Origin of the sequence: Sinomicrobium weinanense (genome assembly GCF_018863395.1) — a bacterium.
GTDB lineage: Bacteria > Bacteroidota > Bacteroidia > Flavobacteriales > Flavobacteriaceae > Sinomicrobium > Sinomicrobium weinanense.
In genome coordinates this window covers 1-115,343 of the sequence record NZ_JAHKRR010000004.1, presented here as the reverse complement: position 1 = coordinate 115,343, position 115,343 = coordinate 1, and the positions used below count along the sequence as shown (strand labels likewise).

The window sequence follows — 115,343 nt, the reverse complement described above, 5'->3', positions numbered from 1 at the left end:
GATACAGAAATAAAAAAGAGGAATGCAATAAAACATTCCTCTTTATATGATTTACATAGCGTGATATAGAAGATACTATACAACTCCCTGTGCGAGCATGGCGTCTGCCACTTTTACAAAACCGGCGATATTGGCTCCTTTTACATAGTCGGTATATCCGTCTTCCTGCTTGCCATACTGGATGCATGAATTATGGATGTCGAGCATGATCTTTTTCAGCCTTTCGTCCACTTCTTCCCGGGTCCAGCCCACCCTCAGGGAGTTCTGTGACATTTCAAGCCCGGAAGTGGCTACACCTCCTGCATTGGAAGCCTTTCCCGGGGCGAACAATATCCTGGCGTTGTGGAATACTTCTACTGCACCGGGAGTAGAAGGCATATTGGCTCCCTCTGCTACACAGGCACATCCGTTCTTCACCAGGGTCTGCGCATCCTTGTCATTCAGTTCGTTTTGCGTAGCGCAGGGCAGAGCGATATCGCACTGTTCTCCCCACGGGGTTTTTCCGGCTACATATCTGGCCTTGGGATATTTTTCCAGGTACTCCTTGATCCTTCCCCTTTTTACGTTTTTCAGTTCCATAACATAGGCGAGTTTTTCTTCGTCTATACCGTCTTCGTCATAAATATAGCCGGAAGAATCAGAAAGGGTAAGTACTTTAGCCCCGAGGACAATGGCTTTTTCCGCAGCGTACTGCGCCACGTTCCCCGAGCCGGAGATCACTACCCGTTTTCCTTCAAAACTTTCGCCTTTGGTCTTTAGCATGCTATCGGCAAAATACACCGTGCCATAGCCGGTTGCCTCGGGACGGATCAGTGAACCTCCCCAGGAAAGGCCTTTCCCGGTAAGCACACCCGTAAATTCGTTTTTCAGCTTTTTATACTGCCCGAACATAAAACCTATTTCCCTGGCACCTACGCCTATATCCCCGGCGGGAATATCGGTATTGGGCCCTATGTGCCTAAATAATTCTGCCATAAAGGCATGGCAAAAACGCATAATCTCGTTGTCTGACTTTCCTTTCGGATCGAAATCGGAACCTCCCTTACCTCCACCCATGGGCAGGGTGGTAAGACTGTTTTTAAAAACCTGTTCGAAAGCGAGGAACTTAAGGATACTCAGGTTTACCGAAGAGTGGAAACGAAGTCCTCCCTTATAGGGCCCTATGGCAGAGTTCATCTCCACCCGGAACCCCCGGTTTACCCGTATTTCCCCTTTATCATCAACCCAGGGTACCCGGAACATGATAACTCTTTCCGGCTCGGCCATGCGCAGTAATATATTTTTCCCGTGGTATATATCGTGCTCCATGATATAGGGAATTACGGTTTCGGCAACTTCCCTGACGGCCTGCATAAACTCCGGTTCGTGGGCATTTCGCTGCTCCACAAGTGCTAAAAATTCATCGACTGTTTGTTTCATAAGTGTGCTGTATCAAAAAATAGAGTAAATTGGAAAATCCTCAAAATAATGGCGCAAATATACGATATAGGCAAAAAATCACCTTTATTTTTTTAAATTAATAACAAGTCTTAATCGAGTGCCCGGCGCAGGTCTTCGATGAGGTCTTCTATATCCTCGATCCCCACACTAAGGCGGATCAGTGAATCAACGACCCCTGACCGCTCCCTTTCTTCTTTCGGTATGCTGGCATGGGTCATGCTCGCCGGGTGCCCTGCCAGGGATTCTACACCGCCGAGGGATTCGGCCAATGTAAACACCTTGAGGTTTTCCACCATGCGAATAGCCTTGTCAAAATCATTTCCCCTGGTTACAAAAGAGACCATTCCGCCGAAATCGCGCATCTGCTTTTTGGCAATATCGTGATTGGGGTGGTCCTCCAGTCCCGGCCAGTATACTTTTTCCACCCGGGGATGTTCAGTGAGGAAAAGGGCTACCTTCCTGCCATTTTCACAATGCCTCTGCATTCTTATATGCAGTGTTTTAATGCCCCTTAACACGAGAAAACTGTCCATAGGGCCGCAAATGGCTCCGCTGGCATTCTGAATAAAATAGAGTTTATCTGCCAGCTCCCTGTCATTGACCACCAGGGCACCCATCACCACGTCACTGTGCCCGCCGAGATACTTGGTGGCCGAATGCATTACAATATCGGCACCGAGGTCCAGCGGCTGTTGTAAATACGGAGTGGCAAAAGTATTATCCACAGCCAGCAGGAGATCGTTCTTTTTCGCTATGGCCGAAACCTTTTCGATATCTACAATGTTCATCATGGGATTGGTCGGGGTTTCTACCCAGATGAGTTTTGTTGCAGACGATATATGTTCTTCCAGATTATCAGCATTCTCCATGCCTACAAACCTGAACTTTATACCGAAATCTTCATAAACTTTCGTAAAAAGCCGGTATGTTCCCCCATAAAGATCATTGGTAGAAAGCACCTCATCCCCCGGTTTCAGGAGTTTGAGAATAGCATCTATGGCCGCCAGGCCGCTTCCGAATGCCAGGCCGTATTTTCCGTTTTCTATACTGGCCAGGGAATTTTCCAGTGCGGTCCTGGTAGGATTGTGCGTCCTGGAATATTCATACCCTTTGTGCCCCCCGGGAGTGGTTTGTGCGTATGTAGAGGTTTGGTATATGGGGGGCATTACGGCTCCATAGGCCTTGTCGTATTCCTGCCCTCCGTGAATTGTTTTGGTATTGAATTTCATATATACTAATGTTTATGCCAAAACCGTTGAGGGTTCTCCACTCCTCAAAACAGGAGATGACAGCTAAAACAAATCTCCGGCATCTGGTCCTGATGCGTTACACAAAAATAGCCATTTACTTTTTCCTATTCGCAATAAAGAAGTATCTTTAGCTGATTATTCCGTATTTACGGTTCTTGTAGCAAAAAAATGCTTAAAACACCTGAAAACACTGAATACAAACCGATAATCCAACGAAAAAGTTTCTAATTATTCAACCGGATAAAATGAACGTGAAAAATTTTAATTCCACCATGCGATTTCTCTCCCTGATCACAGTGCTCTTCCTGGCAGGTTGTGTCAACACCGATGAATTGTCATATACCCCTCACAAGATCGTCACCGATTCCGGAGATTGCGAAAACAGCCCATGCGCCAAGGTCAAAGTGAATTTCCCTACCGCAACGGCCTCTACCGATGCAGCACAGAAGATCAATAGCATGATCGATGACAAGGTGATCAGCTATTTTATTATAGACCCGGATGCCAAAAAGGAAAAAACCATAGAAAAAGCCGTAGAAAACTTTAAGAATGAATATCTCAAAGACAAGGAAATGCAACCGGACTTTGCCTTCGGATATGAAGCGGACATCCAGGGCGAAGTGCTCTTCAAAGGTGAAAAACTGCACAGCATAGCGTTTTCTGCCTTTATGTACACCGGTGGGGCTCACGGCTATTCCAGTTTAACCTATCTCAACTTCAACCCGGAAACGGGAAAGGAATACCTCAACACCGACCTGTTCACCGATCTCAATGGCTTTAAGAAAATTGCGGAGCAACGGTTCAGGCTACAAGAAAAGATCCCGCAGAATACCAATATAAACAGCACGGGTTTCTGGTTTGAGGACGATACCTACGAACTTCCGGAAAACATAGGTTTTACCAGAGACAATGTTATCCTGCACTACAACGCCTACGACATCAGTTCGTATGCCGAAGGCGGAAAAACGCTGGAAATCCCCCTGGAGGAAGTTAAACAATACCTGGCTATCCTATAGCCCGCTTAAGTGCCAGGATGTACCCCAGGTGCAGGCCTTCGTGCATATTGTTGTAGGCTATGGCACTGTGTATGTCCGCTAGGGTGACGTTCATGCTTGTAGTATAGGTATGGAACTCCTTAAAAAGGCCTTTTTCGTAGTCTTCCCTGAATTTTACAACATTGCCGAGAAATTTTTCCCTGAAGCCATTCAGTTCTTCTATGGTCATCGGTCTTTCCGGGTCCGGGGCCGTGCCTTTTTTAAACCGGTCCATGGTCCCCTGGTCAACATTGCAGGGCAGGCCTGAGAGTTTATAGCACAAGATCTGCTGGGACACCACCAGGTGGGCAAAATTCCAGGCTATATTATTGTTAAACCCTTCGGGGATCTTGTTTATCTGTTCCAGAGACAGGCCCTCTATGGCATTAATGACCAGGTTTCTGGTACTTTCTAAAATATCAAACTGTTTGTCGCTCATAGCTTATTTTTCTCCAAAGCTAACTATTTCAAAGTATTTTCGCCTCCTGGTTTTATTATAAAGTTATGGTTACTTTTGTGCAAAACACAAGGTAAATTTCTGCGCGATCAAAATTTTATGGGTCACCTTCTAAAAATCAATGCTTATGAACAAAGTATATCACCTGAGTACCTGCGATACCTGTAAACGTATCATCAAACAGCTTCAACTACCGGGCACTTTTGTGCTCCAGGATATAAAATCGGAGCCCATCACGGTGAAACAACTGGGGGAAATGAAGGCCCTGTCCGGTTCTTACGAAAGCCTTTTCAGCAGGAGGGCAAAATTGTATAAGGAGAGAAATCTCGCCTCCGAGAACCTTACGGAAGACGATTATAAACAATTGATACTGGAACATTACACCTTCCTGAAACGGCCGGTGATCCTGGTTAACGGGGAAGTATTTGCAGGGAACAGCAAGAAAACCGTTGAGGCTGCCGCGAAGGCAGTTGCTGCATTATAATTTTATAAAATCCTGGTAGAGACGCACGGCCGTGCGTCTCTACCAGGAGGATATTTTTTACAATTCCAATGCCTTTTTGGCATTTCCGTCCATAAGCAGCTCTTCCGGGCTCTCCAGGGCTTCTTTTATAGCCACGAGGAAACCTACGGATTCTTTTCCATCTATAATCCTGTGGTCATAGGACAGTGCCACGTACATCATGGGATGTATCTCCACTTTCCCGTCAACAGCTATGGGACGTTCAATAATATTGTGCATGCCCAGGATGCCTGATTGCGGCGGATTGATGATCGGGGTGGACAGCATACTTCCGAAAACTCCCCCATTGGAAATGGTAAAGGTACCTCCGGTCATTTCGTCCACGGTGATCTGTCCGTCACGCGCACGGATGGCCAGGCGTTTTATTTCGGATTCTATCCCTCTGAAACTGAGATTTTCCGCATTTCGAACAACGGGCACCATAAGTCCTTTCGGGCCGGATACCGCTACGGAAATATCACAGAAATCATAGCTTATCTTGTAATCGCCATCGATCATAGAATTTACGTCGGGATACATTTGCAATGCTCTTACCACAGCTTTAGTAAAGAAGCTCATAAACCCGAGGCTTACTCCGTGCCTGGTTTTGAATTCTTCCTTGTATTGGCTTCTGAGCTTAAATACGGGGGTCATATTCACTTCGTTGAACGTGGTGAGCATGGCTGTTTCGTTCTTTGCAGAAACGAGGCGCTCTGCCACTTTTCTTCGAAGCATGGAAAGTTTCTTGCGTTCCTGTCCCCTGCTTCCGGGGCCGGGTGTCCCCATTGAAGGTACTGCTTTAACAGCATCGTCTTTAGTAATACGGCCATCTTTTCCGGTTCCTTTGACCTCGCTTGCTGAAACCCCTTTTTCGTCCAGTATTTTCTTAGCTGCAGGAGATGCCGTACCTGTGGCATAGGTTTCTTTCTTCTCCGGTTGTGCAGTTTGTGTAGCGGGCCTGGGTTCTTCTTTCGGAGCCTCTTCTTTCTTTTCTTCCGGCTTTTCTTCTGCCGCAGCTCCTTCTGGCTTGGCTGCACCGGTATCTATAAGGCAAACCACTTCGCCTACGGCAACCGCATCGCCTTCTTCTGCCTTCAGGGTAATGACACCACTGGCTTCGGCAGGAAGCTCCAGGGTTGCTTTATCTGAATCCACTTCCGCAATGGCCTGGTCTTTCTCTACATAATCCCCGTCAGAAACCAGCCATTCGGCTATTTCTACTTCTGTAATAGATTCCCCCGGCGAAGGAACTTTCATTTCTAAAATCATTGTGCTATAATTTTATTTGGTCGTATTCTTAAATTTTATATCTATCAATCCTGTTACACGTTTGAGACGTTATTTTTAATGTCCGTAACCGCCATTCTTGGTACGGTAATCCATGATATTGTTATCCTTGGTTTTATCAAAAACGTATTCTATCACCTCTTCATGTCGCTTTCTGGACCTCACGGCACTTCCCGCTGCCGGAGACGAATAGAATCTTCTGGAACATACCCGGAATTCCCTGGCTCCATCCAGGTGCATCAGCAAATGGCTCCAGGCTCCCATGTTTCGGGGTTCTTCCTGTGCCCAGACCACTTCTTCAGCATCTTTATACTTCTTTATCACTTTATTTATCTCATCGGCCGGTAGCGGGAAGAGTTGTTCCAGCCTTACCAGGGCCACTTCTTTTTCCTTACCTTTTTTCTCCCTGGCATCCAGCAGGTCGTAATAGAACTTACCGGTACAGAACACCACAGATTTCACTTCTTTGGCTTTCACTGCCCCGTCGTCTATTACCGGCTGGAAACCTCCGTCGGCAAGGTCGCTTATTTTAGACACCGCCTTGGGATGGCGCAGGAGGCTCTTGGGGGTAAACACAATAAGCGGCTTCCTGTAATTGACTTTCATCTGTCTGCGCAGCAGGTGGTAAAAGTTCGCCGGGGTAGTACAATCTGCTACAAACATATTGTCTTTGGCACATAGCTGAAGGTACCGCTCCATACGTGCGGAGGAATGTTCTGCGCCCTGCCCTTCGTAACCGTGTGGTAACAGCATTACCAATCCGTTCTGTATTTTCCATTTGTCTTCGGCAGCAGAGATGTACTGGTCTATCATGATCTGTGCTCCGTTGCTGAAGTCTCCAAACTGGGCTTCCCAGATGGTAAGGGTATTCGGATTGGCCATAGCATAGCCGTAATCGAACCCAACAACCCCGTATTCGGAGAGCAGGGAATTGTAAATATAGAATTTCCCCTGCTGGTCGTTCAGATGGTTCAGCAACACCACTTCTTCTTCGCTGTCTTCCACTTTCAGCACGGCATGGCGGTGCGAGAAGGTTCCCCTTTCCACATCCTGTCCGCTCATTCTCACGTCAAAACCTTCATCGAGCAGGGTTCCGTAGGCGAGTAGTTCGCCCATGGCCCAATCGAGCGTATCGGTTTCGAAAAACATTTTGTGCCGGTCTCCTATAAGCCTTTCTATCTTCCTCAGGAATTTTTTGCTCTCTGGCAATTTCGTGATGACCTTTGCGATCTCGGTAAGTTTCTCTTCGGAATATTTAGTGTCTACCGGTTTTAGCATCTCATCTTCCCTCACAAGGTCAAACCCTTTCCATTCGTCCTGCATAAAGGGGGTTATCCTCGTTGTATTTTCTTTGCGGGAATCTTCGAGTTCTTCTTCGAGCTGGGATTTGTAACCCGCTTCGAGCTTGCTTATATAATCCTTATCTATTATGCCTTCGGCTATCAGTTTTTCGGCATAGATATCCCTTGCATTTTTATGCTTGGCTATGGCCTTGTACAGTTTGGGCTGGGTAAACTTGGGCTCATCTCCCTCATTATGACCATACTTCCTGTACCCCAGCAAGTCGATAAAAACATCCCGCTTAAAGGTCATTCTGAAATCGAGGGCAAACATGGATGCATGCACCACTGCCTCTACATCGTCGGCATTTACATGGAGTACGGGCGACAGGGTTACCTTGCCGACATCCGTACAATAGATGGACGAACGCGCATCGAGATAATTGGTGGTAAAGCCTATCTGGTTGTTCACCACTATATGTATGGTTCCTCCTGTACCGTAGCCGTCCAGCCTGGCCATCTGCACCACTTCATAGGCAATTCCCTGTCCTGCAATTGCAGCGTCTCCGTGTACTACAATGGGTAGTACCCTGGAGAAGTCGTCTGCATAATGTTTGTCTTGTTTGGACCTGGTAATCCCTTCGACCACAGCTCCCACGGTTTCCAGGTGTGAGGGGTTGGGCACGATGTTCATATTAATCTCCTTGCCCGACTTGGTCTTCCGTTCAGAGGTCCATCCCAGGTGATATTTTACGTCCCCGTCAAAAGCCGGGATCTCGTAATCTTTTCCGTCGAATTCACTAAAAATATCTTTTGCGGATTTTCCGAAGATATTGGTAAGTACGTTCAGCCTTCCACGGTGTGCCATTCCCATGACAAACTGTTTTACCCCGGCATCTGCGGCTTTATCGACAATGGCATCCAGGGCAGGGATCAGGGATTCTCCCCCTTCCAGGGAAAATCGTTTTTGTCCCACATACTTGGTATGCAAAAAGCCTTCGAAAGAAATGGCATCGTTCAGCTTCCGAAGAATGTGTTTTTTCTCATCAGCGCTAAACGAAGGATGGTTGTCATTGACATTAAGCCTGCTCTGTATCCAATCTACTTCTTCCGGCTGCCGGATATACATATATTCCACTCCAATGGAAGCGCAATAAATATTTTTGAGGTGCCGGATGATCTCCCGCAGGGTCTGGGAACCAATGCCGAGAATCTCCCCGGCCTTGAATTTGATATCGAGATCGGCATCGGTGAGGCCGAAATTTTCCTTCTCGAGCGTAGGCCTGTATTGCCTGCGTTCACGCACCGGGTTGGTCCGTGTAAACAGGTGTCCGCGGCTCCTGTAAGCATCAATGAGCTTTACTACCCGGAATTCTTTAACGACAATCTCGGGAATTTCTACCTCTCCCTGTGACGTGCCGGTTGCGCCATTTGCAGCAGAAACGGCAACAGGACTACCATTTTGAGAAGGAAAATCACCGGGACCGGCACTTTCCATTCCAAAATCGAATCCTTGAAAAAAAGCCCTCCAGCTGGGTTCCACGCTGTCGGGATTCTGTAAATACTGATCGTACAGGTCAGCAAAAAATGCTGTATGCGCAGCATTCAAAAACGAATACTTGTCCATATTATCTTTTTCAACAGTCTCGTTATGACAAATTTTTTTCAAAAGTACAATATTTCAAATACATGATATTAAAGTTTCTCTACATTTATATATGCCATTGGCAAGATTTTAACAAGCACGAACAAAAACACAGCCGTACTAACTATATCCTTCCTTTTTGTGGGATTCCTTGCGATTGGTGTTTGGTATTCGGTGTGTCAGTGTGCCTGATATTTAGTAATGGTTCCGATACCGGAAAGGTTAAAAGCTGCCAACTCGTTACATTACTCCCGTTTTCGACCTTTAAACCTTGTTCTTGAACCAGACTTTCTGCCATTCCCTTTTCAGGATCAGGAAGGTGACTTCTTCGGAGATCTCTACCGTGTCTACGGTCTGTATACGTTTTACCTCTTCTTCGGAAACATCAATGATATACAACAGGCTAAGGTAATCGTTAAATCTGTCGCGCATGAGAAAGAAGACCGTTTCGTGCAGGGTCCTTTTGAGTTGTCCCGGCGAAATGTCGGGTTCTATGTCCACGAAAATATTGGCTGCCTGAAAATCTTTACAGAGCTGCAACACCAACTTCTCCAACAAATGTTCCTCACTGGCACGTGCCAGCAAGGACGAAATATTTTTTACCTGAGGAACCACAACAATAATTATGTATGCAATTTATAGTTTGTACGGGATACAACCAGGGCGAACGTATCTTAAACAGAGCGTTGAGACCTAGCATTTGATGTTGCAGGTTACAGGTTGCAGGTTCAGGGTTTAATTCAACTTCTAACTTGCAACCTGTAATGTCGAACACCAATAGCCCGGAACCATATAACGCGGCTGGATGACAATTGTTATATCTTCCTTTTACGGCGCTGTATCTTCGTTTTTATGGACTACCCCTCCCTTCATCACGAACACTACGTTTTGAAGTGTTTTTATGTTTTGGGTCGGATCTTCGTTCACGGCAATAATGTCTGCCAGGAAACCTTCTTTGAGCTGACCGGTCTTATGCTGCATGTCCAGCAATATTGCAGGGGTTACGGTAGCGGAACGTATGGCTTCCATTTCGGGCATTCCGGCTTCAACCATATACTGGAATTCCCGGGCATTTTCACCGTGTTTGAACACCCCGGCATCCGTACCGAAAACAATATTTACACCCTTTTTATAAGCCTTTGCAAAAGTGCCCTGGATCTGAGGCCCTACTTCTTTTGCCTTGGGCACCACCAGTTCCGGGTAATACCCTTCGACTTCCGCTTTTTCGGCCACTTCCTTCCCGGCTGTAATAGTAGGTACGTAATAGGCGTTGTGCTTTTTCATGAGCTCCATGGTCTCTTCACTCATAAAGGTACCATGCTCTATGGTCTTCACCCCTCCTAGAATGGCGCGTTGCATTCCGCGATCGCCATGTGCGTGGGCAGCTACCAGCATGCCATAATCGGCTGCTGTCTCGGTAATGGCTTTGATCTCATCCAGAAAAAACTGGGGATTCCGGCCGCTTTTGGCTACGCTCAGCACTCCGCCGGTAGCGGTTATTTTTATGACATCGGCTCCGTTCTTATAGCGTTGCCTTACGGCTTTACGGGCTTCTTCGGGAGAATTTACAACTCCTTCTTTCGGGCCCGGATCTCCCATAAGTGCTTTACGGCTGCCGTTGGTGGGATCGGCATGCCCCCCGGTTGTAGCAATGGACTTTCCTGCCGAAAATATCCTGGGGCCTACGACATATCCTTTATTGATGGCATTTCTCAAAGCTGTGTTTACCCCACTTCCCCCGAGATCACGTACCGTAGTGAAACCCGCCATTAAAGTCTTTTTGGCATACACGACAGACTGAAAAGCCACATCGGCCTCATTGTCGGTATACCTGGCCATATAGCGTTTGGGATTGGTTTCACTTTCTAAATGAACATGCATGTCCACAAACCCGGGCAGTACGGTTTTGTCTTTCAGATCGATCACGGTGTCTTCTCCATTCCCGGGACTTGTATAGCCGTTGTTCACCTGCTGTATTTTACCGTCGGAAATCACCAGGGTCTTTTCTGTAAGGACCTTTCCTTTATCCGTATCGATAATTTTTCCGCAGTGCAAATAGGTTTGTTGTGCCTGGAGTGATACCACACCGAAAAATGTGGCGTAAAATAGTAGTTTTCTCATTGTTATAATTATTTTGGTCAGTATCGGTGGCTGGTAATCGGTATTCGGTAATCGGTGACAAATGTCAACTGACACACTAATTACCGAACACCGATCACTGGTCAGCAACATCAGCTTCTTATCTTCTTTTCCCATGCCCAGGCGGAACGCATGGCTTCATCGAGTGTGGACTGTGCTTTCCACCCCAGTTCGGTGTTGGCCCTGGTGGTATCGGCAAAGGCTGCGGTAATATCACCCGGTCGCCGGTCCACGATCTTGTAATTGAGTTTTTCGCCGGATACTTTTTCGAAGCTGTTTATCACCTCCAGCACGGAACTTCCTTTTCCTGTACCCACATTGAACACCTCGTAGTTAGATTTGTTATCTCCTTTAAGCAGGCGCTTTAACGCCACAACATGGGCCCTGGCCAGGTCTACCACATGGATGTAGTCGCGTATTCCTGTGCCGTCCGGTGTGGGATAATCTCCTCCGAAAACAGAGAGTTGTTCGCGTACTCCTGCGCCGGTCTGGGTAATGAAGGGCACCAGGTTCTGCGGTACACCAAGGGGCAGCTCTCCTATCTCTACCGAAGGATGTGCTCCAATGGGGTTAAAATACCTGAGCGAAATGGCTTTTAACCTTTCGTGCACCTTACAGGTATCGGCAATGATCTCCTCTCCTATCTGCTTGGTGTTCCCATAGGGAGACTCTGCCGTTTTTACCGGGGCGTCCTCGGTGATCGGCAGTTCGTCCGCCTGTCCGTAAACAGTACAGGAAGAACTGAATATAAAACTGGCTTCTCCCCTTTCACTGAGCTCCTGCAGGATATATACCAGGGTATTGATGTTGTTTTCGTAATACAACAGGGGTTTTTCTACGCTTTCTCCTACGGCCTTGGAGGCGGCAAAGTGGATCACACCTTCCACATCGGAATGCTTTGCAAAAAATTCCTTTACCTTTGGCTTGTCGCGCAGGTCCATTTTTTCAAATTGCGGGGTTTTCCCGGTGATACGGGTTATACCTTCGAGCACATCCAGAGAGGAATTGGATAAATTGTCGATGATCACCACTTCAAATCCTTCATTCTGAAGCTCTACCACGGTATGAGACCCTATGAACCCCAGACCTCCTGTTACTAAAATTTTCTTTTTCATGTTTTCAATCAGCCAATGAGTCCATTTAATAACGAGCTAATTATACTGTTTTCAGTGCATCGCATTATCAAATTGGCACATTGACATATTTATTGGTTTATAAATTCTTTTACTTTGGATGTAATGTATTCAATCTGTTCGTCATCGAGCTCCGTGTGCATGGGAAGCGATATGACTTCTTCGCACAGTTGATTGGTCACTCCGAATTCTTCATCCTTGTACCGCTCATCGACATATGCCTTCTGCCTGTGCAAGGGGATGGGATAATATATTCCGCAGGGTATTTCATTTTCATTTAAAAAACGCCCCAGTGCGTCCCTGTCCGTATCCTTTACCTTTAAAGTATACTGGTGATATACATGAGAGTCTTCTTCCCCGACCAGAACGGGGGTAACTATCTTTTCTTCTCCTTCAAATGCTTTTGTATATTTTGCAGCGGCTTCTTTTCGCTTTTGATTATAGGTATCCAGCAAAGGAAGTTTGGCCCTGAGCACGGCGGCCTGTATGGAGTCCAGGCGGGAATTCACCCCTACCACGTCGTGGTGATAGCGTTTATACATCCCGTGGTTTACGACACCCCTTATGATGTGTGCCAGATCGTCGTTATTGGTAAATATTGCCCCGCCATCGCCATAACAACCCAGGTTTTTGGACGGGAAGAACGATGTAGCGGACACATCGCCTATGGCACCTGTCTTTACTTTGGTACCATCCTTAAAGGTATAGGTAGCCCCGATACCCTGTGCATTGTCTTCTATGACATAGAGGCCGTGCTCCCGGGCAATTTGCATGATGGCGTCCATATTGGCGCACTGCCCGAACAAGTGCACGGGAACAATGGCTTTGGTCCTCGGGGTAATGGCTTTTCGCAGGGCTTCGGGGTCGATATTAAAAGTATCGGGTTCTACATCTACAAGCACCGGGCTTAGCTTTAAAAGGGCTATGACCTCGGCAGTTGCTGCAAAAGTAAAGTCGGCTGTGATCACTTCATCCCCGGGTTCCAGCCCCAGTCCCATCATGGCTATCTGAAGCGCATCCGTACCGTTGGCACACGGAATGACATGCTTTACGCCCAGATATTCTTCCAGTTCCTTCTGAAATGCATGTACTTCCGGACCATTGATAAAGGCCGTAGAGCCTATAACCTCTGCCATGGACCGGTTAACGGTATCCTTGATCGATTCGTACTGACCCTTGAGGTCAACCATCTGTATCTTTTTCACTATGTTCTGTATTTAAATTACAAGCCGTCCATACACCTGCCGGAGCATAAAGGCAATTTTACCTCTCCCGTTCCCTGTTAATCATCAGATTCAGGTGTATTTAAGGCTGAAAAAACATGAATTAAAAAACCAAACAATAATACAAAATAAAGGGACGACTGCCAATGAAACGGGAATGATTTTCTCTGCGGTCAAAAATTCGGTTTTAGCGGGTGCATTTGCGGAAAGAAATGTATTTTAGCGGCAAATGAACGGCACAAAATACCGTTCATCCAATTCCGGTGATCAAATGATGCTTTTTATATACAACATCCTGGTGTCCCTGGCCGGCCTGCTCCTGAAGGTCATTGCCCTGTTCCACAAAAAAACAGGGCTTTTTGTCAACGGAAGAAAAATGGTCTTTACCGCCCTGAAACAACAGATCGCCCCGGGAGACAGGGTCATCTGGTTCCATACGGCCTCACTGGGCGAATTTGAACAGGGCCTGCCCGTTATAGAAAAGGTAAAAGCCGGGTTCCCGGAACATAAAATACTGGTCACCTTTTTTTCCCCTTCCGGCTACGAAGTCAAAAAAAACAGCAAAACAGCAGATATCATCACCTATCTGCCGCTCGACACCAAAAGCAAGGTAAAGAAGTTCCTGGATATCGTACAACCGGAACTGGCCGTTTTTGTGAAATATGAATTCTGGCCCAATTACCTCCATGCATTGAAGAAAAGAGGGATAAACACCATACTTATCTCGGCCATATTCCGTAAAAACCAGTTGTTCTTCAAACCCTACGGCGGGTTTATGCGGCGATCGTTACGGACATTCACCCGTTTCTTTGTGCAGGATGAGCAGTCAAAGACCCTACTGAACAATGCGGGCATTGAACAGGTTACCGTAAGCGGGGACACCAGGCTGGACCGGGTATCGGAAATACTCCTCAGGGACAATTCCCTGGATTTTATGGAAGCATTCAGGGACAACAGGCCCTGCTTCGTTGCAGGAAGCACCTGGCCCGAGGACGAGGAGCTCCTCACTCACCTTATAAACCAAAATAACACGGACACTAAATTCGTTCTCGCACCACACCACATAAAACCGTCACACAACGAGGAGCTCAAAAGATCTATCCGGAAAAAGGTTGCTCTCTATTCGGAAAGAGAAGGGAAAAACCTAAGCGAATATGACGTCCTTATCGCAGATACCATCGGTATCCTCACCAGGATATACAGCTATGCCGACATGGCCTATGTAGGCGGAGGCATGGGCTCTACCGGGCTTCACAATATTCTGGAACCGGCTGTGTTCGGTATCCCTGTGATCATCGGGAAGCATTATTCCAGGTTTAAGGAAGCGAATGAACTGGTTGCCCTGGGTGGAACTCTATCGGTATCCGGCAAAGAACAACTTTACGACGCATTTCTTAAGCTCACTAAAAATGAGCCCTTTAGAAAAGAAACAGGGCAGATCAATGCCGGGTATATCAAAAAAAACAAGGGGGCTGTCATCCAAATACTGGAGTTTATACGTACATTATTATAACATGTAATGAAAGAAAAGTTGCAGAAAAAACATTTTGTCTCACTTTTCCATTATTAACACGTAAAAACTCAGATTATGAAAAAAGTATTTTTAAGCACGGTTTTATTAGCTGCGTTCGCCATTACCCTCACTTCGTGCAGGGACACCAAGAAAAAAACCGATGAGGCCGGAGAGCAGATAGAAGAAACCCTGGACGAAGCCGGAAACAAGGCTGAAGATGCATTGGATACAGCCGGAGAAAAAGCTGAAGACGCCTGGGACGAAACCAAGGAAGCAGCGGACACGTTAAAGGAAAAAGGCGAAGAGGTCATAGACAGCGTTAAGGCCAAAGCCAAAGAAACGGCTGAAGACGTTGACAAAGCTGTAGACGATGCCGTAAAGAAAACGGTTGATGAGACCAAAGAAAAAGCAGAGCAATAAAAGCACGAAGGCTGAAGTACGAAATTTGAAGTAGAGACGCAAAATCCTGCGTCGGAATACAAACAATCCCGATTTTAGCACAAAAACCCGCCCGGATAACGAAAGGCGGGTTTTTTATTTTTTGTAACTTTCCTGTTAATTACCCCGAATATAAAGACAGGCCCCACATCAAACGAGAAAACAGCGACAACCATTCTATGAAAGACCATTTACTGATCATTTTTACCCGAAATCCGGAGCCGGGAAAAGTAAAGACCCGCCTGGCAAAGACCGTCGGGGAATCGGCCGCACTCGATGTTTACACCTTCTTGCTGAACCACACCAGGGACATTACGCAAAACCTGCAAACGGACAAAACCGTATATTATTCCGACACCATTGCCAAAGACGACCTATGGCCGACAGACCGGTATGCCAAAAGACTGCAACACGGCACCGACCTGGGGCAACGGATGGAAAATGCCTTTCTGACTGCATTTGAGGAAGGGTATAAAAAAGTAACCCTTATCGGAAGCGATATTTACGAACTCAGCCAAAAACATCTCGAAGAAGCTCTCGAAGCCCTCGGTTCCCACGATGCGGTAATAGGCCCTGCGGAAGATGGCGGATACTATCTTATAGGCCTCAGAACCATGAACCCCGAACTCTTCCGGAACAAAAGATGGAGCACAGATACGGTACTGAAAGACACCCTGGATGACCTGAAGGGCAAAAATATCCATCTGCTGGAAACGTTAAACGATATAGACACCTATGAAGATATTAAAAACAACCCGGTATTTGATAATTTGATAAAAAGTCATAAATCAGGGGGCCGAAAGGAGTAGAGACGTACGGTCGTACGTCTCTACGGTTATACCCCATTAAGATTAAAAAGACAAAAAAACAATTTTACCCAAACAAAAAATATGACCCAAAAAGACCTTAACGAATCCGTAGCTTACCTGCAGGAAAAGGGTTTCCTTAAACCTGAAATAGGCATTGTTCTCGGCACGGGACTGGGAAAACTGGCAGGCGAAATTCAAAATCCCGTAACGGCCTATTACAATCATATCCCTTTCTTTCCCCTGGCCACTGTGGAATTTCATTCCGGCAAACTTATTTACGGAGAAATAGAAGGCCGGAAAGTAGTGGTCATGCAGGGACGGTTTCACCTGTATGAAGGATATGGCCTTACGGGTGTTACCTATCCTGTCAGGGTAATGCACGAACTCGGTATAAAGCGGTTGCTGATCTCCAATGCGGGCGGTGCCATTAACCTGCAATTCAAAAAGGGGGAGATCATGCTTATCGAAGACCACATCAACCTCCAGGGCGGTTCTCCCCTTGCCTTTAAGAATGTGGCGGAATTCGGTGAGCGCTTTGTTGACATGAGCGAGCCTTATGATGTTTCCATGAGAAAAATGCTGGAGGATATTGCAGCGAAAAACAACATCGTCCTGAGAAAAGGTGTATATGCTTCGGTAGCAGGCCCTCAACTGGAGACCAAAGCAGAATATCGCTACCTGAAGATCATCGGCGCCGATGCGGTTGGCATGAGCACCGTACCGGAAGTGATCGTGGCCAATCACCTGAAACTCCCCGTGGTTGCCGTATCCGTACTCACGGACGAATGCGACCCGGACAACCTGGCCCCGGTGAATGTGGCAGATATCATTGCCACGGCCGCCAGGGCAGAACCCAACATGATCCTTTTATTTAAAAGGTTAATAAAACAGCTTAACCTCTAGTGTTACCTATCTGCAAAACCATTAAGGTCATTATTCCCGCATTCAACGAGGAAAAGTCCATCGCAAGGGTCGTTGAAGAAATCCCACCCATAGTGGACGAGATCATTGTGGTAAATAATAATTCCACGGACAATACCGAAGCAGAAGCCGGTAAAGCGGGCGCCACCGTACTCACAGAACACCGCAAAGGATATGGCTATGCATGCCTTAAAGGTATAAATTACATAGACAAAACATCCAAACCACCCGATATCATCGTATTTATTGACGGCGATTACTCTGACTACCCCGGGGAATTGACAAAAATAGTAGCACCAATTATTGAAGATGACGTTGACCTGGTCATAGGAGCAAGGGCAAAACACCTCAGGGAAAAACATTCCATGACCCCGCAACAGATCTTCGGTAACTGGCTGGCCACGTTTTTGATGCGGCTTTTTTTCAATGCTACTTTTACGGACCTGGGACCGTTCCGGGCTATGAAGTACGACAAGCTCAAAATGCTGGGAATGACGGACAAAACCTATGGGTGGACAGTGGAAATGCAACTGAAGACCATAAAAAGGAAACTTGTATACACTGAAGTTCCAGTCCGTTACAGAAAGAGAATTGGCGTCTCAAAAGTTTCGGGAACCGTAAAAGGTACTATATTTGCCGCCGTAAAAATTTTGGGTTGGATCTTTAAATACAGTTTAAAATAAATTAGATGGTTTTAGCAATTTCTTATATTCTCATCGCTATATACACTATAGCTTTGTTACTTATTTTCTTTTATAGCCTGGCACAGTTGAACCTGCTTGTCAACTACCTCAGCCACAAACGCAAGGATAATGAAGCCCCGAAATTTAATTTACTGGATCCCAGGGAGATCCCATATGTCACCATACAGTTGCCAATCTACAACGAAGAGTATGTAGTAGAACGGCTTTTAGACAATATTTCGGGGATAGAATACCCGAAAAACAAACTGGAGATACAGGTCCTCGATGACTCCACAGACGAATCGGTGACTGAAACTGCCAAACAGATCGCAGAACTCCGGGCAAAAGGGCTGGACATTCAGCATATCCGAAGGGAAAACCGCCAGGGATTTAAGGCCGGGGCACTGAAAGAAGGCCTGAAAATAGCCAAAGGAGAGTTCATCGCCATTTTCGATGCCGATTTTCTCCCGGCAAGCGACTGGCTGAAGAAGACTGTCATTTATTTCAAGGATCCCGAGATCGGAGTGGTACAAACCCGCTGGGGCCACCTCAACCGCGATTATTCACTTCTCACCAAAATACAGGCCTTTGCCCTCGATGCCCACTTTACCCTGGAGCAGGTGGGCCGGAACAGCAAAGGACACTTTATTAATTTTAATGGCACAGCCGGTATCTGGCGGAAAGAATGTATTATCGATGCCGGGAACTGGGAAGGAGACACCCTTACCGAAGACCTGGACCTCAGCTACCGGGCACAGCTCAAAAACTGGAAATTCAAGTACCTGGAAGATGTGGAGACCCCTGCGGAACTCCCGGTGGTCATCAGCGCGGCCCGTTCGCAACAATTCCGCTGGAACAAAGGAGGGGCTGAAAACTTCAGGAAGACAGTGACCAGTGTCCTGACCGCCAAGAATATTCCCTTCAAGACCAAACTGCACGGCGTGCTCCACCTGCTTAACAGTTCCATGTTCCTGTGCGTATTTATCGTAGCCCTGCTCAGTATTCCCATGCTGTACATCAAAAATACTTTCGGCCATATGGACTGGATCTTCGAAGTGACCAGCTTCTTTATTGTCAGCACCATCATACTTTTCATTTGCTACTGGTTTACCTACAAGAACATACAGGGCAGCGGGCTTGACAATTTTATAGACTACATTAAAATGTTCTTTACTTTTTTCTCCGTGGCCATGGGCTTTTCCCTGCACAATTCCGTAGCAGTACTGGAGGGACATATGGGCAAAAGGAGCGAATTTGTACGGACCCCGAAATTCAATATCAAAAACCTTGCGGACAGTTGGAAAGGAAATAAATACCTGCGCGAAAAACTGTCCCCCAATACCCTGCTGGAAGCCTTATTGGCTTTTTATTTCCTCTTCGGAATGTACAGTGCCATTCCGTTGAACGATTACGGGCTGTTTCCGTTTCACTTAATGCTGTTCCTCGGTTTCGGATTTGTATTCTTTAAATCATTAACCTCCAAGGCTTGATCGCAAACTACTGGAAATATCACAAATTTCCTGTTTTAATTGCCCTTGGTTGTATTGTACTTTATGCAAGTTTTGCCTACCAGCTGGTACGCACCGATTTTATAAAACTGATAACGCTCTACGGGGCGTTATTTTTTCTTTATACAAAGGTCATTGCTCTCGAGAAAGGGAACATGGGCTTTCTTTCGGCCCTGGCGCTGGTGTTCCGGGTTGTTTTTATACTGTCCATCCCCAATCTTTCCCAGGATTTTTATCGCTTTATCTGGGACGGGCAGTTATCATTAAACGGGCTTAACCCCTATCTCCACCTGCCTGACGACCTGGTCACAGACCCTGCATTGCCGATCGCCAATGCCCGGGAACTGCACGAGGGCATGGGCAACCTCAGCGCACGGCATTACACCAATTACCCGCCGGTAAATCAGCTCTGCTTTCTGATCGCTTCTGCTTTGGGCGGAAATGGCGTCCTCGGCCCGGTGATAGCGATGCGGCTTCTCATTGTGCTCGCCGATGCGGGGACATGGTATTTTGGAAGAAAGTTGCTTACCGCATTAAAACTCCCCGAACATTATATCTTTTACTACCTCCTCAACCCGCTTATTATTATAGAATTTACGGGAAACCTGCATTTTGAAGGCATGATGCTGTTTTTTCTTATATGGAGCTTATATCTGCTACATTCGGGAAAATGGGCCGCGTCTGCCGTGATCATGGCCCTGTCCGTCTCCGTTAAGCTCATTCCGTTAATGCTCGTGCCCCTTGTCCTGCAAAAACTGGGATGGAAAAAAGCGATATTGTATGGAATAGCGGTTTGCGCAGTGGTACTTGTTCTTTTCCTCCCTTTTATCTCCGGAGAGCTCGTCGATCACTATATGCAGACCACCAGGCTGTGGTTTGTGAATTTTGAGTTTAACGGCAGTATTTACTACCTCATCCGGGAGATCGGATTTCGGGTAAAGGGCTATAATATTATTCATTCCGTAGGAAAGGTCACGCCTTTTATCATCACAGGGTTTATCCTGCTCCTGGCCTTTTTCCGGAGGAACAGGGAAACCATTCCACTCATAACCGGAATGCTGCTGGCCCTGAGTTTTTATTTTTTCCTCTCCACCACTATACACCCCTGGTATATTGGTACACTGGTTGTGCTGTCCGTTTTTACGCGATATCGTTTCCCCCTGGTCTGGAGCGCGGTGATCATGCTGAGTTATTCAGCTTACGGAGCGGACGGGTTCGGAGAAAATCCCTGGCTGCTCGGTATCGAGTACCTCACTGTTTACGGTTTTTTCCTTTGGGAAGTATTTTTAAAAAGTATGAAGTACGAAGTTAGAAGTTAGAAGTATAAAAACACTTCGTACCTCTAACTTCTAATTTAGCCTTAAAGCATCCGCAGGTTAATGACCTCTTGTTGGCTCAGGTGCCGCCAGTGCCCTCTGGGCAGGTCTTTTTTGGTGAGCCCGGCAAAAATGACCCGGTCCAGTTTTATCACCTTATACCCCAGGTGTTCAAAAATCCTCCGGACAATACGGTTGCGGCCGCTGTGTATCTTTATGCCCACTTCGCGTTTGGGTGCATTTTCAATATAGCTTACATCGTCTACCTCGATCGGGCCGTCCTCCAGGGTCAGCCCTTTCTGTATTTTCAACAGATCGGACTGTTTGAGGTTCTGGTCCAGCCCTACGTGGTATATCTTACGAACCCCGTGTTTGGGATGGGTGAGTTTTTTGGCCAGGTCGCCATCGTTGGTAAACAACAGTAATCCGGTGGTATTGCGATCCAGGCGCCCTACGGGCAGCAGTTTGGCTTTGGATGCATTTGACACCAGTTCCATGACGGTTTTCCTGCCTCTTTCATCTTTTGTAGTCGTAATAAAGTCTTTGGGTTTGTTCAGAAGTACATATTCCTTTGGCTCGGGATTGATAATCTTTCCGTCAAAGCGTACCTCATCTGTCAGCTTTACCTTGTAACCCAGTTCAGTAACAGGTTCTCCGTTAACAGACACACTGCCGGCCACGATATAAATATCCGCATCCCTGCGCGAACAGATCCCGGAGTTTGCAATGTATTTATTGAGACGTATCTCTTCCGGGTTTTTCAGCAAAGGTTTTTTCCGGATGGGCGCATTACCTCTGGCATAGCTCTCCTTGCGTTTTCCTCCCTGCCTCCCGGATATCTTTCCTTTCCTGTTTTTGTCTGTTCTGCTCATGTTCTCCTTATTTTTTGCAAAGATAGGGTATTTAATACTTAACTCAGTTATACGTATTTTTTCAAAATCACCTTTATTTCACCGCATCACAAAATCCTGTTCAGCACCAGGTCCACATCGATCAGGAGTATGCTAAAGACCCCGGCTACAATGATAAACTTCAGGATATTGTGGAGCACCAGGTAGTCTTTTTTCGAAGAAGCCTTCCACATAAAGAACAAAAACATCAGGAGTAGCACAAAACATCCGTAGAAAAAGACATCCATATGCCCGATCTCAAAAGTAGTGATCAACAGGTAAGTAGGTACCCAGGTAAAGAATGCCAGCAGGGTAATGATCCTTTTGGAGGCCTTTTCGCCGTAAATGATCGGTACGGTCCTGTAACCCTGGGCCATATCTCCCTTGATATTTTCCAGGTCCTTGACCATGTCACGGATAAGGATAATAAGGAACAGGAATACGGCATGTACAAAAATGACCATCGCGAAGTTCTTGTAATACACAAATACGGCGAAAAAGGGGGTAATGGCCAGTATGGAAGCAATAATATTCCCCAGGAGCGGAATGCGTTTCAGTTTGTGGGAATAAAACCATATGGCAAAGATATAGACCGAAAAAAAGGCCACTGCCCGGAACGATACGTAACTGGCAAAGATCACCGATATAAAATTCAGTATAAAATAGGCGGTCAGTTTAGTACGCTGGCTGATCAGGCGGTCGAGCATGGTTTTCCTGGGCCGGTTGATCAGGTCTTTTTCCGCATCGTAAAAATTATTGATAATATACCCGGAGGCAATGGCGAGGGCCGATGCCACTACAATGGCAAACAGATTTCCGTCCAGGACCACGTCCATCAATGGTTTTTCGGGGGCAAGGATATAAATGGAAGTAAGATACTGGGCCACGGCAATGACCAGCACATTATACCCCCGAACTACTGAAAAAATGCTCAGAAGCTTAAGCAATACCAGCCTGTTCTTCCTGGATAGCTGCACATGTTTGGTTTTTATGATCCGACAACAAAGAAAAAATCCGGAAACCAAAATCGTGGTCCGCTCCCGGAATTTCACTCAGCACTGCTAATATAAGGAAAGCAATTTTCTTTTCACAGGCATGCTTCTGCAATGCCTCATTATTTTTTCATTCAGAAGTTATAGACGACCTCCAGGTTATAGTCTTTCAGGGCCTTTCTGGCTTTTTCTATATCCTGTGTAAAGCCCAGAATATATCCGCCACCCCCGGAACCACAGAGTTTCAGGTAGTATTCGTTGGTCTCTATACCGCGTTTCCATAGTTTGTGGAATTGTGCCGGGATCATGGGCTTGAAATTATCGAGCACCACATGAGACAACTGTTTGATATTTTTAAACAGCGATTTTACATCGCCCTTGAGGAAGTCTTCCACACAGGCATCGGTATGCCTGATAAACTGGTCCTTGAGCATATTGCGGAACCCTTCCTGCTTCATATTTTCCATAAATATCTGGATCATGGGCGCCGTTTCACCTACCATACCGCTATCCAGCAGGAATACCGCTCCTTTACCTCCTTTTTTCTGTGAAGGGATCCCGGTAGGTTCTATATTGTCTTTGGAATTGATGAGGATAGGGATACTCAGGTAACTATTGAGAGGATCGAGCCCGGAGGACTTTCCATGGAAGAAAGACTCCATTTCCGCGAATATAGCCTTTAGTTTCAACAACTTGTCACGCGTGAGGTTTTCCAGTATCGTGATCTTGTTATTGGCATATTTGTCGTAAATGGCCGCAACCAGGGCCCCGCTGCTTCCCACGCCATACCCCTGGGGAATGCTGCTATCGAAATACATGCCTTCCGATACGTCCTTCTTCAACTTTTCGATATCAAAGGTTGCCAGTTCAGGCCTTTCGGTCTGCAGGTTTTCCAGGTAAATGGCAAAGCGCTTGAGGCTAAGGTTTGACCTGGATGTTTCTTCCGAAAGCTCTTTTTCCATTTTAAGCGCTCCGTTATAAAAATTATACGGAATAGACAACCCCTTGGAATCCCTGATGATACCATATTCTCCGAAGAGTAATATTTTTGAATAGAATAATGGTCCTTTCATTCTTTCTAAAATTACGGCCAAACCCTTATAAAGATACACAAATTAAACGTCGGGAACAATTTTTATTGCAATTTAGTACTATTATTCCTTAAAAAAATGTTGTGATATGTTACCTTTTGTTTATCATTTTCTATAACGGCCTGGCACCTGCTCCAATGCGGTCGCAAATATAGTGTTCGTTTTCACAATATGCAACCAGCTCACTATTAACAAATTCCAATATTCTGTCTTTTTCCTCTTCCGGATACAATACATGTACGTTGGCACCCGCATCGAGGGTAAAGCATACATTGCTGCCGGTTTCTTTCCTGAAATCCCATATTTTGCGGATTACCTGTAAGGTTCCGGGGCTCATCAGCAGGTAGTAAGGGCGGCCCGTCATCATTATGGCGTGCAGCGTCAATGCTTCGCTCTCCACGATCTCTATAAATCCTTTTACATCGCCTTCCCTGAGTATATGCTTCAATTCAGACAGGTGCTCTCCGGCCTGTTGAAAACGCCGTTCCGCAAAGGGATGCCCGTGCATAAGACCGTGCCCGGCGGTACTGCTTACCTGTTTTTTGCCTTTGTCTACCAGCAAAACGGTATCCTGATATGTGCTGAAGACAGGATGTACCTCATCCGGATACCGGGTACCATAAAGGTCTGTACTTCCTTCGATTTCGGGATGACTCCCCCAGACCACGAGCCCACCCTCCACGCTCCTGCACGCACTTCCGGAGCCCAGCCGGGCCAGAAACGAGGCTTTTCGGTAGAAATCACGCTCCGTAATGCCGGGATTCATTTTCCTTTCCATGCTCATCAGGCACAGGGCCAGGGCACTCATACCACTTGCAGAAGACGCTATTCCACTGCTGTGCGGAAAGGAATTGGAAGTTTCGATGGTAAAATGGTAATCTCGCAGAAAAGGAAGATATTTTTCGATACGTTCAAAAAACCTATTGATCTTAGGCTTGAAATCTTCCCGTGACCGTCCTTCAAAAAGCAACTCGAAACTAAAACCGGAAGCCGGTCCTTCCCGCCTTGCAAAACGAAGGGTGGTTGTCGTGGCACAGGTATCGAGCGTAAAACTTACAGAAGGGTTGGCAGGCAGTTGTTCTCCACGCTTCCCCCAGTATTTCACCAGTGCAATATTGCTCGGCGATCTCCACGTAAAAGCTCCCGCTTCTATCGCATCGGGATATCTGGAAGGCATAAAGTCCTTTTCAGTCATGAATAAAAGAATTTGTGCAAAGATAATGCTTTCCGGGTTTTATGTTCTCCAAAGAAATACGCCTTAAAAAACCTTATAAAAGCCGTTAAGTTCCCGTTAAACCAGTAATAATTTTGGTATTCCTTATTTATTATTGTAGTTTCGACCAATAAAAAATAATTAAAATTCTTACAAAAATGAGATTTACGGACAAATTAAAATCTTCTCTTGTCTGTTTTTTGATGGTCGGTATTACCGCCTTCGCGCAAACGGCAGAACAGAAAAAAGTTGAAGTATCGGATGATGAACTGGGTAAAATTGCCACTGCGCTCCAGGGTGTACAGCAGATCAATGTGCAAGCCCAGCAAAAAATGATGAAAACTGTGGTAGACAAAGGGTTTGAAATGGACCGGTTCAATGAACTGTATGAAGCGTCACGCTCACCCGAAAAGAATGTGGATGCCAGCGCGGAAGAAAAGGAAAAATTTGGCGTGGTGATGAACGAAATGCAGAAAATGCAAACAGGCTTCCAGAAACAGATGGAAGAAACCATCACCAAAACCGGTATCTCCCTCGACCGTTACCAGGAAGTGGCCATGGCATTGCAAACGGATACCGATTTACAAAAGCGTTTACAGGCATTGCTGGCAAAACAGCAGCAGTAAAATTATAATTTGAGGAAGCTGTCTAAAAAGCCTTGTAACCCATCATACTGATCGGACAATCATCATGAGGCCCTGAAATAAATTCAGGGTGACGTAAAGTTTACTTTTTAGACAGCTTTTTTATGATCCGCTTTTTTCAACGATGCCCCTGGCCGCCAGAAACCCTCCGGTCCAGGCGTTCTGAAAATTGAACCCTCCGGTCACTGCATCGATATTCAGCACCTCTCCGGCGAAGAACAGGTTTTTATGGATCTTGCTTTCAAACGTTTTGAAATCGATCTCTTTCAGGTCCACGCCCCCGGCTGTTACGAACTCTTCTTTAAAGGTGCTTTTTCCGTTCACCTTAAAAATACCTTTGGTAAGCTGTTCTGCCAGTTGCTCCAGCCCGTTTTTGGAAATTTCCGCCCAGCGTTGGCTTTCCCGGATACCGGATGCTTCTGCCAGCCTTGTCCACAACCTTTTTGGAATATCAAAAGGCCTTGAGGCATGGACATATTTTTTTCCGCTCTTCCGGTTGTATCCCCTTAAAATTTCCAGGGCATCAGAAAAAGAAACGGTGCGTAACCAGTTTACCTCCACCTTAAACCTATAATTGCAGCGATGCAGTTCGCGAGCCGCCCAGGCCGAGAGTTTCAAAACAGCCGGGCCGCTCATTCCCCAGTGGGTGATCAGTAAGGGGCCCTCAAACATCATTTTGCCACCTCCATCCGACAATCGGACCGTCACCATGGCAGATATCCCCATTAAACCGGAAATCCGGGGGTCTTTAATATGAAAAGTAAACAACGAAGGCACCGGGGGCACTATGGTATGGCCCAACTGCCCTGCAATGTCCCACATTTTCGGACTGCCTCCTGTGGCTATGAGAAGTTTGCAACAATTGAAATTACCTTTACTGGTCACCAATTCCCATCCGTCCTTACCCTTATTGACCTGTTTTACGGCATGGCCCGTATACACTTCCACTCCCCGGCCGGAAGTTTCCCTTACCAGGCAATCGATAATGGTTTGAGAGGAGTCGGTTATCGGAAACATCCTGCCATCCTCTTCAATTTTGAGCCGTACGCCCCTGCTTTCGAAGAATTCTACCGTATCCCCGCTGCAAAACGAGTGAAAAGGGCCGAGGAGCTCCTTCTGCCCCCTGGGATAATTCCCGGCCAGCTCGCGGGGCACAAATTCGGCATGGGTAACGTTACAACGCCCGCCACCGGACACTTTTACCTTGGAAAGCACCTCCCCGCCGCGTTCTAGTATGGCAATACGCAAACCGGGGGCCGCTTCCGCGATATGGGCTGCGGCAAAAAAACCGGCAGCACCTCCCCCTACAATGACCACATCAGCATCTTTCTGCTTTTGCGACAGCTCCGAAGAAACTTTTTTTCCACGGCTCATACCCGAAACCCTGTTTTTATGATCTCCATTTTCCTCCGGAGCTTAATTCAGCTTATACACCAGGTCCCTTTTACGCAGTTCGGTAAGGAGTTCGCTGGATATCTTTACTTTCTTTTTACGGCTCGGCATATACAGTTTCAGCTTTTCGTCCATTTTATATACGGTAAAGCTAAGGGGATGGTCTCCTTTGTGTTCCTTGATGATGTCTTTCAGCACCTCTATCTTATCATCTGCGATATCCTCGATATTCAACTGAATGGTGAGCTTTCTGGCGTAGGTTTCCATGACATCCTGAAGCAACTGCATATTGTTGAACTGCAAACGCGGATCTCCCTTTTTACCGGTGTCCCGGTTTACCCAGCCCTCACGGATAAACACCTTTATATAGATAAAGGAGCTGACCATCAGGAAATGCCTGAACTTGAGGTACTCTTCACCGAAGATCTTAAATTCGTACGAGTCGGTATAGTCTTCCACCATAAAGGTGGCCCATCCCTTTCCATTCTTGGAAGTGCGGTGCTGTACATCGGTAATGACCCCGGCCAGGGAGAGTTCCCTGTTGGTGTAGTTTTCCATCTCATTGAGCAGGCCGAGGCTTCCGTTGCAGAAATATTGCATTTCTGCTTTAAAATCATCCAGCGGATGCCCGGAAATATAGATCCCGACCACTTCTCTTTCCCTGCGGAGTTTTTCCATGGTGCCCCATTCTTCACAAGGCGGCACCACCGGCTCGGGGATCTGTACTTCGCTGGCTTCCCCGAAAAGGCTCACCTGGGCCGAATTTTCATTTTCCTGGTATTTGGCGGCATATTTCATCACTTTTTCGAGGAACACTATACCGTCGCCGTCATCGTGGAAGTACTGTGCCCGGTGCGTATCGGAAAAGGAGTCGAAACCTCCGGCAAGGGCCAGGTTCTCAAAGGCTTTCTTATTTGCTGCCCGCAGGTCGATGCGCTTGGCCAGGTCAAAAACAGATTTGTAAGAACCGGATTCCCTGTTGGCCACGATGGTCTCCACAGCACCCCGGCCAACTCCTTTTATGGCTCCCATACCGAAACGTATGGCATTGTCTTTATTTACGGTAAACTTATAAAAGGATTCGTTTACATCCGGACCGAGAACATCCAGCCCCATACGTTTACACTCTTCCAGGAAGAAGGAAACCGATTTTATATCGTTCATGTTGTTGGAGAGCACCGCCGCCATGTATTCCGCAGGATAGTTGGCTTTCAGGTAGGCCGTCTGGTACCCGATCCATGCATAGCAGGTAGAGTGGCTCTTGTTAAAGGCATAACTTGCAAAGGCCTCCCAGTCTTTCCATACTTTTTCGAGGACCCCCCGGTCGTGGCCGTTCTTTTCTCCGCCGTCGAGGAATTTGGGTTTTAACTGTTCCAGCAGGGCAAAGATCTTTTTCCCCATCGCTTTCCGGAGTACATCGGCCTCACCCTTGGTAAACCCGGCCAGCTTCTGCGACAGGAGCATCACCTGCTCCTGGTATACGGTGATCCCGTAGGTTTCCTGGAGGTATTCTTCCATGGCAGGGAGATCGTAAGTGATCTCTTCCTTACCGTGTTTCCGGTTGATAAAGCTGGGGATGTATTCCAACGGTCCCGGACGGTACAGGGCGTTCATGGCAATGAGGTCGGCAAAGACCGTCGGCTTCAGCTCTTTCATGTATTTCTGCATCCCGGGCGATTCGTACTGGAATATCCCAACGGTTTCCCCGCGCTGAAAGAGCTCATAGGTCTTCTCGTCGTCCAGCGGAAATTCATCGGGGTCCAGTTCTATATCATGCTTGTACCTGACCAGTTTTACAGTATCCTTGATGAGGGTCAGTGTCTTTAGCCCCAGGAAGTCCATTTTAAGCAAGCCGGCACTCTCAACCACCGAGTTGTCGAACTGGGTGACGTACAGGTCGGAATCTTTGGCAATGGATACGGGGACAAAGTTTGTAATGTCGTCCGGGGTGATAATAACCCCGCAGGCATGAATACCCGTGTTCCTTACGGAACCTTCCAGTATTTGCGCCTGTTGTATGGTTTGTGCTTCCAGGTCCGCACCTTCTGCAAGGTTCTTCAGTTCATTCACCTTCAGCAGTTCGTCGGCGCGAAGGCTCCCCTTCAGCTTGTTATCGTCCAATGAAAATATCTTGGCCAGCTTCATGTTGGGGATGAGCTTGGCTATCCTGTCGGCATCTCCGAGCGGCAGGTCCAGCACACGTGCGGTATCACGGATAGAGGACTTGGCGGCCATGGTACCATAGGTAATGATCTGCGCCACCTGATTGGCCCCGTACTTGTCGATCACGTAATCCATAACCCTGCTGCGCCCCTCGTCGTCAAAGTCGATATCGATATCGGGCATAGACACCCGGTCGGGGTTGAGGAAACGCTCAAAAAGGAGGTCGTATGCTATCGGGTCGAGATTGGTGATCCCCAGGCAATAAGCCACGGCCGACCCTGCAGCCGATCCACGGCCCGGCCCTACCGACACTCCCATTTCACGGGCGGCAGCAATAAAGTCATGCACAATAAGAAAGTATCCCGGGTAGCCGGTACGCTCAATAACGCTCAATTCAAAATCGAGGCGCTCCCTGATCTCGTCGGTAATTTCCGGGTATCTCCCTTTGGCCCCTTCATAGGTGATATGGCGCAAATAGGCATTCTCTCCCCGTTTACCGCCATCCTGCTCATCTTCTTCGTGCTGAAACTTCTCAGGGATGTCGAACTTGGGCAGAAGCACATCCCTGGCCAGTTCGTAGGGTTCTATCTTGTCTACGACTTCCTGAATATTGGAAATGGCTTCCGGCAGGTCGGCAAAAAGGGCCTTCATTTCCTCAGCCGATTTAAAATAGTATTCCTGGTTGGGCAGGCCGTAACGGTATCCGCGGCCGCGGCCTATGGGAGTGGCCTGTTTTTCCCCGTCTTTTACACAAAGGAGGATATCGTGGGCATTGGCGTCTTCCTTGGTTACGTAGAATGTATTGTTGGTGGCTACCATTTTTATACGGTGCTTTCTGGCCAAACGGATAAGCACCTCATTGACCCTGTCCTCGTCTTCCTGATTGTGACGCATCAGTTCGATATAGAGATCATCCCCGAATTGTTCTTTCCACCACAAGAGGGCTTCCTCGGCCTGGTTCTCTCCCACATTCAGTATCTTGCCCGGCACTTCTCCGTATAGGTTACCGGTAAGGACAATAATGTCTTCTTTATATTTTTTAACGACCTCTTTGTCTATACGCGGCACATAGTAAAACCCTTCGGTATAAGCCACGGAAGACATCTTGGCCAGGTTGTGGTAGCCTTTCTTGTTCCTGGCCAACATAACGACCTGGTAGCCATTGTCTTTCCGGCTTTTGTCCAGATGGTTTTCACAGACATAAAACTCACAGCCTACAATGGGTTTGATCTCTACTTCGGCAGGTTCTTCCCCCTTTTCGGCAGCTTCTTCGTTCTTTGCCCTTGCCGCTTTGTTGTGGTTTCCTATTTCCTTAACAAAGTGAAAGGCGCCCATCATATTACCGTGATCGGTAATGGCTACTGCCGGCATCTTTTCCCTGGCTGCGGCCGCCACGAGGTCGGGCAGGCTCGATGTGGCCTGCAATACCGAGAACTGGGTATGGTTGTGCAGATGGGCAAAGTCCATCTTTTCGAGCTCCTGTTTGTTCTCTTCGAGCTCCTGTCGTGAAATATCGTCGCCCTGTGCTTTCTGTATTCTTTTTCGTATGGCATCTGAAGCCGCCTTCAGGTTGATGTGCTTCAGGCCGACAAGCTGTATTTCCTGCGGGTTGTTCTCCCTGAAATCCTCAAAATATCCGGGGAGGACATCGAGTTCTTCCTCGGTAAACCCTTGCCCTATCCGTATCAGCTCAAAGAAACAGCGGGTGGTGGCCTCAACGTCGGCAGTGGCGTTGTGAGCCTCGGCAAAGGGCTCGCCAAACAGTTTTTCGTGCAGTTCGGTAAGGGTGGGCAGCTTGAATTTCCCTCCCCGACCACCGGGTATCTGGCAGAACTGGGCCGTTGTTTCCGTACAGGTGTCCAGAACCGGCAGGGAAGCCAACGGCGACTCCATACCTTCCCGGTAAAACTCACAACCCATGATATTCACATCAAACCCCACGTTCTGACCTACGATAAATTTCGTCTTGCTCAGGGCCACATTGAACTTTTCCAGCATTTCCCTTAACTTCACCCCGTCTTCTTCTACGAGTTCAGTGGAAATACCGTGTACACGTTCGGCATCAAAGGGAATATTAAAACCTTCGGGTTTTACGAGATAATCCCCGTGCTCCACGAGCCTTCCCATCTCGTCGTGCAACTGCCAGGCTATCTGTATACAGCGCGGCCAGTTGTCCGTATCGGTCAGGGGAGCATCCCAGCGTTTTGGCAATCCGGTGGTTTCGGTATCAAAAATAAGGTACATGCGGGTTTGTGGTTTATCGGTTCGTAAGTGCTTTGCTGCTTTACACCCCCTGCCCCCTCAAGGGGGGAGCCTCATTTCTTTTTAAAGAGATTTATAGCCCTCCTTGAGGGGGGCCAGGGAGGTGCATCTCTTTTTAAGACAATTCCATCAATAATCAGACAGTCCTCAAGGGACGGGGTAAAATTACGGATAATTCGATATCGGGGAAAGCCCCTCCCGGAGTAGTTATCAACGGAAAAATCCACCTTGCCCGGGCGACATCAATCGACTCATTTTTCTTTTTCCTTCCTGTATTCGCACAATTGCCTGTAAATAACTTCCCGCGCCTGTGCTTTTACCTCGCCGCGATCGGCAAGGCCAAAACCTTTTGTTTCTATAAAAGGATGGACTTTGACACGCATTATACCTGGACTTCCTTTAAAAAAGACATAAGGGAACCGCTTCTTATTGTCTGCAAAGGTCATGGGCACCAGGGGGATCTGGTAGGCAATAGCCAGCCGGAAAGCACCGTCCTTGAATTCATCCAGAAACACTTCTTCTTCCGGCACCCCCCCTTCGGGGAAAATACAGATACTGAGACCATCCTCCAGGCGTTTTCTCGCCCGGTCGTAGACCTCGGTACGGCTTTTTATACTATTGCGGTCTACTATAATACACACCCGTTTATAGAAAAAACCGAAGATGGGTATTTTGGTCAGCTCTTTTTTTCCCACAAACACAAATGGGTTACGGGACACTTTAAGCATCAGCATGATGTCTGCCATACTGGTATGGTTGGCTATAAGCACATAACTTTTCCCCTTTTCTATATTCTGCTCCCTTTGAATTCTGGGATAAAACCCCATGCCGTAGAGTATGATGTTGGCCCACACATTTCGTACCAGCCAGAAAAACTGATGATAGTACTTATCGGAGGATGTAAGTATTAAAAACGCAGGAGACAGTGGTATAATAGTACCCGCCATAAGCACATAAAACCAAATACGCCAGAGAATTAAAAACGGGTATTTAAGTAATTTCATCATAATTCAAAGTTAAACTTTTAAAAAAAATTCATATATTTAGATGAAAACTTTTAAATTTTTCCTGTTATGTTATATGCAATAATCATTGGAGCCATAGCCGGATGGCTGGCCGGTAAAATCATGAAAGGCGGAGGGTTTGGCGTATTAATCAACATCCTTCTCGGTATTATCGGCGGGTTTGTCGGTAACTGGCTCTTCGGGGTTCTGAACATCAGCATTGGTTCTGGCTGGATTGGAGACCTCATTACCGGTATCATAGGCGCCGTTGTTGTTCTCTTTGTCGTGGGGCTGTTCAAAAAATAGCATTGCCCTCTTACCACCTATATTTTCACCGCTTTTACCGAACAGCAAAAGCGGTTTCTTACATTTCCGCTCCGCAAAAGCAAATTTCTTCCTCTTTCTGCAGCATATGTTTTTTATTTGTCTTTATTTTGCAGGACTGAAAATCCGCGAATTTACCTTACGGCTTTTCACCAGATGATTTCTACTGCACAAATCCCGGCGAAAGGTATAAAACATCCGTGAATTCGCACCTGTGATTTTTTTTAACGACACAAAAAAATAAAGGATCCCGGTACCGGGGACCTACAAGAGAATATATCTGAAAACATGGCAAGAATACTTACAGGTATCCAAAGCACAGGAACCCCTCATTTGGGCAACATTCTGGGGGCCATTCTCCCGGCCATCAAAATGTCCGAACAGCCGGAGAACGACTCTTTTTTGTTCATCGCAGACATGCATTCCCTCACCCAGATAAAGAACGGAGAGGAATTGCGGCAAAACACCTATAATGTCGCAGCCACATGGCTGGCTTTCGGGCTGGACATAGACAAGGTGGTTTTCTACCGCCAGAGCGATGTAACGGAAACTGCGGAACTGGCCTGGTACCTGAGCTGTTTTTTCCCGTTTCAGCGGCTTACGCTTGCCCATTCTTTCAAGGACAAGGCAGACCGGCTGGAAGATGTAAACGCAGGGCTCTTCAGCTACCCCATGCTAATGGCCGCCGATATCCTGTTGTATGATGCGGAGATCGTTCCCGTGGGAAAAGACCAGATGCAACACCTGGAGATCACCAGGGATGTAGCCAACAGGTTTCACTCCAGGATGGGAGAAACTTTTGTCATCCCCGAAGGCAGGGTGCAGGAAAACGCCCAGTATATTCCCGGTACGGATGGCGGTAAAATGAGCAAGTCGCGCGGAAATACCATAAATCTTTTCCTGCCCGACAAGCAACTGCGCAAACGCGTTATGAGCATAGAAACCGACAGCACCCCGATGGAAGAGCCAAAAAATCCGGATACGTGCAACGTATTTGCCCTCTACAAATTACTGGGCGAACCGGAACAGGTAGAAACCATGCGCAACAACTACCTCGGAGGCGGTTACGGCTATGGCCATGCCAAGCAGGCCCTGTATGAGCTCATAACGGAAAAATTCGCCACAGAGCGGGAACGTTATCACTATTACATGAACCACCTGGACGAAGTAGACAATGCCCTGGCCATTGGCGCGGAAAAAGCGCGGAAAGTGGCGCGGAAAGTGCTGAAAAGGGTCAGGCACAAGATCGGATACTAAACAAAGTACGAAATACGAAGTGAGAAGTACAAAGTTGGAAAGACAAAGATCGTAGGGGCGCAATATATTGCGCCTCCACCCCGACAAAACCGGCATAATCAACATAAAAGCTGCCCTTCCTCTTCAAAATCAGTTTACAGCTTCAAACAATTTTCCGGGAAGGGGGCGGATTGCGCCTTTCATTTCCATGTTTAACAGCGTTGAAGAAACTTTGTATACAGGCAATTCGCATTCCAGCGCAATGATATCCAGCAGCTCCCTGCCGTTTTGATGAAGGAAATCGTAAATCCTTTTTTCGGTTTCGTCCAGATCCGCGAAAAGCTGTACCTGAACACCCTTCTGTTTTCCGGAACTTTTCTCCCGGGGCCTGTTTACACCCTCTAATTCCCGATGCCATCCCAGCACATACGCTATATCTGCCGCAGAGGTCAGTATATGAGCTTTCTGGCTCTTGATAAGGTTATTACACCCGCTGCTATACCTGTCTTCGGTTCTGCCTGGCACGGCAAAGACCTCCCTGTTGTATGAATGGGCTATGTCTGCCGTAACAAGCCCTCCTCCTTTTTCGGCAGACTCTATGACAACTGTGGCCTCAGACAGGCCTGCAATGATACGGTTCCGCTTCAGAAAATTCTCCCTTTCCGGGCTGCTGGTACTCCAGAAATCAGTTACAAAACCGCCATTGGCCTCCACTTCGTTCACATATCGTTTATGAGCCTTTGGGTATACCTGGTTTAGTCCGTGCGCCAGGCAACCGACAGTTTGCAGGCCGTTCTTTAATGCCGCTTTTTGTGCGGTTATGTCCACTCCATAGGCAAACCCGCTTACAATGATGGGGTCGAAAGGCGACAGTTCTTCGATAAGGCGCTCACAAAAACGCTTCCCGTAGGAAGTCACCCGCCTGGTCCCCACTACACTGATGATCTTTTTACCTCCGAAATCCACATTTCCCATACTGAACAATAGTACCGGGCCGTCCACACAGTGTTTCAGGCGGTACGGATAATCGGCATCCTCAAAATATGAACAGCATATATTATTGTCTTCGATAAACTTCAGTTCCCGTTCGGCGGCGAGCAGGTTTTCCCGGTTCCGGACACTTTGCGCCACCAGCCGGCCTATACCGTTGATCTTCTGTAAACTGCCCGGCCTTTCATCAAAGACAGCCTTTGCGCTTCCACAATGAGCTATGAGTTTCTTGGCCGTAATATCCCCTATTTTCGGGGCATTCTGAAGCGCCAGGACATACAGCAATTCGGATGTTGTTACCATACATATATTCGTTAATTCCGGGCATTTTCCCGAATTTTACGAAAGGCAGCGGAAAGTATTTCCGGTAAAAATAGGAATATTCGGCTAATTGTAAAACAGTTTTGGAGTTCTGGAGTTTTTAGGGCCTTTACAAATTAACCGACTAAAAAACTCCGGGACTCCAAAACTCCGAACTACATGCCTGGGGATAAACCTGTTAATATTTTTTTGCGAGGTTCCTTTTATGGCACGAAAAAAATCGCCATATTTGTTTTATGCAGTTAGAACACTACATCAGCGAGTTATTGTACAGGTATTCATGTGTTACCGTTCCGGAATTCGGTTCGTTTCTGACCCAGTACAGGTCGGCACAAATACGGGATCATGCGTTTTTCCCGCCTTCAAAGGCAGTTTCTTTCAATGCACAACTGGTCTCCAATGACGGCCTGTTGATAAGACATATTGCAGAAACGGAAGACACATCTTATGAAAAGACACTTATCCGTGTAAAAAAGGCGGTTCTTTCCTGGAAAGACACCTTGCAACAGGATGAGAAACTCACACTAAAAAACATAGGCCTCCTCTGGCTGAACAAGGAAGGCAGCATACAGTTCCAGCCCTTCAGCGAAAAGAACTATCTGACCGATTCCTTTGGAATGGGCTCTTTCAACTCCCCGGAGATCACCAGGGAGATTATGAAAGAAGAGGTTGTGATGCTGGAAGAAAGAACGCCACTGCTGTTTACCCCGGAAAGGCGTGCACGCAAGAGGTCTTACCTGAAATATGCCGCCATATTACTGCTATCCCTTTCCATAGGAGCTGTGGGATACCAGTCTTTAAGGATGGAACAACAAAAGCAGCAATTACAGATAGCCGAACAGGAAGCACAGCAGCAATTGCAGAAAACCATACAGCAGGCCACATTTTTTGACACCACTCCCGTAGACCTCCCTTCCATTACACTCAAAGCTACCAAAAAACCGTTGTATTATGTGGTAGCAGGGGCATTCCGCATAGAAGAGAACGCCGAAAAGAAAATGGAAGAGCTGGCAGCCAAAGGTTATAAACCCGAAAGGATCGCTACGCAATACGGCCTGCACCAGGTAGCATTCGGAAGCTACACCAACTCCAGGGATGCCATAAACTTCCTGAACAAGGTAAAACCGGAAGCACCCGAAGCCTGGCTGCTGATCTCTAAAAACTGATCGGACACCTTTTTTAAGAACATTATATTTTTAAGTCCCGGCAAAAAGCCGGGACTATTATTTTATCCTTCGCCTTTAATTTATATCCTGGGCTTCGCCTCCAATCAACCACCGGGTAACTGAAACCAACATGCAACATTAAACCCGAAGGGCTCAGGAACCAAAGAAACTTAAAAGTAAATTTTTCACACACCGATCACCGAATACCGATTACTGACCACCAAATACCTCCCGCCATTTCCATATCTTTGCAAAAATTCATACACACATGCAAGCAAAGACTCCCGGAGAATCCAGGACTACCATGACCGACCTGGTCTTACCCAGTGAAACCAACCCTCTCAACAATCTCTTCGGAGGCGAGTTACTGGCCCGGATGGACAGGGCGGCAAGTATAGCAGCGCGAAGGCACTCCAGAAGGATCGTCGTTACGGCTTCCGTAAACCACGTAGCCTTTAACAGGGCTGTACCGCTGGGAAGTGTAGTCACCGTAGAAGCTGCTGTATCCAGGGCCTTTAAAAGCTCTATGGAGGTGTTTATCGATGTCTGGATAGAAGACCGGGAAAGTGGTTCCAGGACCAAGGCCAATGAAGCCATCTATACTTTTGTTGCCGTAGACGAAACCGGAAGGCCCATAGCAGTCCCTCCGGTAAAACCGGAAACCGACCTGGAAAAATCCCGTTTTGCTGCTGCATTACGGAGAAAACAACTCAGCCTTGTACTGGCCGGGAAGATGAAGCCCAACGAGGCCACGGAACTGAAGGCGCTTTTTGAATAGCCCGTAGTTGATAATACTTTGGTTATTTTGTCATACGCAAGCAGGAATCCCTCAAACAATAAACAGCTATAAAATGATAAATAACACAACGATATATCAGGTTGATGCTTTCACCGACGAACCTTTTAAGGGTAACCCGGCGGGCGTGATGATAACAGACAATCCATTGACCCCTGACCAGATGCAGAATATCGCATTGGAGATGAATTTATCCGAAACCGCTTTTATCACCCCGAATGAAACCGGATTCAATATCCGCTATTTTACACCGACAAATGAAGTTCCGCTTTGCGGGCACGCAACCTTAGCCGGTTCTCATATCATCTATGAACTCGGTCTGAAGAAAAAACACGAAACCATTGAATTTACAGCCGAAGATAACGATCTGACCATAAAAAAAGACAATGACTGGATTGTTATGGACTTCCCGAAATACCCGGTACAGAAGATCAATACCCCTAAAGATTTTAAACGTTCATTAGGCTTCGAACCTGTTGAAACATATTCGAGCATTTACGACTGGGTCATAGCGGTTGCTGAAAATGAAGCCGAAATTTCCAGTTCCAGGCCGGATTTTGAATTCATGAAAAAAAATGGATTGGGGCACATCATGATAACTTCGAAAAGCGAATCACACCAGGCAGATTTTGTCGTTCGATGTTTCGCACCCTCATTAGGAATAAATGAAGACCCTGTTACGGGTTCTGCACATTGCGCACTTACCCCGTTGTGGTCAGAGAAACTGGAGAAGACCGAATTGGATTCTGTACAGTTATCAAAAAGAACAGGTAAATTAAAAGTCAGACTGAATAACGGCAGGGTTGAGATCAAGGGAAAAGCCTTAACGATATTTGAGGCAAAAATGAAGTTTTAAAAATACCAATGCACAACTATCATTATGGAAACTTTCACCTCACCAGTGATCAGGATCGACTCTCCGGTATGGACATCCATTGCCCCTGTACCTCAGCCCATCGCGGAAAACCTGATCGAAAAAACCACAGACAAAAGGGTGATCTGCACCCTGAATGACAAGCTAAAAAAACACTGCGCCCTGATGCCGAGAGGTGACGGCTCTTATTACATCCTCATCAATAAACAGGAACTAAAACAGCTCGGAATATCCCTGAACGAAGAAATACACATTTCCCTGGCACCGGACCATTCCGACTACGGAATGCCTCTGGACGACGAATTCAGGGCAGTACTGGACTCCGATCCCGAAGGTGAAAAGTATTTCGAGGCACTGACACCGGGCAAAAAGCGGACGCTGCTCTATATGGTCCACAAAATAAAGGACGGGCAGAAAAAAATACTCAAATCGATCATTATTGTCGACCACCTGAAAATGACAGGCGGAAAAATAGACTACAAACTCCTGCAGCAACAGTTCAAAGAACGGAAATCCTAATTCCTGCCGTTCTCCCGGGGATAGAGCTCCCACACGGGTTCACTCTGCCAGAACATTTTAGTGCTCACATCCATAATGGTCAGAGGTCCTTTAAAAGCAGCTCCGGTATCCACGTTCCACACATTTGCAGCATTAACGGGGGTCAGCTTTCCGATCCTGGTCACCGGTGTATGCCCGATAAAAATTTCGCGATAATGTGTCAACCTGGCCGGGTACCTGTATTCATCCTCGCTGATGGAAGTATCCAGTGAAAGTGCCGTTTCCCAAAGCGTTCTGTCCCAATATAACATCTCAGGAAAATATTCGTGTTCCACTCCGTGGAGGCTGGTAAAACCGGCGTGAAGGAACAACCGGTTATCATCATCCAGGTAGTAGTTGCGAAGCTGCCCCAAAAACTCCAAATGCCGTTCCCGGGTAGCTGCCCCTATTCCGTGGTATGCGTCGATAGTGGCCTGCCCACCGTGATAGAGCCATTGCTCATTACTTTCCCCGGTTTTGAGCCACTTATTACAAAAATCGTCGTGATTGCCCTGTATAAATATACACGAACGGTGCTCCTTCAACTCCATGAGAAAGTCCAGAACCTGCGGAGACTGGCTCCATCCGTCCACGTAATCCCCCAGAAATATGAGTGTATCATCTTTTGAAATTTCCGCCCTTTCCAGGACCTGTTCCAGTGCTTTCAGAGCACCGTGAATATCACCAATAACGAATGTCTTGTTCATTCTGTTCTTTCAGTTAAGTATATTTATAACCATGCTCCTTTCCGATCCGGACCGTGTATCCGTAAGGGAAGTAAATGAAACCGGCTAACTGTATTTCACTTTCCGTAGTACCCGGAGAGATTCCTTGAGGGACTCATATATCGTACGGTCGTATTCCTTGATCTCCAGGCGGTATTTTTCCAGTTTTTCCTTCGCATCGTCAAACCCGTTCAGCGCACACAGCAGGTAGGTGGCGGGCAGGTTTACCACATCTTTTTTCTCATGGGCTGTCAACGACAGCCCTTTCCTGATCTTTTCCAGCAGCACATTGTTGGTGTTATACACATGATACAATGCTTTTTTATCGTATTGCGGTGGTTCAAAAATAAGGGTGCTGTCTATCTTGTAAGACCCGTTGTCATTAAACGTGATCGTCACAGTTTCAAGGGGATAATATTTCTGCTGCCCGTTGAGGCCGAGCTGTATATATTCTGTGGTGGAAAAGGAATTTTCATCGGTCGTGATCTCCACTTCATCCAGGGCCGAATAGAAAAGGCGGACCTGCTCGTTGATCAGTTCTATATCTACCCGGGAATAATAGGTACTCCCCTCCACCTTTTTGGTGATCCCTGCCCAGCACACTACAAATTGCTCTTTAAACACCTTATAATGCGCCTCCAGGTCTTTATGCTTGTTATACACAAAGTCTACAACCCCGTTGAGCGTAAGCTCTATATTATTGCTCGCATGCTGTTCTATCTCTGCTACCACTGCAGAATTGGTGTCTTTGATCTCAATATCGAACACCTTGGGCATACTCATGCTTCCATCCCGGAAAAAGACCGATCCGCCGTAGTATTTCCAGATATTCCTGCGCAGGGAGCACAATTTTCCCGTGGAGCGTATGGTCACCAGCCCTACCACCTTGCCGTCGGGCAGGTGCGGGAACGGGATATTTTCGTAAGAGATAAGAGGAGGGTTGCCCAGGTAGGCATTGACGAGGTTCTGTATCTTGCTGTCGTCGAAAAAATCAGTTCCTACAATAGCGTTGTCCTCATCTTCCACCCCAACCACGATAAAAGAGTTGTTCTTAGGATTGGAATTGGCCAGCGCACAGACGTGTTTTAAAAACTTGCCCTTTCCTTCCTTCTCGCCAATATTGATGAAACGCTTTTTGTCGTAAAAGCTGTTTTCATCATTATGTGCTAAAAGATTCTTTACTAAAAGGCGCTTGTTGATCATGATTAATTCGATCCGCCGGAAACTATTTATCTATGTTGAATACTGGCCATAAGCCATTGGAATCCATTTTTCCCGGCGCTTTTTTCTTTTCACAATTTTTTATTCACCAGGGTGCTCGAAGCCTGCGCAGTGGGCAACACCAGCAGATCAGCAATGTTGACGTGATACGGCCTTGTGACTACAAAGCAGATAATATCTGCTATATCTTCGGCCTGCAGGGCCTTATATCCCTGATATACGGTTTCAGCCCTTCCGGTATCTTCCTTAAACCTCACTTTGCTGAATTCGGTCTCCACCAGTCCGGGATGTACTGCCCCGACCCTGATGCCACTTGCGTTTAAATCTATACGCATACCCTCGGTTATAGCATCTACCGCATGTTTGCTGGCACAATACACATTTCCGTTGGGATACACTTCCTTCGCCGCAAGGGAGCCGATGTTGATAATATGTCCCTTTTGCCGTTTCACCATATTCGGGATAATTGCCTTTGACACATATAAAAGCCCTTTTACATTAATATCCATCATAGCATCCCAGTCGTCCGTATTTCCGGATTGTACGGGGTCCAGTCCGTGGGCATTTCCTGCGTTATTCACCAGTATATCGATATCCGAAAATTTTCCGGGCAGGCTTTCCACAGCCTTGAAAACCCCTTCCTTGTCACTTACATCGAACTGCAGGGTATGCACCTCAGTAAAGGCAGACAGTTCTATCTTAAGGTTGTCCAGGCGTTCCTGCCTTCTGCCGCACAGCACAAGGTTTATCCCCTTTCCGGCAAAAGCCCGGGCGGTGGCCCTCCCTATGCCACTGGTAGCCCCGGTGATAAATGCGGTTGTCTTGTTGTTCATAGTGTTGTTTTCTTCGTTATTCATAGCGCTTAATTCGGTATCGGTGGTCAGTATTCGGTGGTCGGTAGGGGTATTCAATTGCCGATTACTGAATACCGATTACAACCCCCGCTCCTACGGTACTTTATGTCCCTGGCTGGCTACCAGCAGTGCAAACCAGTCTTCGAGCTCCATTTCTATATCTAGGGCTTTGACCGCATTGGTTATCCTTTCCGGTGAGGTGGTTCCGATCACCGGGTGTATTGCTGCGGGGTGTTTCAATATCCAGGCCAGTAAAAGCTGATCGGCCGATACGCGGTATTTCACTACGAGGTCCATCAGCAATTGCTGTACCCGTTCGGTTTGCGGCGTTTTTTCCCGGAACGTTTTTCCGAGCGGGCTCCACGCCATGGGAGTTATATCTTCTACTATCATCTGGTCCAGGCTGCCGTTGTGCATGGCACTGAACTCCGTGATGGAAAATTCGATCTGATTGGCACTCACCTCCACCGCAGACTTTACCAGGTCTACCTGCGAAGGGGAAAAATTAGACAGCCCGAACTCCCTGACCTTTCCGGAAGATCGCAGTTTTTCCACAGCCCCGGCTATTTCCGAGGGGTCCATCAAAGGACTCGGCCTGTGAAGCAGCAACAGGTCCAGGTAATCCGTCCGGAGGTTTTTAAGCGATTGCTCTACCGACCAAACAATGTAGTTTCCCGAATAGTTATAATGCTTTATCTTATTATCCCTTTTTTCACAGACATACTGAATGCCACACTTGGAGATCAGCTCGATGTCATCTCTCCGTATGCCGCTGTCGGCAAAAGCACGCCCGAATTCTTCTTCGGTGGTATACCCGCCGTAAATATCGGCATGGTCAAAAGTGGTGATCCCGTTTTCCAGGCAGTGGTGCATGCGTTCTTCCATTTCTTTTGCGGAGAACTTCTTTCCCCACTTCCCCCAGGTCATGCTCCCTGCGATGATCCTCGAAAACTCCGTATTTCTTTTTTTCATAAAAAATTTAAACAGTTTCTATTCTCTGTGTATAAAAGTAACACTTTATTTCGGAGATGTCCGTGAACAAAATATTAAAAAATAAACCTGCTGCATGGTAGGGTTTTACGTCTTAAAACTGTTTTAATTAATGAATGCAAAAACTGACAAAAATGAAACGTTTTAAATTCTTATCCGTAGTGATGTCCGTTTTATTTCTGGGCATCGGACTACTAAGCTCGTGCAGTAGCGATGACAACAACAACAGTGAACAGACCGCAAAAATCTCCGTAAGGCTGACAGACGCCCCGGGTGATTATGAAGCGGTCTATATCGATGTACAGGACGTACTGGTAAACCGGGATGCCAGTGACAGTACAGAAGGCGGCTGGGAAAGCATAGGCTTCGTAGAAACAGGAATATACGATTTGCTGGAACTTACCGGTGGAACAACAACCCTTCTGGTAGAGGGGGATATTCCGGCCGGAAGGCTGGAACAGGTGCGCCTCGTTTTAGGAGACCAGAATAGTGTAGTAATAGACGGAGAAGAAATTCCGCTTACCACTCCCAGCGCACAACAATCGGGCTTAAAACTCAACGTTCATGCGGACCTTGAAGCTGGTTTTACTTATGACTTTACACTAGATTTTGACGTGGACAAGTCTATTGTGAAAGCCGGAGCTTCCGGTAAGTATATTTTAAAGCCTGTGATCCGTGTAAGCACCGAAGTATCTTCAGGGATCATCACCGGAGCGGTTGCTCCCACCCCGGCAGAACTGGGCTTCCAGGTACTCGCTTCCGTACCGGTAGGCGAAATGGATACCATATCGGCCTACACTAACGAAAACGGCGTGTTTATGCTTTACGGCGTTCCCGAAGGAACCTATCCCGTAACCCTTACACCCCAGGATACCTTAGGCCTTTCTCCTATTACCGTAGACAATGTTATTGTTGTCAATGGCGAAATTTCCGACATCGGTACCATAAACATAGATACGGAGCCGGAAACGGAAGAAAGTGGTTCTGAATAATATTTTGTAACAAGAAAACCGGCAGCAGGAAAAAACCTGCTCCGGATGATATCAGGGGAATCCGTAACGGGAAGCCTGTCGCGACCAGTAATTTGCAGTTTATCAGGCTTTGGGGTATATTTTTCTCGTTACGGATCCCCTTTTATTATTCCCTTTTTCTCTTCCCTTATTGATCATATCAGTTAATTTATCATAAAATTTTATAAAGAGTACGTTATTAATAGAGTACTCTTTTATTTTTTAACTATAAATTAACTATCGCATTCTAAATTAATCTTTCAATTTGCATCGTAATAATAAGGTTTAGTATATTCACGGCGGAAAAATTAAAATCGATGGAAGATAGCAGAACCTCAGACATTGGTCTGATCAACGAAAAAATAGAGAAAGAAAGTGCTTTTGTCGATCTGCTCACCTTAGAGATGAATAAGGTCATAGTAGGACAAAAGCACATGGTAGAGCGGCTCCTGATAGGACTTCTGGCTCAGGGGCACATTCTGCTGGAAGGGGTTCCCGGACTGGCAAAGACCCTGGCCATCAACACACTTTCCAAAGCGGTGCACGGCAGCTTCAGCAGGATACAATTTACACCCGACCTGCTCCCTGCTGATGTGATAGGGACCATGATATACAACATTAAGCAAAATGATTTTTCTATTAAAAAAGGGCCCATTTTTGCCAATTTCGTACTGGCAGACGAGATCAACCGGGCACCTGCCAAGGTGCAATCGGCACTGCTCGAGGCCATGCAGGAAAAACAGGTCACTATCGGAGATGAGACCTTTAAGCTGGACAAGCCGTTCCTCGTTATGGCCACCCAGAACCCCGTAGAGCAGGAAGGTACCTACCCGCTTCCCGAAGCACAGGTAGACCGTTTTATGCTTAAAACCGTCATCGACTACCCGAAACTCGATGAAGAACAACTTATCATCAGGGCCAACCTCAAGGGGGCCTTCGAAGAAGTAAATCCGGTAGTAACCCTGGAGCAGATACTATCAGCCCAGCAAGCTGTCCGGGAAGTGTATATGGATGAAAAAATAGAAAAATACATTCTCGACCTCATCTTCGCTACCCGATACCCTGAAAAATACAAGCTATCCGACATAAAGCCCCTGATCAACTTCGGGGCATCCCCGAGGGGAAGTATTAACCTGGCCAGCGCAGCCAAATGCTACGCCTTTATAAAACGGCGGGGCTATGTGGTCCCTGAAGATGTCAGGGCCATAGTCCACGACGTTCTCCGCCACAGAATAGGCATTACCTATGAGGCGGAAGCCGAAAACATTACTTCTGTAGATATTATCAATAAAATTGTAAATGAAGTAGAAGTTCCTTAGGAAGCGAGTTAAAGCATTCAAAGGGAATAGAGATGGAGCAATAGTTTAACATATCTAACAAGTAAGCCGTTAGACACTAGAAAACCCTCCTCCCCGGAGGGATCAGGAAGGGTAAGTATGGATACCAAAGAACTACTTAAAAAAGTCAGGAAAATAGAGATCAAGACACGCAGGTTGTCCGATCACATCTTTGGGGGCGAATACCATTCCACCTTCAAAGGCAGGGGAATGACTTTCAGCGAGGTCCGCCAGTACCAGTTTGGCGATGACGTGAGAAATATTGACTGGAATGTCACTGCACGGTATAACGAACCCTTTGTAAAGGTATTCGAAGAAGAGCGGGAACTCACCATGATGCTCGTTGCAGACATCAGCGGCAGCCAGTTTTTCGGTACTACCGCCCAGTTCAAAAACGAGATCATCACGGAAATAGCCGCCACCCTGGCTTTCTCCGCCCTTCAGAATAACGATAAAATAGGGCTTATCCTGTTTTCAGACAAGATAGAGCTCTACATTCCGCCCAAAAAGGGAAAATCGCATGTGCTCCGCATTATCCGCGAATTGCTGGAGTTTGAATCCGAAAGCAAAAAAACGGATATTGCAGAAGCCCTGAAGTTCCTGTCCAACGTCATGAAAAAAAAGGCTATTGTCTTTGTCCTTTCCGACTTTATGGACGAAGACTATGACCACACCCTGAAGATCGTAGGTAAAAAGCACGACATTACCGGCATCCGGGTGTATGACAAGCACGAAGAAAACCTGCCTAACCTCGGGCTTATTATGGCCGAGGACGAAGAAACCGGAGAACTGGTAACTGTGAACACCCGATCCAGGAAGGTACGCAACAACTACGCAGCCTATCACAGGGAACGCGTCGATTATTTTCAAAACTCCTTTACCAGGAACGGCGCCGGAGTGCTGAACAACAGGATAGACGAAAGTTATGTAAAAAAACTTCTGGGATATTTTAAGCGAAGAGCGTAACCGATAAGCGGGAACAAGGCCAATGCAAAGCAAGGCCCATAATTTTGAATGATGCATGATTAAAGACCTTTTCGTCATAGGAACCAAATATTTTTCCCTCACTGCCGTGGGGGTAAAAATACTTTTTGCTGCTGCGCTCCTATCTGTCCCTTTCCGGGGTATTGCCCAAAACACCCCCCGGGTTTCTTCCCGGATAGATTCCACTCAAATGAGGATCGGGGAACAGCTCCGGTACCAGATCGAAATAGAGGCCGATAGCACTGCCCTTGTGGTCTTTCCGGAAGGACAGACCTTTACCCCGCTCGAAATGGTGGAGGCCACCGACATTGATACCTTCAGAAACAAAGACAGGTTTAATCTCACCCGGAAATACGCCCTGACCCAGTTCGACTCCGGTCACTATACCCTTCCGCGGCAAAAGATTATCATCAACAACAAGGAATTCTACACCGATTCCCTTCAGGTTACCGTCAGTGACATCCCGGTAGATACCACATCGCAAAAGATGTATGACATAAAACCGCTCGCAGAAGTCAGCAACAACTACTCCGGATGGGGAAAAATACTGCTATGGGCACTAATAGGCCTGCTCGTGGCCGGTGCCCTGGTATATTGGTTCTTTATTCGTAAAAAACCGCTCAGCGACGCCGAAAAAGAAGCCCTCTTACCTCCTTTTGACCGTGCTCTGCTGGGACTTAAGAAACTGGAGGAATCGAGATACCTCATACAATCCCAGTACAAAGAATACTATTCAGAACTCACCAATATCGTCCGGGCCTACCTGGAAGAAGAAATCCATATCTCTGCCATGGAAAGCACCACCGAAGAACTGGTGGCCCGACTGGAGCTGTTGCAGCAGAGCGGCAAGCTCAACCTGGAAAAACCTACGATAGACAACTTCAAAAACGTGCTGAAGAAAGCCGACCTGGTAAAATTTGCGCGCTCAAGGCCCGAAACCCGTGCGGCCGAGGAAGACCGTAAGGTCATCGAAAATGTAGTGGTAAAGACCCGGGAAGCCATTCCCGAGCCTACGGAAGAAGAGTTGCTCCAACAAGAAGAATACCAGGCCAAACTGGAACGCAAGCGCCGTAAGAAAAAACGGGTCCTCATCGGCATAACTGCGGCATGCCTGCTACTGATCACTACCGGGGGAGCCGTAGCCTATTACGGGTTCTACCAGGTTAAAGACACTGTTTTCGGACATCCCACCAGGGAACTTCTCCACGGCGAGTGGATCACCAGTGAATACGGCTACCCGATCATTACCCTGGAAACCCCCAAAGTACTCCGGAGAGCCGAAGTGAAACTTTCGAATGCCATGAAAAAGGTCATAAGCACTAATCAGACCTTTGTTTATGGAAACTTTACCGGAAATTTCCATGTTTCGGCCAGCGTAACCACCCTTCGGGAAGGTGTGGAATTCCGTGTCGAGGATGCCGTACAGGGCGCCATAGCCACGATGGAACAGCAGGGGGCAAAAAACATCATAGTAAAACAGGATGAGTTCACCACTCCGTCCGGGAAAAAAGGCAGTAAGGTTTACGGAAACCTGGACATTACCACCCCCGATGGAGAAACGATAAAAGGAGAGTACATCATGCTGAATTTCACCGAAAAAGGAGCATTCCAACAGGTGATCATCGTCCATAAACAAGACGACCGGTATGCTAAAGATATTGAGAACAGGATCGTAAATTCCATCGATTTTAAAACCCAATAAAATGCTGGAGAATATTCAATTTGCCAATCCACAATTCTTCTGGTTGCTATTGTTGCTTCCTCTGGCACTCGTATGGTATCTGTTCAACCGGAAAAAGGAAATGGCCTCCCTGAGGATCTCCTCCGTAAAGGGGTTCAAAGCGGGTGCTTCCATCCTGCCCAAATTAAAACCGGGACTTTTTTTCCTGCGGATGCTGGCACTGGCAGCACTGATCACAGCGATGGCCAGGCCTCAAACCCTGGATATTTCTTCCCGTACCAAGACTACGAGAGGGATAGACATCGTTATGGCGCTCGATTTTTCCTCCAGTATGCTGGCCAGGGACCTGAAGCCCAACCGCCTTATTGCCCTTAAGGAAGTGGTGGCAGAATTTATAAAGAACAGGCCCAATGACAGGATAGGCCTTGTGGCCTATGCCGGCGAAAGTTATACCCCCATCCCCGTTACCAGCGACAAAGCGCTGGTATTGAGCACCCTCGACGAGATGGATTTTGAAATGCTCAAAGACGGTACGGCCATTGGTATGGGACTGGCTACCGCTGTAAACCGCCTTAAAGACAGTAAAGCCGAGAGCAAGGTTATCATTCTCCTCACCGACGGGGTGAACAATACCGGGGTTATCGAACCCCTTACGGCTACGGAACTGGCCAAGGAATACAACATAAAGACCTACACCATAGGCCTGGGCACCAACGGTATGGCCATGACACCCGTAGCCTATAACCCCGACGGATCGTTCCGGTATGGCATGCAAAAAGTGGAGATCGACGAAAAACTACTCAAGGACATCGCCAAGGAAACCGGAGGGAAGTATTTCAGGGCCACGAACAACGAGAAACTCGAAGAGATCTATGACGAGATCAACCAAATGGAAACCACTGAAATAGAAGAATTCAAATATTACAATTACGAAGAGAAATTCCGGCCGCTGGCCCTGCTTGCAGGTGCCCTCCTGTTGCTGGAATTGCTGTTGCGGTATACCGTTTTTCGAAGTTTTGTATAGAATTTGGTCATGAGATAATGCTAATAGGATAAAGTATTAAAAAGTTAAAAAATAATTAATCTGAACAGGCTTGTCATCCAAACCCAGAATTATTCCGTAAACTGTAAACAGGGGAACAACAAACTATAAACAAACCAGATGTACGTACTGGAAGAAAAAATATATTTTTATCTGCTCGCCATTATCCCGGTGGTGATACTGCTTTTTACCTTTCTGCAACTGTGGAAAAAAAGGACACAGAAAAAATTTGCAGACGCCCCCCTGATGAAAAGGCTCAGCCCCGAGGCTTCTACGTTCAAGCCCCTGTTGAAACTCATCACCTTGTTGCTGGCATTTACCTGCCTGTCCTTTGCGCTGGTAAACCCGAAACTGGGTACAAAACTCGAAACGGTAAAAAGAGAAGGAGTGGACATTGTGTTTGCCGTAGATGTGTCTAAAAGTATGCTGGCCGAAGACATCACACCCAACCGGCTCGAAAAGGCCAAGCGGCTCATTTCGGAGACCATCAACCAGCTGGCAGGCGACCGTATAGGTATTATTGCCTATGCCGGCGAGGCCTTTCCCCAGCTGCCTATCACCACCGACTATGCCGCTGCAAAAATGTTCCTCCAGGGCATGAATACCGATATGTTATCTTCCCAGGGCACAGCTATCGGAGATGCCATAGACATGGCCAAGGACTATTTTAACGACGAAGAACAGACCAATAAGATCCTCGTTATCGTTTCTGACGGCGAAGATCACCAAAAGAGTATAAACCAACCCATAGAAGAGGCCATAGAAAAAGGTATCCGCATAGTTACCATAGGTGTAGGGACAGCCAAAGGAGGCCCTATTCCCATCAAGCGGAACGGCATCACCGAAACCTATAAAAAAGACCGGCAGGGCGAAACAGTGATAACCAAACTGGATGAAACCACCCTGAAAGACATTGCCGAAGAAAGCAACGGTGCCTATATCAACGGGTCAAGCACATCGGAAGTTATTTCTTTTATGAAGGACTTCCTGGGGCAACTGGATAAAAAAGAATTTGAGACCAAACAATTTGCCGACTATAAAAGTCAGTTCCAATGGTTTTTGGGGGCAGCTATTTTATTTCTAATTTTAGACCTCCTCTTTCTCGAGAGAAAGACCAGCTGGGTGCGGAAACTGAACCTGTTTAATGAAAAGAACGAAAAATAACGCCCCGAGAACCTGTCAATCCACGAAAGTACAGAAAGATGACCATTTTTATAAAATATAAGAGAGCTTTAAACCCGGGAAACTGGATACCTGTGGCGCTGCTCCTGTCTGTCTTCCTTTCCTACGGTCAGGAAAAAGAAAAGGACCAGGAAGCCGAAAAGGCAGCACAGGTATCCGAAAAATTCCTGTATGAAGCCAATGAAGAACTGGCCAGGGACAATTTTGAAGATGCTGAGGTCAATTACAGGAAATCCATCGCAAAAGATGCCGAAAACGCCACTGCGAAGTACAACCTGGGAAATGCCTACTACCGTAGAGAAGAGCTCGGAGAGGCCTTTACCCGGTATAAACAGGCCGGGGAAACAGGCCGGAGCAAGGAAGAAAAACATAGGGCTTATCACAACCTCGGCAATGTGTTTATGAAAAACAAGGAATACCAGAAGGCGGTAGAAGCCTATAAAGAAGCCCTGCGAAACGGCCCTACGGACGAAGAAACCCGGTATAACCTGGCACTTGCCAAGGAAATGCTGGAGAAAAACCCTCCCGAAGACAACAAGAACGATAAGGACAACAAAGACAAGAACAAGGACAAGGATCAGGACAAACAGGACCAGGATCAGCAAAACCAGGATCAGGGCGGGAAAGACAAAAAAGAAAAAGACCAGGACCAGAAAGACCAGGGAGACAAAGGCGATCAACAGCCCGAAAACAATAAGGACCAGGGAGATGATGAAAAGGGTCAAAATGAGGAAGACCAGAACCAGGAAGGACAACCCGAAGAAGGCGAAGGACAACCCCGTGCCGGGCAGCGCCAGCTATCTCCTCAACAGATACAGGCTTTGCTCGATGCCATGAGCAAGGAAGAAAAACGGGTACAGGACAAGGTCAATGCCAAAAAGGCCAAAGGGGTCAAGGTCTCTTCCGAAAAAGACTGGTAGACCGGTTTGCGGACATTGCCGTACGCTATTCAAAGTGATTTAAAAAACTATGGGAATTCAAAAAAACATATTCATATTATCTGTACTGCTGTTGTTCTCTTCCCTCTGTTTTTCCCAGGAGAAAGGCGTTCAGTTCGAAGCCAAGGTAAGCAAGGAAAAGCTGGGGGTAAACGAGCGGTTGCGTATTGATTTTACCATGAACAAGGACGGGGACAATTTTACGCCTCCCGATTTTAATGGTTTTACGGTGGTCATGGGACCCAACCAGTCTGTAAGCCATTCCTGGATCAACGGTAAACGCAGTTTTTCCAAAACATATTCTTATGTACTGGCACCCGTGGGCCGGGGAAAATTCTCCATAAAACAGGCCACTATCGAAATAGACGGCAATATCTATAAAACCCTTCCCGTAACTGTGGAGGTCACTGCCGCCGTAGCCAATAGCGATAATAATGCAGAACAGGGAAGCTACGAAGCCGACCTGCACCTGGTTGCAGAGGTATCCAACTCCAGCCCTTACCTCAACGAAGCCATAACCGTGGTTTACAAACTCTATGTAAGCCCGGACACCAATGTGTCTGACTTCCGTCCCCTGGACAACCCGACATACAACAATTTCTGGAATCAGGATATTGAGATTAAACGGCTCGAAGTCAAGAACGGTACGTACAAGGGTAAACCCTACCGTTATGTCATTCTCAAACAGGTGGTATTGTATCCTCAAAAAGAAGGAAAACTCACCCTGGAACCACTTTCTCTCGATGTCACGGTAGATGTCCCCACCAATCGCAGGGACTTTTTCGGGAGCCGCCTCTATACACAGACACATAAGACCGTTTCTGCCGGGAACCGTACGATTAACGTCAAATCTCTTCCGCAAAAGGGAAAACCTGCGGATTTTACCGGTGCCGTGGGCAAATTCAACTTTAAGGTAACCTCTTCCAAGAAGGACTTAAAGGCTTCCGAATCCCTTCAGTTGAAAGTAGAAGTACAGGGAAAAGGTAATTTTAAACTATTCTCCCTGCCCAAGATAGACCTGCCCAGCTCCATGGAAGTATACAACCCGGAGTTCAAGGAGAACATATCCACTTCCCTGTCCGGAATGTCCGGTTCGGTCTCTGACAATTACACCGTGGTTCCGCAGTTTAAAGGCCAATACCCCATTCCCAGCACCTCGTTTTCGTATTTCGACCCGTCAACCGGATCGTATAAAACCATACATTCCGAACAGGCAGTCATAGATGTACTCGAGGGCCCTCAACCAACCGCTTCCTCTACGGCAGCTCCCGGGAATACCAAACAAAGTGTTGTTGCAACGGGAAGTCAGTTCAAATTCATAAAACTCTCTCCTTCCCTCCGCTCCATGGAAAAAGAGGACTTTTTCGGGTCCGGTATGTTCTACACACTGCTCCTGGCCCCATTCCTGCTTATTCCCCTTGCGGTGTTTGCCATTAAAAAGAAACAGGAGGTGTCGGCAGACGTACAAGGCAACAGGATACGCAAGGCCAACAGGCTGGCCAAGAAATATTTGTCCGAAGCCAGGAAGGCACTGGGCAAAAAAGAAGAATTTTACGTTGCACTCGAAAGGGCCCTGCACAATTACCTGAAAGCAAAAATCCACATAGAGACTTCGGAATTCAGCAAGGAAAAGATCACTTCCATATTGGAAGAAAAAGAAGTGGACGGCCAGAATGTGGAAGGGTTTATAGGCCTGCTGCAAAGTTGTGAACTGGCCCGGTACACCCCGGCATCGGAAGTGGCCATGCAGCAGGATTATGAGAAAGCGGTCTCCGTGATCTCCAGGATAGACAAACAAATTTAGGCAAGGCCTTTTAAACAGGGTCTTACGCCCTGTAAAGACGCACGGCCGTGCGTCCCAAACGAGAATATATTATGAAACAGTTTTTTATCAATATCATCCTCATATTTCTCCTGGGTTTTTCCGGATTCTCACAGGGCAACACGGAAGTTTCTTCCGAAAAGCTCTTCGAGGAAGCAACTTCCCTGTACAACGACGGAAAGTATGAAGAAGCCGCTGAGAACTACCGGGCCATTCTGGACCAGGGGGAGCATTCTTCTGCGGTATATTACAACCTGGGAAATTCCTATTACAAACTGAAGCGTATTCCCGAAAGTATCTATTATTACGAAAAGGCCCTCCAACTGTCTCCCAATGACAAGGACATCAGGAATAACCTGGCCTTCGCCCGGAACATGACCATAGATGCGATAGAACAGGTACCACAGACGGGAATGTCGAAGTTCTGGGAAAATTTTGCCGGGAATTTTCATTACAACACCTGGGCCGGGATCGCTGTCTTCTTTGCCTTCCTGTCGGCCCTGTTGTTCCTCTTCTACTATTACCTCAGTTCGTCCGTCAAAAAACGGATCTTTTTCGCAAGCAGTATCCTTTCAGTAATCTGCCTTTTGTTTTGTGTTTACGTGGCCTATGACAGGTATCAGGAAAGTGTGAACACGAATTTTGCCATCATTTTTGCAGAAGAAGCCCGGGTAAAATCGGAACCAAACTCCAGGAGTGAAGAGGCTTTCCTGCTCCATAGCGGCACCAAAGTACAGGTCTTGGAAACATTGGACGACTGGAAACACATAAAACTCGCCGACGGAAAAACAGGCTGGTTACGGCAAGGCGATATGAAAGCGCTTTAACATGGCGGAGGGCTGGTTTTTGCCAGGAGGTAGTAACTGAGTTACGGTACGGAGATAATCGAAAAAAACTGTTCCCGATACGCCTGAACTGACGATCCCGGACTCTGTTAAAGGATTTATACTGAATTAAGGTTCTCTTCATAAGGTTCTACATGGATAAGTATATGCTCGGTATCGGGCATTGCTTCCCTAATGGCGTCTTTGAGGTCATGGGCCAGCTTATGCCCTTCCCTTACCGTGATCTCGGCATTTACAATAGCATGCAAGTCTATATTGTATTTCATCCCTGTCTTTCGCACATAGCACTTTTCGGTGGCCATGATACCGTTTACCTTCCCGGCGATCTCACGGACCTGCTTTATACGGTCTTCATACAGCTGTTCGTCCATGACCTCCCCCAAGGCCGGCCGGAAAATGAGATAACTGTTATATACGATAATGCCCGATGCAAAAAGTGCAGCCCAGTCGTCGGCAGATTCGTATCCTTCCCCGAGCACAAGCGCTGCAGATATTCCGATAAAAGCAGCCACAGAAGTTATCGCATCACTCCGGTGATGCCAGGCATCTGCCTTCAGGGAAGAGCTCCCGGTCTCTTTGCTCCTTTTAATGACCCGGCGAAACGAGATCTCCTTCCACAAAATAATAACTCCCAGTACAATAAGCGTATAAGGTTCCGGCAGGCCGTGTGGCGTGTCTATATTTTGTATACTCTCATAGGCAATGATGGTAGCAGAGATCACCAGGAAACCTACGATCACGAAAGTGAGCAGTGGTTCGACCTTTCCGTGCCCATAAGGGTGGTTATGGTCTGCGGGCCGATTGGCATATTTCAGTCCCAGTAATACCAAAAGCGAAGAAAACACATCGGTTGTAGACTCTATGGCATCGGCGATAAGGGCATATGAGTTTCCAAAAATACCGGTAACCCCTTTTACAACAGCAAGGACAGCATTGCTCAGTATACTGAAATAAATGGTTTTTACTGCTGTCTCTTCCCTGGTCATTTATCTTATTTTGAACAAATTTATAACATCTCGTAAAAACAAGGCGATTTTCATTTCCTTTTCCCACAAGCATTTTCAGCAATGAAATAAGGCCCGTCATCCCTCATTATACCTTTTACAGGACCTTCTTTACCCTTCCCTGCAAAGGGCAAAACAGAAAAACTCCTTATTCAAAATTCCTCCAAAATCATAAAATCAGCACGATAACGGAACACAAAACACTAATTATCAACATCGTGGATATCATCACAAATTATTATTAATCCATTAAAAACCCTTTAAAAATCATTGTTTTAAATGTTCCTTAACATTCATTTCAAAAAATCCTGTTATTTTTGCCATTGAATACGATTTTAAAAAACGGAAATCTTTGGTACTTAACAAATCGACATACAAAAGTATTGCCGCTTCTTTTTTGGTACTGTTCGGGATATTTCTGATCACTCCCGCCATCGTGACCATTATAGAAAAAAGTGCCGATGTCTCCATCTTCTATTCCGCGGCCGAAGAGGAAAATCACGGGTGTACAAAAGTTGTAGACGACCGGATCATAAACAGTATATACGACTCTTCGTTTGTACTGTCTTCTCCCTTATACGAAAGGGCTCCAATGGAATATGTGGAAGATCTGTATACTTCATACCAGGCAGACCAATTTTGCCCACCTCCTGAATTGTCTTAATCACTTCTTATTTAACAGATCCTTTTTTGTGGTCAGGTAACAAACCGTCTATATGACCGGTCCTTGCTATCCATAGCCATGCCTTTAATCCATTATACCCTCTGTGTTTTCACACAACGGGCCCGGGGATTATCATCAAATGCTTTTAGGAAACTCTTACAAGCACAGCCTTTGATCTGTTTATTTTCTGAAACACAGACCTATGACCAATAAGTCGGGTATACTCCTGTTACTTGTCATTGGTGTCCTGTTCTCATGATTTTTTTGATAAAACATAATATAAATACTCCATCTTTTAAAAACTGATTTTATGAAAGAGAAAACGTCATTATTTGCAAATCTTAAATCGGATTTTGCGGCGGGACTTGTGGTCTTCTTAGTGGCACTGCCCCTGTGTCTCGGAATAGCCATGGCCTCTGGCGCACCATTGTTTTCCGGGATCATATCCGGTATAGTAGGGGGTATTGTGGTAGGGTACCTCAGCCAGTCGCATGTCAGTGTTTCCGGTCCTGCCGCAGGATTGACCGCCATCGTGCTCGTAGCGCTAACGGACCTGGGCGCCTTTGAGGTCTTCCTGACCGCGGTAGTCATCGCCGGCCTTATACAACTCGTACTCGGTTTTATCAAGGCAGGTACCATATCGAACTACTTCCCTACCAATGTTATTGAAGGGATGCTGGCCGGTATCGGGGCTATCATATTTCTGAAACAGGTGCCCAAGGCACTCGGTTCGGATGTAGAGATAGGTTCAGGCCTGGCCATATTCACCGATCTTATCGCGTCTTTCGGGGATATAAAACCCGGGGTCATTGTGGTTACCCTTATATCCCTGGCCATATTAATTGCCTGGGACAAAGTAAGTTTCCTAAAGAAAATAAAACTCCTGCCCGGAGCCCTGGTAGCCGTAATTGCGGGTACACTTATTAACGAAGTATTTATCATGTCCGGAAGTTCTCTGGCGGTTTCGGGAAACTATCTTGTAAACCTGCCGATCCCCACTTCGGCAGAAGAATTCAAAGGAATGATCTCGCTTCCCAGCCTCGCTGCCGTAACCAATCCGGATGTCTGGGTAGCTGCCATAACCATAGCCATAGTGGCTTCTATTGAGTCACTGCTCAACCTGGAGGCTTCGGTACGGCTCGACCCGCTTAAGCGTTATGCCAGTGCCAATCGTGAACTTAAGGCCCAGGGTATAGGGAATATGGTATGCGGATTTATAGGAGGCCTACCCCTTACCACCGTGATCGTAAGGACATCAACCAATATCAATGCCGGTGGTAAAAGCAAGACTTCTGCCATACTGCACGGTATCCTTTTATTGGTCTGTGTACTGGCCATCCCGTTCCTGCTCAACAGGATACCCCTGGCTACTTTGGCGGCAGTGCTGCTCATTATCGGATATAAGCTGGCCAAGCCCGCTACCTTTAAGCATTTCTGGCTGAAGGGTAAATACCAGTTCATCCCCTTTATAGCCACTTTCGGTGCTGTTGTCTTTACAGACCTACTGAAAGGAGTGGCCCTGGGAATGATCATCAGTGTCATATTTATCCTGAAAGGAAACATCAAAAGGGCATACTTCTTCCGCAAGAAGGAATATAAAGACGGTGACATTATACACATGGACCTGGCACAGGAAGTATCTTTCCTGAACAAGGCAGCCATTAAACTTACACTGAGCCACCTGCCGGAAAATTCCAAAGTGATGATCAATGCCTCAGACACGGTTTATATTGCACACGACATCCTGGACCTCATCCATGAATTCAAGACCATTACCGCCCCGGAAAAGGACATACAAGTGATCCTGACAGGTTTTAAGGATGCCTACCGAATGGATAATGACGATGAAGCCGCCAATCATGTATCTGTGGAACACGAAGAACTGGTGGCACACCGTGGGAACAACAGTATATCGCATAAAGAAGTCATTTCCGAGCTGATCAATGATAAATAAATATAACATGTGGGGGAAGGGTACCGGAGGACAGGTAACAGTTGTGCATCCGTCACCGGTTGTCCGTCCCCCGTCCAAAAGCAAATATATGAAAGCACATACTGCAGAAACACAGGCCACAGTAACTCCGGCAAAAGCCCTTGAATTTTTAAAAGAAGGCAATCAACGTTTTATAAAAAACCTGAGAGCCAACCGGGACCTGCTCGAACAGGTCAATGCCACCAAGGACGGGCAGTTCCCTTTTGCCGTAATTCTCAGCTGTATAGACAGCCGTACTTCGGCAGAACTGATCTTCGATCAGGGCCTGGGCGACATTTTCAGCGCCCGTGTAGCCGGAAATGTTATCAATGAGGATATCCTCGGCAGCATGGAATATTCGTGCAAGGTAGCAGGGTCCAAACTGATCGTTGTCCTGGGACATAGTAAATGCGGTGCGGTTACCAGTGCCTGCAAAGGTGCAAAAATGGGTAATATCACAGCCCTGTTGAGTAAAATGCAGGATTCGATAGGAGAAGTGAACAGGGAGAAACCGAATGCAGACGCTTCTTCTCCCGAATTTGTAGAAGCCGTAGCCCATCACAACGTGATCCATACCATGGATGAGATCCTGAAACGAAGCTCTGTACTGAAAGAAATGTTCGATGCCGGAGAGATCGGTATTGCGGGGGCTTATTACAATGTAGACTCCGGGGAAGTGGAGTTTATCAAGGAAGTTCTGCACGATTAACCGGCAGATTTATTCGGATTCAGATCAATGATACCGGTCTAAATACAAATTGTAGTGCTTAAAAAACCGTCAGGCAAGCCCCCCTGACTCTGCCCGACGGTTTTTATGAGCGCTACTGTACAGTAAAGTTCCGTTCGGTTAGCAGCCCGTTGTATTCAAGTTTCAAGGTTACCGTATTTCCCGATTGTACATCACCACTGTTTTTCAGAGTGGCGATATACTGGAAAACGATACCGGTTTGTATAGATTCAAACACTTTTAGCAATTCTACTTCCGCTCCTTCATCATCAACAGATACTAAACCTCCGCCGGTCTCTTCACCGAGGCGCTGAAGATTCTCTTCAGCCTGGGAGTTCCCTAAGCCCAGGGCAATGGTGTATACCGGAATGCCCAGGTTGTTCGCCTTGTCTATGGCTTCCTGGAGGGCAGTCGAGGAGGCATTATCCTCACCATCTCCCAGGGTAACCACAGCCTTACGCACAAGACTGCGTTCTGAAACGGCATCCAGGCTATAAGAAACAGCATCCCAAACGGCTGTGGCGGAAGGCCACAGATGATCAGAAGATATAGTGAGAGCAGGAGTGTCGGAATGGGGCGGACGCTGAATTCCCCCATAGCCGTCATACGGGTTTTGATAGATGAGGTTATAGGGACTTAAAGCATCTACTACCAGGCGCAGGTCTTCTGCTTTACTTGTAAAGCCGCTTTCGGAAAAAGTGTAATTCACCTCTGAGCCGCTACTGTCCTCAAAAGTAAAATTTGATGCGAGATATTCGTCATTTACCGGCCGTACGGTACCGTCGAAATAAATAATAGCTGTTTCATCGTCATCCCCTTTTTCATCCAGGAACAGATGGGCGCCATCGCGGGCCAGGTGATAGCGCGTATAGTTATCGCCATTCCCGTCCTGGTATACACCGGTTTCCATAGAACCGCTAACATCTATTGCCAGTACCACGGTAGCAGCTTCCCGGGTTTGGGCAGCCACTGTAACCGATTCTAACGGGATGTCATTGTCTCCTGTGGCAAGACTGAATTTAGATGCCGGAATACCAATCACTGGCCGACCGGATACATCGTCAGTCACTACAAAACCGAAACGGCCGTCTGATTGCCGGAACAGCGAACGTATCTGGTATTCAGCTGAGCTCTTTATGGTACTCACTACGGTGGGTTCTTCACTGCCTGCAAAGGCCTGTATCTCTATTTCAACAGGCCGGAGGCCATCGGGTTCTGCTCTCGCCAAGACAGCTTTTTCCGGAACAGCTCCTTCGAACATCCCGCAACCGTCGGTTGTAAGTGTTTCAGAAAGTTTATTGCCGTCTTCGTCAAACAACTCAATCACAACCCCTGAAAGGCGTACATACCCGGCCGGCACATCTCCGGGACAATCGTCCCTGTGGGCCACCTGCTTCGTTAAAGGCCCGCGACGCGCACTAACCTCATTCAGCCGGGCCCCGGCTTCCGAAGTGCTTTCCGGGGCAAGGAGAATTCCGCTAATATCTTTTTCGCTACCCGATGCATGGTCATCATCATTATTACAACCGACGAGCCCTATTGCCACAGCCAGCAGAACGATAAATAAACGGGCTTTTTCATGGCCCGATAATAAGTGTTTGGTATTCATCATATCATAATTTAAAGGTCTTTACCAAGATTTCAGAGACTGTCTCAATTTTAACTGAATTCAAAAATATGAGGAGTTTGACAAAGAGGCAATCCCTAAAAAAAAGTATTTCTCTCTACTGGTTTTCAGGTATTTTCCGGAAAGAGAAAGCCTGTCTAAACTGAATTAAAAAGGCTGGTTTCAAAAAAAGTAGTACGCCTCCCCGATTCCCGGTATATAGGAACAGGCGTTGTCCGGCTTCGCCAAATCTTTGGTTTCAGGGCCCTACCGGACTGATCGGGCCATCGGGATAGGATGCTGAAACCAGCTCGACGGGATGTTATTCCAAACCATCAACAGTAACAGAGACCTTTCCTTTAAGTTTTATAAAGGCCACCATGGCAGTGTCTGACAACTGGATCTTGTCCAATATTATTTCCTGAACAGACCCGTTAACAAAAACACCTTTCATAGGGGAGTAATTCTCAAGGTAATGCTCTACGTTCTCTTTGCCCTCCATTAAATTGGGTTCTATGGAATACCTGCATTTTTCCTGTAATTGAAGTAATACGCGATTGCCGGCCAGCCATTGCGCCGATCTTAACAGGGCATTTTTTGTATCGAGTACATAATCCAGTTTATCAAAGTAGACTTCTTTGGTGATCTCGTTGTATTGCGGATAGCCTGTTAAATAAATAATACCGTTAACACTTCCAGTCACATCCAAAGCAATAATTATTTTACCGTCCTTTTGCCAGATATCAACACCTCTGACCACAACTTTCTTTCTCCCTTCTCCAAACTCATAGCCTTTAAAATTCCTGGTCAGGATCCGTGAGGCATCCTTATACGTCGATATGGCGGCTATACTGGCCGTAACGGATTCGGGGATTCTGCCCACGGGTTTCAGAACGATCTTTTCCCTGTTGAATTTCGGTTGGGGCTCTTTTCCGATAATGGTCTCCATGGCACACTTCATACCCATTTTAAAGGTGATAGCCCCATCCTTTAAAACAGCATCCGTAGTGTATAATTCTTCCGGGATAATCCGCAACCAACTCTCATAGGTCTCGCTCATCTGAAACGGGGTACATATTTTTTCCAGGGCATCCAGTACATTGGGTTTAAAGTCCAGCGATTCCCTGATGGCATGGTCTATACTTTCTTCAACAGCAGGCTTTAACAAAGAAACTGCCGGGTTAACCAGGCTGGTAATCGGGACCTTTTGCCCCATGACATTCATGCTTGGCTTTTCATTCCACACCAGGGATTTTAACCTCGTATTCGTCCTTAACTGCCAATTAAAGAGCCCGACATCACTAATAAAGGTAATGGTGCCGCTTAAAGAAATATTCCTGATATCTTCCAGGGGCAATCCGAATTTATTGGCGCTGAACCGATAATTTATCAATGCTTTTAATGGTAATACGGTTTTTAGCTTTCCGTTTTCGCTGGTTATGGAAATGGCCTGCTCTTTCCAGACCTTCATTTTAAGGTCGTCGTCTTCAAAGTTCTTATCTTCATAGATAAGCCCCCCGAACGAATTGTTCGTTATCCGTTCTACATCTTTTAGTTTTATGGTGACAGGAAGGTTTATAAACGAGTATGTATTTTCATAAACCAAAGGAGCTGCTTTACCGGGCTCGGGCTTCAGGGTCGCTATTTTTTTTGATGATGAACAGCTCACCAGGCTCGAAAAAAATAACAAAAGACATAAATAAAATGCTCTTGTACGCTTATGATCTTTCATTGACAGGCAAATTTAAGGTCCTCTGAAAATTGCTGTCTAAAGATAGAAAAATCAGCATAAACCCATAATGTATTCAGGGTAAACGCATCGTATACAGAAAAGATTGTGCTTCGACTGCACGGTTCCTATGACAAGGTGGTAATCGGTGATCGGTAAACAGTAGGTAGTTGGTCAGCAGAGGTTCACTCCATCGTAGCTCCCATTGCCTTATAAATACCAATTTCCTTAAACTCGCCCTTAAGTACTTTTATTTTTCCATTGGATTCCTGTACGGAAAATTCATATTTTCCCGAAATGGTATTGGGGTTTCCTTTAAGATCGAGGTCAGAGATTGTAACGGAACCTTCTTCCGCCATCGCATCGTCAAACAGTGCTGTACATAACACTTCTTTCTTCTCAATCTCTTCGCCTGCTGCTGCCCGTTTCATATAATTACCCGCCTCATAGGTCCCTTCCTTGAGAGTGGCCACTTTAAAGTGAATCTGAATATGCATATCCCCCTCTTCTGAAGAAGCCTCTAACATTAAAATGCGCTTTGTGTCCTCACTTGCCATCAGCGTGGCATTGAATCCGGAACTATCATATTGCTTTCCATCAATTTCTATACTAAAGGAGCCATTTTCTTCTGTGCTTTTGGCAACCTCTTCATGTTCTTCAATTTCTTTGCTCATTTCTTTTATTGCCTTTAATCCCTCTTTCTGTTCTTTGTTTAAACAAGAATTGAGGCCAATAACAGCAACGAAACTGAATAAAACGGATCTTTTTATCATTGTTCTGGTTTTTGAATTAAAATTTGCAGCAATCTATAATTTTATTATTCCTTGTACTCACTCAGACCAATTCTTTGCTTATTGGTATTGCCCGGCTGCGCAACATAGGAAGGAAGATCCGGTGACTTGGCATCATTATCACCATCACCACATCCCCCTCTTAAGGCACAAATAGAGTTTATCCACATATCCATAATCATCTTAAAGTGATTTCTCATCCAGTTAGATCTCCCCTTAATATCTGTTGGATTCATAGCCACCTTGATACCATCGTAAATTCTTTTATTTATATCCGCTTCATTCAGGTATTCTTCCGTGGGCTTAACATCCGTGAACTCTCCTGCCTCATCCAAATATCCTTTATATTCTTTATATTGATCCACCCATTTTTTCAGCTCCTGATACCTTCCCTTGATCTGTTCCCAGGTGGGTTTTTGAGCTTGCTGTATGGAAAAATCAGGGGTAATGTCCGGCATGTATGGTCCATGTCCTTCAAAACCCGGTTGTTCCCTTTCTCCGGGATTAGGTGTCTTTTCCATGACTTCGGCCAATTCTCCAAAAGATCCGCGGAATATCCATGCACCATTTTCTATGACCTTACGCTGTCCGGGGTCCTGCCCTACGAAAGTAATGCCCTCTATTTTCCATACCGGCACATTTATCTGGCCATATGGAAATACGGTTTCGCCAACGCTATCATTATATTGAATTTGTATAGAATTTCCCTCATAGGAAATCGTGGTCACCCTTCCTTTTTCATCTTTAACAATATCCAATTGGGCAGGCCGGTATAGTTTTATGTCTGTCTCACTATACCCCCTGGAATTGCTCCGTAGATAAAAGCCCCGACCTATATAAGACCAAATTCCCTTATCAATAATTTTACTGCCGGAACCCATGGGAGCCACACCGGTCTTTACGGCAATGGCTTCCAGTTCACTGTATTGCATCTGTGCCGATTGCATCCTGTCCCGCAGCGACATATATGTATTTGTAAGAGACTTTATCTCTTCGGGAAGGTGCTTACCGGCGATCTCCTTTACATTTACCTGCAAGGTCAATATTTCCCTGGCGGTCAATAAGGGTTTTACCCGGGACTGAAAATCCAGGGGATAATCAGAAAATTTCGCTCCTGCTTCTATCCCCCAAATAAGGGTCTGTACATCCGACTGGGGTATGTCGGGAAAATCAACAGATCTTTTTAAAATAGAATTTATAATCCCGGCTTTTAGTCCTTTAAGTTTAGCTATCTGATAACCATCTCCCTGAGTAGGCCCGTATACTCCTGCCTTCAGGCAGTATGATCTTACAGTAGCCTTGTAATAACCAGGTTTTAACTTGAAGCTGGTTATAGTGTTGGCCATTTCCGGATCAAAAAAATCCTCATCAAACCAATTGAATCCATACAAAGTATCGTTTATGGACGTGGTTATAGCAGAACCGGGTTTCCATGCATGAGGGTCCACTTTGGCGGTTATTTTCCGGACCTTTTTCATTACTTTTTTCAATATTTGAGCCTGGCCGTTCAGGGATAATAAACAACAAGCCATCACAACAAATATCATCCTAAACGAACTGTTCATCGTGTAAATCTTTGGGTTCTGTCTCGTAAAATTAGCCGATATATCCCATAAAAACACAGCACCTCCAATTGTTTTAGTATTTGAAATGCCCTGATGAGTAATTACAAGGAATTTCCGAGCATTCAATTTTTACAAAGAGTCAAAAAACAAAAGGACTCCTGCCTTTTTACTTTTGGAAACAGGGATATGGGATCCATTATTTAAAACAAGATGCTCTTCTTTTTTGCGGTACATAACTACATGAGCAAAATTGACCAGATAAGATTGATGTACACGCATAAAACCAAGTGGAGACAGTTTTTCTTCAAAAACTTTTAATGGCTGTGAAACCACTATCTTTTTATCCGGCTCCAGAGAAAAAACCGTATAATTATTGTCTGCCTGTGCATAACAAATATCCTTTGTTTTTATGACATGAATCCGGTCGGAGGTTTTCAGAACAATCTTTTTTTCCGGGCTTCTTTCTTTCCTGTAATTTTGAAAAAAGGCCTCCAATTGCAGATAGTAAGTTTCCTGTTGCAATGTTTCGATCACTCTTTTCACCGCAGTCTCTATTTCTTTGGGAGTAACGGGTTTGAGCAAAAAATCCAGGGCGCTGTACCGGAAGGCCTCTACGGCATAATCGGCATAGGCGGTAATAAAGATCACCTTAAAATCGTGTTCTCTTTTACCGTAAATTTTTTCCAGCAGTTCAAAAGAATTACCATCCGGGAGATTGATATCCAGAAAGAGGAGTTGCGGCTGTATGGTATAAAACACCTCTTCCGCTTCTTCCAGGTTTTCTGCTTTGTATATATGCAATCCCTTAAATTTTTCAGTCAGGACGGAAGCGATGAATTCTCCCGACCGATCGTCGTCCTCTACAATCAGACAAGTGGTCCCCGTATGTTTTATTGAACTTTTCATGCACATTTTGCTCTTTTGCGATAAAATCCGGCCTGAAAGAATGTCCTCGTTTTCTTTGTACAGATCATTCCCAGAGTATCGGCAGGTCTATAAGCACCCTGGTTCCGGGAAAATCGGTATCTTCCCGGAAAGGTGTTATCTCCACGTGTATCTTCCTTTCACTTCCCTTATTGAATTCGCGTATTCTCTTATTTACGATCTCCATTCCCATGGAACGGTGAAGGGCATCTGCATTTTGTTTTCGTTCGGGATCTATCCCTCTTCCATTATCGCATATCTCAACCTGTAACATATGCCCTGCTTCTCCGTTTTTTATGCCTACCTGTATTTTTCCTTCCGGAACACCTTTCACTCCGTGGATCACGGCATTCTCTACAAAGGGTTGTACCAGCATTACCGGAATATAATACGCATCTGTTTCTTCCGGCAGCTCTTCCGTGATCTCGAACATAAAACTGTGGTCTGAATTCAATTGTTGAAGATGAAGAAAATTGTGTATCATTTCCATCTCTTTCTCCAGTGAAATGGTTTCCCTGTCTGAGCTTTCCAGTACGGACCTTATAAGTTTGCCAAAGCTGCCCAGATATTCTACCGAGGTTTCCTTTTCATTCTTAAAGATAAAATTCTGTACGCTTTGCAGGGCGTTAAAAATAAAATGCGGGTTGAGCTGTGTAAGCAGAAAGCGCTGTTGTATCCTGGATTTTTCCAGGGCCTGCCGGGTTTTGTTCTGTTTTATCCACACGTATATCAATCCCGCAAACAACAGTAATAATGCCAGGGAAGCAACCACCAGGATCTTTTGCCGGTTGATGAGTTCGGCCTGTAATTCCTTTTCTGCCTGCAAATTATCTATCTGAAATTGCTTTTTATCCGATTCATATTTTTCGGTGAGTTCGGCCACTTTTGCCCGGTAGTCAAGTGCGGCCAGGGAATCTTTCAGTTCGTTATAGGCATCAAACCAACGGAGGGAACCCCGCAGGTCTCCGGTTTCCCGGGCAAGGTTTGCAAGGTTGAGCAATAGTTGTAGCCGGTATTCGCCTTCAGCTTCTTCAAGAGCCCGACGATAGTATTCTTCTGCTTTGTCTGTCCGCCCTGATTTTTGCCAGGCATATCCCAGGTTATTCAATGTAATCATCGGGCTGCCCAACCCCAGGCTATCTCTTATTTTCAGGCTTTCCTCCCCCGCTTTTATCCCTTCCTGCCATCGCCCCTGGTCCGTGTATCTTTTTACCAGATTACCCAGCATAACAGCTTTCATCATGGGCTGGCCAAGCTCATCAGCCAGCATAAGAGTTTCATTGACAAGAGCTTCCGCACGATCAAAATCCTCAAGGTCCATACACAATGAAGCTAGATTGGCCAACAGGTTAAGCCGTATCAAAGTCTTTTCTCCGACAAATTCAAGAGCTTCTTCCAACAGGTCTTTTGCCTTTTCAAATTCCTTAAGCCTTGCATAGAGCGCTGACATATTGGAAAATACTTTGGCCACATCGTCAGGATATCGGTCCTTGTTTATATAAGCCAGGCTGGTATGAAAGTATTCCAGCGCCCGCCCGTTCTGATTCTGATAAAGAGCTACGGCCCCCAATCCATTGTAAAGACGACCTGTATAGAGAGAGTCACCCTGTTTTTTAGCTATGGACAAACCTTCTTCAAAGTGCTGTTGCGCCGGGGAAAAATCCCTTTTCTGCAAGAACCTGCTCCCGGTTATATACAGGCTATCCAACAGGTTTATTACATCTGTTTGCGGAGCTTTGGAAGAGGCCTCCTGTATAGGTGCGGCGTAACCGATGTGAACGGAAAAAAATAATATCCATATAAAAATACATGGAGTTCTAAACAAGAGGTACATATAAGTTGCCTGGTATTGATTGGTTTTTCAAAATTAACATTTATTAACATACCAGACAATGAGAAAGGCACATCTCATATCCCTTTTTTACGGTGCGTTATTGAGAAGACATTCCTGTCGTACAGGGATGTACGCATATTAACGGACTTTAAGGATCAGGGTCCGATAGCTCCCAACCGAGACCGAGATTTTCATCCTTATTTTCAAGCACCAGGTGGAACACGGCCTCCCCAATCTCTTTAACGGGTGTATACAACACAGAGGTCCTCTTCTTTTCTGCATCCACAAAGCTCATTACATTGTCGGTAGCATCAAAAAAGACCAGGAGGGCCCCTATGACCACCACTACTTTCAATCCGCCGAAGAGACCGCCCAGGACTTTGTTGAGCAGGCCCAATGCTGCAAAATCAGCAATTTTTGTCAGGAGTTTTCCGGCGAGAGATACCACTATGATCACCACACAAAACACAAGGATAAAAGCGGCGAGGTTGAGGTATTTCTCATCCCAGTCTACATAGTTTTCCAGGTAATCCCCGGCTATATACGAAAAGTGTATGGCAAAATAAATTCCCAGGATCAGGGCTGCCAGCGAAGCTATTTCCACAAAAAGCCCCTTGAAAAGCCCGCGTACAAAGCCGAAAACGATAAGTACCCCGATCGCTATGTCTATATAATTCATGCTGTTTTATCTTGATCGTGATATCAAAGATATATAAATGATTTACGAATTACGATTTTTGATTTACGATTTGCTGCATCACTTTGTACATTTGCAATACTGAATTTCAAAACATGACTAGAGACGAAAAACTGAAAGAGCGCTGGGATATCCTGGTAAAAAAGCTGTCCGGAAAGTTTGCCGATGGCGATACCCTGGACCTGGACTCTATTATATATCTTATCGGCGTACAGGAACTGGGGCAACTGGGCCGGAAATTCAAAAAGGACGACAAGATCAACCTGATGCACATTGCCATATGCAGGCTTCTGGAACCTTATGGCTATTATGAATTTGACTATATCGACAAGGACGGCTGGCCCCATTACAACACCAAGGAGCAACTCCCTCATTTAAAAGCAGGAGAGCAATCGGTTTTGATGAAAGAGGCCATCGTACAGTATTTTATGGAGAAAGAATTTATAAAATAAGTAAAAAAAAGTAAATTTGCTCTCTGTTAAGGCGGGATGGCAACTTTTCGTATTCCAATGAAATCGGCGGTTGTCCCCGCTTCAGAGGAAAAGGGGGGGCTGTCCTTCGTTTTTTGCTGGTCCCGAAGGGGAGAAACCAGTAAAAATTGCCATATTCATAAAAAAAGTTGCTCCATGATAGACAAGATTAAGGAATACATTACCGAGGTAGAGCAATTTACCTCTTCGGATAAAGAAGAAATAGAAGCATTCCGGATCAGGTATCTCGGCAAAAAAGGGGTGCTCAACGATTTCTTTGCTGCTTTTAAAAGTGTTCCCAACGGAGAGAAAAAGGAATTTGGCCAGGCTGTGAACCACCTTAAAAACGCTGCTCAGGAAAAGGTAAACGCTTTAAAGGAAGCCCTGGAAAGCCAGGCAGACCAGAAAAGTATTTACGGTGACCTGACACGCCCTGCGGAGCCGATTCCCCTGGGGGCACGCCATCCGATCTCTATCGTTAAAAACCAGATCATCGATATTTTTTCGCGTATCGGTTTTAATGTTTCCGAAGGGCCTGAAATAGAGGACGACTGGCACAACTTTACCGCCCTGAACCTCCCGGAATACCACCCTGCAAGGGATATGCAGGATACTTTCTTTATCCAGACCGATCCGGATATCCTGTTGCGGACACACACCTCGTCAGTACAGGTGCGCTATATGGAGGAACACAAACCGCCAATACGAACTATTTCTCCTGGCCGGGTATACCGTAATGAGGCCATTTCGGCGCGTTCGCACTGCTTTTTTCACCAGGTGGAAGGACTTTACATCGACAAAGGCGTTTCTTTTGCCGACCTGAAACAGACCCTGCAGTATTTCACCAAGGAAATGTTCGGAAAATCGAAAATACGCCTGCGGCCTTCCTATTTCCCGTTTACGGAACCCAGTGCCGAAGTGGATGTATACTGGGGCCTAGAAACGGAATCGGACTATAAGATCACCAAGGGCACCGGCTGGCTGGAGATCATGGGATGCGGTATGGTTGACCCTAACGTATTGAAAAATTGCAATATAGATTCCACTGAATACTCTGGTTTTGCTTTTGGTATAGGAATAGACCGTATAGCGATGCTGTTGCACCAGATACCGGACATCCGCATGCTCAGTGAGAATGATGTACGCTTTCTGGGGCAGTTCAAATCCGTTCTTTAAGGGCGCGATTGTCCGAAGACTTTTTATCCAGGATAAACATTTTCCCGTTATGAAGAAAGACATAGAAATCCCCGTTGTCAAGGATGTATATGTTGCCGTGGTCAGGGAATGGAATGAAGAATTCCTCTCCAAAGACTGGAATGCCTATATCATTAACAACCAGAAAACTCCCATAGAAATGGTATTGGTGGTTTCCAGGGGTTATGACGGGGACACCAGGACTTCTGTAATGCGGCACGGCATAGGGGTAGTGGGTGCAAGGGATTTTGCCAAGATAGAGCTGGTCCAGGAAGAGGTTTTCGGGCTTCACAACGAGTTTTACGTCACTTTCTTCTCGGAGGGCAAGCTGTATGAAAAGAAATACCTGTTCTCCAAAAACACGATCCGGGAAAGCGCCCTGACCGACCTACCTGTTATGGAACAACAAGGCATACTGGCCAAATAATATAGCCGGCTACAAAAACCTGATTTTGTTCGATCTTCTTTGTTGCGCAGATGGGTGAAGATTTTATTCCTTTTTGGCGGAAAAGAGGTGTTTTACCTGGCTTTTGTAAATGCCATTTTTACGGCAAGTCCGGTAAGCACACTAGCCATAAACCAGCGCTGAAACTTTGCCCAGGAGGGATTCCTTGAAAACCATACCGACATCCGGGCGGCAAAGATGACAATCAGAAAGTTTACTGAAAAGCTGATCAACACCTGTACAACGCCTAACTGGAAACTCTGTGTGAGGACTGAACCGTATTCCGGTTTTATGAACTGCGGGAAAAGAGACAGATAGAAAACTGCCATCTTTGGATTCAATACATTGGTGAGGAAACCGACATGGAACAATCTGATCTTTGAATCGTTTTTTAGCGTACGGTCTGCACTAAAAAGATCGTTTTTCCCAGATTTTACGGCCTTATAGGCCAGGAACAACAAATATCCTATCCCGAGCACCTTTACAGTCAAATAAGCATAGGGAATGGCAAAAAATATGGCCGTAAGGCCAAAAGACACCATAACGATATGAAACAGGAAACCACATATCACTCCGAAAAGGGAAATGACCCCGGCTTCTTTTCCCTGTGAAAGGGAGCGGGATATGAGATAGACCATGTTGGGCCCCGGGCTCATTACCATGATCAGGGCAGCGAGAGCAAATAGCAAAAGGGTGTCGGTTGGTAACATGATATCTTTTTTTCAGGTTGTTTGTATCACATCCTGTAAATCCATTGTTCCGGATTCAGGCGATTGGTATCCCTGTACAGGAAAAACTTGAGTTCGGTCTTCCCGGTAGAAGGGCTGGTAAATATTTCTCCGAGCTGTGTTTTTGCAGACACTTTCTGTCCTTTTTTCACATAGATCTTACCGAGGTTGTAATAGGTTGTGATGTAATTTCCATGTCGTAGCTGTACGGCCTTGTTAGCCCCGGGAACGGCGATAATGGCCGACACTTCCCCGTCAAAGACAGCCCGGGCCTTTTCTCCTCTCTGGGTGGAAATGATCACCCCGTTGTTAAAGTTTTTTACCGCGGGATAGACCGGATCGGAATACTCTCCATACCCTTTGCTCTTCACTCCCTTTTCTACCGGCCATATCAGCTTGCCCTTGTTGGCAGAAAAATTATTGGCGATGACCTTGGCTTCCGGGGTCAGTGCAAAGGTGGCATTACTGCTGCTTTTCCCTGCTTTTTTGTTAGATTCGGCAATGGCTTCCCGGATCAGTTTTTCTATCTGCCGGTCTATGGCTTTTGTCTCCCTGCGTTTTTTGGTGATCTGGGAATTGTATTTCGATTCCTTTTTCCGGATACTGGCAATGAGCGCCTGTTGTTCCTGCCTTTCTTTTTCCAGGGCCTGCTGTTCCTTCTTGTTCTCACCGATCAGCACTTCTTTTTCCTTGCGCTGGGCTATAAGGCCTTTATTGAGCTCCTGGAGCTCTATGGTCTTAGCTTCTATGGAACGCCCTTGTTCTTTCCGGTAATCGGCGTATTGCTTCATGTATTGCAAACGCTTATAAGCCTGGAAAAAACTCTCGGAAGAGAGCAGGAACATCAACCTGTTTTGCCTGGACTTGCCCTTATAGCTGCGGCGTATGGTCCCGGCATAATCTTCCTTTAAGGTGCCGAGCTCTTTTCTCAGATCGGCTATCTTTTTCATATTGTTGTTGACCTGGCGGTTGAGAAGATTGGCCTGGCGGTTGGTCACTTGTATGAGTTCCTGTCGTACCCTGATCTTCTGGTTGAGGTCTTCCACCTCGGTAACCACATTCTGCCGTTCCTTTTTCTGCTGAGACAAAAGGGTGTTGATCTGCCTTATTTCTTCCTGCAAACGGGCTCTTTTGGCCTCCAGTTCTTTTTGCTCCCTGTTCTGCGCATTTGCAAAACTGCAGAACAGAAGGGTCATCAACAGTAAAAAAATGCGTTCTCTCGTCATGCAGATCATCATTTAATATATATCCAAATCCGGGTTATTTTACAGTTCTCCTTTCAGGTTTATTTCCTTGTATCCCTTTGGGATGCTGTAAGGAAATCTTACTTTACGGTTAAACTCTATGTTCCTGTATTTTATATCGATCCTGGTTTCCTTACCGTTCTCGCGCGCGCTGATCCCGATCTCTTCAGGAAATATCTGCTCTGCCACCTGCTGATAGGTCTTATATTCGATATCCAGTTGCCTTCCGGCCTCCGGTTCGGATAACAACTGCCGCCCTATTTTGAAATTGGCGGGCTCCACCTGAAACAATACTTTGAGGAAATCCATATCCTTAACGGGCTTTAACTGGTAGTTATTGTTCACAACCAGGGAATTATAAGAATCGTCCCTGAGATTGAACATAGCCTGGCCCAGCAACATGTTCTGCACTTTTTCGAAATCCAACTCGGTGCCCAGAAGATGGCTCAGATAGGTAAAGTCGCCGTCGAAATAGCTATTGTCTAGCTTGTTGTAAAAGCTCACCCTTTCGGGAGTAATGTACACTTTTGCCAGGTTCATGGTAGCACTGAGCCATATGGCCTTGTCCTTTTCCATCCGGAAACTCAGGTTAACACCCTGGGAGGAAGAGCCATTATCGTAATTCACATGCATTCTTCCGACAACAGTTTTAAAATCCAGCTCGTTCTTGTAATGCCTTTTGATGATCTGCCTTGCGGGGAGGTCGCGGACGGCCTCTCCTTCGGCTACGGCCCTGGTGCTCTTACACGACTGCATCCATACCATGGCTATTAACATCAACAGCACAAATGGCATCCTGTGTATATATCTCATTTTATCCGTTGCTATTTTCTGCCTTTGTTGTGGGGGCACAATGCATCGTGCCCTTACGGTTTTATTTTTTGGGCATATTCATCTGCCTTTTTGTTATTTCCCAGGGAATTATAGGCGATGACAAATTCCCGGTATATGTTGTTCTCCAGTTCGGTATTGTCAATCAGGTAATCCAGGGCTGTTTGCAGGGCACTTATGGCTTGCTTGTGTTTTTTCAGGCGGTTAAGGGCATGGGCTTTGTTATAATACAAACCAGGTTGCGACGGGTAGATCTCCAGGGCACCTTCGGTAATCTTAAGCACTTCATCGTGGTTAAAGAGCTTTTTATAACTTTCTATTTTGTTGTATATCTCCTCCAGTTCGTTTTTCTCTCCGGTATTTTCGTTTTCGGCCACTTCTGTTGGTCCGGGCTCCTGTTGTAACCGCATTCGTGTTTGTATCCACACTTTTTGTCTTTCCCGTTGTTCCGACTTTCCCCGCTCTCCATCCAGCTCCTCGATCAGGGCCAGGGCCTGCTCATATTTTTCGGTGTTGATATAAATGCGGACCAGGTTTTCCTTGTATTTGCCGTTGGCTTTTGCCAGCCTGTGCCCTACTTCTATGGCCTTATCCGTATTGTTTTGCTTTTCGTATACACTGAACAGGGCGTCGAGATACCATATTTCCGGGTTCTTTTCCACCGCTGCGAGCAGATAAGTCTCTGCCTGATCGTATTGCCTTAACATCAGGTGATTGCGGCCCAGTTCATAGTCTACCACATCGTTCTCCGGTTCCAGTTTCTTGCATTCCAGCAGTTCGTCTATGGCCTTTTCGTAATTTTCTATTCCCTTTTGCTTCAGGGCTTCGAAAAAGTGCTCCTGGAACGCATCGGAATTGGATTCAGTGGATATTTCGGCGCTTTCTGCCGTCAAGTCAGGTTCCTGGCCGTAGCTCCCACACAGGGAGTACAGTCCGAAAAACACTGCTATGAACGTCTTTGTTCCCACTTTTCAAATTTATGGATTCTCAAGAACTGTACCAGCCCCCGAACGATTATTTCTTTATTTTCGGACCGGGAACCGGTTAGCAGGTTGAAAACTGGCAACCGGACAACTCGTGACTGGCAACCGGTAACCGGACATTATTCCAGTACCGAATAATCTCCTATGCTTACACTGGTAAACTCACCGTCGAACCTCGCGTGATTTCCGATCATGGCGTTATCCAGTTTTGCATTTTTGAGAATGACACGAGTTTGTACCAGGCTGTTCCTGATCTCGGCATTCTCTACAAAACATCCGTCCCCCAGCGAGACATACGGTCCTATCTTCGCGTTTTTCAAGACTACATTCTCTCCGATATAACAAGGCGGAATGATCTCGGAATTTTCCAGGTCCACGGTATCAGACACCAGCTTCTCACTATCTGTTTGCAGAAAACCGAGCATCCTGGTGTTGGTTTCCACGGTAACGTTCTTATTGCCGCAGTCCATCCATTCATCTACCTTACCGGGCACGAACTTCATCCCCTTTTCCATCATGGCCTTTATGCCGTCATTGATCTGGTATTCCCCGCCGTTGATAATATTGTTGTCCAGAACGCCCTGGAGTTCGGTCTTGAGCACTCCGGCGTCTTTAAAATAGTATATCCCTATAACTGCAAGGTCAGAGATAAACACTGTGGGTTTTTCCACCAGCCCGGAGATCTCTTTTTCGTCGTTGAGCTGTACAACCCCGTAGGCTTCGGGATTTTCGACCTGTTTTACCCAGATCACGCTGTCTGCGCTTTCATCCAGGGTAAAATCGGCCTTGAACAGGGTGTCTGCATAGGCAATGACACAGGGCCCGGAAAGCGAATCGGCCGCACACATAATGGCGTGGCCTGTTCCCAGGGGCTTATCCTGGTAATAGATGGTCCCCTTTGCCCCGAGTTTTTCGGCTATGGACAACAGCGTGTTCTCTATTTCCTGGCCAAAGTCGTCCTTGATGATAAAGGCCACTTCTTCGATATCCTGTTTCAGGACACCTGCTATGTCTTCCACCAGGCGTTGTACAATGGGTTTTCCCGCAATGGGGATCAATGGTTTCGGGACGGTCAACGTGTGCGGACGCAGACGGGACCCCCGACCTGCCATAGGTACTATTATTTTCATGTGTGTGTTGTGTTTTTCGCCGGAGGCCATACCAAAGCCCGGCTATTATTATATCACTCGTGTGTTTTTATATTTTCTTTATTTCCGGTTACTTAACCCCGGTACTTCCGAAGCCTCCTTTTCCCCGGAGGGTGTCGGACAGCTCTTCTGCTTCTTTCCATTCAGCCCTTTCGTGCCTGGCAATGATCAGTTGCGCTATGCGTTCTCCGTCTTCGACCACAAAATCCGTGTCGGAAAGGTTCACAAGGATCACACCTATCTCGCCCCGGTAATCGGCATCTATGGTGCCCGGTGCATTGAGAACCGTGACCCCTTTCTTTGCAGCCAGCCCACTCCTGGGACGTACCTGGGCCTCATATCCTACGGGTAGCTCTATGTAAAGACCTGTTCCTACTATGGCCCTTTGCAGGGGTTTCAGGGTAACGGGTTTATCGAGATCGGCACGGAGGTCCATTCCGGCAGACGCTTCAGTTTCATAGTTAGGTAACGCATGTTTGGACCTGTTCATTATTTTTACAGTCATTTTTTTATCATTTTTTAACCGGGTATGGCATTCACAACGGTAAAACCAGCCATTATCTGCCTGTTTCCGGTAGATTTTTACAATATATTCCTTTCCTGTCCCCGTTTTACCTGCCGGGCCTGTACCTGTCTAGGAAAATTCTTTTTAACTCTTTCCTTTCCAGGTAAAACACCAGGGTCAAAAATACTAAAAGTAGCCCACTTCCTACAACAATATCGCTTTTAAATACGTAAAAGGAAAGCAGGGAGAATAAAACAGAAACAGACAGGTAGGCCCCGATTTTCTTCAGGTTGTATGGAACGGGGTAGTGTTTTTGGCCCAGTATGTAGGATATTAACATCATGCTGCCATATGCAGCAAGGACGGCTATTGCCGAACCTTTGTAGCTTATAAGCGGGATGAGGGCAAAATTCAGCACCAGGGTCACCAGGGCGCCGAAAACGGAAATATAGGCACCGTATCGGGTCTTATCCGTGACCTTGTACCATACGGAGAGGTTGTGATAGATGCCCAGGCATAAGTTACCCAGGATGATCATGGGCACAACCCCCAGGGCTTCCCAGTAAGATTCATCCCGGATGATCAGGGATTTCAGGGGGGTTATAAACGCCATCACCCCGAGCAAAATACACGAACCGAAGATCACAAAATACTGCGTTACCAGGGCATAGGTTTCCGGAGCGTTCTTGTTTTTTGCATAGCTAAAGAAAAAGGGCTCGACTCCCAGCCGGAATGCTGTGGCATAAAGCATCATAAATGTGGCTATCTTGCGACAGGCAGAATAAGCCCCTACTTCGCCTTTGGCAATATCTTTGGGAAGAAGATAATCCAACAGCAGGCGGTCAAAAACTTCGTTGACCGTATAGGCCAGGCCTGCAATCAGTACGGGCCATGCATACCGCATCATTTTCACCCACAATTCCCGGTCGAAACGCCATTTTACTTTTCGGTACATGGGCAATACCACCAGGAAGGTAAGGGCACTGGCCACCAGGTTAGAAATAAAGATATAGGCAATCTCAAAATCGTCTATATAAAGAAGGTTCCATACATTGCCTGTGGCTCCATCGGCAAGCCGGGGCAGGAAAATGAGAAAAAAGAAATTCAGCCCGAAGTTTACGGCCACATTGCCCATCTTGATATACGTATAGGCCAACGGCCTTTCGGTAGCCCTGAGCCTGGCAAAAGGAATAATGGCCAGGGCATCCAGCGCAAGAATCCATACTGTATAGACAATAAACTTTGTGTCCACATTGCTCAGTACAGCCAACGGCTCCCGGAACGGAAGGAAAAGGAACAGGAACAACAGGGTCGTAACGACCAAAGAGAGCGAAGAGGTGTTTACCACTTTTTGCTTATCCGCTTCCAGGTTATAGAACCGGAAAAAGGCGGTTTCCATCCCATAGGCCAGCACTACGTTGAAAATGGCGATCCAGCTATAAAGGATGCTGACCTCCCCATACTCCTCCTTCGGGAGAATGTCGGTATACAGCGGAACCAGGAGAAAGGTAAGCATCCTCGGCAGCACTGTCGCCAGCCCGTAAATAAATGTATGCTTGAAAAGTTTTTGAAGTGCACCCAACAGTTCATCGGATTTGTGGGGGATAAAAGTATGGAAAAGTAGTGAAAAAGCCTAATGCTTCGGCTTCGCTCAGCAACCGGGAATTGGCTTCGCTCGGCAACCGGGAAACCGAATCGAACACCATACCTGTAGCTCTGTGTATAGAAAACCTCTTCGGGCTTATTCCTTCCGGGGGTTTACTACTGGTTTTCCTTCTTTTACATGTGGTATTTTGAAATATTTTACGACATCCCCTTCCTTAAAGCTGACCACAGCCTCGTCCTCTGCAAGTTCAAAAGGGATGGGTTTTCTTATTTCCGGGGGCCTGTTTCCGGCTTCTTTCCTGGGGTCGGCATGCATCACGATGTCTGGCTTGGAGGAGTCCATAAACCTCCCAATATAGACCAGGTAACTGCCGCGTTGTACTTTTTCCAGAGCTGTTCTTCTTCCCTTGTAAAATACACTATCCAGAAATATCCCGTTCGCGGAAGTGACGGGAATGAACAGGTTGGTCCCGGATTCGGGGCTGCTTTCCATAGTCCAGGCTTCGGAAACCACTTCGCCCAGTTCCAGACCATCTGGCTTTTGAGATATGGCTTTCCTGGAATTGGCACACTGTGAAAAGGCAGACATCATCATAATTCCAACAAGGATATTTATCGCTGTTCTCATTTTCGAATTTGTTTTAGTAAATATACTGTTTTCAAATTTCATGCCTACCTCGACTTTAGTTTATCCTGGGCCCGATAACCGGGAAGGAGGATCTCCCTGGTTTGCAAATAAAAAGGCCTGTAAAACGTTAGTTGCTTTACAGGCCTGGTATATCAATATATTTTATTCTAATTGCTCAGCACTGCGCTTTGCCTAGTTATTCAACGCTTCCGCACCACCGACGATTTCCAATATTTCATTGGTAATAGCGGCCTGACGGGCTTTGTTGTATGTCAATTTCAACTGGTCTCTCAGTTCCTTGGCATTATCAGTTGCCTTGTGCATTGCAGTCATTCGCGCTCCGTGCTCTGAGGCGAAGGAATCGCGGATTGCCTTGTACAATTGTGTTTTGAGCGACTTAGGGATCAATGTTTCGATGATCTCTTCTTTGGTAGGCTCAAAAATATAATCGGAAGCCAGTTCATCGCCCTCTGCTATCGGTATAATGGGCAAAAACTGTTCGTTTCTCACGATCTGGGTACCGGCATTCTTAAAGTGGTTATACAGCAACACGATCTTATCGTAAGAACCATCTACATACATGGCCATTAACCGCTCTGCTATTTCCGATACATTGTCAAAGGTAAGGTCATCAAAGACCTCATTGTGGCTTTCCACTACGGTAAACGATTTTGCGAGTACATCCCCGCCTTTTTTACCGACGGTCATAAAATCGACCTGATTCCCTTTATATCCTTCGGCGACCTGCTTGGCTTCTTTGATCACATTACTGTTAAAAGCACCGCAGAGTCCCCTGTTGGAAGTAATGACCACTGTCAGTACCTTCTTCACATCACGTTGCCCGGCATATACGCTGCCGGAATCCCCTTCCAGGGTGGCACTGAGGCCTTGCAACAGCTCGGTGAGCTTTTCTGCATAGGGCCGCATGGCTGTGATGGCATCCTGAGCCTTTTTCAACTTTGCAGCAGACACCATTTTCATGGCGCTGGTGATCTGCATGGTAGAGGATACCGATGCTATTCTTCCGCGTATTTCTTTTAAGTTCGCCATATTTTTTAATTTGACAATGTGCTCATGTGATAATTAACCCATTAAAGACTTAATGCATTACCGGATTATCCACATGGGTTCACTGGCATATTAATTATATTTTCCTGAAAGCTCTTTAGCAACCGAGGTCAGTGTATCGATAACCTCATCGGTCAGCTTTCCTTGTTTTATTACGTCCAGGATATTCCTGTGCTTGGCATTCAGGTATTCCAGATAATCTCTTTCGAATTCTTTTACTTTCTCAACAGGTACATTTCTCAGCAGGTTTTTGGAACCGGCGTAGATAATGGCTACCTGATCTTCAACAGTATACGGATCATTTTGTGCCTGCTTCAGGATCTCAACATTTCGCTTTCCTTTTTCAATAACATTCAGGGTAGCAGCATCGAGGTCAGACCCGAACTTGGCAAAGGCTTCGAGTTCGCGGAACTGTGCCTGGTCGAGTTTCAATGTACCGGCCACTTTCTTCATGGATTTGATCTGTGCCGAACCTCCCACACGCGATACGGATATACCAACGTTGATCGCTGGCCGAACCCCGGAGTTGAACAGGTCAGACTCGAGGAATATTTGTCCGTCCGTAATGGAGATCACGTTTGTCGGGATATAAGCCGATACGTCTCCCGCCTGGGTTTCGATGATCGGAAGGGCTGTCAGTGACCCGCCTCCTTTTACCATAGGTTTCAACACTTCGGGAAGGTCGTTCATACCTTTGGCGATATCGTCATCGGCAATAACTTTCGCAGCGCGTTCCAGCAGCCTGGAGTGCAGGAAGAAAACGTCCCCGGGATAAGCCTCACGTCCGGGCGGACGTCGAAGCAAGAGTGATACCTCACGATAAGCTACCGCTTGTTTAGACAGATCATCATAAATGATCAGGGCAGGTCTTCCGGTATCCCGGAAATACTCTCCTATCGCGGCTCCTGCAAACGGCGCATACACCTGCATCGGGGCAGGGTCTGAAGCGTTAGCGGCTACTATTGTCGTATAGGCCAGTGCTCCTTTTTCTTCGAGTACCTTGGCAATTCCTGCCACCGTAGAGGCTTTCTGTCCTACGGCTACATATATACAGTATACAGGTTCTCCTGCATCGTAAAATTCTTTTTGGTTCAGGATGGTATCGATACACACCGTGGTCTTACCGGTCTGACGGTCACCAATAACGAGTTCCCGCTGTCCACGTCCTACCGGGATCATGGCATCTACCGACTTTATCCCGGTCTGTAACGGCTCGTCTACCGGTTGACGGAAGATCACCCCGGGGGCTTTTCGTTCCAGGGGCATTTCATACAGTTCCCCTTCGATATCTCCTTTTCCGTCTATGGGGGTTCCGAGGGTATCCACTACACGTCCTACAATGCCTTCACCTACGTTAATAGAGGCGATACGCTGTGTACGTTTGGCGGTAGCTCCTTCTTTTATTTCTTTGGATGGACCCAACAATACTACACCAACATGATCTTCCTCCAGGTTGAGTACCATACCTTCCAGGCCGGATTCGAATTCCACCAATTCCCCGTACTGGGCATTGGAAAGTCCGTAAACCCGGGCTATCCCATCCCCTACCTGCAGGACAGTCCCTACTTCATCCAGGGAAGCTCCCGCTTCAAATCCCGATAATTGTTTCTTTAATATTGCTGATACTTCAGCAGGATTAACTTCTGCCATCTTTATTTGATATTTAGAGATCAAACATTAGATACTAAGATCTGACCTCATATTTTTTAATTGTACTAATAACTATATTTAATTCAAAGAAAATGTCCTCCTCAAACTGTTGAACCTGTTGGCCACACTGGCATTGTATTGCAGGTCTCCCACACGCAGGATAAAACCACCTATAATACTTTCGTCTATAATATTCTTCAGGGTGGCTTCTTTCCCGGTCAGTTCTTTAACCTTCTGTAACATTCCGGCCTTGAGCCTGTCGGTAAGGGGTACCGCCGTAGTTACTATGGCTACCTGCCTACCATGTGCCTCATCATATACTGCAACATACTGTCCGGCAACTTCTTTTAACAGGCCTATCCTGTTGTTCCCTGCCAGGATATTGATGAGATCGGCGGATATTTTGTGTATAGAAGCAAATATTTCCTTAAGTGCTGATCTTTTTACTTCCGGTTTTACGACCGGGCTTTTAAGCATAAGCTGCAGTTCCCTGCTGGCGGCCACAGTATTCTTTATCAGCTGCATATCTTCATACACTGCTGTTGTAGCATCCTGTTCCCCGGCTAATGCCAGAACGGCTTTTGCGTAACGTATAGCTGCTCTTGTTCCTGCCATTGTCCGTTTAGTTTAAGGTCCCTACTTCTCCGATCATGTTCTCCACCAGCTCCAGTTGCTTGTCTTTATCGGAGAACTCCTGTTTCACCACTTTTTCTGCGATTTCCACAGACAATCCGGCTACCTGGCTTTTCAGTTCGGCAAGAGCCGCTTTCTTTTCGCCTTCGATTGCTGCCTTGGCCTGTGCAATGATCTTGCTTCCTTGTTGCTGAGCTTCTTCTTTAGCATCGGCAATGATCTTTTCTTTCATCTCACGGGCTTCTTTGAGCAGGGTATCTCTTTCAGCACGGGCTTCCTTGATGATACGTTCATTATCTGCCTTGAGGTTTTGCATCTCCTTACGGGCCTCTTCAGCAGCTGCCAAAGCATCGTTAATGGAGTTTTCTCTGGTTTTTACTGCGCTCAGTATCGGTTTCCACGCGAATTTGCGAAGCAAAAACAACAGAATGATAAATACCAGTACCGTCCAAAATAACAAACTTTCAGGATGCGTAATATTCATTGTATAATAGTTTAAGTCCTTTCTTTTCTACAAACAAAAAACCACCCCGCAACCAACCGTTGCGGAGTGTGTTTTTACAGATTAACCTTTCATCAGTGCAACAACCACCGCGAACAGTGCAACACCTTCAATAAGTGCTGCCGCGATAATCATAGCTGTCTGAATTTTTGAAGCCGCTTCGGGTTGACGTGCAATAGCGTCCATTGCAGAACCACCAATCTTACCGATACCTATTCCGGCACCAATCGCAGCCAATCCGGCTCCTATTCCAGCTAAAATCATAGTTAAAAATTTATATAGTTACTAAATTAAACTCTACTTCAAAACACATCTTAATGATGGTCGTCCACCGCCTGGCCTATAAACAGGGCAGACAACAGGGTAAACACATAGGCCTGCAATGCTGCCACCAGCAATTCCAGCACAAACATGAACAGGGCAAATGCTATGGATACGGGCGAAACCGCCGCTGTTTTAAATATAAATATCAATGAAAAAAGGCTCAGGATAACGATGTGCCCTGCGGTAATGTTAGCAAACAGACGCACCATCAGGGCGAAAGGTTTGGTAAACATTCCCAGTACCTCCACTGGGATCATGATGAGCAACAGGGGTTTCGGCACTCCCGGTGTGGCGAATATATGCCCCCAATAATGCTTATTTCCGCTGAAAGTGGTGATCAAAAAGGTAAATACGGCCAACACTCCTGTAAATACAATGTCATTGGTAAGTGTTCCCGTAAAGGGGAAGAAAGGGATCAGCCCGAACAGGTTCCCCAACCATATCAGGAAAAATACCGTCAGCAGGTAAGGCATGTATTTTTCATGTTTCTTTTTCCCTATATTGGGAATGGCAATATCATTTCGCACAAAGAGGATCAGCGGCTCCATAAAGCCGGCCAGTCCTTTGGGCGCTCCCTGGTTTTTCTTATATGACTGAGCCACCGGAATAAAGATCAACAGCATCAAAGCTGCAGAAAGAAACAGTGTAAACACGTTCTTGGTGATGGAAAAGTTGAGCGGCCTGTCGTTGAGCGGATGATGTTCTCCGTCAAAAGACAGTTTACCATCTGCTCCGGCATAGTATATTTCGTCGTGATAGCGCACAAATTTCATCCCATTCTTTTCTACGATCACTTCCCCGGTCTCATCGTGATGAAATTCACTGGACATAAAGGTTACCAGCCCGTTATTGGTCCAGAGGATCACCGGCAGTGGCAGGGACACATCACCAAAAATATGGAATTCATGGGAATCACTGATGTGGTGCATAATGACCTCGGTGGGATCAAATGCTTCCTCTCCCGAATCCCCGGATTGGTCGTTATGATGTTCCTGGGAAAATACGGGGGAAACAAACAACAGTGTTAAAAAAGCTAAAGTTTTGACAGTTTTTCGTGCTATCGACATATCTTTGATCTCTAAAAAATACCTGGTCTCAAAATTTTGGCGCAAAGGTAGAAATTTAATTAACAATTCCTTGTTTATAAATAAAGATTTTTTGCGTTTTTTTACCCCTTTCCTCCCTGCATGAATTTTACCACATAAAGGACTTCAATCGTTAAATAAATAAAATAAGGGATAAAGAAGGCCATAACATCCCCGACAAAACTGCCCCCCTGTTCCATCAGCGGCCATAAAAACACTACGGAGGCCATCATTTTTAACAAACTACACGCCATAAAGGCAAAGCCGGTCTTATCGGAAAAAGTTTTGTTGACGTATAACAAAAAAAGATAGATCAGGAAAGTCACCACGACATGAAAGGCGTATATAGCTACGGTGGTAAGCCGAAAATCATACCAGGAGATCGCATAAGTCACCAGTGCATATTGCAGGGCACATAACAACAGCGTCAGGGGTACAAGAAGCCTTAAAAAAGCAAATATATGTTTTTTCATAAGGGATTTTCGCGTTTGGGTTCCGGCCTGCAAATATAGAAACTGTTTTAATTTGTCGGGACCCTGCCGCAACGCCTGATTTAATGGAGGGGTGTCTGAAAATTAATTTTCAGACACCCCTCTGCCTTTCTTTTGCCTGTTTCTAAGCGGTCCTCCCTGCCTTTTCCCTTTCCTGCTCTTGAGGCTTGTTAAGGGGTTTTATTTCGGCTCCTTTCATGGTACAGCTGGCATTGAATGCGGCACCAGGTTCCACGGCCAGTTTAGACACCGTCACTTCGCCCTGAATAACGGCAGAAGATTTCAGCGACAATTGTTCGGCCACCAGCAGTTCGCCAGTAAATTTTCCTTCAATGTCCGCATTGGCACACTCTATCTTTCCGTTGATAAAACCGTCTTTTCCTATCACTATCCTTCCGGAAGATTTTACATTTCCCTCTACCTTTCCGTCAATACGGATATCGGCATCGGAAACAATATCACCTGTAATCCTGGTGTTACTTTCAATACGATTTGCCTGTGGAAAAGTTTCCGTGAGCACTTTTCCTTTTTTTGATTCTGAAAACATTTTGGGGTTAGTTTTACGATTATGATTTATGTTTATGGTTTTATTACATTACAAAAATTCAAATATGCTATTTTTGACTCAGGACCTCAAGACTTAAGACGCAGGACCAATAGCGGTAAACGGTCTGCATAAAGTGGTTTGACTCATTTTTACTTACATTTTAAAGTCCTGTGTCCTATAGTCTTACATCTTACCTGATAAATTTTTGTCATGCACTAAAGATTATGGTTCTCGGGTTGTTTTCTTGTTTTTGTAGGCATCAAAATTCTTATGTACCTGTACCGTTCGGTAATCAGGGCTCAAAATAAGGTGATTTTCGGTGTCTATGACACATTCTTCATCGGTATTGACCAGTTCCCGGTAGGCTTTGGCTTCTTTCCCATTCTTCAATCCGTGTACCACAACAAAAACCGTATCGGTATCATATACGTCACGAGACACTTTCAGGTTTTTGTAGTAAGGATATTTGAGCGAGAAGAACGCCACATTCTCCATCAGCTCCCTGACCTCAACAATATTGCTTTTCGGCAAGGGAAATACCAGTTTCCACCGCCCTGCTTCTTCGGTATCAAATGTATCACTTTCCAAGGAAGCGGTTTCCTCGAGTTTTTTTTGTGCCTTCTTGCCCACATCGTCGTTGGGGTAATTGAGGGCAATATTGTTCAGGGCTTCTTTATAAGGTTCCAATCCGTACAGTCTGCCCAGGCTGGTAGCTCTGAGCATTTCCATTCTCGGGATGATCTCTTCCCCGCTGTGGGTTTTTATATAGCGTTCTGTTTCCTGCAGCACTGCTTCGTATTCCTGAGTTTCGAATTTCTTGTAAAGCGAGTTAAAATAAGTTTCAGGATCATCGGCTTCCCCGGCAAGAATGGCTTCGGGGTTTTCGAGTATTTCCGCATAGCGCGAGCCCGGATGGTTTTTGATGATATCGTTTTTGGCCTCCGCCATTTTATCAGACCCCACCTGCTCATACAGGCGAAAAAGGTGATATTTGGACGGGAGGACCAGTTTTTCCTCGGGTTCGCTTGCCAGTACGGTTTCCAGTTTGTCGATAGCCAGAGGGTACTCCTTGAATTTTTCTTTGTAAATAAGCCCCAGTTGGTAATTGGCAAAATCCCTTTCCGTTTTGAGACTGTCCAGCACTACTTCATCGGTCGGCAGGCGATCCAGGTAGAAATTGACATCGTATCGCTGATCGGGTGCTACGGCAACGACATCTTCGGGCTTTTCGGCGGTTTCCTGCCTGGAGACCACACTTTTATCGGCAAGCCTCCAGTTGTCTTTCAGTTCCCTGTCTCCCCAGATCTTCCGGAAAGTCGTTTTCCCATGGCCCAGGGTCACCTGGTTATAGAAATAGAATTTTCCGCCCTCATTGTTCTGTTGTCCTGTACTGCCAGGGGTTTCAAAGGGGTCGAAAGTTCCGTTTTCTGCGGCTCTTTCTTCAGCTTCCCTCTGCTTCTCATCCTCTTCCTTCAGTTTTTTAATATAATCCTCAAAATAGGCCTTGCGTTCACTTTCCGGCAATGCGGCCAGGTGAAGGATACTGTCGTTTACCTGCACAATGTCTTCATAGCGGATCACGTCTTCGAGATTGTCCCGTTTTTTCTGTATGGCCCTTATTTTTCGCCTGTCATCCTTGAGCTGAGTCAGGGTACTGTCGTAATAGGCTCCCGCATTTTTATATTCGTTGCGGTCAAAGTTCATCTCGGCCAGTTGTTCGTAACACATGGCTTTCAGCTTGCCGTCCCCTTCATTGGCCCGAAGCGATTTGTTCAGGTATTCTTCTGCCAGCCGCAGGGAATCGGATTGCAGGTGAAATTCGGAAATATAGTGGTATATCTTGTCCAGGAAAGGGCGGTTTTCCCGGTTTCTCTCCATTTTGCCAAGGAAGGCCAGCCTTTCTTCTCTTTCTTCTCTTTCTTCCCCGTCGGCGACCTCTGTATTTCGCATTTTTTGCAGCTCTGCGTTGATCATGTAGGTCCGGGGTGATTTTCGTTTCAGGGCAATCACCTTGTTAAAGGCCATATTGGCACTATCCCTGACTTCCAGATCGTTATAGAGCTGTCCGATGATGTAGTAATACCTCCCCCTCTCTTCGTTTTTTTTAGTCAGGTTTGCTGCGATCTTCAGCCTTTGTATGGCACTGTCCCTGTGTTGCATGTTTATGTAGGCCTGGGCCATTATAGCACAGGCATCGGCATATTCCTGGTCTTTGAACTCCACGCTGCGGAGGAGGTTTTTCAGGTTTTCCAGGGCCAGTTCCTCGCTTTCCATACGGATATTGGTCTTTTCGCGCCATACCCTGGCCTGGATATATTTGTCGCTGTCCGGGTATTTGTTGAGCACGTAATTAAATGCTTCCATAGCAGGGATAAAACGCTGGTTGTAATACCTGCTCTTCCCCAGCAGCATATAAGCCTCGTCCATCTGCGGATTGCGTTCCCGCCCACGGATGTTCATCCCGTGCTTCTGTATGGCCTTGACGGCTTTTTCTTCGGCCCTTTCGAAATCGGAATTCCCCGCTCCTCCCGAAAGCGCTTTTTCTTCAACCACCTCCATACGTTCTACCGGGAGCACCTCCCAGAAATCGTCCGTGTAGGAAGTGATAAGGCCTTCGCTGCCGTTGCGCAGGGCATTCTTTCCATTATAGAGGATATTGTCTTTGGCTGTAAGTGCGTGAAAATTGCGGTTCAGGAAGGCATCCTTTTCGGTGGAACACCCGGCAAGGGCGAAAAAAGAAATTATCGCCACCGCGAAAATAAAGCAGGATATGTTGAATACGGGCTTCAAAACAAGCTAATGATTAGACTAATATAGGGCTTATCCAAACAAAAATACGTTTCTTTTACAGATAAACAACAAAATCAAATGGTTATTAAAAAACTTATCCCGCAAAAAAACTCTCCAGTTCTTTGAGGGTCTCCGGAGCCGTTTGGATGTCTCTTGTTATTTCTCCCTTGTCGAGCACTACTATGCGTTTGCACACCTCGGTAACATGTATAAGATCATGGCTGGAAATAAGCACCGTAACCCCGTTGGCCCCAGCCAGTTCCCTGATGATCTCCTTGAGGCGTATCTGGGTGGTGGGATCGAGGTTGGCAAAGGGTTCATCGAGTATCACCACTTCCGGATCGCCAATCAGTGCGGCTACAATACCTGCTTTTTTCTGGTTTCCCTTGGAGAGGTCGCGCAGGTACTTTTGCTTTTTCAGTATCTCACCGTTAAAAAACAGCTCGTATTTTTTCAGGAAAGTATCTACATCGGCCCGGTTCCATCCGCGCAGTTCTCCTACAAGATAGAAATACTCTTCGGGTGTTAGATAGCCAATGAGGAAACTCTCGTCGATAAAAGCAGAAGTAAAGGGTTTCCACTCCTCACTTTTGTTCACCATCACTTCGTTGTTGACAATGTACCCGGAGGTAGGCCGTACGAGGTCGAGCAGCAGGCTGAAAAAAGTGGTTTTCCCGGCCCCGTTATTGCCCACCAGGCCAAAACTCTGTCCGGAGGGGATCTGAAGTTCTTCGATGTTCAGTACTGCTGTTCCGTTATAGGTTTTTGTGAGGTCGTTTACTACTATCATTTGAGATTTTATTGTTTCTGTTTTTGAGTTTGAGGGCTTTGGGGGGGGACCGCGCTATCATTACATCGGCATATTAACAGCTCTCCCTCTCAATCATTCCTTTCCTTAAATCCATTAATGGCAACATACTTTTTCTTCCTGTACAGGCTAACGATCCGGGCCATAAGGCCATCCCTTGCCATGATCCCTGCAATCCCGATAAGGGCGAGAACGGACGAAGCCGCATCGAAAGAAATAAATTTATAGCAAAGATACCATATCAGCACGGGAAGTATAAGAAGCGGCAAAATCATAATAAACTGTACTGCCCCGGTACCCTGGTAATTAAGAAAAGGGCTTTTGTCCAGCTCTATACGTTTCTTATTATAGCCACCCGTATAGAGCAGTACGGGAATGTTGATGCCTATATTATACAGCGCACAGGCCGTATTCAGCACCAGGATGTCCCACCCGAAATAAACATAGGGCAAACTGAGCAGGTACAGGACAACGACACTGAAAGTCATTAACGCGGCCTTGGAAGACAGGTATTTTTTCAGGGGAATGTTCTGTGCCATCATCATACTGTAATACGAGCTGTCCCAGGCGGGGACAAATTGTCCGAAATTCATCATAAACACCCCGGAGATAAACACCCCCACAAACACATACCAACCCGGCATATCCTGGTTTGAAGGGTTAGGATAGATCATAAGCCCGTAAGCCACAAACAACAGTGCAAGCCACACCGTACTCCGGGGACGTTTATTCCTCCATATCAGTTTGAGGTCGAGCTGGAGGAAAGGGGCTATATCGCCAAACCTGCGTACCCACCCCATTTCGGATGTCCTGGTCTGTTCTTTACTGCTTTCGAGGGAGGCATCCAGGTAAAAATGATGATGCAACTCCCTGTAATTCCACCAATACAGGAATACGGGAATGCACAGAGACACCACCGCCAGATAGGGATGCGCAACAAGACTGTCGAGCAATGCGCCTGTCCATATACCGAGCTGTAATATCCCCAGGTACTCCAGGACAACCAGAACAACCCCGACGACGATAAAAGGGAGGAATGTTCTTATTTTCCCGGCAAATCTCTTTTTTACAAGAAGATTGAAATAATTAACACCTACCACCAAACTCATCATACAAACGCCCCACGCCAGTATCCGGACAGGGTTATACCCTCCATGCATCACACCATAAATACCAAAAGGAACAATGACCAGCAAAGGAAACAGGTTAAAAAAGGAAAACAAGCTCCTGAGCAACAGGTAATGGACCACTTTTCTTTTCGGGACAGGCAAAATCAGCAACGACTTGATGCCTATTACGGGAAGGGCCTGTATAAAAAAACGGGCAAGCAGATCTGCCCCTAACCAATAGACCACCAGGCGATTGACCGAGGCAAGCGGCTCTATCCCCGGGTAGAGTTCTGCGAGCAGAGGATACAGCCCAATGCCGAGCAATAAAAAGGAGAGTATAAAATAGACTGCCAGGAACCCCATAAGAATCCGGATGGCAATATCTTTTCCAAGACTCGCCGAACGGAAAAAGGATCTCCACTGCAGGGAGATAAAACGTTTCATCATCTTTTAGCCGGTTTTACAGTCCATAGGTAGCAGGGACCGGGGTTTTGTTACATCAAAGTTAGCATTTTACCGGGAACTGAGTGTTTATGATGACCGGTGACCGATGACAGATGGATGTATCCGTCACCGGTCATCCGTCGTCGATCATCTGTCCAAAAATTAAATACAATGTAACTATTTTATGTACATTTGCCCAAAAATTGCGTTATGTTACACTTTCACTCCCTACGTGTTAGCCGTATAGAAAGAAACACGCCGAAATCGGTAACGATAACATTCGATATTCCCGAAGACCTGCGCGAAGAGTACAGGCATGAGGCAGGTCAGCATATCACCATAAAAAAGGAATTTGACGGGGAAGAGATACGCCGGTCCTATTCGATCTGCACCTCTCCCGGAGAAGGCAAACTATCCGTAGGTATCAAAGAGATCCCGGAAGGTGTTTTTTCCGGTTATGCCAACCAGTCTCTCCGGGAAGGAGATACGCTCGAAGTACACCCTCCGGAAGGCCATTTTACATTTTCTCCGGATGCTTCACAGTCCAGGACCGTAGCCGCTTTTGCTGCGGGAAGTGGTATTACCCCGGTACTGAGCATCCTCAAGGCCCTGCTTGAAGAAGAGCCGCAAAGCAAATTTGTTCTCATATACGGTAACAGGAGTACCACAGAGACCATGTTCTTCGAGGAGATCAACGACCTCGCGGCCCGGTACCCGGAACGGTTCACAGTATATTTCACCTATTCCCGTTCGGAAGAGGACAACGCCCTGTTTGGCCGTATTGAGCATTCTACGGTGAACTACGTGATGAAAAACAAGCACAAAGACACTATTTTTGACGCTTTTTACCTTTGCGGGCCCGAAGATATGATACATACGGTATCGGACACCCTGCGCGAAAACGGGGTCGATGAGAAAAAGATCTACTTCGAACTCTTCACAACATCCGAAGAAGCAGAGCTGGACGAAAACCTCGAGGGGCAGACCAAAGTAAAGGTCATTGTAGACGACGAAGAGTTTGAATTTACCATGCCACAATCGGAACGGGTGCTCGACGCTGCCCTGGACAACGATATAGACGCTCCCTACTCCTGCCAGGGCGGGATATGCAGCAGTTGCCTGGCCCGGGTCACGGAAGGGCAGGTAAAAATGGTAAAGAACCAGATTCTCACGGACAGCGAGGTTGCGGAAGGCCTGGTACTCACCTGCCAGTCGCATCCGGTGACACCGAAACTTACTATTGATTACGACGACGTTTAGCTTCTCGATACGCCTTTTTAAGTCGCCAAAAGCGACTTAAAAAGGCTACTCGAAGTGACGGATCGTTGTGTTGTAATTCATTCCGTCAGGTCGGGTGCTGTGGCGCAGGAGCAGTGCGCTGCCCCGAGTGCAGCCGAAAGGTATCGAGACTACCTGGCCGTTAAAACCTGTAATATTTTTTCCTCTACTTTTTCCGGGGAAATGGTCCTCATGGCGTTCTCATATCCTTCAGGAAGTTTTTTACCGTAGACGGAGGTGGGAATCAGGGGGAATTTTTTCCTGTCTGCTAGCAAGGCATAATCCCTGTCCTGGCCGAAAGGATAAAACCCTGCATAGGGATGTGTTACGCCCCAGAGCGTAATGGTCTTTACGCCATACATGGCGGCGAGATGGGCATTGCCGCTGTCCATGGCCACCATAAGGTCCAGGTTGGAGATAAGGCGGAGTTCCTGCTTAAAGGATAGTTTTCCGGCTATACTTACCGCATTTTCATATTTCGACTGCAATGCCTGCAACACCTGTTCTTCTTTCTTTCCCCCTCCAAACAACAAGAGCGTGTATTTCCCTTTCCTGTCCAGCTTTTCCAATACCTTTTCCATAAGGTCCAGAGGGTACATTTTTCCTTCGAAAGCGGCAAAGGGGGCAATACCTATCCATTGCTCTCCTCTTTCCGCCCGGTTTTCCCTGCCCAGGTTGTTCCAGATCTCGGGTGAAAGTTCCAGCTTCGGTGAAAATACAGGGCGGGACAGATCCACAGCATATCCGAGCCGGGCAAAGACATCGGCATACCGCTGATGGGTGGATGTCAGCTGCCTGAATTTTTTTTCCCGGCTGCGGGTAAGCGCTCTTTTTTCGCTCCTCCCCTTGTCTATCTGTACTACGGGAAACCGGCCGGCGCGAAAAAAGGTTTTCAGGACATTGCTTCGCAACACATTGTGGAGATCGGCCACAGCATTGATCTTCAAGGCCTTTAGTTCACGATACAATTTGTAAAGGCCGCGAACGCCCTTATGCCTGCCCCTGATATCGGCCTGGTAAAAGGATATGCGGGGGATATCTTCGAACAGGGGCTTAAAAAAAGCCCTGGATAACACCGTTACACGTACTTCCGGATGTTGTTGTACGAGCGCATGCAGTACGGGGACAGTCATGGCCACATCTCCCATCGCGGAAAGCCGGATGACCAGTAAATGAATATCGTTTTTTTCCTTTCCCATTAAAATACAGGCATCGTTTTCAACAGAGACTTATTTTTTATTCTGATAAAGTACGGGGTTCAACTCTTCATCATTATACATCTTCATCTGCTTATAGACTTTCATGTACTTGTCCCCGGCCCCGATATCTGCCAGCAACTGGTCTATGGCCGTCGAAAGGTCTTTTTTCTGCTCCAGGAGCACCTCCAACTTTGCCTGGCATTTTTCCTTGTGTTCTTCGGAAGCCCCTTCCCGGTTTACTTCTTCTTCCATATGGTATATTTTCAGTGCCAGGATGGAAAGGCGGTCTATGGCCCAGGCCGGGCTTTCGGAATTGATGGTGGCCTCCGGTTTAGGTTTTACGTCCTTGTATTTGTTCAGGAAATAGCTATCTATATATTCCACAGTATCTGTACGGTCCTGGTTGGAGGCGTCTATTTTCCGCTTCAGGTCCAGGGCGCTCACAGGATCGATATCCGGGTCACGGATGATATCCTCGTAGTGCCATTGCACAGTGTCTATCCAGTTCTTCCTGTATAACAGGTGTTCTATCTTATCATCGGGATAGGGGTTTTCAAAGGACTGGTACACATCGTCTTTTTCGTGATACTTTTTTATGCTCTCTTCAAAAACGGTATATGCTAAGGTACTGAACATTCTATTTTTATTTATTGATTTATAGTTTTGAGTTCAAAGTTACAAAGAAACGGTGGCTGTCCTTCGGCACTTCGGCAAGTGATATACTGAGTTTATCGAAGTGCTCAGTGCAGGAAAGCTCAGGATAAACTAAAGCCGAGGGACAAAGATACGGTACACAGGATTAATATGCCTTTTCTTCTCCTTTAATAGCATTTAATATGGTCTGGGCCATGATCTTTAAATCCAGGGCCAGTGACCAGTTTTCAATATAGAAAATATCGAATTTTACGCGGTTTATAATATCGGTTTCGGTCTCGATCTCTCCCCGGTAGCCCCTGGTCTGTGCCAGCCCGGTAATGCCCGGTTTTACGAAATGGCGTACCATGTACTTATCGATCTGCTGTCCGTAAAGGTTGGTGTGTTTTACCATATGCGGCCTCGGCCCCACTACGGACATCTGACCGAGGAAAACGTTGTAAAACTGGGGAAGTTCGTCTATACTGGTACGCCGGATAAACCTTCCTACACGGGTGATCCGCATATCGTGTTTGGTAGCCTGTTTTTTATCTGCATCTTCACTCATGGCCATGGAACGGAACTTGTAACAGTAAAACTCCTTTGAATTGATACCGTGCCTCCGTTGCCGGAAAAATACGGGGCCCCTGGATTCGATCTTTATGATCAATGCCAGCAGAGGAGTGAGCCAGGACAGCAGAAAAAGGATCACAAAGAACGAAAATGCCAGGTCGAAAAGGCGTTTTACAAAGGCATTCAGGGTATCGTCCAGGGGAATATCGCGCAGGGACAGTATAGGAATGTAATCGTAATATTCGAACTTTAGTTTTTTAGCGAAAATATTTTTGTTATCAGGAATGAATTTCAACATTTTCAGGTTGTTGTCGGCAAAATCTATGAGCTCTGACAGTTCCTTATCTTTCAGTTCGGCGATGGAACAATATATTTCATCAACATCATTTTCTACGACATATTCGAAACACCTCAACAGGTCATCACCCCCGAGAGGGGAAAACTGTTTCTTGAATTCATACCCGAATTCCAGCCTGGAGTTAAAGACATCAATAAGCTGCTGGGTCTTTTTATTATTGCCTAACACCACGACTTTGCGGATATTCCCTTTGAAAAAGGCACGGTACCGCAATAAGAGGATGTAGGTAATGATCTTAAGGAGGGAAATAGTGACAAAGGTCAGGGCAAAATATTCAGCCAGGGTCAGCCGGCTCATATTGGGCTGCTTAAAAAACCCGATAAAGGCATAGAGCACCAGGAAAAAGAACACGAACTGCTGGAATATCAGGGACAATACCCGGGTAAATTTGGCATACCGCTGTACTTCATAGAACTCGGTTTTCAGTGAAATGACCACCCAGGCCAGGGAGATATAGGCCAGGAACAGATGGGGATAAAAAAAATTGATGGGCAGCAACAAGGCAAAAGCATTGATCACAAACAAGTCCACAGCATAATTGATGGGTTTTATATACTTGGAGTATCTTCCTGCCTTGTGTTTCATGTATATTTTTTATTTGTTTTTCAAAGGTAACACGGAACACCCATATTCATGTTTGTTTGTGTAAAAGAAATCTTTAGCATGAGTGTTTCATTCATTGGTTTTTTGAACGGGAAAACAGTAACCGGATACGGTCATTTCCCATATATACCTGTTAGTTCGGTCAAAAGGTTTTTATTTCCGGGGTTCAGGGGTTTTCTCAACTGTTAGATACATCTTCGGGCTATCCGTTGCGGGCCGGTCGGTATTTATCGTTTGATATGCGAAGTGAAATCCTTATGTTCCTTTTTGTTCAGTTCTTCGGGCGAAAGGGATTTAAAGTAATCATAGGTTTTCTGCATTCCTTCGGCACGGGATACCTTCGGTTCCCAGTGCAGTATTTCATTCGCCCTGGTGATATCTGGCTGGCGCTGCATGGGGTCGTCCTGGGGCAACGGCCTGTATACGATCTTTTGCCCGGTAGCAGTGAGCTTCATCACTTCCTCTGCAAATTCTCTAATGGTAATTTCTTCCGGGTTACCGATGTTCACGGGTTCGACATAATCACTGAACAACAGCCGGTATATCCCTTCTACCTGGTCGGAGATGTAACAGAACGACCGGGTCTGTGTGCCATTGCCAAATACAGTGAGATCTTCTCCCCGGAGGGCTTGTCCGATGAACGCGGGGATCACCCTGCCATCGTTGAGGCGCATACGTGGCCCGTAGGTGTTGAATATCCGTGCTATCCGGGTTTCCAGCCCGTGAAAACGGTGATAGGCCATGGTCATGGACTCCTGGAACCGTTTGGCCTCGTCATAGACCCCCCTCGGGCTTATGGTACTCACATTACCGTAATAATCTTCAGACTGCGGATGCACCAGCGGATCGCCATATACTTCAGAAGTGGAAGCGATCAATATCCGTGCCTCTTTGTCCTTGGCCAGGCCGAGAAGATTGTGCGTACCCAGTGAACTCACTTTCAGGGTATGAATAGGGATCTTAAGATAATCTATGGGGCTTGCCGGGGATGCAAAATGCAGGATATAATCGAGTTTCCCGGAAATATGGACGAATTCGGTGACATCGTGATGATGAAATTCGAAATTTTCCAGCGGGAACAGGTGCTCTATATTTCTGAGGTCCCCGGTAATGAGGTTGTCCATGCCGATCACGTGAAACTCTTCCTTCACAAAACGGTCGCACAGATGCGAACCTATAAATCCGGCTGCCCCTGTAATGAGTATTCTTTTCATGGTTTTTATATTCTCCGGAACACATACACATAAAAAAATAATACGTGCAAATCCTGTTTTTCCGAGGGTCTAAAGATAGTATTTTTGGTTTAATGTTTTTGGTTTCCGGTTTCAAGTTTCTGGCTTTTGGTTTTTGTTTTTTTGTAACTTCGGGATTTCAACACTAGCCTGTATCAATATGTTATCCAGATCTTTTTTCTGCCTTGCCCTGCTATCCGTACAATGGATCACCGCCCTTTCCTTCCAGGAAACCCCTGATTCCCTGAATACTGAAGCCCGTGTTCCGGAAGAAGTCAACCGAAAGGTCGATTCTGTTATGACCTCCGCGATCCGGGCACATGCTTTTCCCGGGGCCGAGCTGCTCGTAGCCAGGTCGGGCAGGGTAATCTTTCATCAATCCTACGGTTATCACACTTATGACAGCCTGATCAAAAACAGGAAAGGGGACCTGTACGACCTGGCTTCGGTGACCAAGATCTCCGCTGCCCTCCCGGCGGTGATGAAGCTGGTAGACGAAGGGAAGATACGCCTGGACGAGAAATTCAGCACTTACTGGAAGCCCTGGAGACATCGAAAAGACAAAAGGGACCTTACAGTTCGGGAAATCCTGGCCCACCAGGCCGGACTGGAACCCTACATCATATTTGTAAACGACATACTGAAAAAGAACGGCAGGTTCAAACGTCGTTTTGTCCGGCACAAACCGTCCGGAAGATTTGCCCTGCCTGCTTATGACAGCCTGTATGTAAACCGTCGTTTTATCCGGAAGATGTACCGCAAAATAAACCGTTCGGAAGTGTCTGACGTAAAGAAATACAACTACTCGGGACTCACCTTCCTGCTGTATCCGAAGATCGTGGAAAACCTCACCGGCGAAAAGTTCGAAGATTACGTAACAAAGCATTTTTATACACCCCTGGGGGCAAGCACCCTGATGTTTACCCCCAAACGGCACGGTTTTCCTGCAAACAGGATCGTGCCTACCGAAGAAGACACGCTCTATCGCAAACGTTTTGTTCACGGCTGGGTCCACGACGAAAATGCAAGCCTTATGGGTGGTGTTTCGGGCAATGCGGGACTGTTTGGGACGGCCCGGGATATGGCCAGGCTCATGCAGATGTACATGAATATGGGAGTATACAACGGCAAACGTTATATCAGTAAGGCTACGATGAAGGAGTTCAGCAAAGTACAATACCCTGAAAACGATAACAAAAGAGGGCTCGGTTTTGATAAACCCCTGCTAAACAACCGGGAACTGGACCTCAGCGAGGCCCTTCCCGCTCCGCAGGCAAGTATGAACAGCTTTGGCCATGGCGGATTTACGGGCACCTATGTCTGGGCGGACCCGGATAACGAGCTCGTCTTTGTGTTTCTTTCTAACCGGGTCTACCCCACAAGAAACAACAGGGCCTTGTACAGCATGCGTATCCGGCAGGCATTGATGGCATTGTTTTACGATATACCCGAAAAGGAGGCTGATCGGGAGCCGTAATAAAGCTTTCTTTTACTTAGCTCCGGCAATAAGTTCTAATACAAACTCCATCTGGGTATCCTTGTGCTCCAGGTAATCTTCGAAGGTTTGTTTTACCGTATAGTCCGGGATTATACCCCTGTTGTATACCTGGTTTTTCTTTTCGGGGACATCCTGCTCAAGATTAACTATGGAAAAAGATATTTCCAGTTTGGATTTTGGCAGGATATACGTCATGGAAGTATGCCCATTGTGTCCGTAATAGCCCCCCATGGCCTCTTCCCCTACCGTTACGGTATTGCGGTTCCCGGCCACCATGGCTGCAAACAGGCTCCCGGCCGAGGCCACCCTCGGGCTGATCAGTAAATAAACCTTTCCGGTAAAGGCGTTTTCTTTTGGTGTCCTGACCTTATGGTCTTCACTTGTCTCTGTTTCGTAAAATTTCCCGTCTTTCTCCAGCGGAAATTCTTCCCGGAGCATCTTTTTGTATTTGCCCGCCCCGAACGGCCTGAGAAAAGCCGGAATTTTACTGTACACATATCTCAGGTAGGGAACTTTATTAAAACTTATCCATGCCTGCCTGTTCTCCACGAAGTTCCTGTCCGTCAGGTATGAATAGGTTACAAGATCGTTCGGGTCGGTCCCGCCTCCGTTATGCCTTACGTCCAGGATCAGGTTTTTTGTTTTCCGTTCTTTCAGCACAGTAAAAACACTGTCCAGGAACCGGGCATACCTGAGATGTCCGGGAGATGTTTTGTCTCCGAGCGAAAATGAATGTACCGTTAGTATGGCTGTTTCCCTGTCTATGTTTTTAAAAGCATAGGATTCCTCTTCTTCCCAGTCTTTGTAGTCTCCTTCGTCATAAGACCGTGAGTACCTGTTCTTTATATTCTTATAGTAGGCTTTATAACTTGTGCTTTTTAATGTTTTACAGCTAATACTATCAGCGCCGTGCGGTATAAAGCATACTTTAAATGTATTTTTTCTGCCATAATTCAGGCGGTAGTATTTACTGAAGCTGTAATTTATGCCTATGGATTTTCCGGTGATGTTTATGCCGTCTGTGGTGTAGTACTTGTACAGGTGGGGCATGATCTCTTTCACAGGCCTGTCATTAACAGATATGATCTCTGCACCGAGAGGGATCTCTGCATCCTTTATATTCAGTATCCATTTATCCTCAACGAGCTTTACAGGATAGGGAAAATACCCCGATTGTTCTGCTTTCAGGGCTTTACCGTACTTTTTGGGCAGGGAGGTCCCATTGTGCAGGCTGCCTTCGAAATCGGTCAGTTTTACGATGACATTGAAAAAGTCGCGGAAACTCTCCGATCTTTCTATCTCGTCTTCTGCCCAGGCATATATGCTATCTGTTTCTTCTTCGGAACGATACTTATACAATCCGGAATTGGCACTTATCCTGATCTTTTTAAAAAGCTCCAGGTCTTTACGCATTTTTGATCTCGGGAAATGATCGTCAACCGACTGTGAAAATACGGGACAGGCCATGACCAACCACAATAATACAAGCAAATATTTCATCTGTATGGTATTTATGCCATCAAAAATACCTGGGATACTATATACGGACTTGTAAAATCTTGGCAATCTTATCTGCCCTGCTGTATATTTTTGCGGTAAGCCGCCGGGGATATTCCTACGAAACGTTTAAAGGCTTTTGAAAAATGAGCCAGGTCAGTAAAGCCGTAATCATAAGCGATCTGCGTAAGTTCGGAGTTTGCAGTGATCTGTTTTTTTCCTGTAAAGACCTTTTTCATCAATACGTAATTCATCGGGGACATACCCGTGGAAGCCCTGAACTTCTTGGCGAAACCGTATTTGTTGCAATGAGCCACTTTTGCTATTTTTTCCAGGCTGAGATTCGTGGTAATATTGTGATGAATAAAATCCATAGTCTCACGGAGCCCCCCGGGAGTTAATTCCGAATAATCTCCGTTCTTCTGCCTGGAATAAGGACGAAGGGTCCTGGCAAACGCCACAAGTGCTGCCCGCGAATTCCCGGTATCCCCGGTAGCAAAGCTGTTACGGAGAGCCACAAACTGTTCTTCTGCTTTTTGGTCCCTGATCTTTCTTTGCAGAAAGGTTATGTTTTCTCCGTCAAACAGATATTTCATCAATCCTCCGGTAATATAAAGGGTATCGAACCTCAATTTTACTCCCGGATCGACCAGGGGATTGGAGTGCACTTCATACGGGTTGGTTATAGTGATGCTGCCCGCTTCTCCATAGATGGTTTTTTCTTCCATTTTAATGGCCTCCACACCGCTATGGATCAAAGAGATACAGAAGGTCTCGTGATAGTGCTCCGGAAAAGCAGATGCCTGGTTTTCAATAGATATATATTCGAGGTCATTCATTTGTTCTCACCTTAGCTTTTCTTCGGTCTTTTAACCTGACCTTTTTTTGACAGATGTTTACACCGTGCTCTAAGTACATGACAAAAATTCTTTCTTTCTTAGACTTAAGACTTCAAGACCTACGACATAAGACTAAAGCGTGGTTAAATTTTAAAATCACTTATTTAGATATTTTAAAGTCCCATGTCTTGTCTCCTATCGTCTTACGCCATAAATGATATTTTTTGTCATGTACTAAATACCGTGCTATAAAATTAAAGAATTTTAGTTCCCGGATAGCCATCATTTTAAAAACATCGGGAAATTGGAGACAAAAGGGTCATTTTACGATCTATTAAGAGACTGTCTAAATTTACTTTTTCAGGAAGTTTAATCTCTTGTAAAAAGTCCTCCCCCGGCCCCTCCCATGCTTCGACTACACTCAGCACAAGCGGAGGGGAGTTGTGTGTTCCTCCCCTTGGGGGAGGTTAGGAGGGGACCAAAAATGAAAGAATCTTTTATTAAAAGAGGGATTAAAAGAATTCACTTCTATACCATACTGATCTTCTCTTTTAACTCAGCAAGATATTTTCGCAGGCCCTCGAAAAAAGACCGGTATTTATCCATCCGCTTTTCAATGCTTTCTCCGTATTTGCCCTGTATTCCCGAATAAAACCAGGTTATTGTGGGCCTCGGACACCCTTCCACAGCCCTGTAAATAGATGTTTTTACCAGGCGGCGGTCCTCCAGCAATTCACAAACCTCCTCCAGATATGCCAGGGTAGGTTCTACCGGTTTCTGTACCACATGCGCTATACGTTCGGCAAGGGTATTTAATGTATCCCGGACATGGTTGTATTGCCACCGGTATAATTTCTTCTTTTTCCCGCTTCTGAAATCCATCAGTGTGTTATATCCGATCTCTTCTTTATTTCCCAGGGTACTGTACTTAACCGTCTTGAGAAGCAGTATCTCCCGAAGGGCCCGGGCTTCTTTTTCCGAAATATATTCCCGGGATTTGCCTTCCAGGTATATGTCCGGTATAAATCCCTGCTGCTCCCACTCTTTCAACTGTGCCCCGAAAAAGTGGCTGAGACTGGCTTTGGCCTTTCTCAGGTTTTCTTCTGTATATTTTGCCATCGCAATTCCTCCACATTAAGGTTATACTTCTCTCTTATAACAAAATACAAAGAAAAAAATTGTATGCCCGGACCCGTCATCCGTCCGCCCGATCCCGTTCACGCATTAAGTATTTCATTCGGATATTTCCCGCAGATGACACAGATTTTCTCAGAGGACCTTGAAAATCTGCGTTCATCCGCGGTATCTGCGGGCTGCTTTGTAGGTTAGATCATGGGATTGTTCCTTTTTTAACCTATAATTCACATAGTATCAGAAAAATGTAAATTTTGCTGTGTACTAAGAGCTTGTGAAAAAAAATCGAAAAAAAATTTTGAGAAACCAAAAGGTTGCCTATATTTGCAACTGAATGGTTGCTTAATTTAATCCCTAAAGGTTATGAAATGCCCATTAACAAAACGGCAAACCAACCGACATGATTACTTTAGGCATTACATGCCTGTACTGAGTACTTCGGCAAGCTCAGTATATCACACTTCGGTAAATACCATACTGAGTTTATCGAAGTACTCAGTATATTACTTGTCGAAGCATGACCGAAGAAAATTTATAGTGAACTTGTCGAACTAACAAATAAAAAATAACAGATGAAACGAGATGTATTCCAGGCGATTTCCGATCCTACAAGACGGGCTATTTTAACACTGATCGCCACACAGGCCATGACCCCCAACATCCTGGCCGCACATTTTGATACTACCCGGCAGGCCATTTCGAAACACATTAAAATTCTTAACGAATGCGAAATGTTGCAACAGAAAAAAGCGGGCCGGGAAATTTATTATCAACTCAAAATTGATAAAATGAAAGAAATCGACACCTGGCTGGAACAGTTCCGCCGCATCTGGGAAGATCGTTTCAGTCAACTCGATGAAGTATTGTCTAACATTAAAAACAAATCAAAATGAAAAACAATTTAGCAATGAATTTTTCCGTAGACCGGGAAAACAGTACCGTAAGGGTAAAAAGAGAGTTTGCCGCCCCGAAAGACGATGTCTGGGCAGCCTGGACCGAACCGGAGATCCTCGACCAATGGTGGGCACCGAGGCCCTGGAAAGCAAAGACCAAAAAAATGGAGTTCAAGGCCGACGGCCAAAGGTTGTATGCCATGGTTGGACCGGAAGGCGAAGAGCACTGGGCATTGGCAGACTACACTTCGATCTCTCCCAAAACCAACTTTAAATTCCTCGACGCCTTCTGCGATAGCGAAGGGAATATAAATACCGATTTTTCACGTTCGGACTGGAATGTGGATTTTACAGTGCAAAACGGAACTACCGTAGTGGATATAACCATAAAACACCAAAGTCTTTCCGACCTGGAAAAGATCGTCGAAATGGGCTTTAAGGAAGGGTTTACCTCTGCTATGGAAGGACTGGACGAGATCTTTGCTTCGCGTACTGCGTAAAAGGTCCGGATACATTCAAGCAAAAATGATATCATCCACGCTTATTGTACAGGCTGCTTCATTACCGGGGCAGCTTTTTATGTATGCTACTGTCTTTACTATCCGGTCTTACGGTATAAAAATCTGCCCTTGTAACTAACCTGGAACGGATATTGAGGTGTGTCAAAAAACCGCATCTCTTATGAAAACGATTTACCTTTTCTTTTCTTTATTGTTTATAGGTCCAAATACCGCTTTCGCCGAATGTGTAAGTAGCATTCTGTTTTTTCCTGCTTCAAAAAAGATTGGGCTTAATCCCATGTTTATCATAGAAGGCTCTGATTATTACCAAAAAACAATTGAAAGTTTCAGAAAACGTACAATTTACCTCGAAAGTGATAAGGGAGAAACCGTTGTACTGGAACTCTGCGAAATACTGAAGGGCCAAATGCAGGTTACCCAGGCCGTTCTTAAACCTGTCAGGCCTTTAAAACCCAATACCGTTTACTCCCTGAAATATGACTGTCAAAGTGAACGGGAATACAACAAACTAAAACGATGGAACCCGGAAACCGGAGAAAACGAAAAAATATATTGGAAAACTTCCGTTACTCATGTTTCACCCCTCCGGGATAAGGATACAAAGATCAGCTATCTGAAAAACGAATATGCCGAATACGGGTGTGGTCCCGATGCCCATGCCATTTTTGAAGTTTCCCCGGCAAACGACGGGGAAACCTGGTACAGAACAGAAGTGACCGAACTGTCAACCAGGAAAAAAACAGACTATTACCTCCTGGAAAGAGAAAGCAAACTATATGTAGGACACAGTATGTGCGGAGGGCCATTTGCCTTTAAACCAGCCCAAAAATACCAGGTTCGGTTTACTCCGGTGAACGCAAACGGGCTACCGGGAAAAACCACACCGTGGAAAACTTTTAATAGTCCTTATAAAAATATCCTGAAGTATTAAAGACAATTTCAGCATCAAATGAAACACTTGTTTCCTTTTATAATCCTGGCCCTGATTTTATCCGGTTGTCACAGAAAACAAACCGCCCCGGAATATGGGCAGCAAATCATGTATGAAGTGTTCCCGGCTTTGATGGATTCTGTATGCAAAGGCTTATACGAAATTACACCGCCTCCACCTCCACCACCCCCTGTATCAATTCATGCGGATTCCTCGGAAATAGCCGAAGCACTTGCCGAATATGAAAAGATCATTGCCGGACTAAAACCCGGTTCCAAAGAATTGGTAATTGCTATCATGGATTCCATATATCCCCCGGAGCCAGGGAGTAAAAATGAACTTGTAGCACATTTCGCATCCTTAAACCTGAGTCCGGATACTACCGATATCTATGCCGCATACAAGGTGGATCCCAAGAAATTAAAGAACAATAAAAAAATCCGTTTTAGGTACCGTTCCGAATTCCCAAAATACAACGCACTGAAAGGGGCATATAATTTCGATCTGATGGGGATCATCGAGTTTTCCGGGATACAGTTCGATACCACCGGGTCTTATGGGGTATTCCGAAGTGATCTTTATTGCGGAGAATTATGCGGTGAAGGCCTATGGATCTTTATCCGGAAAGTAAAAGACCAATGGATCATTGACCGGATCAAAGTTATATATGTTTCGTAGAAAATAATCAAAAGCTCCTTAATATTCCACTCACCTGTATTTCAACTGTAACTCCTTCCACTTCAGAGGGAATTTGTTCCCGGATGTGATTTCCATCGTCCGTAACGGAAACAATGATCCCTGTACGGCCCTGCTCTACCTGTCCAACACCAACAGCGGTGACACCGGAAATGTCAAGCCAATGGCGTTCATACCGCCGTTTTATTTCCATTGCTTTTTTAAGGGAGTCGTCGGGCATGATCGGTATATGAATGTTAGCCAGGCATCTTTTCAGGGCAGAGAGAGACTAAGAGCATCAAACACATTCCCTATCCGGTTGATGAGCGTTGTCGTTTCACTCCCTGCAAAGAGCAGGCCTACAAGATTATTGTTCTCGTCCAGCACCACTGAACCGCTGTCTCCGCCCTGGCTCATCGCTCCCGCCATAAGCTGGTCTTCGAAAAGAGCGATCTTATTGGTTCCGTAACTCACCCGGGCACTTACATCTACCTGTTCTATTACCCCATTGGTAAGCCCGGTGGTTCTTCCGCTTTTTTGTACCTGCATTCCCAGTCCTCCTTCTCCTATGCCTGTTATTGTTCCGATTTGCAGTATCTTTTCTTCTACATCCAACGGGTCTAAAGGCCTGGCTATGGCGCAGTCTACCGTGTTGGATCCCTGCTGCACCCGATATGGCCTTAGCCTGCTCCTGCTTCCCACCAGCGGGGCCAGGGCATTCAGGGCCGCAGCGACAAAACGCGCTGTACGACAAGGCAGGCCGCCTCCGTCATCGCCTTCAAAATGTATGGGAACAAATTCACTTAATTCGGCGATCCGGTCCCGGGATTCCGTTCCTCCATCGTGAGGGCCCGGCTGCAATACGGGGTCTCCTGTCTGTGCTTCATTACTATTGGCCAGGACATGGTTGTTAGAGAGGATATACCGCTGACCGTCCCTGACGACCAGACATCCAAGGGTACCGGCGGTTATCCGGTAATGGCCGATACTCACTCCCCCCGGTGCAGGCCTGAACCGTTCGGTGGGGTTTTGAAATGCCCGTAAAACACCGACGGGCCTTACATCAGTGGGAATACCCTGTACATAAGAGGGGACCAGGTCTCTTTCTCTTAACCTAGAACTAGGTTTTTTTACTTCTACGGAACATATAATGGAAAGATCGGAAGTAGTCCGGCCTGCTACGGTCTTATATCCGATGCCCGTAGCCACAACGTTTTGTTTTTTCCTCAACTCAGGGCCTACCTCCCTTAATACCTTGCGGATCTTTTCTAAATCGGAACTCATTTTATCTCTCTTTCATCTATTAGACAATCCGGTGAATCATTTTTCTCCTTCTTCAGAAAGGAGATCAACGTGACGATCAAGTTGTATTTTCAAACATAACAAGCTGTATAACATAAAATTACAAAAAAAATACGACTTTTTAAAAAGTTTAAACACCTATTTTCCCAACGTATCACACAAAAAATAAAAAGCTATATTTGACAGAGTTGCCACTCTGGTAATTTAAAGGACCCTCCATGAAGAAAATCCTGATGATATTATTCGCCGGAATTTTTTGCTTCTCCCCGTTTGCATTTCAAAATACGGCCGAAGACCATTTTATTTTCTTCCTGCACAACAGATTCCCTGAAGAACACAACCTCAATGAAGCACATCCGGAATACGGGCGGACAGAGTATGATGCGATCATCAGGGAATTTAAGAACAACGGTTTCACCGTGATCAGCGAAATAAGACAGGGAAACGTTAATGCCAGAGATTACGCCCTCGGGATAACCCGGCAAATCGACAGCCTGCTGGAAAAAGGCGTAAAACCGGGAAATATATCGATTATCGGAACTTCCAAAGGCGGGTATATTGCCCAGTATGTTTCCACCTTTATGCAAAATCCGGACCTCAACTTTGTTTTTATAGCCTGTTTTACGGACAGCGATATGCAAAATATTCCCGATATCAACTTTTGCGGCAATATCCTGACCATTTACGAAAAAACCGATCCGTTCGGAGTTTCCGCTGTAAAACGAAAAGAGGCTTCGAGCTGTAAAATTCCGCATTTTAAAGAAATAGAACTGAATACCGGCATGAGGCACGGTTTTTTATTCAAGCCCCTGAAAGTGTGGATGGGGCCGGCAATACAATGGTCAAAAGGGAATTATGCCACGGAATAGACAGGGCGAACGCATCTCATATACGGCAAAGCATATGACGGGGAGATAGGGAGACAGGGGGAATTGGTGATTTGTTGTGATTGATAAAGTTCGTAAATAAAGAATTATCTTTGAAGATAAATGTCCCCAAAGTCAGGATCCGGAAACCGTATTCCAAATGAACACAAATATTTCTCCGATAATACAACCCGAGGAGCTTCTGGAGCTACGGGGTACAAAAGATATGGTTATCGTAAATGCCGGTAATGGCAAAGATGCCAAAAACAGCTATGACAAAAAGCACCTGAAAGGCGCTATTTTTGCCGATCTCAACACACAACTTTCCGACATTAAGGAAGATGCATCCAATGGAGGGCGGCATCCCTTGCCTGTTCCCGAAAAGTTTTCCCGGACGCTCACCACCCTGGGTATTTCTCCAGAAAGCCATGTAGTGATCTATGACGACAAAAACGGGGCAAATGCAGCAGCCCGCTTCTGGTGGATGATGCGGTCTGCAGGACATGAAAAAGTACAGGTGCTGAACGGCGGATTTCAGGCTGCAGAAAAGGCAGGATTTCCCATGAGTTCACAACAGGAAACCGCAACAAAGAACAATCCCTGTAACATTGAACAATGGCAATGGCCCCTGGCAGACCTGGACGAGGTAGAGAGAGCATCGCAGAACGGGGAACAGCTTATCATAGACGTCCGTGACAATGACCGATACCTGGGCATAAGAGAGCCGATCGACCTCATAGCAGGACATATTCCCGGGGCCATTAATGTACCTTTCCACAACAATCTCGACGAAGAAGGCAGGTTTAAACCTCCTTCCGAACTGAAAACCTATTACGAAAATATTTCCGGAAATACCTCTCCGGACCATATTATCGTGCACTGCGGTTCCGGGGTCACAGCCTGCCATACAATCCTGGCCATGGCATACGCCGGATTACCGGTACCGAAACTTTATACCGGCTCCTGGAGCGAATGGTCGCGGAATAACAAAACCATTAAAACCGGGTAGAAGGCCCTTTGCAAATGAAGATAAAAAAAGTCTTTTTTATATATCTTTTCACAACATTGCTGTTCACCGCATGCCAGCCGGCCACCAAGTCCAGAATTACCGTGGCTACTGCGGCAAACATGCAATTCGCCATGAAAGCGCTGGCAACCGATTTTTCCGAAAAAACAGGAATCGCATGTGAGCTGGTTGTCAGTTCATCCGGCAAACTCACGGCACAGATCCGCGAAGGTGCTCCCTATGACGTTTTTGTGGCTGCCAATATGAAATATCCCAATACCCTTTATAATGACAGCCTTACCTTGTCCTCACCGGACATCTATGCCTACGGGGAACTGGTATTGTGGTCCGCCGCCGGAAATACCCGGCCTACCATAGACCTGCTCACGGCCCCGGGCACGGAACACATTGCCCTGGCCAACCCTAAAAATGCCCCTTACGGAACAGCCGCCATCGAAGTATTGCGGCATTACGGGATATGGGAGAAGGTCAAAGACAAGCTCGTTTATGGCGAAAGCATTGCGCAAACCAATCACTTTATCACTTCCGGGGCAGCAGAAGTGGGTTTTACGGCTATGTCCGTTGTTCTATCCCCTGAAATGAAAGGAAAAGGAAAGTGGACGGAACCCGGCCCAAAGACCTATACCCCTATTGCCCAGGGTGCAGTTGTCATCCGCCGCAAAAATACCGATACCCGAAATGCACAGCGGTTTTATGACTACCTTTTTTCACCGGAAGCCGGGAAGGTTCTGAAAGATTTCGGATATTTGGTTGATGAATAGTTTTTCCGGACATATTGCCGATATCCGCACCAGCGATGCCCTGTCTGTTGTTACAGTTAACATCAATGCATCCGTCTCGTTCAAAGCCATTGTCATAGACAGCCCGGAAACTGCTTCATACCTGACTAAGGACCACCCTGTTAACGTATTGTTCAAGGAGACCGAAGTGGTGATCGGCACGGGTGAGGCCCTGGCCGTAAGCCTGCAAAACAAGCTAAAGGGAACCATTTCTGCCCTGGAGAAAGGCCCGTTGCTCACCAGAGTGGCCATACATACCTCCGCAGGTGAGATCGTTTCGGTCATAAGTACCGCTTCGGCCGATGAACTGGATCTAAAGGAAAGCACAAACGTAACCGCCATGATAAAGTTAAACGAAATCATCCTCGCGCCCTAATGGAATGGGGCCCGATCATACTGACCCTGAAGCTCGCCGCGGCTACTACCGCGATCCTTTTTGTCCTGGCCGTTCCCCTGGCCTACTGGCTTTCCCGGACCACATCGCGTATAAAACCCGTAGTGGAGGCCTTGGTGAGCATGCCCCTGGTACTGCCCCCTACGGTCCTGGGATTTTATATGCTGCTGGCCTTCAGTCCCCAAAACGCCTTCGGAGACTGGCTCGACAAGTGGCTGGGAATACAACTTGTCTTTTCCTTTGCCGGGCTGGTACTGGCCTCCGTGCTATACAGCCTGCCCTTTATGGTGCACCCTATACAATCCGGCCTCTCCTCCCTCCCCAACACCTTGTCCGAGGCCTCTTACACCCTGGGAAAATCGAAATGGACAACCCTCCGGAAGGTCCTGCTTCCCAATATCCGGCCTTCACTCCTTACAGGTATTGTCCTTTCGTTTGCCCATACCATGGGCGAATTCGGGGTGGTCCTGATGATCGGCGGCAATATCCCGGGGAAGACCAGGGTAGCTTCGATTGCCATTTATGACGAAGTGGAAGCCCTGAATTACGGGGCGGCCAATGGTTATTCCCTGATATTGCTCGCACTTTCCTTTATAACCCTGCTTGTGGTCTACCTCATAAACGGCGGGTATCTAAAGCGTTTTACCGTATGATAGAGCTCAACGTCCATAAAACACTGCAATCCGCACAGGGCAGCATGGAGCTGCATGTAGAACTCACTGTGGAAAAAGGACAGTTTATCACCCTCTACGGGGAATCCGGGGCAGGAAAAACCTCTACCCTCCGGATGCTGAGCGGTTTAATGCCCCCCGATAAAGGCAGCATTACGGTAAACGGAACCGTATGGTTTGACAGGGAACGAAAAACCAACCTCAACCCCCGGCACAGGAATATCGGCTATGTGTTCCAGGACTACGCGCTATTCCCCAACATGACTGTAAGCCAGAACCTGGAATTTGCACTAGACAGGAAACAGGACAAAACCGTGGTGGAAGACCTGATCGCCACCATGGAATTACAACAACTCCGGCACCGGAAACCCGGCACGCTTTCCGGCGGACAAAAACAGCGGGTGGCACTGGCCCGTGCCCTGGTACGCCAACCCGGTGTGCTATTGCTGGACGAACCCCTCTCCGCCCTGGACAGTGCCATGCGGCAAAAATTACAGCAATATATCCTGGAAGCCCATAAAAAATACGGACTGACCACTATTCTGATCAGTCACGATATCGGGGAGATCATAAAATTGTCGGACAAGGTATATGAAATGCAGAACGGCAAAATCGTCCGCCAGGGTGCCCCTCCCGATATGTTCGGCCTCGGGAAAACCAGTGCTAAGTTCCGGTTTACAGGTGAGGTGATCCGCATACAAAAGGAAGACGTAGTATATGTGGTGACCATACGTATCGGGAACGATGCCGTTAAAGTGATCGCCGACCAATCGGAAGTAAGCCACTTACAGCCGGGCGATAAGGTGGCCGTGGCCTCCAAGGCCTTTAACCCCGTGATACAAAAGATCTGAACACCACGTATTTATTCCCATCAGAACAACCTGTATCATTCCTCACAACCTGTCCCAAAAATGTTCAAAAACTACGACCGGCTGAAGAAACGCTCTCCCCGGCATCGCAGCCACTCGTCGAATTTCTTTATATTTACTACATATAAAACAATAACGCCCGTGCTTTCCCCATCGATGAAAACAATGATCAAAGCTGTATTACTCCTTATTCTCGCAGGATTATCATGCCTCTCCTGTAAAAAGACAAAAACAGCAGAAAAACAGTCCCTGGAAGATCAAAGTACCAAACCCAACATCCTGTTTATCCTTTCGGACGACCACACCTCACAGGCCTGGGGCATTTATGGCGGCCTGCTCCGGGACTACGTAAAAAACGACAATATAAAAAGACTGGCCGGGGAAGGTGCGGTCCTGGACAATGCGTTCTGCACCAATTCCATCTGCTCCCCGAGCCGTGCCAGTATTCTCACCGGCCAGTACAGCCATATCAACCAGGTGTATACCTTAAGGGAACCACTCCCCAAAGGCCATCCCAATATCGCAAAGGAGCTCACCGCAAACGGTTATCAGACAGCCATTATAGGTAAATGGCACCTGGACAGGCAACCCGAAGGATTCGGTTATTTTAACGTACTCCCCGGACAGGGCCGCTACTGGGACCCCATATTTAAAACCAAAGACACCTGGACCGATGGCGCAGACGGTTCCAAAGGAAAGATATACAAAGGTTTTTCTACCGACATCATTGCCGACCTCACCATAGAACACCTTCAGGAAAGGGACACCACAAAACCTTTCTTTATGCTGTGCAGCTTTAAAGCCACTCACGAGCCTTTTGACTACCCGGAACGATATAACTCACTGTACGAAGATGTTGAAATTCCCGAGCCTGCTTCATTGTTCGATTTTGGCAAAGGAGAAGGAGGACGGACCTTTAAGGGACAAAAACTGGAAAACCTCGCTGCCCGCTGGGAAGAAGCCACCAGGGACCCGGAAAACTTCTGGACCGACTATCCGGGCCTGCCTTATCCGTTGGATGGGCTGGACAGTATTCAACTCCGAAAGAAGATCTACCAGAAATTCGTAAAGGACTTTATGCGCAGCGGTGCCGCCATCGACGACAATATCGGGAAACTATTGAATTACCTTGAAGCTGAAGGCCTTGCAGACAACACCATAGTCATCTACACAGCCGACCAGGGCTACTTTTTAGGGGAACACGGCTTTTTTGACAAACGCCTCATCTATGAAGAATCCCTGCGGATGCCTTTTGTGATACGGTATCCCAAAGAAATTAAAGGAGGTGCACGCATAGACGATATGATCCTGAACATCGATTTCGCAGCCCTGCTGGCCGATTATGCCGGAATGAAAAAACCGGACTTTATCCAGGGCAGGAGCTTCCGTGAGAACCTCAAGGGCAACACTCCGGAAGACTGGAGGGACGCCATGTATTACAGGTATTGGCTGCATCACCCGGACAGGCCGGCCCATTTCGGTATCAGGAACGAGAGATACAAGCTGGCCTTTTTCTACGGACAGGGCCTGGACAAATACGGTTCTTCCGAAGAAAGCACCCCTCCGCAATGGGAGTTTTACGACCTGGAAAAAGACCCCCGGGAACTCCACAATGCCATAAACGACCCACAGTATGCGGCTGTTATTGCAAAAATGAAAAACGAAATGAAAAAGCTCCGGGAAGAATACAGGGACAATGATGCCGATGCCCCTGTAATGCAGCCTATACTGGAAGAACTCAGGTGACCTGATTTGAATGCAATTAAAAAATTTTCACTTGAAAAGACCACTCGCAATTTTTATTATGGGAGTTTCCGGATCGGGAAAATCCACAATTGGCAAACTCCTGTCCCAAAAGACACAGTTTCCCTTTTTTGACGGCGACGACTTTCATCCCGAAGCAAACCGGCAGAAAATGGCTACGGGCCAGCCACTGAACGACGACGACCGCAAGGGGTGGCTTCTGGCCCTTAACGAACTGGCCCGCAAACAGCTGGGCTCCGGTTCGTGTATCATTGCCTGTTCTGCCCTTAAGGAAACCTACCGGGTCCTCCTTCAGAAAGGCATGGCCTCTCAAATAAAATTTGTCTTTTTACGGGGCAGTTACGAACAGGTCCTGGCGAGAATGGAAGCCCGCGAAGGGCACTTTATGCCCGCTTCCCTCCTCACCTCCCAGTTCGACACACTGGAACCCCCGGAAGATGCCATAATCGCAGACATCACAAAAAAACCGGAACAGATCGTATCGGAAATTATGGAAACACTATCAAAAAAAACGGAGTTCGGGCTTATCGGCCTGGGGGTTATGGGCAAAAGCCTGTGCCGTAACCTGGCCCATCACGGCTTCCGGATCTCCATGTACAACCGGCATGCCCCAGGGCAGGAAGAACATATAGCCACGGACTTTAAAAACGAATTTCCCGAATTGCGGGAAGCCCTTCCTTTTGATGACCTGCAAGCCTTTGTAAATTCATTGCAAGCACCCCGTAAGATCATGCTTATGGTTCCCGCCGGAAAGCCCACCGACCTTCTCCTGGAGGAACTGCTACCCCTGCTTTCGGAAAACGATGTGGTCATAGAAGGGGGTAACTCACACTATACGGATACCCGGAAGCGCGGGGAACTGCTTTCCGTTCACGGTATTTTATTTGTGGGCTGCGGTGTATCCGGTGGAGAAGAAGGCGCTTTGAACGGCCCTTCCCTGATGCCCGGCGGAGAAAAGTCCGCTTACCGTATCGTCCGCCCTTTCCTCGAGGCCATCGCAGCAAAGGACGGAAACAGGGAACCCTGCTGCGCTTACATCGGCCCGGAAGGGAGCGGGCATTTTGTAAAAATGGTACACAACGGAATAGAATATGCAGAAATGCAGCTCCTGGCCGAAGTCTATCACATTTTTGCAAAAACCGGAAGATCCCCCGACCAGACCGCCGACATCCTCGGATCCTGGAAAGCAGAAGAGAACAGCTTCCTGCTGGAGATCACCGTAGATATCCTCCGCACCCGCGAAGACGACCACTGGCTTATCGACAGGATACTCGACAAGGCGGGGAACAAAGGTACAGGCAACTGGACCACCATCGCAGCCGCCGAACTGGGGATCCCGGCCACCATGATCGCTTCATCGCTTTTCGCCCGGTATATCTCGGCTTTTAAGGACGATCGGGAGATCATGGAAGCAACTTACGGACAAGCATCCGAAACCTCACATATCGACAAAAAAACAGTGTTTGAAGCCTATCGCGCTGCAAGGCTTGTTAATCATTACCAGGGGTTCCGGTTGCTCAGGGAGGCCTCAGCCATTCACGGATGGGACCTCAACCTCAGCGAACTGGCCCGTATATGGACCAACGGCTGTATTATACGTTCTTCCCTCATGGAAAAACTACCTGCCATTTTAAGGTCCGGGGACCATATGCTCCTGCATCCGGAAACCGTCACATCCCTGAAAGCGTGGAAGCCTTCCTTATCGAAGCTCGTATCTGCCTGCGTGGAAAGTGCGGTCCCTGTCCCGGTATTCAGCGAAGCCATAAATTTTTTCAACGGTTTTTCGTCGGCCCATCTGCCTGCCAATCTCATACAGGCCCAACGCGACTACTTCGGCGCCCATACCTACCGGCGAAATGACGACGGGGGAGAAAAGATCCATCACACGAACTGGAAAAAAACCAAGGGATCATGATCGAATATCGTTTACTGGCTGCCATTGCCCTCGGCATTTTCGTATTACTGTTCCTGATCCTGAAAGTAAAGCTCCACGCCTTCCTGTCCCTCCTTATTGCGGCCATAACAGTTGGCATAGCCGCAGGCCTCGATGCTGCCGCCATCATGCAGACCGTGCAGAACGGCATGGGCAGCACCCTGGGCTTTGTGGCCACTGTGGTCGGGCTGGGAGCCATGTTCGGGGCCATCCTTGAACATTCCGGGGGTGCCCGGAGGATCGCGGGATTTCTCATGAAAAAATTCGGGGTGGAAAAGGCCCCGGTAGCCATGGTGCTGTCCGGGTTTATCGTAGCCATCCCTGTTTTTTTTGATGTGGCTTTTATTTTGCTTATCCCCCTGATCTATGCCCTGCAAAAACGCACGGGAAAATCCCTGCTGCTGTTTGCCATACCTCTACTTTCCGGCCTGGCGGTCACTCATGCCTTTATCCCCCCTACACCGGGACCTATTGCTGTGGCCGATATCATCGGGGCCGATCTCGGGTGGGTTATCGGTATCGGTTTTGTCGTAGGTATACCTACCGCCATCATCAGCGGATTACTCTTCGGAAAATATATCGGCAAGCGTATTTTTGTCCCTGCCCCTCCGCAACCGGAAACAACACAGGCAGAAGACGACGGGTTTCCCGGTGTAGGCACTGTTTTTGCCATCATCGCCGTTCCCATATGCCTCATCCTGATAAACACCTCTGTAAAAGGTGGGCTTATCCCGGTTGGAGCCCACTGGATCAGGCAGACAGTGAGCATTGTCGGGCATCCCTTTGCAGCACTTATCATTGCCAACCTGCTGGCCTGGTACTTCCTGGGAATAGGAAAAGGCTTTACCCGGAAACAACTGCTGGACATCTCGGCAAAATCCATGACCCCTGCGGGAAGCATTATCCTTATCACCGGGGCCGGGGGCGCTTTTAAACAGGTGCTTATCGAGACGGGATCGGGAGACATGATCGCCCAATCCCTGGCAGGAATAGGATTTCCGGTATTGCTGTTCGCCTTCCTGATCAGTGCTGCCGTCCGTATCATACAAGGGTCATCGACCGTTGCCATGATCACCGCCGCCGGGCTGGTAGCCCCGCTGCTCGAAGGAACAGCACTTTCGGGCTTTGAACTGGCCTGTATTGTCATCGCCATTGCTTCGGGAGGGTCCATCATGTCGCACGTCAATGACAGCGGGTTCTGGATGGTTAACCAGTTCCTGGGGCTTACGGAAAAACAGACATTCCGGTCGTGGACGGTGATGACCACCATCCTTGCCTTTACAGGGTTTATAACGGTGTCTCTTTTGTACTATCTCTTTTGAGAGGATTGGTGGTACTCGTTGAAAACGAGCAACCAGAGTCCGGCTATAGTTTTGTGACCTCTATTTTTTTAAGAGGGTAGCCTGCTTCGCAGCCATTTGACCTGTCCGTTGTGGTTGGACTCGTGTTCGCATACGTGGAACCACTTGCAGTAATTGTTAGTAGGGCCCCACGGCCAGTCCTCATCCACTTTCATCAGCCATTCGTCATCCCTTTTGGCAAATTCGGCCAGGGAATGTTCACGGACTTCCTTCAATGCATCCAGATAAAAGTCGAGATCATGGCCCTTAATATTTTTCCGGGCCTTATCGCCTAACCCCGAAGCCACACTCCACTTTTTCACATCTTCCTTCGGCCAGTCGCCCCATTTTCTTCCTTCAAAAGTATGCAGCTGGTAAAACCTCTCGGTAGCCGCCAGGTGCAGCAACATGGCACCGATGCTGTTGGAATTCCCATCATGTATATAATCCAGGTCCTCCACGCTCATTCCCTTTACGGGATAGAGGATGGTATCGCGCATCCAGTTCAGCATGGATACCAGGGTGCCAATCTGCGGGGAAAAGCCTTCTTTGGGGCCGATGATGTTGAGGTCATTTTTTGCAGTTACGGCAGGGCCGGGATATACCGGGGCAGCCCCGGCGAGGGTGAACATGCTGCCTGCTCCTACGGTGAAGAGGGAGGACTGTTTGATGAAATTTCTGCGATTCAGGGTTTTCATTTTATTGTGTGTTTAAGTTTTATATTTTTTTGGATATTCTGATCTTTTTCGCGTTGCAAACGCTTTGTACGATGGGCACTCGTTTTTGCCTTGCTTAAACGGGTGCCGGTTGGGAAAACTGCGAAGTCAAAAACATTCGCAAAGCTGGGGCATACTTCGTAGAGCAGGTGTTATCTAAAATAACTATTAAAGTTTTAACATCAGCTTCCACTTAAAAAGAAGCGCAACAATGAATTCAAAAATTCGAAAAAAACCTTTCCCTTTGTCTTTCTTCTCCTTTTCATGTTTTTCTTTAATAGTCTCTCCCTTTTTTCATTATTCATAATTCTCTTTTTATATAGCCCAACCCGAATCAAAATTACTGCTCTGCTAAGTTTGCCATTTCGCAGTATATTTCCTGTAGCACCTATATAATCTAAAGAAATTGGTTAAAGATACCTTTATCAATCGCCATATTCGATACTAACAACCAGGCTGTCTTTTTTAGAAAAGATAATTTTGAAATCATCAGAAGTACCGAATCCGGAATCATAGTAATTAACATACAGATTTTTATCCCAAAAAGCCTCTTTAATTAATTTGGGGCTATTAGTCATTATTAAATCTACCTGAGTATTTGACATCCCTTTCCGATTTTTTTTTAAATCCGTAAAGTTCTTGTCCGCTTTTGAAGCACATGCCGAAAAAAATAGTATTATAATGCTCAATATGATTAAATTTTTCATCTTTTAAAATTATATGGCCCATTTATTCCTTTGCCACGATTATAGGACAATGAATTTGTACCCTTAAAAAAGAGTATACAAAATCATTTTCCGACAGTGTCGGATACATCGTCTGTTTTAGGGAGATGAATTCTTTTAGGGAGTCTAAATATATAAATATTTTAATTTTCAGGCTTCGAAAAAGTAAATTTCACGATTTTTTAATCCGGTTATGCTAAAATTTTAGCATTGTATACACAAATTTTATTTACTTGACTAGGAAGGCACTTTCAGAAGTAAGTTAATTTCCCAAAAAATAAACAACGAACTCAGGTGATTTTAGCATAGATTGCCTGGTTTTTTTCTTTTTTGAGGATACTTTTGGTCTTTGAGTTGGATTGATGTCCCCAAAGGACATAGGTCTCCCTGTATTTTTGCGTTTATTTTAAAAACCTATCAGGCTGCTTGCCGGTGGAGTTGTCCTGCCATACGCCTGCCGATTTCCAGGCAGTTGGCCGTGTGGATGCCGAAGAAGATCCACGGGATTTCGGTATCCCTGGTTTTGGCTTTTACTTTTTTCAGGTGATAATGTTCTTTCTCTTTACCAAAACTCCCTTCCAGCCTGGAAGCCCGTTCTTTGGTGATTTGTCCCTTGAGCAACTGCTTTTCAAAACTCAGGAACTTATCCAACAGTCGCAGCAGTGCCCGGGTCAGGGAGCGACGTTTCTTGACCGTTTTCTTGCGCCTCTTGCTGTAGCCGATATAGCGCTTCTTCCATTTGAGGTATTTGCTACGGGGCAACTTCACCTTTAGGGCCCGGCAGTCGCCTGAGAGCTTCGTAAAGCCACTCCACAGCTTCCCAGAGCAGCTTCTGATTGGTGGGGTAACGGACTTCACTCTCATAGCAGGTGGCATCCACAACAGCTTTTCAGCTTCGTCAATATAGGGCTTTCAATGGGTATAAAATACCTTTTCCAACGCATCGATCTCCAATACCCTGGACAGCTCACAGCGGATTTGGCTGACGATCTTGTAGTTGGTGATCCGCTGTAATCCCAAATGAATATCACAAAAGAATTGGTAATCGATATTACTGTTGAGTTGTTCGATAAGTTTCCGATCCGAACAGCCCGCATTGTAAGCTTCCCTAAAAACTGAACTGTTTAAAATTATAAAAATGATTAATTTTAAACCTCAGTTCAAAAAATGAAAAAGAGTAAATTTTCACCCCAGCAAATCGCCAGGATTTTAAAAGAGTTTGACAACGGCAAATCAGCCGTTGA

The 115,343-nt window shown here is 46.5% G+C and carries 106 protein-coding genes; 46 read left to right on the top strand and 60 right to left on the bottom strand.

Annotation, left to right across the window (positions count from 1 at the left end):
• Positions 1–75: 75 nt before the first annotated feature.
• Both gdhA and KN811_RS12870 read right to left on the bottom strand, forming a co-directional pair.
• Entirely contained in the window at positions 76–1,419 is a 1,344-nt protein-coding gene (gene gdhA, locus KN811_RS12875) for an NADP-specific glutamate dehydrogenase (RefSeq protein WP_187963551.1), read from the bottom strand.
• A 110-nt stretch (positions 1,420–1,529) separates the two neighbouring features.
• Positions 1,530–2,669 carry a cystathionine gamma-synthase gene (locus KN811_RS12870; protein WP_187963550.1) on the bottom strand — a complete coding sequence of 380 codons (1,140 nt, stop codon included), beginning with the start codon at positions 2,667–2,669 and terminating at the stop codon, positions 1,530–1,532.
• Between the two features lie 266 nt (positions 2,670–2,935).
• On the opposite strand from KN811_RS12870, the gene KN811_RS12865 reads away from it, so the two are divergent.
• Positions 2,936–3,706, top strand: a complete 771-nt coding sequence (locus tag KN811_RS12865) for a DUF3298 and DUF4163 domain-containing protein (protein ID WP_187963549.1) — start codon at positions 2,936–2,938, stop codon at positions 3,704–3,706.
• Here KN811_RS12865 and KN811_RS12860 read toward each other — a convergent pair.
• On the bottom strand, positions 3,696–4,163 hold the full coding sequence (locus KN811_RS12860; RefSeq protein WP_187963548.1) for a DinB family protein: 468 nt from the start codon (positions 4,161–4,163) through the stop codon (positions 3,696–3,698). The genes KN811_RS12865 and KN811_RS12860 overlap by 11 nt on opposite strands.
• A 145-nt stretch (positions 4,164–4,308) precedes the next feature.
• Here KN811_RS12860 and KN811_RS12855 point away from each other — a divergent pair, with 145 nt between their 5' ends.
• Entirely contained in the window at positions 4,309–4,665 is a 357-nt protein-coding gene (locus KN811_RS12855) for an arsenate reductase family protein (protein WP_187963547.1), read from the top strand.
• Between the two features lie 57 nt (positions 4,666–4,722).
• Here KN811_RS12855 and odhB read toward each other — a convergent pair whose 3' ends face one another.
• From odhB to KN811_RS12825, 6 genes are all read right to left on the bottom strand, one after another.
• A complete protein-coding gene (gene odhB / locus KN811_RS12850) occupies positions 4,723–5,952 on the bottom strand; it encodes a 2-oxoglutarate dehydrogenase complex dihydrolipoyllysine-residue succinyltransferase (RefSeq protein ID WP_187963546.1) in 1,230 nt (409 codons plus the stop codon).
• A gap of 75 nt (positions 5,953–6,027) precedes the next feature.
• Positions 6,028–8,877: a 2-oxoglutarate dehydrogenase E1 component gene (locus KN811_RS12845; protein ID WP_187963702.1), complete on the bottom strand. Its 2,850-nt coding sequence runs from the start codon at positions 8,875–8,877 to the stop codon at positions 6,028–6,030.
• Between the two features lie 282 nt (positions 8,878–9,159).
• Positions 9,160–9,480, bottom strand: a complete 321-nt coding sequence (locus KN811_RS12840; protein ID WP_223129333.1) for a hypothetical protein — start codon at positions 9,478–9,480, stop codon at positions 9,160–9,162.
• A 243-nt stretch (positions 9,481–9,723) separates the two neighbouring features.
• The gene (locus tag KN811_RS12835) at positions 9,724–11,016 is read right to left on the bottom strand and encodes a metal-dependent hydrolase family protein (protein WP_187963544.1); all 1,293 of its coding nucleotides are present in this window, start codon (positions 11,014–11,016) and stop codon (positions 9,724–9,726) included.
• Positions 11,017–11,126: 110 nt separating this feature from the next.
• Positions 11,127–12,149, bottom strand: a complete 1,023-nt coding sequence (gene galE, locus KN811_RS12830; RefSeq protein WP_187963543.1) for a UDP-glucose 4-epimerase GalE — start codon at positions 12,147–12,149, stop codon at positions 11,127–11,129.
• Positions 12,150–12,238: 89 nt separating this feature from the next.
• Positions 12,239–13,372, bottom strand: a complete 1,134-nt coding sequence (locus KN811_RS12825) for an aminotransferase class I/II-fold pyridoxal phosphate-dependent enzyme (protein WP_187963542.1) — start codon at positions 13,370–13,372, stop codon at positions 12,239–12,241.
• 289 nt (positions 13,373–13,661) lie between these two features.
• Here KN811_RS12825 and KN811_RS12820 point away from each other — a divergent pair, with 289 nt between their 5' ends.
• The 7 genes from KN811_RS12820 to KN811_RS12790 all read left to right on the top strand — a co-directional run bounded on the left by KN811_RS12820 (position 13,662) and on the right by KN811_RS12790 (position 20,581).
• Positions 13,662–14,903 carry a 3-deoxy-D-manno-octulosonic acid transferase gene (locus KN811_RS12820; protein WP_345725255.1) on the top strand — a complete coding sequence of 414 codons (1,242 nt, stop codon included), beginning with the start codon at positions 13,662–13,664 and terminating at the stop codon, positions 14,901–14,903.
• A 75-nt stretch (positions 14,904–14,978) separates the two neighbouring features.
• The gene (locus KN811_RS12815; RefSeq protein ID WP_187963541.1) at positions 14,979–15,323 is read left to right on the top strand and encodes a hypothetical protein; all 345 of its coding nucleotides are present in this window, start codon (positions 14,979–14,981) and stop codon (positions 15,321–15,323) included.
• A 197-nt stretch (positions 15,324–15,520) separates the two neighbouring features.
• The gene (locus tag KN811_RS12810) at positions 15,521–16,150 is read left to right on the top strand and encodes a TIGR04282 family arsenosugar biosynthesis glycosyltransferase (protein WP_187963540.1); all 630 of its coding nucleotides are present in this window, start codon (positions 15,521–15,523) and stop codon (positions 16,148–16,150) included.
• Between the two features lie 81 nt (positions 16,151–16,231).
• Positions 16,232–17,053 carry a purine-nucleoside phosphorylase gene (locus tag KN811_RS12805; RefSeq protein ID WP_187963539.1) on the top strand — a complete coding sequence of 274 codons (822 nt, stop codon included), beginning with the start codon at positions 16,232–16,234 and terminating at the stop codon, positions 17,051–17,053.
• On the top strand, positions 17,053–17,754 hold the full coding sequence (locus KN811_RS12800) for a glycosyltransferase family 2 protein (protein ID WP_425596664.1): 702 nt from the start codon (positions 17,053–17,055) through the stop codon (positions 17,752–17,754). Before KN811_RS12805 ends, KN811_RS12800 begins: the two co-directional genes overlap by 1 nt.
• A 5-nt stretch (positions 17,755–17,759) precedes the next feature.
• Entirely contained in the window at positions 17,760–19,244 is a 1,485-nt protein-coding gene (locus tag KN811_RS12795) for a cellulose synthase family protein (protein ID WP_187963538.1), read from the top strand.
• Entirely contained in the window at positions 19,241–20,581 is a 1,341-nt protein-coding gene (locus tag KN811_RS12790; RefSeq protein WP_187963537.1) for an MptA/MptB family glycosyltransferase, read from the top strand. The genes KN811_RS12795 and KN811_RS12790 overlap by 4 nt, the downstream gene beginning before the upstream one ends.
• A 41-nt stretch (positions 20,582–20,622) precedes the next feature.
• On the opposite strand, the gene KN811_RS12785 is transcribed toward KN811_RS12790, so the two are convergent.
• The 4 genes from KN811_RS12785 to KN811_RS12770 form a co-directional block, all read right to left on the bottom strand.
• Entirely contained in the window at positions 20,623–21,450 is an 828-nt protein-coding gene (locus KN811_RS12785) for a pseudouridine synthase (RefSeq protein ID WP_187963536.1), read from the bottom strand.
• Positions 21,451–21,536: 86 nt separating this feature from the next.
• Positions 21,537–22,445 carry a UbiA family prenyltransferase gene (locus tag KN811_RS12780; protein WP_187963535.1) on the bottom strand — a complete coding sequence of 303 codons (909 nt, stop codon included), beginning with the start codon at positions 22,443–22,445 and terminating at the stop codon, positions 21,537–21,539.
• 149 nt (positions 22,446–22,594) lie between these two features.
• On the bottom strand, positions 22,595–23,533 hold the full coding sequence (locus tag KN811_RS12775) for a mevalonate kinase family protein (RefSeq protein WP_187963534.1): 939 nt from the start codon (positions 23,531–23,533) through the stop codon (positions 22,595–22,597).
• Between the two features lie 130 nt (positions 23,534–23,663).
• Positions 23,664–24,746: a diphosphomevalonate decarboxylase gene (locus KN811_RS12770; RefSeq protein WP_187963533.1), complete on the bottom strand. Its 1,083-nt coding sequence runs from the start codon at positions 24,744–24,746 to the stop codon at positions 23,664–23,666.
• 176 nt (positions 24,747–24,922) lie between these two features.
• On the opposite strand from KN811_RS12770, the gene KN811_RS12765 reads away from it, so the two are divergent.
• On the top strand, positions 24,923–25,390 hold the full coding sequence (locus tag KN811_RS12765) for a DUF4168 domain-containing protein (protein WP_187963532.1): 468 nt from the start codon (positions 24,923–24,925) through the stop codon (positions 25,388–25,390).
• Positions 25,391–25,510: 120 nt separating this feature from the next.
• Here the strand turns inward: KN811_RS12765 and KN811_RS12760 are convergent, their stop codons facing one another.
• The 3 genes from KN811_RS12760 to KN811_RS12750 form a co-directional block, all read right to left on the bottom strand.
• The gene (locus tag KN811_RS12760) at positions 25,511–26,782 is read right to left on the bottom strand and encodes a BaiN/RdsA family NAD(P)/FAD-dependent oxidoreductase (RefSeq protein WP_187963531.1); all 1,272 of its coding nucleotides are present in this window, start codon (positions 26,780–26,782) and stop codon (positions 25,511–25,513) included.
• A gap of 42 nt (positions 26,783–26,824) precedes the next feature.
• Positions 26,825–31,207, bottom strand: a complete 4,383-nt coding sequence (dnaE, locus tag KN811_RS12755) for a DNA polymerase III subunit alpha (protein WP_187963530.1) — start codon at positions 31,205–31,207, stop codon at positions 26,825–26,827.
• Between the two features lie 269 nt (positions 31,208–31,476).
• The gene (locus tag KN811_RS12750; protein WP_187963529.1) at positions 31,477–32,232 is read right to left on the bottom strand and encodes a lysophospholipid acyltransferase family protein; all 756 of its coding nucleotides are present in this window, start codon (positions 32,230–32,232) and stop codon (positions 31,477–31,479) included.
• 66 nt (positions 32,233–32,298) lie between these two features.
• On the opposite strand from KN811_RS12750, the gene KN811_RS12745 reads away from it, so the two are divergent.
• A complete protein-coding gene (locus KN811_RS12745) occupies positions 32,299–32,535 on the top strand; it encodes a GlsB/YeaQ/YmgE family stress response membrane protein (protein ID WP_187963528.1) in 237 nt (78 codons plus the stop codon).
• Between the two features lie 306 nt (positions 32,536–32,841).
• Positions 32,842–33,810 (top strand): tryptophan--tRNA ligase, encoded by a 969-nt coding sequence (gene trpS, locus KN811_RS12740; RefSeq protein WP_187963527.1) that lies wholly within the window; start codon positions 32,842–32,844, stop codon positions 33,808–33,810.
• Positions 33,811–33,939: 129 nt separating this feature from the next.
• On the opposite strand, the gene dprA is transcribed toward trpS, so the two are convergent.
• Entirely contained in the window at positions 33,940–35,082 is a 1,143-nt protein-coding gene (dprA, locus tag KN811_RS12735) for a DNA-processing protein DprA (protein WP_187963526.1), read from the bottom strand.
• A gap of 254 nt (positions 35,083–35,336) precedes the next feature.
• On the opposite strand from dprA, the gene KN811_RS12730 reads away from it, so the two are divergent.
• From KN811_RS12730 to KN811_RS12715, 4 genes are all read left to right on the top strand, one after another.
• Positions 35,337–36,266, top strand: coding sequence for an HU domain-containing protein (locus KN811_RS12730; protein WP_187963525.1), 930 nt, complete (start codon positions 35,337–35,339; stop codon positions 36,264–36,266).
• A gap of 268 nt (positions 36,267–36,534) precedes the next feature.
• Complete coding sequence (locus tag KN811_RS12725; RefSeq protein WP_187963524.1) at positions 36,535–37,044, top strand: acyl-CoA thioesterase; 510 nt, start codon at positions 36,535–36,537, stop codon at positions 37,042–37,044.
• 73 nt (positions 37,045–37,117) lie between these two features.
• The gene (locus KN811_RS12720; protein WP_187963523.1) at positions 37,118–37,918 is read left to right on the top strand and encodes a PhzF family phenazine biosynthesis protein; all 801 of its coding nucleotides are present in this window, start codon (positions 37,118–37,120) and stop codon (positions 37,916–37,918) included.
• Positions 37,919–37,942: 24 nt separating this feature from the next.
• On the top strand, positions 37,943–38,455 hold the full coding sequence (locus KN811_RS12715; protein ID WP_187963522.1) for a YdeI/OmpD-associated family protein: 513 nt from the start codon (positions 37,943–37,945) through the stop codon (positions 38,453–38,455).
• Here the strand turns inward: KN811_RS12715 and KN811_RS12710 are convergent.
• From KN811_RS12710 to KN811_RS12695, 4 genes are all read right to left on the bottom strand, one after another.
• Positions 38,452–39,180 (bottom strand): metallophosphoesterase family protein, encoded by a 729-nt coding sequence (locus KN811_RS12710; RefSeq protein WP_187963521.1) that lies wholly within the window; start codon positions 39,178–39,180, stop codon positions 38,452–38,454. The genes KN811_RS12715 and KN811_RS12710 overlap by 4 nt on opposite strands.
• An 84-nt stretch (positions 39,181–39,264) precedes the next feature.
• Positions 39,265–40,401 carry an ATP-binding protein gene (locus KN811_RS12705; RefSeq protein WP_187963520.1) on the bottom strand — a complete coding sequence of 379 codons (1,137 nt, stop codon included), beginning with the start codon at positions 40,399–40,401 and terminating at the stop codon, positions 39,265–39,267.
• An 89-nt stretch (positions 40,402–40,490) separates the two neighbouring features.
• The gene (locus tag KN811_RS12700; protein WP_425596663.1) at positions 40,491–41,276 is read right to left on the bottom strand and encodes an SDR family NAD(P)-dependent oxidoreductase; all 786 of its coding nucleotides are present in this window, start codon (positions 41,274–41,276) and stop codon (positions 40,491–40,493) included.
• Between the two features lie 90 nt (positions 41,277–41,366).
• Entirely contained in the window at positions 41,367–42,245 is an 879-nt protein-coding gene (locus tag KN811_RS12695) for an aldo/keto reductase (RefSeq protein ID WP_187963519.1), read from the bottom strand.
• 152 nt (positions 42,246–42,397) lie between these two features.
• Here KN811_RS12695 and KN811_RS12690 point away from each other — a divergent pair, with 152 nt between their 5' ends.
• The 9 genes from KN811_RS12690 (at position 42,398) to KN811_RS12650 (ending at position 53,086) form a co-directional block, all read left to right on the top strand.
• Positions 42,398–43,255 (top strand): DUF4382 domain-containing protein, encoded by an 858-nt coding sequence (locus KN811_RS12690; protein WP_247716495.1) that lies wholly within the window; start codon positions 42,398–42,400, stop codon positions 43,253–43,255.
• 335 nt (positions 43,256–43,590) lie between these two features.
• On the top strand, positions 43,591–44,592 hold the full coding sequence (locus KN811_RS12685; RefSeq protein ID WP_187963517.1) for an AAA family ATPase: 1,002 nt from the start codon (positions 43,591–43,593) through the stop codon (positions 44,590–44,592).
• Between the two features lie 117 nt (positions 44,593–44,709).
• On the top strand, positions 44,710–45,576 hold the full coding sequence (locus KN811_RS12680; RefSeq protein ID WP_187963516.1) for a DUF58 domain-containing protein: 867 nt from the start codon (positions 44,710–44,712) through the stop codon (positions 45,574–45,576).
• Positions 45,577–45,631: 55 nt separating this feature from the next.
• The gene (locus KN811_RS12675) at positions 45,632–47,296 is read left to right on the top strand and encodes a BatD family protein (protein ID WP_223129332.1); all 1,665 of its coding nucleotides are present in this window, start codon (positions 45,632–45,634) and stop codon (positions 47,294–47,296) included.
• A 1-nt stretch (position 47,297) separates the two neighbouring features.
• Positions 47,298–48,299, top strand: a complete 1,002-nt coding sequence (locus KN811_RS12670) for a vWA domain-containing protein (RefSeq protein ID WP_187963515.1) — start codon at positions 47,298–47,300, stop codon at positions 48,297–48,299.
• A 138-nt stretch (positions 48,300–48,437) separates the two neighbouring features.
• On the top strand, positions 48,438–49,481 hold the full coding sequence (locus KN811_RS12665) for a VWA domain-containing protein (protein ID WP_187963514.1): 1,044 nt from the start codon (positions 48,438–48,440) through the stop codon (positions 49,479–49,481).
• A gap of 38 nt (positions 49,482–49,519) precedes the next feature.
• Positions 49,520–50,419 carry a tetratricopeptide repeat protein gene (locus tag KN811_RS12660; protein ID WP_187963513.1) on the top strand — a complete coding sequence of 300 codons (900 nt, stop codon included), beginning with the start codon at positions 49,520–49,522 and terminating at the stop codon, positions 50,417–50,419.
• Between the two features lie 49 nt (positions 50,420–50,468).
• The gene (locus tag KN811_RS12655) at positions 50,469–52,241 is read left to right on the top strand and encodes a BatD family protein (RefSeq protein ID WP_187963512.1); all 1,773 of its coding nucleotides are present in this window, start codon (positions 50,469–50,471) and stop codon (positions 52,239–52,241) included.
• Between the two features lie 71 nt (positions 52,242–52,312).
• Positions 52,313–53,086, top strand: coding sequence for a tetratricopeptide repeat protein (locus tag KN811_RS12650; protein WP_187963511.1), 774 nt, complete (start codon positions 52,313–52,315; stop codon positions 53,084–53,086).
• 116 nt (positions 53,087–53,202) lie between these two features.
• Here the strand turns inward: KN811_RS12650 and KN811_RS12645 are convergent, their stop codons facing one another.
• Positions 53,203–54,090 carry a cation diffusion facilitator family transporter gene (locus tag KN811_RS12645; protein WP_187963510.1) on the bottom strand — a complete coding sequence of 296 codons (888 nt, stop codon included), beginning with the start codon at positions 54,088–54,090 and terminating at the stop codon, positions 53,203–53,205.
• 370 nt (positions 54,091–54,460) lie between these two features.
• Here KN811_RS12645 and KN811_RS12640 point away from each other — a divergent pair, with 370 nt between their 5' ends.
• From KN811_RS12640 to KN811_RS12630, 3 genes are all read left to right on the top strand, one after another.
• The gene (locus KN811_RS12640) at positions 54,461–54,772 is read left to right on the top strand and encodes a hypothetical protein (protein WP_187963509.1); all 312 of its coding nucleotides are present in this window, start codon (positions 54,461–54,463) and stop codon (positions 54,770–54,772) included.
• Positions 54,773–55,082: 310 nt separating this feature from the next.
• Complete coding sequence (locus KN811_RS12635) at positions 55,083–56,726, top strand: SulP family inorganic anion transporter (protein ID WP_187963508.1); 1,644 nt, start codon at positions 55,083–55,085, stop codon at positions 56,724–56,726.
• Between the two features lie 88 nt (positions 56,727–56,814).
• The gene (locus KN811_RS12630; protein ID WP_187963507.1) at positions 56,815–57,453 is read left to right on the top strand and encodes a carbonic anhydrase family protein; all 639 of its coding nucleotides are present in this window, start codon (positions 56,815–56,817) and stop codon (positions 57,451–57,453) included.
• Between the two features lie 112 nt (positions 57,454–57,565).
• Here KN811_RS12630 and KN811_RS12625 read toward each other — a convergent pair whose 3' ends face one another.
• The 7 genes from KN811_RS12625 to KN811_RS12595 form a co-directional block, all read right to left on the bottom strand.
• Positions 57,566–59,083: a vWA domain-containing protein gene (locus tag KN811_RS12625; protein ID WP_187963506.1), complete on the bottom strand. Its 1,518-nt coding sequence runs from the start codon at positions 59,081–59,083 to the stop codon at positions 57,566–57,568.
• 316 nt (positions 59,084–59,399) lie between these two features.
• Positions 59,400–60,809, bottom strand: coding sequence for a DUF4403 family protein (locus tag KN811_RS12620; protein WP_187963505.1), 1,410 nt, complete (start codon positions 60,807–60,809; stop codon positions 59,400–59,402).
• A 182-nt stretch (positions 60,810–60,991) separates the two neighbouring features.
• Positions 60,992–61,579: a DUF6252 domain-containing protein gene (locus tag KN811_RS12615; protein WP_187963504.1), complete on the bottom strand. Its 588-nt coding sequence runs from the start codon at positions 61,577–61,579 to the stop codon at positions 60,992–60,994.
• 44 nt (positions 61,580–61,623) lie between these two features.
• Positions 61,624–63,162: a hypothetical protein gene (locus tag KN811_RS12610; protein ID WP_187963503.1), complete on the bottom strand. Its 1,539-nt coding sequence runs from the start codon at positions 63,160–63,162 to the stop codon at positions 61,624–61,626.
• A gap of 129 nt (positions 63,163–63,291) precedes the next feature.
• Complete coding sequence (locus KN811_RS12605; RefSeq protein WP_187963502.1) at positions 63,292–64,068, bottom strand: LytR/AlgR family response regulator transcription factor; 777 nt, start codon at positions 64,066–64,068, stop codon at positions 63,292–63,294.
• A 64-nt stretch (positions 64,069–64,132) separates the two neighbouring features.
• Positions 64,133–65,920 carry a tetratricopeptide repeat-containing sensor histidine kinase gene (locus KN811_RS12600; protein WP_187963501.1) on the bottom strand — a complete coding sequence of 596 codons (1,788 nt, stop codon included), beginning with the start codon at positions 65,918–65,920 and terminating at the stop codon, positions 64,133–64,135.
• A 148-nt stretch (positions 65,921–66,068) separates the two neighbouring features.
• The gene (locus tag KN811_RS12595; RefSeq protein ID WP_187963500.1) at positions 66,069–66,599 is read right to left on the bottom strand and encodes a CvpA family protein; all 531 of its coding nucleotides are present in this window, start codon (positions 66,597–66,599) and stop codon (positions 66,069–66,071) included.
• Between the two features lie 113 nt (positions 66,600–66,712).
• On the opposite strand from KN811_RS12595, the gene KN811_RS12590 reads away from it, so the two are divergent.
• From KN811_RS12590 to KN811_RS12580, 3 genes are all read left to right on the top strand, one after another.
• Complete coding sequence (locus KN811_RS12590; RefSeq protein ID WP_187963499.1) at positions 66,713–67,069, top strand: hypothetical protein; 357 nt, start codon at positions 66,713–66,715, stop codon at positions 67,067–67,069.
• 174 nt (positions 67,070–67,243) lie between these two features.
• Positions 67,244–68,263 (top strand): phenylalanine--tRNA ligase subunit alpha, encoded by a 1,020-nt coding sequence (gene pheS, locus KN811_RS12585; RefSeq protein ID WP_187963498.1) that lies wholly within the window; start codon positions 67,244–67,246, stop codon positions 68,261–68,263.
• A 49-nt stretch (positions 68,264–68,312) separates the two neighbouring features.
• Entirely contained in the window at positions 68,313–68,708 is a 396-nt protein-coding gene (locus tag KN811_RS12580; protein WP_187963497.1) for a hypothetical protein, read from the top strand.
• 92 nt (positions 68,709–68,800) lie between these two features.
• Here KN811_RS12580 and KN811_RS12575 read toward each other — a convergent pair whose 3' ends face one another.
• The 19 genes from KN811_RS12575 to KN811_RS12485 form a co-directional block, all read right to left on the bottom strand.
• Positions 68,801–69,436, bottom strand: coding sequence for a LysE family translocator (locus KN811_RS12575; protein WP_187963496.1), 636 nt, complete (start codon positions 69,434–69,436; stop codon positions 68,801–68,803).
• A gap of 26 nt (positions 69,437–69,462) precedes the next feature.
• Positions 69,463–70,680, bottom strand: coding sequence for a murein hydrolase activator EnvC family protein (locus tag KN811_RS12570; protein ID WP_187963495.1), 1,218 nt, complete (start codon positions 70,678–70,680; stop codon positions 69,463–69,465).
• A 39-nt stretch (positions 70,681–70,719) separates the two neighbouring features.
• A complete protein-coding gene (gene lolB1 / locus KN811_RS12565) occupies positions 70,720–71,511 on the bottom strand; it encodes a lipoprotein insertase outer membrane protein LolB1 (RefSeq protein WP_247716494.1) in 792 nt (263 codons plus the stop codon).
• A gap of 53 nt (positions 71,512–71,564) precedes the next feature.
• A complete protein-coding gene (locus KN811_RS22015; protein ID WP_187963494.1) occupies positions 71,565–72,497 on the bottom strand; it encodes a tetratricopeptide repeat protein in 933 nt (310 codons plus the stop codon).
• Positions 72,498–72,631: 134 nt separating this feature from the next.
• A complete protein-coding gene (locus tag KN811_RS12555; protein WP_187963493.1) occupies positions 72,632–73,642 on the bottom strand; it encodes a sugar phosphate nucleotidyltransferase in 1,011 nt (336 codons plus the stop codon).
• Between the two features lie 88 nt (positions 73,643–73,730).
• Entirely contained in the window at positions 73,731–74,165 is a 435-nt protein-coding gene (gene dut, locus KN811_RS12550) for a dUTP diphosphatase (RefSeq protein WP_187966064.1), read from the bottom strand.
• A gap of 106 nt (positions 74,166–74,271) precedes the next feature.
• Positions 74,272–75,747, bottom strand: a complete 1,476-nt coding sequence (locus KN811_RS12545) for a lipopolysaccharide biosynthesis protein (protein ID WP_187966063.1) — start codon at positions 75,745–75,747, stop codon at positions 74,272–74,274.
• 159 nt (positions 75,748–75,906) lie between these two features.
• Positions 75,907–76,398 carry a hypothetical protein gene (locus KN811_RS12540; RefSeq protein ID WP_187966062.1) on the bottom strand — a complete coding sequence of 164 codons (492 nt, stop codon included), beginning with the start codon at positions 76,396–76,398 and terminating at the stop codon, positions 75,907–75,909.
• Between the two features lie 192 nt (positions 76,399–76,590).
• On the bottom strand, positions 76,591–77,448 hold the full coding sequence (atpG, locus tag KN811_RS12535) for an ATP synthase F1 subunit gamma (protein WP_187966061.1): 858 nt from the start codon (positions 77,446–77,448) through the stop codon (positions 76,591–76,593).
• A gap of 90 nt (positions 77,449–77,538) precedes the next feature.
• The gene (gene atpA, locus KN811_RS12530; protein WP_187966060.1) at positions 77,539–79,116 is read right to left on the bottom strand and encodes a F0F1 ATP synthase subunit alpha; all 1,578 of its coding nucleotides are present in this window, start codon (positions 79,114–79,116) and stop codon (positions 77,539–77,541) included.
• A gap of 78 nt (positions 79,117–79,194) precedes the next feature.
• The gene (atpH, locus tag KN811_RS12525) at positions 79,195–79,731 is read right to left on the bottom strand and encodes an ATP synthase F1 subunit delta (protein WP_187966059.1); all 537 of its coding nucleotides are present in this window, start codon (positions 79,729–79,731) and stop codon (positions 79,195–79,197) included.
• A gap of 7 nt (positions 79,732–79,738) precedes the next feature.
• Entirely contained in the window at positions 79,739–80,233 is a 495-nt protein-coding gene (locus KN811_RS12520; RefSeq protein WP_187966058.1) for a F0F1 ATP synthase subunit B, read from the bottom strand.
• An 81-nt stretch (positions 80,234–80,314) separates the two neighbouring features.
• Positions 80,315–80,515 carry an ATP synthase F0 subunit C gene (atpE, locus tag KN811_RS12515; protein ID WP_187966057.1) on the bottom strand — a complete coding sequence of 67 codons (201 nt, stop codon included), beginning with the start codon at positions 80,513–80,515 and terminating at the stop codon, positions 80,315–80,317.
• Between the two features lie 50 nt (positions 80,516–80,565).
• Positions 80,566–81,642 carry a F0F1 ATP synthase subunit A gene (atpB, locus tag KN811_RS12510; protein WP_187966071.1) on the bottom strand — a complete coding sequence of 359 codons (1,077 nt, stop codon included), beginning with the start codon at positions 81,640–81,642 and terminating at the stop codon, positions 80,566–80,568.
• Between the two features lie 101 nt (positions 81,643–81,743).
• On the bottom strand, positions 81,744–82,133 hold the full coding sequence (locus tag KN811_RS12505; RefSeq protein ID WP_187966056.1) for a hypothetical protein: 390 nt from the start codon (positions 82,131–82,133) through the stop codon (positions 81,744–81,746).
• Between the two features lie 142 nt (positions 82,134–82,275).
• Positions 82,276–82,698, bottom strand: coding sequence for a bactofilin family protein (locus KN811_RS12500; RefSeq protein ID WP_187966055.1), 423 nt, complete (start codon positions 82,696–82,698; stop codon positions 82,276–82,278).
• Between the two features lie 222 nt (positions 82,699–82,920).
• On the bottom strand, positions 82,921–85,449 hold the full coding sequence (porW, locus tag KN811_RS12495; RefSeq protein ID WP_345725289.1) for a type IX secretion system periplasmic lipoprotein PorW/SprE: 2,529 nt from the start codon (positions 85,447–85,449) through the stop codon (positions 82,921–82,923).
• 133 nt (positions 85,450–85,582) lie between these two features.
• Entirely contained in the window at positions 85,583–86,278 is a 696-nt protein-coding gene (locus tag KN811_RS12490; RefSeq protein WP_187966054.1) for an ABC transporter ATP-binding protein, read from the bottom strand.
• A gap of 89 nt (positions 86,279–86,367) precedes the next feature.
• A complete protein-coding gene (locus tag KN811_RS12485; RefSeq protein ID WP_223129395.1) occupies positions 86,368–87,852 on the bottom strand; it encodes a DUF5687 family protein in 1,485 nt (494 codons plus the stop codon).
• A gap of 207 nt (positions 87,853–88,059) precedes the next feature.
• On the opposite strand from KN811_RS12485, the gene KN811_RS12480 reads away from it, so the two are divergent.
• Entirely contained in the window at positions 88,060–89,109 is a 1,050-nt protein-coding gene (locus KN811_RS12480) for a ferredoxin--NADP reductase (RefSeq protein ID WP_187966053.1), read from the top strand.
• A gap of 149 nt (positions 89,110–89,258) precedes the next feature.
• Here KN811_RS12480 and KN811_RS12475 read toward each other — a convergent pair whose 3' ends face one another.
• The 4 genes from KN811_RS12475 to KN811_RS12460 form a co-directional block, all read right to left on the bottom strand.
• Entirely contained in the window at positions 89,259–90,326 is a 1,068-nt protein-coding gene (locus KN811_RS12475) for a glycosyltransferase family 9 protein (RefSeq protein ID WP_247716493.1), read from the bottom strand.
• 30 nt (positions 90,327–90,356) lie between these two features.
• Positions 90,357–90,962 (bottom strand): DUF4254 domain-containing protein, encoded by a 606-nt coding sequence (locus KN811_RS12470; protein ID WP_187966052.1) that lies wholly within the window; start codon positions 90,960–90,962, stop codon positions 90,357–90,359.
• Positions 90,963–91,125: 163 nt separating this feature from the next.
• Positions 91,126–92,475 carry an undecaprenyl-phosphate glucose phosphotransferase gene (locus KN811_RS12465; protein ID WP_187966051.1) on the bottom strand — a complete coding sequence of 450 codons (1,350 nt, stop codon included), beginning with the start codon at positions 92,473–92,475 and terminating at the stop codon, positions 91,126–91,128.
• Between the two features lie 245 nt (positions 92,476–92,720).
• The gene (locus KN811_RS12460) at positions 92,721–93,707 is read right to left on the bottom strand and encodes a UDP-glucuronic acid decarboxylase family protein (RefSeq protein ID WP_187966050.1); all 987 of its coding nucleotides are present in this window, start codon (positions 93,705–93,707) and stop codon (positions 92,721–92,723) included.
• Between the two features lie 178 nt (positions 93,708–93,885).
• Between KN811_RS12460 and KN811_RS12455 the strand changes: the two genes are divergently transcribed.
• Positions 93,886–95,202: a serine hydrolase domain-containing protein gene (locus tag KN811_RS12455; protein WP_187966049.1), complete on the top strand. Its 1,317-nt coding sequence runs from the start codon at positions 93,886–93,888 to the stop codon at positions 95,200–95,202.
• Positions 95,203–95,214: 12 nt separating this feature from the next.
• Here KN811_RS12455 and KN811_RS12450 read toward each other — a convergent pair whose 3' ends face one another.
• From KN811_RS12450 to KN811_RS12440, 3 genes are all read right to left on the bottom strand, one after another.
• Complete coding sequence (locus KN811_RS12450; protein WP_187966048.1) at positions 95,215–96,723, bottom strand: S41 family peptidase; 1,509 nt, start codon at positions 96,721–96,723, stop codon at positions 95,215–95,217.
• 68 nt (positions 96,724–96,791) lie between these two features.
• Positions 96,792–97,559 carry an AraC family transcriptional regulator gene (locus tag KN811_RS12445; RefSeq protein ID WP_187966047.1) on the bottom strand — a complete coding sequence of 256 codons (768 nt, stop codon included), beginning with the start codon at positions 97,557–97,559 and terminating at the stop codon, positions 96,792–96,794.
• A 528-nt stretch (positions 97,560–98,087) separates the two neighbouring features.
• Positions 98,088–98,678: a hypothetical protein gene (locus KN811_RS12440; protein ID WP_187966046.1), complete on the bottom strand. Its 591-nt coding sequence runs from the start codon at positions 98,676–98,678 to the stop codon at positions 98,088–98,090.
• A 587-nt stretch (positions 98,679–99,265) separates the two neighbouring features.
• Here KN811_RS12440 and KN811_RS12435 point away from each other — a divergent pair.
• The 4 genes from KN811_RS12435 to KN811_RS12420 all read left to right on the top strand — a co-directional run bounded on the left by KN811_RS12435 (position 99,266) and on the right by KN811_RS12420 (position 101,716).
• Positions 99,266–99,586, top strand: a complete 321-nt coding sequence (locus KN811_RS12435) for an ArsR/SmtB family transcription factor (protein ID WP_187966045.1) — start codon at positions 99,266–99,268, stop codon at positions 99,584–99,586.
• Positions 99,583–100,086 (top strand): SRPBCC family protein, encoded by a 504-nt coding sequence (locus KN811_RS12430; protein WP_187966044.1) that lies wholly within the window; start codon positions 99,583–99,585, stop codon positions 100,084–100,086. Before KN811_RS12435 ends, KN811_RS12430 begins: the two co-directional genes overlap by 4 nt.
• Before the next feature lie 181 nt (positions 100,087–100,267).
• Positions 100,268–101,038, top strand: coding sequence for a hypothetical protein (locus tag KN811_RS12425; protein ID WP_187966043.1), 771 nt, complete (start codon positions 100,268–100,270; stop codon positions 101,036–101,038).
• An 18-nt stretch (positions 101,039–101,056) separates the two neighbouring features.
• A complete protein-coding gene (locus KN811_RS12420) occupies positions 101,057–101,716 on the top strand; it encodes a hypothetical protein (protein ID WP_187966042.1) in 660 nt (219 codons plus the stop codon).
• A gap of 7 nt (positions 101,717–101,723) precedes the next feature.
• Here KN811_RS12420 and KN811_RS12415 read toward each other — a convergent pair whose 3' ends face one another.
• Together KN811_RS12415 and KN811_RS12410 are read right to left on the bottom strand one after the other, a co-directional pair.
• Entirely contained in the window at positions 101,724–101,954 is a 231-nt protein-coding gene (locus KN811_RS12415; protein WP_187966041.1) for a hypothetical protein, read from the bottom strand.
• A gap of 32 nt (positions 101,955–101,986) precedes the next feature.
• The gene (locus KN811_RS12410) at positions 101,987–102,997 is read right to left on the bottom strand and encodes a chymotrypsin family serine protease (RefSeq protein WP_187966040.1); all 1,011 of its coding nucleotides are present in this window, start codon (positions 102,995–102,997) and stop codon (positions 101,987–101,989) included.
• A 236-nt stretch (positions 102,998–103,233) separates the two neighbouring features.
• Between KN811_RS12410 and KN811_RS12405 the strand changes: the two genes are divergently transcribed.
• From KN811_RS12405 to KN811_RS12365, 9 genes are all read left to right on the top strand, one after another.
• The gene (locus tag KN811_RS12405) at positions 103,234–103,884 is read left to right on the top strand and encodes an alpha/beta hydrolase (RefSeq protein ID WP_187966039.1); all 651 of its coding nucleotides are present in this window, start codon (positions 103,234–103,236) and stop codon (positions 103,882–103,884) included.
• Positions 103,885–104,041: 157 nt separating this feature from the next.
• Positions 104,042–104,890 (top strand): sulfurtransferase, encoded by an 849-nt coding sequence (locus KN811_RS12400; RefSeq protein ID WP_187966038.1) that lies wholly within the window; start codon positions 104,042–104,044, stop codon positions 104,888–104,890.
• A gap of 14 nt (positions 104,891–104,904) precedes the next feature.
• Positions 104,905–105,669, top strand: coding sequence for a molybdate ABC transporter substrate-binding protein (gene modA / locus KN811_RS12395; RefSeq protein ID WP_187966037.1), 765 nt, complete (start codon positions 104,905–104,907; stop codon positions 105,667–105,669).
• The gene (locus KN811_RS12390; RefSeq protein WP_187966036.1) at positions 105,662–106,063 is read left to right on the top strand and encodes a TOBE domain-containing protein; all 402 of its coding nucleotides are present in this window, start codon (positions 105,662–105,664) and stop codon (positions 106,061–106,063) included. The genes modA and KN811_RS12390 overlap by 8 nt, the downstream gene beginning before the upstream one ends.
• Positions 106,063–106,734, top strand: a complete 672-nt coding sequence (gene modB / locus KN811_RS12385; RefSeq protein WP_187966035.1) for a molybdate ABC transporter permease subunit — start codon at positions 106,063–106,065, stop codon at positions 106,732–106,734. Before KN811_RS12390 ends, modB begins: the two co-directional genes overlap by 1 nt.
• Positions 106,731–107,603 carry an ABC transporter ATP-binding protein gene (locus tag KN811_RS12380; RefSeq protein WP_187966034.1) on the top strand — a complete coding sequence of 291 codons (873 nt, stop codon included), beginning with the start codon at positions 106,731–106,733 and terminating at the stop codon, positions 107,601–107,603. The genes modB and KN811_RS12380 overlap by 4 nt, the downstream gene beginning before the upstream one ends.
• Before the next feature lie 183 nt (positions 107,604–107,786).
• Positions 107,787–109,367: a sulfatase family protein gene (locus KN811_RS12375; RefSeq protein WP_187966033.1), complete on the top strand. Its 1,581-nt coding sequence runs from the start codon at positions 107,787–107,789 to the stop codon at positions 109,365–109,367.
• A gap of 31 nt (positions 109,368–109,398) precedes the next feature.
• Positions 109,399–111,300: an NADP-dependent phosphogluconate dehydrogenase gene (gene gndA / locus KN811_RS12370; protein ID WP_247716492.1), complete on the top strand. Its 1,902-nt coding sequence runs from the start codon at positions 109,399–109,401 to the stop codon at positions 111,298–111,300.
• Complete coding sequence (locus KN811_RS12365; RefSeq protein ID WP_187966032.1) at positions 111,297–112,640, top strand: GntP family permease; 1,344 nt, start codon at positions 111,297–111,299, stop codon at positions 112,638–112,640. Before gndA ends, KN811_RS12365 begins: the two co-directional genes overlap by 4 nt.
• A gap of 68 nt (positions 112,641–112,708) precedes the next feature.
• Here KN811_RS12365 and KN811_RS12360 read toward each other — a convergent pair whose 3' ends face one another.
• The 3 genes from KN811_RS12360 to KN811_RS12350 all read right to left on the bottom strand — a co-directional run bounded on the left by KN811_RS12360 (position 112,709) and on the right by KN811_RS12350 (position 114,867).
• Positions 112,709–113,356 carry a DinB family protein gene (locus KN811_RS12360; protein WP_187966031.1) on the bottom strand — a complete coding sequence of 216 codons (648 nt, stop codon included), beginning with the start codon at positions 113,354–113,356 and terminating at the stop codon, positions 112,709–112,711.
• Between the two features lie 443 nt (positions 113,357–113,799).
• A complete protein-coding gene (locus KN811_RS12355; protein WP_187966030.1) occupies positions 113,800–114,081 on the bottom strand; it encodes a hypothetical protein in 282 nt (93 codons plus the stop codon).
• Positions 114,082–114,516: 435 nt separating this feature from the next.
• Positions 114,517–114,867, bottom strand: a complete 351-nt coding sequence (locus tag KN811_RS12350; RefSeq protein WP_345725288.1) for a hypothetical protein — start codon at positions 114,865–114,867, stop codon at positions 114,517–114,519.
• Positions 114,868–115,343: the final 476 nt, after the last annotated feature.

Bases quoted from the DNA above. Each gene is read 5' to 3' on its own strand.
- gdhA (WP_187963551.1), bottom strand. From the start codon at position 1,419: ATGAAACAAACAGTCGATGAATTTTTAGCACTTGTGGAGCAGCGAAAT.
- KN811_RS12870 (WP_187963550.1), bottom strand. From the start codon at position 2,669: ATGAAATTCAATACCAAAACAATTCACGGAGGGCAGGAATACGACAAG.
- KN811_RS12865 (WP_187963549.1), top strand. From the start codon at position 2,936: ATGAACGTGAAAAATTTTAATTCCACCATGCGATTTCTCTCCCTGATC.
- KN811_RS12860 (WP_187963548.1), bottom strand. From the start codon at position 4,163: ATGAGCGACAAACAGTTTGATATTTTAGAAAGTACCAGAAACCTGGTC.
- KN811_RS12855 (WP_187963547.1), top strand. From the start codon at position 4,309: ATGAACAAAGTATATCACCTGAGTACCTGCGATACCTGTAAACGTATC.
- odhB (WP_187963546.1), bottom strand. From the start codon at position 5,952: ATGATTTTAGAAATGAAAGTTCCTTCGCCGGGGGAATCTATTACAGAA.
- KN811_RS12845 (WP_187963702.1), bottom strand. From the start codon at position 8,877: ATGGACAAGTATTCGTTTTTGAATGCTGCGCATACAGCATTTTTTGCT.
- KN811_RS12835 (WP_187963544.1), bottom strand. From the start codon at position 11,016: ATGAGAAAACTACTATTTTACGCCACATTTTTCGGTGTGGTATCACTC.
- galE (WP_187963543.1), bottom strand. From the start codon at position 12,149: ATGAAAAAGAAAATTTTAGTAACAGGAGGTCTGGGGTTCATAGGGTCT.
- KN811_RS12820 (WP_345725255.1), top strand. From the start codon at position 13,662: ATGATGCTTTTTATATACAACATCCTGGTGTCCCTGGCCGGCCTGCTC.
- KN811_RS12815 (WP_187963541.1), top strand. From the start codon at position 14,979: ATGAAAAAAGTATTTTTAAGCACGGTTTTATTAGCTGCGTTCGCCATT.
- KN811_RS12810 (WP_187963540.1), top strand. From the start codon at position 15,521: ATGAAAGACCATTTACTGATCATTTTTACCCGAAATCCGGAGCCGGGA.
- KN811_RS12805 (WP_187963539.1), top strand. From the start codon at position 16,232: ATGACCCAAAAAGACCTTAACGAATCCGTAGCTTACCTGCAGGAAAAG.
- KN811_RS12795 (WP_187963538.1), top strand. From the start codon at position 17,760: ATGGTTTTAGCAATTTCTTATATTCTCATCGCTATATACACTATAGCT.
- KN811_RS12785 (WP_187963536.1), bottom strand. From the start codon at position 21,450: ATGAGCAGAACAGACAAAAACAGGAAAGGAAAGATATCCGGGAGGCAG.
- KN811_RS12775 (WP_187963534.1), bottom strand. From the start codon at position 23,533: ATGAAAGGACCATTATTCTATTCAAAAATATTACTCTTCGGAGAATAT.
- KN811_RS12770 (WP_187963533.1), bottom strand. From the start codon at position 24,746: ATGACTGAAAAGGACTTTATGCCTTCCAGATATCCCGATGCGATAGAA.
- KN811_RS12765 (WP_187963532.1), top strand. From the start codon at position 24,923: ATGAGATTTACGGACAAATTAAAATCTTCTCTTGTCTGTTTTTTGATG.
- KN811_RS12760 (WP_187963531.1), bottom strand. From the start codon at position 26,782: ATGAGCCGTGGAAAAAAAGTTTCTTCGGAGCTGTCGCAAAAGCAGAAA.
- dnaE (WP_187963530.1), bottom strand. From the start codon at position 31,207: ATGTACCTTATTTTTGATACCGAAACCACCGGATTGCCAAAACGCTGG.
- KN811_RS12750 (WP_187963529.1), bottom strand. From the start codon at position 32,232: ATGATGAAATTACTTAAATACCCGTTTTTAATTCTCTGGCGTATTTGG.
- KN811_RS12745 (WP_187963528.1), top strand. From the start codon at position 32,299: ATGTTATATGCAATAATCATTGGAGCCATAGCCGGATGGCTGGCCGGT.
- trpS (WP_187963527.1), top strand. From the start codon at position 32,842: ATGGCAAGAATACTTACAGGTATCCAAAGCACAGGAACCCCTCATTTG.
- dprA (WP_187963526.1), bottom strand. From the start codon at position 35,082: ATGGTAACAACATCCGAATTGCTGTATGTCCTGGCGCTTCAGAATGCC.
- KN811_RS12730 (WP_187963525.1), top strand. From the start codon at position 35,337: ATGCAGTTAGAACACTACATCAGCGAGTTATTGTACAGGTATTCATGT.
- KN811_RS12725 (WP_187963524.1), top strand. From the start codon at position 36,535: ATGCAAGCAAAGACTCCCGGAGAATCCAGGACTACCATGACCGACCTG.
- KN811_RS12720 (WP_187963523.1), top strand. From the start codon at position 37,118: ATGATAAATAACACAACGATATATCAGGTTGATGCTTTCACCGACGAA.
- KN811_RS12715 (WP_187963522.1), top strand. From the start codon at position 37,943: ATGGAAACTTTCACCTCACCAGTGATCAGGATCGACTCTCCGGTATGG.
- KN811_RS12710 (WP_187963521.1), bottom strand. From the start codon at position 39,180: ATGAACAAGACATTCGTTATTGGTGATATTCACGGTGCTCTGAAAGCA.
- KN811_RS12705 (WP_187963520.1), bottom strand. From the start codon at position 40,401: ATGATCAACAAGCGCCTTTTAGTAAAGAATCTTTTAGCACATAATGAT.
- KN811_RS12700 (WP_425596663.1), bottom strand. From the start codon at position 41,276: ATGAATAACGAAGAAAACAACACTATGAACAACAAGACAACCGCATTT.
- KN811_RS12695 (WP_187963519.1), bottom strand. From the start codon at position 42,245: ATGAAAAAAAGAAATACGGAGTTTTCGAGGATCATCGCAGGGAGCATG.
- KN811_RS12690 (WP_247716495.1), top strand. From the start codon at position 42,398: ATGAAACGTTTTAAATTCTTATCCGTAGTGATGTCCGTTTTATTTCTG.
- KN811_RS12685 (WP_187963517.1), top strand. From the start codon at position 43,591: ATGGAAGATAGCAGAACCTCAGACATTGGTCTGATCAACGAAAAAATA.
- KN811_RS12680 (WP_187963516.1), top strand. From the start codon at position 44,710: ATGGATACCAAAGAACTACTTAAAAAAGTCAGGAAAATAGAGATCAAG.
- KN811_RS12675 (WP_223129332.1), top strand. From the start codon at position 45,632: ATGATTAAAGACCTTTTCGTCATAGGAACCAAATATTTTTCCCTCACT.
- KN811_RS12670 (WP_187963515.1), top strand. From the start codon at position 47,298: ATGCTGGAGAATATTCAATTTGCCAATCCACAATTCTTCTGGTTGCTA.
- KN811_RS12665 (WP_187963514.1), top strand. From the start codon at position 48,438: ATGTACGTACTGGAAGAAAAAATATATTTTTATCTGCTCGCCATTATC.
- KN811_RS12660 (WP_187963513.1), top strand. From the start codon at position 49,520: ATGACCATTTTTATAAAATATAAGAGAGCTTTAAACCCGGGAAACTGG.
- KN811_RS12655 (WP_187963512.1), top strand. From the start codon at position 50,469: ATGGGAATTCAAAAAAACATATTCATATTATCTGTACTGCTGTTGTTC.
- KN811_RS12650 (WP_187963511.1), top strand. From the start codon at position 52,313: ATGAAACAGTTTTTTATCAATATCATCCTCATATTTCTCCTGGGTTTT.
- KN811_RS12645 (WP_187963510.1), bottom strand. From the start codon at position 54,090: ATGACCAGGGAAGAGACAGCAGTAAAAACCATTTATTTCAGTATACTG.
- KN811_RS12635 (WP_187963508.1), top strand. From the start codon at position 55,083: ATGAAAGAGAAAACGTCATTATTTGCAAATCTTAAATCGGATTTTGCG.
- KN811_RS12630 (WP_187963507.1), top strand. From the start codon at position 56,815: ATGAAAGCACATACTGCAGAAACACAGGCCACAGTAACTCCGGCAAAA.
- KN811_RS12625 (WP_187963506.1), bottom strand. From the start codon at position 59,083: ATGATGAATACCAAACACTTATTATCGGGCCATGAAAAAGCCCGTTTA.
- KN811_RS12620 (WP_187963505.1), bottom strand. From the start codon at position 60,809: ATGAAAGATCATAAGCGTACAAGAGCATTTTATTTATGTCTTTTGTTA.
- KN811_RS12615 (WP_187963504.1), bottom strand. From the start codon at position 61,579: ATGATAAAAAGATCCGTTTTATTCAGTTTCGTTGCTGTTATTGGCCTC.
- KN811_RS12610 (WP_187963503.1), bottom strand. From the start codon at position 63,162: ATGAACAGTTCGTTTAGGATGATATTTGTTGTGATGGCTTGTTGTTTA.
- KN811_RS12605 (WP_187963502.1), bottom strand. From the start codon at position 64,068: ATGAAAAGTTCAATAAAACATACGGGGACCACTTGTCTGATTGTAGAG.
- KN811_RS12600 (WP_187963501.1), bottom strand. From the start codon at position 65,920: ATGTACCTCTTGTTTAGAACTCCATGTATTTTTATATGGATATTATTT.
- KN811_RS12595 (WP_187963500.1), bottom strand. From the start codon at position 66,599: ATGAATTATATAGACATAGCGATCGGGGTACTTATCGTTTTCGGCTTT.
- KN811_RS12590 (WP_187963499.1), top strand. From the start codon at position 66,713: ATGACTAGAGACGAAAAACTGAAAGAGCGCTGGGATATCCTGGTAAAA.
- pheS (WP_187963498.1), top strand. From the start codon at position 67,244: ATGATAGACAAGATTAAGGAATACATTACCGAGGTAGAGCAATTTACC.
- KN811_RS12580 (WP_187963497.1), top strand. From the start codon at position 68,313: ATGAAGAAAGACATAGAAATCCCCGTTGTCAAGGATGTATATGTTGCC.
- KN811_RS12575 (WP_187963496.1), bottom strand. From the start codon at position 69,436: ATGTTACCAACCGACACCCTTTTGCTATTTGCTCTCGCTGCCCTGATC.
- KN811_RS12570 (WP_187963495.1), bottom strand. From the start codon at position 70,680: ATGACGAGAGAACGCATTTTTTTACTGTTGATGACCCTTCTGTTCTGC.
- lolB1 (WP_247716494.1), bottom strand. From the start codon at position 71,511: ATGAGATATATACACAGGATGCCATTTGTGCTGTTGATGTTAATAGCC.
- KN811_RS12555 (WP_187963493.1), bottom strand. From the start codon at position 73,642: ATGAAAATAATAGTACCTATGGCAGGTCGGGGGTCCCGTCTGCGTCCG.
- dut (WP_187966064.1), bottom strand. From the start codon at position 74,165: ATGACTGTAAAAATAATGAACAGGTCCAAACATGCGTTACCTAACTAT.
- KN811_RS12540 (WP_187966062.1), bottom strand. From the start codon at position 76,398: ATGAGAACAGCGATAAATATCCTTGTTGGAATTATGATGATGTCTGCC.
- atpG (WP_187966061.1), bottom strand. From the start codon at position 77,448: ATGGCGAACTTAAAAGAAATACGCGGAAGAATAGCATCGGTATCCTCT.
- atpA (WP_187966060.1), bottom strand. From the start codon at position 79,116: ATGGCAGAAGTTAATCCTGCTGAAGTATCAGCAATATTAAAGAAACAA.
- atpH (WP_187966059.1), bottom strand. From the start codon at position 79,731: ATGGCAGGAACAAGAGCAGCTATACGTTACGCAAAAGCCGTTCTGGCA.
- KN811_RS12520 (WP_187966058.1), bottom strand. From the start codon at position 80,233: ATGAATATTACGCATCCTGAAAGTTTGTTATTTTGGACGGTACTGGTA.
- atpE (WP_187966057.1), bottom strand. From the start codon at position 80,515: ATGATTTTAGCTGGAATAGGAGCCGGATTGGCTGCGATTGGTGCCGGA.
- atpB (WP_187966071.1), bottom strand. From the start codon at position 81,642: ATGTCGATAGCACGAAAAACTGTCAAAACTTTAGCTTTTTTAACACTG.
- KN811_RS12505 (WP_187966056.1), bottom strand. From the start codon at position 82,133: ATGAAAAAACATATATTTGCTTTTTTAAGGCTTCTTGTACCCCTGACG.
- KN811_RS12500 (WP_187966055.1), bottom strand. From the start codon at position 82,698: ATGTTTTCAGAATCAAAAAAAGGAAAAGTGCTCACGGAAACTTTTCCA.
- KN811_RS12490 (WP_187966054.1), bottom strand. From the start codon at position 86,278: ATGATAGTAGTAAACGACCTCACAAAAACCTATAACGGAACAGCAGTA.
- KN811_RS12485 (WP_223129395.1), bottom strand. From the start codon at position 87,852: ATGATGAAACGTTTTATCTCCCTGCAGTGGAGATCCTTTTTCCGTTCG.
- KN811_RS12480 (WP_187966053.1), top strand. From the start codon at position 88,060: ATGTTACACTTTCACTCCCTACGTGTTAGCCGTATAGAAAGAAACACG.
- KN811_RS12475 (WP_247716493.1), bottom strand. From the start codon at position 90,326: ATGGGAAAGGAAAAAAACGATATTCATTTACTGGTCATCCGGCTTTCC.
- KN811_RS12470 (WP_187966052.1), bottom strand. From the start codon at position 90,962: ATGTTCAGTACCTTAGCATATACCGTTTTTGAAGAGAGCATAAAAAAG.
- KN811_RS12465 (WP_187966051.1), bottom strand. From the start codon at position 92,475: ATGAAACACAAGGCAGGAAGATACTCCAAGTATATAAAACCCATCAAT.
- KN811_RS12460 (WP_187966050.1), bottom strand. From the start codon at position 93,707: ATGAAAAGAATACTCATTACAGGGGCAGCCGGATTTATAGGTTCGCAT.
- KN811_RS12455 (WP_187966049.1), top strand. From the start codon at position 93,886: ATGTTATCCAGATCTTTTTTCTGCCTTGCCCTGCTATCCGTACAATGG.
- KN811_RS12450 (WP_187966048.1), bottom strand. From the start codon at position 96,723: ATGAAATATTTGCTTGTATTATTGTGGTTGGTCATGGCCTGTCCCGTA.
- KN811_RS12445 (WP_187966047.1), bottom strand. From the start codon at position 97,559: ATGAATGACCTCGAATATATATCTATTGAAAACCAGGCATCTGCTTTT.
- KN811_RS12440 (WP_187966046.1), bottom strand. From the start codon at position 98,678: ATGGCAAAATATACAGAAGAAAACCTGAGAAAGGCCAAAGCCAGTCTC.
- KN811_RS12435 (WP_187966045.1), top strand. From the start codon at position 99,266: ATGAAACGAGATGTATTCCAGGCGATTTCCGATCCTACAAGACGGGCT.
- KN811_RS12430 (WP_187966044.1), top strand. From the start codon at position 99,583: ATGAAAAACAATTTAGCAATGAATTTTTCCGTAGACCGGGAAAACAGT.
- KN811_RS12425 (WP_187966043.1), top strand. From the start codon at position 100,268: ATGAAAACGATTTACCTTTTCTTTTCTTTATTGTTTATAGGTCCAAAT.
- KN811_RS12420 (WP_187966042.1), top strand. From the start codon at position 101,057: ATGAAACACTTGTTTCCTTTTATAATCCTGGCCCTGATTTTATCCGGT.
- KN811_RS12415 (WP_187966041.1), bottom strand. From the start codon at position 101,954: ATGCCCGACGACTCCCTTAAAAAAGCAATGGAAATAAAACGGCGGTAT.
- KN811_RS12410 (WP_187966040.1), bottom strand. From the start codon at position 102,997: ATGAGTTCCGATTTAGAAAAGATCCGCAAGGTATTAAGGGAGGTAGGC.
- KN811_RS12405 (WP_187966039.1), top strand. From the start codon at position 103,234: ATGAAGAAAATCCTGATGATATTATTCGCCGGAATTTTTTGCTTCTCC.
- KN811_RS12400 (WP_187966038.1), top strand. From the start codon at position 104,042: ATGAACACAAATATTTCTCCGATAATACAACCCGAGGAGCTTCTGGAG.
- modA (WP_187966037.1), top strand. From the start codon at position 104,905: ATGAAGATAAAAAAAGTCTTTTTTATATATCTTTTCACAACATTGCTG.
- KN811_RS12390 (WP_187966036.1), top strand. From the start codon at position 105,662: ATGAATAGTTTTTCCGGACATATTGCCGATATCCGCACCAGCGATGCC.
- modB (WP_187966035.1), top strand. From the start codon at position 106,063: ATGGAATGGGGCCCGATCATACTGACCCTGAAGCTCGCCGCGGCTACT.
- KN811_RS12380 (WP_187966034.1), top strand. From the start codon at position 106,731: ATGATAGAGCTCAACGTCCATAAAACACTGCAATCCGCACAGGGCAGC.
- KN811_RS12375 (WP_187966033.1), top strand. From the start codon at position 107,787: ATGATCAAAGCTGTATTACTCCTTATTCTCGCAGGATTATCATGCCTC.
- KN811_RS12365 (WP_187966032.1), top strand. From the start codon at position 111,297: ATGATCGAATATCGTTTACTGGCTGCCATTGCCCTCGGCATTTTCGTA.
- KN811_RS12360 (WP_187966031.1), bottom strand. From the start codon at position 113,356: ATGAAAACCCTGAATCGCAGAAATTTCATCAAACAGTCCTCCCTCTTC.
- KN811_RS12355 (WP_187966030.1), bottom strand. From the start codon at position 114,081: ATGAAAAATTTAATCATATTGAGCATTATAATACTATTTTTTTCGGCA.